Source organism: Kribbella sp. NPDC003557 (genome assembly GCF_040610805.1).
In the GTDB taxonomy this organism is placed as follows: Bacteria; Actinomycetota; Actinomycetes; order Propionibacteriales; family Kribbellaceae; genus Kribbella.
Genome location: NZ_JBEXMY010000005.1, coordinates 519,550 through 634,892, shown reverse-complemented (window position 1 = coordinate 634,892; position 115,343 = coordinate 519,550). Strand labels below are relative to the sequence as shown.

Annotated in this window: 98 protein-coding genes, 1 pseudogene and 1 riboswitch (1 of these 100 running past the window's edge); of the genes and pseudogenes, 72 read left to right on the top strand and 27 right to left on the bottom strand. The window is 70.3% G+C overall.

The genetic code is table 11. From position 1 onward, the window contains the following. The 6 genes and pseudogenes from murD to ftsZ form a co-directional block, all read left to right on the top strand. Nucleotides 1-1,300: the 3' portion of a UDP-N-acetylmuramoyl-L-alanine--D-glutamate ligase gene (gene murD / locus ABZW60_RS23605; protein ID WP_355480099.1), read on the top strand. Its footprint begins 137 nt before the window's first position; the window shows 1,300 of its 1,437 coding nt (coding positions 138-1,437); its start codon lies off the left edge, out of view; its stop codon occupies nt 1,298-1,300. Nucleotides 1,301-1,315: 15 nt separating this feature from the next. Continuing rightward, nucleotides 1,316-2,566 carry a putative lipid II flippase FtsW gene (gene ftsW, locus ABZW60_RS23600; RefSeq protein ID WP_355480097.1) on the top strand — a complete coding sequence of 417 codons (1,251 nt, stop codon included), beginning with the start codon at nt 1,316-1,318 and terminating at the stop codon, nt 2,564-2,566. Between the two features lie 22 nt (nt 2,567-2,588). After that, the gene (gene murG / locus ABZW60_RS23595; RefSeq protein ID WP_355480095.1) at nt 2,589-3,677 is read left to right on the top strand and encodes an undecaprenyldiphospho-muramoylpentapeptide beta-N-acetylglucosaminyltransferase; all 1,089 of its coding nucleotides are present in this window, start codon (nt 2,589-2,591) and stop codon (nt 3,675-3,677) included. After that, entirely contained in the window at nt 3,674-5,134 is a 1,461-nt protein-coding gene (murC, locus tag ABZW60_RS23590) for a UDP-N-acetylmuramate--L-alanine ligase (RefSeq protein WP_355480093.1), read from the top strand. Before murG ends, murC begins: the two co-directional genes overlap by 4 nt. 18 nt (nt 5,135-5,152) lie before the next feature. After that, on the top strand, nt 5,153-5,893 hold the full coding sequence (locus tag ABZW60_RS23585) for an FtsQ-type POTRA domain-containing protein (RefSeq protein WP_355480091.1): 741 nt from the start codon (nt 5,153-5,155) through the stop codon (nt 5,891-5,893). 101 nt (nt 5,894-5,994) lie between these two features. After that, a pseudogene (gene ftsZ / locus ABZW60_RS23580) lies at nt 5,995-7,056 on the top strand (cell division protein FtsZ); the annotation flags it as partial. Nucleotides 7,057-7,680: 624 nt separating this feature from the next. Here the strand turns inward: ftsZ and ABZW60_RS23575 are convergent. Continuing rightward, the gene (locus ABZW60_RS23575; RefSeq protein WP_355480089.1) at nt 7,681-8,199 is read right to left on the bottom strand and encodes a metalloregulator ArsR/SmtB family transcription factor; all 519 of its coding nucleotides are present in this window, start codon (nt 8,197-8,199) and stop codon (nt 7,681-7,683) included. A 57-nt stretch (nt 8,200-8,256) separates the two neighbouring features. On the opposite strand from ABZW60_RS23575, the gene ABZW60_RS23570 reads away from it, so the two are divergent. The 6 genes from ABZW60_RS23570 to ABZW60_RS23545 all read left to right on the top strand — a co-directional run bounded on the left by ABZW60_RS23570 (nt 8,257) and on the right by ABZW60_RS23545 (nt 12,574). After that, nucleotides 8,257-9,240 (top strand): S41 family peptidase, encoded by a 984-nt coding sequence (locus ABZW60_RS23570; RefSeq protein WP_355480088.1) that lies wholly within the window; start codon nt 8,257-8,259, stop codon nt 9,238-9,240. A 9-nt stretch (nt 9,241-9,249) separates the two neighbouring features. Further along, nucleotides 9,250-9,981 (top strand): polyphenol oxidase family protein, encoded by a 732-nt coding sequence (locus ABZW60_RS23565; protein WP_355480086.1) that lies wholly within the window; start codon nt 9,250-9,252, stop codon nt 9,979-9,981. Beyond that, a complete protein-coding gene (locus ABZW60_RS23560; RefSeq protein WP_355480084.1) occupies nt 9,978-10,691 on the top strand; it encodes a YggS family pyridoxal phosphate-dependent enzyme in 714 nt (237 codons plus the stop codon). The genes ABZW60_RS23565 and ABZW60_RS23560 overlap by 4 nt, the downstream gene beginning before the upstream one ends. Nucleotides 10,692-10,772: 81 nt before the next feature. Next, nucleotides 10,773-11,345: a cell division protein SepF gene (gene sepF, locus ABZW60_RS23555; RefSeq protein WP_355480082.1), complete on the top strand. Its 573-nt coding sequence runs from the start codon at nt 10,773-10,775 to the stop codon at nt 11,343-11,345. A 38-nt stretch (nt 11,346-11,383) separates the two neighbouring features. Next, a complete protein-coding gene (locus ABZW60_RS23550; RefSeq protein ID WP_130379857.1) occupies nt 11,384-11,689 on the top strand; it encodes a YggT family protein in 306 nt (101 codons plus the stop codon). Nucleotides 11,690-11,824: 135 nt separating this feature from the next. Next, nucleotides 11,825-12,574: a DivIVA domain-containing protein gene (locus ABZW60_RS23545; protein ID WP_355480080.1), complete on the top strand. Its 750-nt coding sequence runs from the start codon at nt 11,825-11,827 to the stop codon at nt 12,572-12,574. A 343-nt stretch (nt 12,575-12,917) separates the two neighbouring features. Here the strand turns inward: ABZW60_RS23545 and ileS are convergent, their stop codons facing one another. Continuing rightward, nucleotides 12,918-16,073, bottom strand: a complete 3,156-nt coding sequence (gene ileS, locus ABZW60_RS23540) for an isoleucine--tRNA ligase (RefSeq protein ID WP_355480078.1) — start codon at nt 16,071-16,073, stop codon at nt 12,918-12,920. A gap of 525 nt (nt 16,074-16,598) precedes the next feature. Between ileS and ABZW60_RS23535 the strand changes: the two genes are divergently transcribed. The 7 genes from ABZW60_RS23535 to ABZW60_RS23505 all read left to right on the top strand — a co-directional run bounded on the left by ABZW60_RS23535 (nt 16,599) and on the right by ABZW60_RS23505 (nt 27,603). Further along, a complete protein-coding gene (locus ABZW60_RS23535; protein WP_355480076.1) occupies nt 16,599-17,282 on the top strand; it encodes a TraR/DksA C4-type zinc finger protein in 684 nt (227 codons plus the stop codon). Continuing rightward, complete coding sequence (lspA, locus tag ABZW60_RS23530) at nt 17,255-17,917, top strand: signal peptidase II (RefSeq protein WP_355480074.1); 663 nt, start codon at nt 17,255-17,257, stop codon at nt 17,915-17,917. Before ABZW60_RS23535 ends, lspA begins: the two co-directional genes overlap by 28 nt. Before the next feature lie 14 nt (nt 17,918-17,931). Beyond that, a complete protein-coding gene (locus tag ABZW60_RS23525) occupies nt 17,932-18,834 on the top strand; it encodes an RluA family pseudouridine synthase (RefSeq protein ID WP_355480503.1) in 903 nt (300 codons plus the stop codon). A 45-nt stretch (nt 18,835-18,879) separates the two neighbouring features. Then, entirely contained in the window at nt 18,880-21,159 is a 2,280-nt protein-coding gene (locus ABZW60_RS23520) for a LuxR C-terminal-related transcriptional regulator (RefSeq protein WP_355480073.1), read from the top strand. Nucleotides 21,160-21,492: 333 nt separating this feature from the next. Beyond that, nucleotides 21,493-25,041, top strand: coding sequence for a DNA polymerase III subunit alpha (gene dnaE, locus ABZW60_RS23515; RefSeq protein ID WP_355480071.1), 3,549 nt, complete (start codon nt 21,493-21,495; stop codon nt 25,039-25,041). 33 nt (nt 25,042-25,074) lie between these two features. Continuing rightward, nucleotides 25,075-25,692, top strand: coding sequence for a hypothetical protein (locus ABZW60_RS23510; RefSeq protein ID WP_355480069.1), 618 nt, complete (start codon nt 25,075-25,077; stop codon nt 25,690-25,692). A 48-nt stretch (nt 25,693-25,740) separates the two neighbouring features. Continuing rightward, nucleotides 25,741-27,603, top strand: coding sequence for a DUF3352 domain-containing protein (locus tag ABZW60_RS23505; protein WP_355480067.1), 1,863 nt, complete (start codon nt 25,741-25,743; stop codon nt 27,601-27,603). Nucleotides 27,604-27,650: 47 nt separating this feature from the next. Here the strand turns inward: ABZW60_RS23505 and ABZW60_RS23500 are convergent, their stop codons facing one another. Continuing rightward, the gene (locus tag ABZW60_RS23500; protein WP_355480065.1) at nt 27,651-30,239 is read right to left on the bottom strand and encodes a hypothetical protein; all 2,589 of its coding nucleotides are present in this window, start codon (nt 30,237-30,239) and stop codon (nt 27,651-27,653) included. A gap of 153 nt (nt 30,240-30,392) precedes the next feature. Here ABZW60_RS23500 and ABZW60_RS23495 point away from each other — a divergent pair, with 153 nt between their 5' ends. Beyond that, complete coding sequence (locus ABZW60_RS23495) at nt 30,393-30,773, top strand: VOC family protein (RefSeq protein WP_355480063.1); 381 nt, start codon at nt 30,393-30,395, stop codon at nt 30,771-30,773. Here the strand turns inward: ABZW60_RS23495 and ABZW60_RS23490 are convergent. Together ABZW60_RS23490 and ABZW60_RS23485 are read right to left on the bottom strand one after the other, a co-directional pair. Then, nucleotides 30,755-31,519: an SDR family NAD(P)-dependent oxidoreductase gene (locus ABZW60_RS23490; protein ID WP_355480061.1), complete on the bottom strand. Its 765-nt coding sequence runs from the start codon at nt 31,517-31,519 to the stop codon at nt 30,755-30,757. The two genes, ABZW60_RS23495 and ABZW60_RS23490, sit on opposite strands and share 19 nt — an antisense overlap. 10 nt (nt 31,520-31,529) lie before the next feature. Beyond that, a complete protein-coding gene (locus tag ABZW60_RS23485) occupies nt 31,530-32,231 on the bottom strand; it encodes an SDR family oxidoreductase (protein WP_355480059.1) in 702 nt (233 codons plus the stop codon). Between the two features lie 100 nt (nt 32,232-32,331). Here ABZW60_RS23485 and ABZW60_RS23480 point away from each other — a divergent pair, with 100 nt between their 5' ends. Further along, nucleotides 32,332-33,201, top strand: a complete 870-nt coding sequence (locus ABZW60_RS23480) for a LysR substrate-binding domain-containing protein (RefSeq protein ID WP_355480057.1) — start codon at nt 32,332-32,334, stop codon at nt 33,199-33,201. A gap of 49 nt (nt 33,202-33,250) precedes the next feature. Further along, nucleotides 33,251-34,396, top strand: a complete 1,146-nt coding sequence (locus ABZW60_RS23475; RefSeq protein WP_355480055.1) for a serine hydrolase domain-containing protein — start codon at nt 33,251-33,253, stop codon at nt 34,394-34,396. Here the strand turns inward: ABZW60_RS23475 and ABZW60_RS23470 are convergent. The 3 genes from ABZW60_RS23470 to ABZW60_RS23460 all read right to left on the bottom strand — a co-directional run bounded on the left by ABZW60_RS23470 (nt 34,389) and on the right by ABZW60_RS23460 (nt 37,765). After that, a complete protein-coding gene (locus tag ABZW60_RS23470) occupies nt 34,389-34,958 on the bottom strand; it encodes a dihydrofolate reductase family protein (RefSeq protein WP_355480054.1) in 570 nt (189 codons plus the stop codon). The two genes, ABZW60_RS23475 and ABZW60_RS23470, sit on opposite strands and share 8 nt — an antisense overlap. A gap of 91 nt (nt 34,959-35,049) precedes the next feature. Further along, complete coding sequence (recQ, locus tag ABZW60_RS23465; protein ID WP_355480052.1) at nt 35,050-36,885, bottom strand: DNA helicase RecQ; 1,836 nt, start codon at nt 36,883-36,885, stop codon at nt 35,050-35,052. Between the two features lie 10 nt (nt 36,886-36,895). Next, nucleotides 36,896-37,765: a helix-turn-helix domain-containing protein gene (locus ABZW60_RS23460; RefSeq protein ID WP_355480050.1), complete on the bottom strand. Its 870-nt coding sequence runs from the start codon at nt 37,763-37,765 to the stop codon at nt 36,896-36,898. A 122-nt stretch (nt 37,766-37,887) separates the two neighbouring features. Here ABZW60_RS23460 and ilvD point away from each other — a divergent pair, with 122 nt between their 5' ends. After that, complete coding sequence (ilvD, locus tag ABZW60_RS23455; RefSeq protein WP_355480049.1) at nt 37,888-39,738, top strand: dihydroxy-acid dehydratase; 1,851 nt, start codon at nt 37,888-37,890, stop codon at nt 39,736-39,738. Here ilvD and ABZW60_RS23450 read toward each other — a convergent pair. From ABZW60_RS23450 to ABZW60_RS23440, 3 genes are read right to left on the bottom strand one after another with little or no spacing between them, the layout of a single operon-like run. Then, on the bottom strand, nt 39,735-40,037 hold the full coding sequence (locus tag ABZW60_RS23450) for a type II toxin-antitoxin system PemK/MazF family toxin (protein WP_355480047.1): 303 nt from the start codon (nt 40,035-40,037) through the stop codon (nt 39,735-39,737). The genes ilvD and ABZW60_RS23450 overlap by 4 nt on opposite strands. After that, nucleotides 40,037-40,273 (bottom strand): YlcI/YnfO family protein, encoded by a 237-nt coding sequence (locus tag ABZW60_RS23445; RefSeq protein ID WP_355480045.1) that lies wholly within the window; start codon nt 40,271-40,273, stop codon nt 40,037-40,039. The genes ABZW60_RS23450 and ABZW60_RS23445 overlap by 1 nt, the downstream gene beginning before the upstream one ends. A gap of 40 nt (nt 40,274-40,313) precedes the next feature. Then, complete coding sequence (locus ABZW60_RS23440; protein WP_355480043.1) at nt 40,314-40,985, bottom strand: LON peptidase substrate-binding domain-containing protein; 672 nt, start codon at nt 40,983-40,985, stop codon at nt 40,314-40,316. 101 nt (nt 40,986-41,086) lie between these two features. Here ABZW60_RS23440 and hisD point away from each other — a divergent pair, with 101 nt between their 5' ends. The 5 genes from hisD to ABZW60_RS23415 all read left to right on the top strand — a co-directional run bounded on the left by hisD (nt 41,087) and on the right by ABZW60_RS23415 (nt 46,282). Next, nucleotides 41,087-42,445 (top strand): histidinol dehydrogenase, encoded by a 1,359-nt coding sequence (hisD, locus tag ABZW60_RS23435; protein WP_355480041.1) that lies wholly within the window; start codon nt 41,087-41,089, stop codon nt 42,443-42,445. Next, on the top strand, nt 42,445-43,563 hold the full coding sequence (locus tag ABZW60_RS23430) for a histidinol-phosphate transaminase (protein WP_355480039.1): 1,119 nt from the start codon (nt 42,445-42,447) through the stop codon (nt 43,561-43,563). The genes hisD and ABZW60_RS23430 overlap by 1 nt, the downstream gene beginning before the upstream one ends. Continuing rightward, nucleotides 43,560-44,162 carry an imidazoleglycerol-phosphate dehydratase HisB gene (hisB, locus tag ABZW60_RS23425; protein WP_355480037.1) on the top strand — a complete coding sequence of 201 codons (603 nt, stop codon included), beginning with the start codon at nt 43,560-43,562 and terminating at the stop codon, nt 44,160-44,162. The genes ABZW60_RS23430 and hisB overlap by 4 nt, the downstream gene beginning before the upstream one ends. Further along, the gene (gene hisH / locus ABZW60_RS23420; protein WP_355480035.1) at nt 44,159-44,800 is read left to right on the top strand and encodes an imidazole glycerol phosphate synthase subunit HisH; all 642 of its coding nucleotides are present in this window, start codon (nt 44,159-44,161) and stop codon (nt 44,798-44,800) included. Before hisB ends, hisH begins: the two co-directional genes overlap by 4 nt. 90 nt (nt 44,801-44,890) lie before the next feature. Continuing rightward, a complete protein-coding gene (locus ABZW60_RS23415) occupies nt 44,891-46,282 on the top strand; it encodes an alkaline phosphatase PhoX (RefSeq protein WP_355480033.1) in 1,392 nt (463 codons plus the stop codon). Nucleotides 46,283-46,376: 94 nt separating this feature from the next. On the opposite strand, the gene ABZW60_RS23410 is transcribed toward ABZW60_RS23415, so the two are convergent. Beyond that, nucleotides 46,377-46,790: a ferritin-like domain-containing protein gene (locus tag ABZW60_RS23410; RefSeq protein ID WP_355480031.1), complete on the bottom strand. Its 414-nt coding sequence runs from the start codon at nt 46,788-46,790 to the stop codon at nt 46,377-46,379. Continuing rightward, nucleotides 46,787-47,338: a cell division protein FtsK gene (locus ABZW60_RS23405; RefSeq protein WP_355480029.1), complete on the bottom strand. Its 552-nt coding sequence runs from the start codon at nt 47,336-47,338 to the stop codon at nt 46,787-46,789. Before ABZW60_RS23405 ends, ABZW60_RS23410 begins: the two co-directional genes overlap by 4 nt. Before the next feature lie 152 nt (nt 47,339-47,490). On the opposite strand from ABZW60_RS23405, the gene rimP reads away from it, so the two are divergent. The 6 genes from rimP to truB all read left to right on the top strand — a co-directional run bounded on the left by rimP (nt 47,491) and on the right by truB (nt 54,201). Next, nucleotides 47,491-48,027 (top strand): ribosome maturation factor RimP, encoded by a 537-nt coding sequence (rimP, locus tag ABZW60_RS23400; protein WP_355480027.1) that lies wholly within the window; start codon nt 47,491-47,493, stop codon nt 48,025-48,027. A gap of 1 nt (nt 48,028) precedes the next feature. Next, nucleotides 48,029-49,021, top strand: a complete 993-nt coding sequence (gene nusA / locus ABZW60_RS23395) for a transcription termination factor NusA (protein WP_355480025.1) — start codon at nt 48,029-48,031, stop codon at nt 49,019-49,021. Between the two features lie 52 nt (nt 49,022-49,073). Further along, complete coding sequence (locus tag ABZW60_RS23390) at nt 49,074-49,412, top strand: YlxR family protein (RefSeq protein ID WP_355480023.1); 339 nt, start codon at nt 49,074-49,076, stop codon at nt 49,410-49,412. 121 nt (nt 49,413-49,533) lie between these two features. Next, a complete protein-coding gene (infB, locus tag ABZW60_RS23385) occupies nt 49,534-52,734 on the top strand; it encodes a translation initiation factor IF-2 (RefSeq protein WP_355480021.1) in 3,201 nt (1,066 codons plus the stop codon). A gap of 107 nt (nt 52,735-52,841) precedes the next feature. Then, nucleotides 52,842-53,279: a 30S ribosome-binding factor RbfA gene (gene rbfA / locus ABZW60_RS23380; protein ID WP_355480019.1), complete on the top strand. Its 438-nt coding sequence runs from the start codon at nt 52,842-52,844 to the stop codon at nt 53,277-53,279. Between the two features lie 4 nt (nt 53,280-53,283). After that, nucleotides 53,284-54,201, top strand: a complete 918-nt coding sequence (gene truB / locus ABZW60_RS23375) for a tRNA pseudouridine(55) synthase TruB (protein WP_355480018.1) — start codon at nt 53,284-53,286, stop codon at nt 54,199-54,201. 4 nt (nt 54,202-54,205) lie between these two features. Here truB and ABZW60_RS23370 read toward each other — a convergent pair whose 3' ends face one another. Next, nucleotides 54,206-55,216, bottom strand: coding sequence for a hypothetical protein (locus tag ABZW60_RS23370; protein WP_355480016.1), 1,011 nt, complete (start codon nt 55,214-55,216; stop codon nt 54,206-54,208). Nucleotides 55,217-55,352: 136 nt separating this feature from the next. Here ABZW60_RS23370 and ABZW60_RS23365 point away from each other — a divergent pair, with 136 nt between their 5' ends. Continuing rightward, complete coding sequence (locus tag ABZW60_RS23365; protein WP_355480014.1) at nt 55,353-56,216, top strand: LLM class flavin-dependent oxidoreductase; 864 nt, start codon at nt 55,353-55,355, stop codon at nt 56,214-56,216. 56 nt (nt 56,217-56,272) lie between these two features. Further along, nucleotides 56,273-57,169 carry an NAD-dependent protein deacetylase gene (locus ABZW60_RS23360; RefSeq protein WP_355480012.1) on the top strand — a complete coding sequence of 299 codons (897 nt, stop codon included), beginning with the start codon at nt 56,273-56,275 and terminating at the stop codon, nt 57,167-57,169. Between the two features lie 40 nt (nt 57,170-57,209). Here the strand turns inward: ABZW60_RS23360 and ABZW60_RS23355 are convergent, their stop codons facing one another. Continuing rightward, nucleotides 57,210-58,223 (bottom strand): SGNH/GDSL hydrolase family protein, encoded by a 1,014-nt coding sequence (locus tag ABZW60_RS23355; protein ID WP_355480010.1) that lies wholly within the window; start codon nt 58,221-58,223, stop codon nt 57,210-57,212. A gap of 119 nt (nt 58,224-58,342) precedes the next feature. On the opposite strand from ABZW60_RS23355, the gene ABZW60_RS23350 reads away from it, so the two are divergent. The 4 genes from ABZW60_RS23350 to ABZW60_RS23335 all read left to right on the top strand — a co-directional run bounded on the left by ABZW60_RS23350 (nt 58,343) and on the right by ABZW60_RS23335 (nt 63,507). After that, nucleotides 58,343-59,311 carry a bifunctional riboflavin kinase/FAD synthetase gene (locus tag ABZW60_RS23350; RefSeq protein WP_355480008.1) on the top strand — a complete coding sequence of 323 codons (969 nt, stop codon included), beginning with the start codon at nt 58,343-58,345 and terminating at the stop codon, nt 59,309-59,311. A 129-nt stretch (nt 59,312-59,440) separates the two neighbouring features. Continuing rightward, complete coding sequence (gene rpsO, locus ABZW60_RS23345; protein WP_131293203.1) at nt 59,441-59,713, top strand: 30S ribosomal protein S15; 273 nt, start codon at nt 59,441-59,443, stop codon at nt 59,711-59,713. A 270-nt stretch (nt 59,714-59,983) separates the two neighbouring features. Beyond that, nucleotides 59,984-62,197, top strand: a complete 2,214-nt coding sequence (locus ABZW60_RS23340) for a polyribonucleotide nucleotidyltransferase (protein WP_355480006.1) — start codon at nt 59,984-59,986, stop codon at nt 62,195-62,197. Beyond that, nucleotides 62,194-63,507, top strand: a complete 1,314-nt coding sequence (locus tag ABZW60_RS23335; RefSeq protein WP_355480004.1) for a pitrilysin family protein — start codon at nt 62,194-62,196, stop codon at nt 63,505-63,507. The genes ABZW60_RS23340 and ABZW60_RS23335 overlap by 4 nt, the downstream gene beginning before the upstream one ends. Here the strand turns inward: ABZW60_RS23335 and ABZW60_RS23330 are convergent. Together ABZW60_RS23330 and ABZW60_RS23325 are read right to left on the bottom strand one after the other, a co-directional pair. Next, a complete protein-coding gene (locus ABZW60_RS23330) occupies nt 63,497-64,633 on the bottom strand; it encodes a cytochrome P450 (RefSeq protein WP_355480002.1) in 1,137 nt (378 codons plus the stop codon). The genes ABZW60_RS23335 and ABZW60_RS23330 overlap by 11 nt on opposite strands. Then, on the bottom strand, nt 64,630-65,265 hold the full coding sequence (locus tag ABZW60_RS23325; RefSeq protein ID WP_355480000.1) for a hypothetical protein: 636 nt from the start codon (nt 65,263-65,265) through the stop codon (nt 64,630-64,632). Before ABZW60_RS23325 ends, ABZW60_RS23330 begins: the two co-directional genes overlap by 4 nt. 80 nt (nt 65,266-65,345) lie before the next feature. On the opposite strand from ABZW60_RS23325, the gene ABZW60_RS23320 reads away from it, so the two are divergent. The 13 genes from ABZW60_RS23320 to ABZW60_RS23260 all read left to right on the top strand — a co-directional run bounded on the left by ABZW60_RS23320 (nt 65,346) and on the right by ABZW60_RS23260 (nt 82,773). After that, nucleotides 65,346-65,963, top strand: coding sequence for a helix-turn-helix domain-containing protein (locus tag ABZW60_RS23320; protein WP_355479998.1), 618 nt, complete (start codon nt 65,346-65,348; stop codon nt 65,961-65,963). Nucleotides 65,964-66,115: 152 nt separating this feature from the next. After that, nucleotides 66,116-67,831 (top strand): ABC transporter ATP-binding protein, encoded by a 1,716-nt coding sequence (locus ABZW60_RS23315; RefSeq protein WP_355479996.1) that lies wholly within the window; start codon nt 66,116-66,118, stop codon nt 67,829-67,831. A 5-nt stretch (nt 67,832-67,836) separates the two neighbouring features. Next, nucleotides 67,837-69,603 carry an ABC transporter ATP-binding protein gene (locus ABZW60_RS23310; protein ID WP_355479994.1) on the top strand — a complete coding sequence of 589 codons (1,767 nt, stop codon included), beginning with the start codon at nt 67,837-67,839 and terminating at the stop codon, nt 69,601-69,603. After that, nucleotides 69,600-71,363 carry an ABC transporter ATP-binding protein gene (locus tag ABZW60_RS23305; RefSeq protein WP_355479992.1) on the top strand — a complete coding sequence of 588 codons (1,764 nt, stop codon included), beginning with the start codon at nt 69,600-69,602 and terminating at the stop codon, nt 71,361-71,363. Before ABZW60_RS23310 ends, ABZW60_RS23305 begins: the two co-directional genes overlap by 4 nt. Nucleotides 71,364-71,666: 303 nt before the next feature. Continuing rightward, complete coding sequence (locus tag ABZW60_RS23300; protein WP_355479990.1) at nt 71,667-73,250, top strand: ABC transporter substrate-binding protein; 1,584 nt, start codon at nt 71,667-71,669, stop codon at nt 73,248-73,250. Then, nucleotides 73,247-74,173: an ABC transporter permease gene (locus ABZW60_RS23295; RefSeq protein ID WP_355479988.1), complete on the top strand. Its 927-nt coding sequence runs from the start codon at nt 73,247-73,249 to the stop codon at nt 74,171-74,173. Before ABZW60_RS23300 ends, ABZW60_RS23295 begins: the two co-directional genes overlap by 4 nt. Next, the gene (locus ABZW60_RS23290; RefSeq protein WP_355479986.1) at nt 74,166-75,062 is read left to right on the top strand and encodes an ABC transporter permease; all 897 of its coding nucleotides are present in this window, start codon (nt 74,166-74,168) and stop codon (nt 75,060-75,062) included. The genes ABZW60_RS23295 and ABZW60_RS23290 overlap by 8 nt, the downstream gene beginning before the upstream one ends. Continuing rightward, nucleotides 75,059-76,060 (top strand): ABC transporter ATP-binding protein, encoded by a 1,002-nt coding sequence (locus ABZW60_RS23285; RefSeq protein ID WP_355479984.1) that lies wholly within the window; start codon nt 75,059-75,061, stop codon nt 76,058-76,060. The genes ABZW60_RS23290 and ABZW60_RS23285 overlap by 4 nt, the downstream gene beginning before the upstream one ends. Then, a complete protein-coding gene (locus tag ABZW60_RS23280; RefSeq protein WP_355479982.1) occupies nt 76,060-77,073 on the top strand; it encodes a dipeptide ABC transporter ATP-binding protein in 1,014 nt (337 codons plus the stop codon). The genes ABZW60_RS23285 and ABZW60_RS23280 overlap by 1 nt, the downstream gene beginning before the upstream one ends. A gap of 18 nt (nt 77,074-77,091) precedes the next feature. Further along, entirely contained in the window at nt 77,092-78,912 is a 1,821-nt protein-coding gene (locus ABZW60_RS23275; protein ID WP_355479980.1) for a hypothetical protein, read from the top strand. A gap of 48 nt (nt 78,913-78,960) precedes the next feature. Next, nucleotides 78,961-79,707, top strand: a complete 747-nt coding sequence (gene dapB / locus ABZW60_RS23270) for a 4-hydroxy-tetrahydrodipicolinate reductase (RefSeq protein WP_355479978.1) — start codon at nt 78,961-78,963, stop codon at nt 79,705-79,707. Between the two features lies 1 nt (nt 79,708). Next, the gene (locus ABZW60_RS23265) at nt 79,709-80,152 is read left to right on the top strand and encodes a hypothetical protein (protein WP_355479976.1); all 444 of its coding nucleotides are present in this window, start codon (nt 79,709-79,711) and stop codon (nt 80,150-80,152) included. 122 nt (nt 80,153-80,274) lie between these two features. Then, nucleotides 80,275-82,773 (top strand): tetratricopeptide repeat protein, encoded by a 2,499-nt coding sequence (locus tag ABZW60_RS23260; RefSeq protein ID WP_355479974.1) that lies wholly within the window; start codon nt 80,275-80,277, stop codon nt 82,771-82,773. A gap of 370 nt (nt 82,774-83,143) precedes the next feature. On the opposite strand, the gene ABZW60_RS23255 is transcribed toward ABZW60_RS23260, so the two are convergent. The 4 genes from ABZW60_RS23255 to ABZW60_RS23240 form a co-directional block, all read right to left on the bottom strand. Then, nucleotides 83,144-84,841 (bottom strand): alpha/beta hydrolase, encoded by a 1,698-nt coding sequence (locus ABZW60_RS23255; RefSeq protein WP_355479972.1) that lies wholly within the window; start codon nt 84,839-84,841, stop codon nt 83,144-83,146. Between the two features lie 104 nt (nt 84,842-84,945). After that, nucleotides 84,946-85,506, bottom strand: coding sequence for a winged helix-turn-helix domain-containing protein (locus ABZW60_RS23250; RefSeq protein WP_355479970.1), 561 nt, complete (start codon nt 85,504-85,506; stop codon nt 84,946-84,948). Nucleotides 85,507-85,512: 6 nt separating this feature from the next. Further along, nucleotides 85,513-86,115 (bottom strand): GNAT family N-acetyltransferase, encoded by a 603-nt coding sequence (locus tag ABZW60_RS23245; RefSeq protein ID WP_355479968.1) that lies wholly within the window; start codon nt 86,113-86,115, stop codon nt 85,513-85,515. An 18-nt stretch (nt 86,116-86,133) separates the two neighbouring features. Continuing rightward, nucleotides 86,134-87,321, bottom strand: coding sequence for a DUF418 domain-containing protein (locus tag ABZW60_RS23240; RefSeq protein ID WP_355479966.1), 1,188 nt, complete (start codon nt 87,319-87,321; stop codon nt 86,134-86,136). 165 nt (nt 87,322-87,486) lie between these two features. Between ABZW60_RS23240 and paaA the strand changes: the two genes are divergently transcribed. Genes paaA through ABZW60_RS23210 form a run of 6 tightly spaced genes read left to right on the top strand, consistent with a single transcriptional unit; the run spans nt 87,487 to nt 91,619 of the window. Next, the gene (gene paaA, locus ABZW60_RS23235; RefSeq protein ID WP_355479964.1) at nt 87,487-88,410 is read left to right on the top strand and encodes a 1,2-phenylacetyl-CoA epoxidase subunit PaaA; all 924 of its coding nucleotides are present in this window, start codon (nt 87,487-87,489) and stop codon (nt 88,408-88,410) included. Then, a complete protein-coding gene (gene paaB / locus ABZW60_RS23230; RefSeq protein ID WP_130446600.1) occupies nt 88,407-88,685 on the top strand; it encodes a 1,2-phenylacetyl-CoA epoxidase subunit PaaB in 279 nt (92 codons plus the stop codon). Before paaA ends, paaB begins: the two co-directional genes overlap by 4 nt. Continuing rightward, nucleotides 88,682-89,431 carry a 1,2-phenylacetyl-CoA epoxidase subunit PaaC gene (gene paaC, locus ABZW60_RS23225; RefSeq protein WP_355479962.1) on the top strand — a complete coding sequence of 250 codons (750 nt, stop codon included), beginning with the start codon at nt 88,682-88,684 and terminating at the stop codon, nt 89,429-89,431. Before paaB ends, paaC begins: the two co-directional genes overlap by 4 nt. Then, on the top strand, nt 89,425-89,910 hold the full coding sequence (gene paaD, locus ABZW60_RS23220) for a 1,2-phenylacetyl-CoA epoxidase subunit PaaD (RefSeq protein ID WP_355479960.1): 486 nt from the start codon (nt 89,425-89,427) through the stop codon (nt 89,908-89,910). The genes paaC and paaD overlap by 7 nt, the downstream gene beginning before the upstream one ends. Beyond that, on the top strand, nt 89,911-90,996 hold the full coding sequence (paaE, locus tag ABZW60_RS23215; protein WP_355479958.1) for a 1,2-phenylacetyl-CoA epoxidase subunit PaaE: 1,086 nt from the start codon (nt 89,911-89,913) through the stop codon (nt 90,994-90,996). 26 nt (nt 90,997-91,022) lie between these two features. Next, on the top strand, nt 91,023-91,619 hold the full coding sequence (locus tag ABZW60_RS23210; protein WP_355479956.1) for a hypothetical protein: 597 nt from the start codon (nt 91,023-91,025) through the stop codon (nt 91,617-91,619). Nucleotides 91,620-91,726: 107 nt separating this feature from the next. Here the strand turns inward: ABZW60_RS23210 and argG are convergent, their stop codons facing one another. Next, nucleotides 91,727-93,160, bottom strand: a complete 1,434-nt coding sequence (argG, locus tag ABZW60_RS23205) for an argininosuccinate synthase (protein WP_355479954.1) — start codon at nt 93,158-93,160, stop codon at nt 91,727-91,729. Nucleotides 93,161-93,373: 213 nt separating this feature from the next. Between argG and ABZW60_RS23200 the strand changes: the two genes are divergently transcribed. Continuing rightward, nucleotides 93,374-94,183 carry a metal-dependent hydrolase gene (locus tag ABZW60_RS23200; protein WP_355479952.1) on the top strand — a complete coding sequence of 270 codons (810 nt, stop codon included), beginning with the start codon at nt 93,374-93,376 and terminating at the stop codon, nt 94,181-94,183. Between the two features lie 24 nt (nt 94,184-94,207). Here the strand turns inward: ABZW60_RS23200 and ABZW60_RS23195 are convergent, their stop codons facing one another. Beyond that, on the bottom strand, nt 94,208-94,714 hold the full coding sequence (locus ABZW60_RS23195; protein WP_355479950.1) for a hypothetical protein: 507 nt from the start codon (nt 94,712-94,714) through the stop codon (nt 94,208-94,210). Between the two features lie 240 nt (nt 94,715-94,954). On the opposite strand from ABZW60_RS23195, the gene dapA reads away from it, so the two are divergent. Genes dapA through ABZW60_RS23175 form a run of 4 tightly spaced genes read left to right on the top strand, consistent with a single transcriptional unit; the run spans nt 94,955 to nt 100,205 of the window. Continuing rightward, nucleotides 94,955-95,869: a 4-hydroxy-tetrahydrodipicolinate synthase gene (gene dapA / locus ABZW60_RS23190; RefSeq protein ID WP_355479948.1), complete on the top strand. Its 915-nt coding sequence runs from the start codon at nt 94,955-94,957 to the stop codon at nt 95,867-95,869. Continuing rightward, entirely contained in the window at nt 95,866-97,560 is a 1,695-nt protein-coding gene (locus tag ABZW60_RS23185; RefSeq protein ID WP_355479946.1) for a ribonuclease J, read from the top strand. Before dapA ends, ABZW60_RS23185 begins: the two co-directional genes overlap by 4 nt. A gap of 46 nt (nt 97,561-97,606) precedes the next feature. After that, on the top strand, nt 97,607-98,638 hold the full coding sequence (locus ABZW60_RS23180) for a LacI family DNA-binding transcriptional regulator (RefSeq protein ID WP_355479944.1): 1,032 nt from the start codon (nt 97,607-97,609) through the stop codon (nt 98,636-98,638). A 40-nt stretch (nt 98,639-98,678) separates the two neighbouring features. Beyond that, the gene (locus ABZW60_RS23175) at nt 98,679-100,205 is read left to right on the top strand and encodes an alkaline phosphatase D family protein (RefSeq protein WP_355479942.1); all 1,527 of its coding nucleotides are present in this window, start codon (nt 98,679-98,681) and stop codon (nt 100,203-100,205) included. Nucleotides 100,206-100,285: 80 nt separating this feature from the next. Here the strand turns inward: ABZW60_RS23175 and ABZW60_RS23170 are convergent, their stop codons facing one another. Genes ABZW60_RS23170 through ABZW60_RS23160 form a run of 3 tightly spaced genes read right to left on the bottom strand, consistent with a single transcriptional unit; the run spans nt 100,286 to nt 103,628 of the window. Further along, nucleotides 100,286-100,927, bottom strand: coding sequence for a maleylpyruvate isomerase family mycothiol-dependent enzyme (locus ABZW60_RS23170; protein WP_355479940.1), 642 nt, complete (start codon nt 100,925-100,927; stop codon nt 100,286-100,288). Further along, nucleotides 100,924-101,709 carry a disulfide bond formation protein DsbA gene (locus ABZW60_RS23165; RefSeq protein WP_355479938.1) on the bottom strand — a complete coding sequence of 262 codons (786 nt, stop codon included), beginning with the start codon at nt 101,707-101,709 and terminating at the stop codon, nt 100,924-100,926. The genes ABZW60_RS23170 and ABZW60_RS23165 overlap by 4 nt, the downstream gene beginning before the upstream one ends. Before the next feature lie 47 nt (nt 101,710-101,756). Continuing rightward, on the bottom strand, nt 101,757-103,628 hold the full coding sequence (locus tag ABZW60_RS23160) for a LuxR C-terminal-related transcriptional regulator (RefSeq protein WP_355479936.1): 1,872 nt from the start codon (nt 103,626-103,628) through the stop codon (nt 101,757-101,759). A 49-nt stretch (nt 103,629-103,677) separates the two neighbouring features. On the opposite strand from ABZW60_RS23160, the gene ABZW60_RS23155 reads away from it, so the two are divergent. Further along, nucleotides 103,678-105,729 carry a prolyl oligopeptidase family serine peptidase gene (locus ABZW60_RS23155; protein ID WP_355479934.1) on the top strand — a complete coding sequence of 684 codons (2,052 nt, stop codon included), beginning with the start codon at nt 103,678-103,680 and terminating at the stop codon, nt 105,727-105,729. A gap of 30 nt (nt 105,730-105,759) precedes the next feature. Here the strand turns inward: ABZW60_RS23155 and ABZW60_RS23150 are convergent, their stop codons facing one another. Further along, a complete protein-coding gene (locus tag ABZW60_RS23150; protein WP_355479932.1) occupies nt 105,760-107,124 on the bottom strand; it encodes an aminotransferase class V-fold PLP-dependent enzyme in 1,365 nt (454 codons plus the stop codon). Nucleotides 107,125-107,141: 17 nt separating this feature from the next. Then, nucleotides 107,142-107,255: riboswitch (SAM riboswitch) on the bottom strand. A 96-nt stretch (nt 107,256-107,351) separates the two neighbouring features. Here ABZW60_RS23150 and ABZW60_RS23145 point away from each other — a divergent pair. From ABZW60_RS23145 to pgsA, 7 genes are all read left to right on the top strand, one after another. Then, nucleotides 107,352-107,867, top strand: coding sequence for a DinB family protein (locus tag ABZW60_RS23145; RefSeq protein WP_355479930.1), 516 nt, complete (start codon nt 107,352-107,354; stop codon nt 107,865-107,867). A gap of 31 nt (nt 107,868-107,898) precedes the next feature. Next, complete coding sequence (locus ABZW60_RS23140; protein WP_355479928.1) at nt 107,899-108,687, top strand: DUF4184 family protein; 789 nt, start codon at nt 107,899-107,901, stop codon at nt 108,685-108,687. Between the two features lie 86 nt (nt 108,688-108,773). After that, complete coding sequence (locus ABZW60_RS23135) at nt 108,774-111,389, top strand: DNA translocase FtsK 4TM domain-containing protein (RefSeq protein ID WP_355479926.1); 2,616 nt, start codon at nt 108,774-108,776, stop codon at nt 111,387-111,389. A 3-nt stretch (nt 111,390-111,392) separates the two neighbouring features. After that, on the top strand, nt 111,393-111,959 hold the full coding sequence (locus ABZW60_RS23130; RefSeq protein ID WP_355479924.1) for a hypothetical protein: 567 nt from the start codon (nt 111,393-111,395) through the stop codon (nt 111,957-111,959). Nucleotides 111,960-112,045: 86 nt separating this feature from the next. After that, a complete protein-coding gene (locus ABZW60_RS23125; RefSeq protein WP_355479923.1) occupies nt 112,046-112,813 on the top strand; it encodes a RodZ domain-containing protein in 768 nt (255 codons plus the stop codon). Between the two features lie 48 nt (nt 112,814-112,861). Then, nucleotides 112,862-114,664, top strand: a complete 1,803-nt coding sequence (locus tag ABZW60_RS23120) for a radical SAM protein (RefSeq protein WP_355479921.1) — start codon at nt 112,862-112,864, stop codon at nt 114,662-114,664. Then, nucleotides 114,661-115,284: a CDP-diacylglycerol--glycerol-3-phosphate 3-phosphatidyltransferase gene (pgsA, locus tag ABZW60_RS23115; RefSeq protein WP_355479919.1), complete on the top strand. Its 624-nt coding sequence runs from the start codon at nt 114,661-114,663 to the stop codon at nt 115,282-115,284. Before ABZW60_RS23120 ends, pgsA begins: the two co-directional genes overlap by 4 nt. Nucleotides 115,285-115,343 lie beyond the last annotated feature (59 nt).

Below are 115,343 nucleotides of genomic sequence, written 5' to 3'. Positions count from 1 at the left end.
CGACACCGAGGCGCTGCGCGAGAAGGCGCAGATCCTCGAGACGCTCGGCGCCACCATCACGCTCGGCCCGGGCAGTACGGCGGAGCTGCCGAAGGACGTCGACGTCGTCGTCACGTCTCCCGGTGTACCGCCGCACGCGCCGCTGCTCGCGCAGGCCGCCGAGCGGGACGTGCCGATCTGGAGCGAGATCGAGCTGGCCTGGCGGCTGCGCGACCCGGAGCACGCGGCGCCGTGGCTGTGCATCACCGGCACCAACGGCAAGACCACGACCGTGCAGATGCTGACCGCGATCCTGCAGGCGGCCGGGCACCGGGCCGTTGCCGCGGGCAACGTGGGCCTGCCGTTGCTCGAGGCGGTGATGGACCCCGAGCCGTACGACGTGATCGCGGTCGAGCTCTCGTCGTACCAGCTGCACTACACGCACTCGATGTCGGCGCACGCCGCCGCCGTCCTGAACATCGCGCCGGACCATGTCGACTGGCACGGGTCGCTCGAGGCGTACGCGCAGGACAAGGGCCGGATCTACGAGAACTGCCAGGTCGCGTGCGTGTACAACGTCGCGGACCCGGCCACCGAGCACCTCGTCGAGGAAGCCGACGTGATCGAGGGCTGCCGCGCGATCGGGTTCACCCTCGGTACGCCGGGACTGTCGATGCTCGGGCTGGTCGACGACCTGCTCGTCGACCGTGCGTTCGTCGAGCAGCGCCAGACCTCGGCGCTGGAGTTGGCGTCGCTCGACGACGTCACGCCGGCCGCGCCGCACAACGTCGCGAACGCGCTGGCGGCCGCCGCGCTGGCCCGCGCCTTCGGCGTACCGGCGACCGCGGTCCGTGACGGGCTGCGCGGGTTCCGGCCCGACAAGCACCGGATCGCGCACGTCGCGGACGTTGCCGGGGTCAACTATGTGGACGACTCGAAGGCCACCAACCCGCACGCCGCGCAGGCCTCGCTGCTGGCCTACGAGCACGTGGTGTGGATCGCCGGCGGCCAGGCCAAGGGCGCGACGTTCGACGAGCTGGTGATCGCGGCCCGCAAGCGTTTGCGGGCGGTCGTGCTGCTCGGGCAGGACAAGGACGTGATCGCCGAAGCTCTCGAGCGACACGCTCCGGATGTCCCGAGGATCGTCGTCGAGTCAACCGACACTGGTGCCATGGAGATCGTGGTGGGGGAGGCGGCGAAGCTCGCACAGGTGGGTGACACCGTGCTGCTCGCGCCCGGCTGCGCCTCCTGGGACATGTTCGCCAACTACGGAGCCCGTGGGGACGCTTTCGCCGAAGCCGTTCGCTCGCTGGCCGGCTGATCCGGAGGTGATCGCGTGACGTCGATCGCAGATCAGCCGGACCAGAAGAAGCAGACCAGTGAGCGCCCGTGGATCGCGGCGATCAAGGAGATCCTCGACCGCCCGCTGACGTCGTACCACATCGTGCTCGGGGCGACCGGCCTGTTGCTGGTGCTCGGCCTGATGATGGTGCTGTCGGCGTCCAGCGTGCTGTCGCTGCGCGCGAACGGGAACAGCTACACGATCTTCGTCCGGCAGCTGATCTGGGTCGGCGTCGGCCTCCCGATGGCGTACGTCGCCTCGCGGATGACGCCCCGGCACTTCCGGATGCTCGCCTACGTCGCGCTGCTCGGCTCCGTGTTCCTGCTGGTGCTCACCTACATCCCGGGTCTCGGCGTCGGCGTGAACGGCAACACCAACTGGCTGAACCTCGGCGGCCCGTTGCAGATCCAGCCGAGTGAGTTCGCCAAGCTCGCGATGGTGATGTGGTGCGCGGACCTCTATGCCCGCAAGGAGAAGCTGCTCACCCAGTGGAAGCATCTGCTGGTCCCGATGGTGCCGGTCTGCGGTCTGGTGATCGCGCTGGTCGTCGGGCAGCACGACCTCGGCACGGCGCTGGTGCTGATGGCGATCATGATCGGGCTGATCTGGGTGGTCGGCGCGCCGACCCGCCTGTTCGTCGCGACGATCGCGGTCGTCGGCACCATCGCGACGTACTTCGTGATGACGGCGCAGCACCGGCTCGACCGGGTCACGTCGTTCATGAACCCGTTCGGCGACGCCTCCGGGATCGGCTGGCAGGCGTACCACTCGTTCTACGCACTCTCGACCGGCGGCTGGTGGGGCGTCGGGATCGGCAACAGCCGGCAGAAGTGGGGCAACCTGCCGGAGGCGCACACCGACTTCATCTTCTCGGTGATCGGTGAGGAACTCGGCCTGGTCGGGTCGCTCACCGTGCTCGCCCTGTTCCTCACCCTGGCCTACGCCGGGGTGCGGATCGCGACCCGGAACACCGAGCCGTTCGTCCGCTACGCGGCGGCCGGGATCACCATCTGGATCATGGCGCAGACGCTGGTCAACCTCGGCGCCGTGATCGGACTGCTACCCATCGTGGGTATCCCGCTCCCGCTTTTGTCGTACGGTGGTTCCGCACTGCTGCCGACGCTGATCGCGATCGGCATGCTGCTGTCCTTCGCGAAGGCCGAGCCCGGCGCGCAGGCCGCCCTGAAAGAGACCCGGCGGCCTCGTTTCGGCTGGTTGCCTTCGCGACGTACGTCGTACCAGTGAACCCGCGGGAGCGTTGAAAGCTGTGCCCAGCATCGTTCTGGCCGGCGGCGGTAGCGCCGGCCACACCTCACCCCTGATCGCCACCGCAGACGCCCTGCGCCGGATCGACCCGACGGTCGAGATCCTCGCCCTCGGGACCGAGCGCGGCCTCGAGACCCGCGTGGTCCCCGAGGCCGGGTACCGGCTGGAGCTGATCCCGCCCGTGCCGCTGCCGCGCAAGCCCACGCCGGCGCTGTTCGCCGTTCCCGGGAAGATGCTGTCCTCGGTGAGCGCGGCCCGCCGTGTCCTGGACGAGGCGAAGGCGGACGTCCTGGTCGGCTTCGGCGGCTACGTGTCCACCCCGGCGTACGTCGCCGCCTGGCGGCGCAAGACCCCGATCGTCGTGCACGAGGGCAACGCGGTCCCGGGGATCGCGAACAAGTTCGCCGCCCGGTACTGCACCGAGCACGTGAAGACGTCGTTCCCGGGCAGCGACCTGCCGCACGCCGAGTACGTCGGCCTGCCGATCCGGCGGGCGATCTCGACGCTCGACCGGGCCGCGCTGCGCGCCGAGGCCCGGCGGTTCTTCGGCCTCGACCCGGACGCCCCGACGCTGTTCGTGACCGGCGGCTCACAGGGCGCGCAGCGGATCAACGAGGCCGTCTCCGGCGCGGCCGCCGACCTGGCCGCGGCCGGGATCCAGGTGCTGCACGCGATCGGCCCGAAGAACACCCTCGAGGTGCCGCGGACCGGTGGGTACCCGTACGTCGTGCTGAACTACGTCGACCGGATGGATCTCGCCTACGCCGCCGCGGATCTGGTCGTGTGCCGCTCGGGCGCGAACACTGTCACCGAGGTGTCCGGTGTCGGCCTGCCCGCGATCTACGTTCCGCTGCCGATCGGTAACGGCGAGCAGCGACTGAACGCGAAGCCGGTCGTGGACGTAGGGGGTGGTGTGCTGATCGACAACGCCGAGCTGACCGCGGACTGGGTGCGCGCGAACGTGCCGCAACTTCTGCTCGACCGCGAGCGTCTGACAGCCATGTCCACAGCTGCGACCGGTGTCATCCGGACCGACGCCGACGACCGATTGGCGCGGATCATCCTCGATGTGGTGAGGTCTGCTTCGTGATCGTCACCGCTCCTGACACGCTGTTACCGGCCGAGAAGCTGGGCAGGGTGCACTTCGTCGGTATCGGCGGCGCCGGCATGTCCGGGATCGCCCGGATCATGGCGTCCCGCGGCATCGAGGTGTCCGGGTCGGACGCCAAGGACGGCAAGGTGCTCGCCGCGCTCCGGGCGCTCGGCGCGACCTGCTGGGTCGGCCATGCCGCCGAGCACGTGAAGGACGCCGACACCGTGGTGGTGTCGACCGCGATCCGCGAGACCAACCCCGAGGTGGTCGCGGCCCGCGCGGCCGGGATCCCGATCCTGCCCCGGGCCGCCGCGCTGGCGTCGGTGATGGTCGGCCGCCGGACGCTGGCGGTGGCCGGCACGCACGGCAAGACCACCACCACGTCGATGCTGACGGTCGCGCTGCAGCACTGCGCCGCCGACCCGTCGTACGCGATCGGCGGCAACCTGAACGAGTCCGGATCGAACGCCCACGACGGCACCGGCGACCTGTTCGTCGCCGAGGCCGACGAGTCGGACAAGTCGTTCCTGACCTACTCGCCCGAGGTGTCGATCGTCACGTCGGTCGAGCCGGACCACCTGGACAACTACGGCGACGAGGCCAGCTACCGGCAGGCCTTCGAGGACTTCTGCGGCCGGGTGCTGCCCGGCGGCTTCATGGTGATCTGCCAGGACGACGCGGGCGCCCGGCACCTGGCGTCGTACGCGCGCGACCGCGGGATCGACGTCCGGACGTACGGCGAGGCCGAGGACGCGGACCTGCACGTCACCGAGATCACCGCGACCGGGGCGACGCAGTCGTTCGTGCCGGTGTACCGCGGCCGCAAGCTGCCGGTCGTGCGGCTGCAGCAGGCGGGCAAGCACAACGCGCTCAACGCGTCGGCGGCGCTGACCGTGGGGCTCGGGCTGGGCTTCTCCGCGGCCGACCTGGCCGAGGGGCTGGCGTCGTTCACCGGCACCGGGCGACGGTTCGAGTTCAAGGGGCTCGAGGACGGCGTCCGGGTGTTCGACTCCTACGCGCACCACCCGACCGAGCTTGCCGTCGACCTGACCGCGGCGCGCCAGGTGGCGGGGGAGGGCCGCGTGATCGCGTGCTTCCAGCCGCACCTGTTCAGCCGGACCCGGATCTTCGCGACCCAGTTCTCCGACGCGCTGGCCCTGGCCGACGAGGTCGTGGTGATGGACGTGTTCGCGGCCCGCGAGGACCCGGAGCCCGGCGTCACCGGCGCCCTGATCGCCAACCATGTGCCGCTGAAGCCGGAGCAGGTGCGGTTCGAGCCGTCCTGGTCCGCCGTACCGCAGCTGGTCGCGGGTCTCGCCGAGCAGGGCGACCTGGTCGTCACGCTGGGCGCGGGCGACGTCACGCTGATCGGGCCGGAAGTCGTTGGATTGCTGGCCGAACGAGCAGCGGCCCGCGAGTCTGCACCGGAGACCGCCGACGCTGTGGTGAAGTAAAACCGTGGGGTTCGTCGAATGAGCCAGAGCGTCGATCTGGCTCGGGCACAGCAGCGGTTCGCGCGCCGGCAACGGCTGGTGCGGTGGCGTAGCTGGCTGCCGTGGGCCGTCGGCGGCGGACTGGTCGTGCTGGCCGGTCTGGTCGTCTGGCTGTTCTACTTCTCCACCGCGTTCGCGGTCTCCGGGGTCCGGATCAGCGGCGCCGACACGGTGCCGGTGGCAACGATCGAGCAGGTCGCGGCCGCGCCGACGGGCACCCCGCTGGCGAAGGTCGACCTGCGGTCGATCGCCGAGCGGGTGCGGACGATCCCGGCCGTCGCGGACGCGCAGGTGACCCGGGCGTGGCCGCGCAAGATCGTGATCGTGGTCACCGAACGGGTCCCGGTCGTGGTGGTCACCGACGGCTCGCGCTACGAGCTGGTGGACGCCACGGGGACGTCGTACCGCACTGTGCCGGACCGGCCGGCCGGACTGCCGGAGGCGAAGGTGACCGGCGTCCGGCGCGATGTCACGGTGCACTCGGTGGTGACGGTCTCGGCGGCCCTGCCGGACACGCTGCGGACGCAGGTGAAGTCGATCTCGGCAGCGTCGCCGGACTCGATCACCCTGAACCTCAGCTCCGGTGTGAAGGTCGTTTGGGGTAGTTCCGATGACAGCGAGCGCAAGGCCGGGGTACTGAGCGTGCTGATGAAGCGCGAGGCGAAGGTGTACGACGTCTCGGCGCCCGATCTCCCTGTCACCAAAGGCGAAAAGCGGTGACGGGTCACATCTGCACCGTGCGGCGAGGCGCGTGGATTTTGGCGCGAAGCGTCCCGTATCGTGCGGCGTAATCTAAAGTTGACATAAGTCTAAGCATCCACTTGAGGTTCAGTCTTTTCGCTGGACAACGGGAAAGCAACGAGGCGAGAGGCGCGGACGTGGCGGCACCGCAGAACTACCTGGCACTCATCAAGGTCGTCGGCATCGGCGGAGGCGGCGTGAACGCCGTCAACCGGATGATCGAGCACGGTCTGAAGGGCGTTGAGTTCATCGCCATCAACACCGACGCACAGGCGTTGTTGATGAGCGACGCGGACGTCAAGCTCGACATCGGCCGCGAGGAGACCCGCGGCCTGGGCGCCGGTGCGAACCCGGCGATCGGGCAGAAGGCCGCGGAGGACCACGCGGAGGAGATCGAGGAGGCGCTGAAGGGCGCCGACATGGTCTTCGTCACCGCCGGCGAGGGCGGCGGCACCGGCACCGGCGGCGCGCCCGTGGTGGCGCGGATCGCCCGGTCGCTCGGCGCGCTGACCATCGGTGTGGTGACCCGGCCGTTCTCGTTCGAGGGCAAGCGCCGCGCCACCCAGGCCGAGGACGGCATCAGCACCCTCCGCGAGGAGGTGGACACGCTGATCGTCATCCCGAACGACCGGCTGCTGACCATCTCCGACCGGGCCGTGTCCGTGCTGGACGCGTTCAAGCAGGCCGACCAGGTGCTGCTGCAGGGTGTTTCCGGCATCACCGACCTGATCACCACGCCCGGTCTGATCAACGTGGACTTCGCCGACGTCAAGGCGGTGATGTCGAACGCCGGCTCGGCGCTGATGGGCATCGGCTCGTCCCGCGGCGAGGACCGCGCGGTCGCGGCCGCCGAGGCGGCCATCTCGTCACCGTTGCTGGAGGCAAGTATCGAGGGCGCGCACGGCGTCCTGCTGTCGATCGCCGGCGGGTCCGATCTGGGCCTGTTCGAGATCAACGAGGCGGCGCAACTGGTGTCGGAGTCCGCGCACTCGGACGCGAACATCATCTTCGGCGCGGTCATCGACGACGCCCTCGGCGACGAGGTGCGGGTCACGGTGATCGCGGCCGGCTTCGACGGCGGCATGCCGAAACGCCGCGAGCAGGCGATGAACCAGGCCAGGCCCCAGTCGTCCCGCCCCTCGGCGTACTCCGCGCCGATGTCCGGCGGCAGCACGCCACAGCAGGCCGGCCAGCCCACGGCGCCTCCGACCGGGACCGGCCAGCCGGCCTCCGGCTACGCGCCCACGGGCAACGCCCAGCCAGGTGCCCAGCCCAACACGGGTAGCGGGCAGCCGGGCACCGGCTACACGCCCGCAGGCACCGGCCAGCCGGGCGCCGGGAGCGGCCAGGCCGGCGCGGGCACCGGCCAGCCGGGTCAGGGCAACGGTCAGGCCGGCGCGCAGCCTGCACAGGCCAACCCTGCCCCCAGCTCAGCCCCTGGCCAGCAGCAGGGTTCGGCGCAGTCGGCACCTTCGCCCACACCGACCGACGACACCGTCCCGGTGCCGGCCCCGACCGAGCCACGGGTGGGAACCACGAACTCGGCCCGCCCGCCGGCAGGCGAGAGCGTCCGCACCGTGCAGTCCGGTCAGCAGTCGGCCCAGCCGGCCCCGCACACCCCGGCCTCCCCGTCGACCCAGCACTCCTGGCCGACGAACGGCCCGAGCAACTCGACGGCAGGCAACACCAGCCAGACACCCAAGCCGAAGAAGCCGGAGCCCGAGGAAGACCTCGACATCCCGGACTTCCTCAAGTAGCACGCCCGCTCACGGTCCGGCCGGCTCCGGCTGCCGTGGGCGGTACACCGACACGACGACGCCGTACCGCGACTCACCGGGACCGGCGTCGTCGAGTTCGTCGACCATCCGCTCGAGGGTCGCGGCGAGCTCCGCGGCCTGGCCGGCGGACAGCCGCAGGTTCCGCACCGTGAACGTCGGGTCGGGTTCGGCGGTCTCCAGGTCGGCCGCGACCGCCTGCAGGGCGACAGTGTTGTTCGCCCGGGCACCTTCGCCGCTGAAGCCGAACCGCCGGACCGACCGCCGGTAGTACAGCTCGGTCCCGCCGCGCACCTTGCGCGTCTCGGCGACGTGCACCATCCCGGCGTCACGCAGGACGCCGAGGTGATGGGCGACATTGCCTTTCGCCGTGCCGAGCGCCACGGCCAGCTGGCTGATCGTGGCCGGCTCCTGCCCGAGGGCGAACAGCAGCCGGTGCCGCAACGGGTGCCCGAGGGCCTTGAACTGCGCGGCCGTCGACACCTCCAGGTGGTCGGAGATCTCGCTCATGACTAAAGCGTCGAATTTTCTTGACGCTTTGTCAAACGGCGTGCTTCACTCCTGCCCATGCAGACCGACGAGATCCGGGCCGTGCTGGCCCGGCTGGGCGCCCTGGTGGCCGAGCATTACGTTTTCCCCGAGACCGGGCGCGAGGTCGCGGACCGGCTCGCCGCGGCGGTCGCCGCAGGGCGGTACGACCCGATCCATGACCCGGAGGAGCTCGCGGACCGCGTCACGACCGACCTGCAGGCCGGCAACCGCGACAAGCACCTGCGGCTCAAGTTCCACCGCGACGGGCCGCCGGACGAGACGGATCCGGCGGCGGAGGAGGAGTACTGGCGGCGCCGGGCAGCGCTCGACGCCGGCGGCATGGCCCGGATCGAACGGCTGGACGGCAACATCGGGCTGCTGGAGATCCGGCCGTTGCTGTATCCGCCCGAGTACGCCGCGCCGGTGTTCGCGGCGGCGATGACGCTGCTGGCGTCGACCGACGCGCTGGTGATCGATCTGCGCCGCTGCGTCGGCGGGTCGCCCGACCAGGTCGCGTTCGTCTGCAGCTATTTCCTCGCCTCCGACGAGCCGGTCCACCTGCAGGATCTGATCACTCCGGCCGACGGGACCGTCCGGCAGTTCTGGACCGCGCCGTACGTCCCGGGGCCGCGGTTCGACCGCGGCAAGCCGATCTGGGTGCTGACGAGTTCGGCGACGTTCTCCGGCGGCGAGGAGCTGGCGTACAACCTGCAGCAGTTCGGGCGCGGCGTCGTGGTCGGCGAGCGGACCGCCGGCGGCGCCCACCCACGCCGCGGGTTCAAGCTGCACGAGCAGCTCGAGGCGACCGTCCCGGTGGCGCGCTCGGTGAACTCGGTCTCCGGGACCAACTGGGAAGGCACCGGCGTCGCGCCCGACCTCGACGTGCCCGCGGACCAGGCCCTGACCGAGGCTTACCGGCGGGCGGCCGAGCACGTGCTCGGCCTGCCGGAGGACACCGGGCGCAGCAGTGTGACCGACGAGGCGCGGACGGTGCTGAGTCCGGCGGTCGCCGCTGGGTAATCTTCAGTCGTGTTCGGCTACGACGAGGAACTCTCCGCCGCCCGGGTCGCCTTCACCGATCGCTTCGGTGGCGCCAGCCAACCGCCGTACGGCGAACTGAACCTGGGCAGCGCCTCGGGTCCGGACGTCGAGGGCGTCATCGCCAACTTCGGGCTGTTGGCGGCCGAGTTCGGCGTGCCGGCGGAGAACGTCGTGCGGGTCAGCCAGGTGCACGGCCGCGACGTCCACGTCGTCGGGCCGGACGACGAGTTACCGACCCAGCCGATGCCGAGGGCCGACGGACTCGTCACCACCCGGTCGGACGTCGTCCTCGCGGTCCGCGCCGCCGACTGCCTCCCGGTGCTGCTGTCCGGCGGCGGTGTGATCGGCGCCGCACATTCCGGCCGCAAGGGCATGTACGTCGGCATCGTGCCGGCGACCGTCGACACGATGCGGGACCTCGGTGCGACCCGGATCACCGCCGTCCTCGGGCCCTACGCGTGCGGCCGCTGCTACGAGGTCCCCGAACAGATGCGGGCCGAGGTCGCGGAGCGGGTGCCGGCGTCGTACTCCGAGACGAGCTGGGGGACGCCCGCGATCGACGTGGCCGCCGGGGTGCGGGCGCAGCTCGCCGACCTCGACGTCGACGTGATCGACGCGACCGCGTGCACGATCGAGTCCCCGAACCTGTACTCGTACCGCCGCGAGGGTCCCGAGAGCGGGCGGATGGCGGGACTGATCCGGAAGCTGGTCACGTCGTGAGCACTCGCGCCGACGAACTCCGGGCGAATCTGGAGCAGGTGCGGGAGCGGATCGAGAAGGCCTGTCAGGCGGCCGGGAGGGCCCGGGACGAGGTCACCCTCGTGGCGATCACCAAAACCTTCCCCATCAGCGACGTGCGGGCGCTCGCGGCCCTCGGGGTGACCGACGTCGGGGAGAACCGTGAGCAGGAGCTGAAAGCCAAGGCGCCGGACTGCCCGGACCTCGGCTGGCACTTCGTCGGCCAGCTGCAGTCCAAGAAGTCGCGGTCGATCGTGCGGTACGCGTCGGTCGTGCACTCGGTCGACCGGGACTCGCTCGTCGAGGCGCTGTCGAAGGCGGCCGTCGCCGAGCAGAAGACGGTGCGTTGCCTGATCCAGGTGAGCCTCGCGGCGTACGGATCGACGGACGCCGCGACCGGCGCGAGCCGTGGCGGCGTCGAGCCGTCCGAGGTCCCCGGACTGGCCGCGCGGATCGCGGCCGCGGACGGCCTCGAGCTCGGCGGCGTGATGGCGGTCGCGCCGCTCGGATCGGACCCGGAAGAGGCCTTCGCCGGACTGCGCGACGTAGCGTCGCGACTACGCTCCGAACACCCCGGGGCGGACTGGATCTCGGCCGGGATGACCGGCGATCTGGAGGCCGCGATCAAGCACGGTGCGACACACGTCCGGCTCGGGCGCGCATTACTCGGTACGCGCACTCCGCTGGGTTAGTGTCGACATCGAGCGGGTTTTGCTTCCTGCTCACTGTTGTCGTCGAGTAGCCGTAGAACCGGATCGAGGTGCTGAAGGGCCATGAGCGGCGCGCTGCGCAAGATGGGTGTGTACCTCGGCTTGGTCGAAGACGGGGAGCGCTACAACGCCCGCTACGACGACACGTACGACGACGAGTACGACGACGAGTACGACGAAGCCGTCGACGGGGACTCCCACGAGACCGAGCCGGTGCCCGCCGGCCGGGAGAGCCGCGAGCCTCGCGACCATCGCGAGGAGCGTCCGGATCGCACGGACCGTGCGGATCTCGGCGGCGCCACGGTCAGCAAGTTCCCAGACCGGCGCGGGGTCGCGCCGTCCCCGGAGGTAACCGAGTTGGCCCGCATCACCACCGTGCACCCGCGCAGCTACAACGAGGCGCGCGTCATCGGTGAGCACTTCCGCGACGGGACGCCCGTCATCATGAACCTGACCGAGATGGACCACGCCGACGCCAAGCGGCTGGTGGACTTCGCGGCCGGCCTGATCTTCTGCTGCCGGGGCTCGATCGAGCGGATCACCACCAAGGTGTTCCTGGTCTGCCCGCCGAACGTGACGGTGGCGGCCGAGGAGAAGGAAAAGATCGCTGCGGACGGGTTCTACAACCAGAGCTGAGGCCGGCGCTTCCGCCGTCTTCTACACTCGTTGTCGACATGGATGCTCTAGCGCTCGTCCTCATCGTTCTCTACTGGGTTCTGCTCGCCTTCTTCCTGGTGCTGGTGGCGCGGTTCGTACTCAGCCTGATCGTCATGTTCGCTCCGCAGTGGCACCCCAAGGGTCCGCTGCTGCTGTTCTTCGAGCTGATCTACTCGATCACCGATCCGTTCCTGAAGCCGCTGCGGCGGATCCTGCCCCCGATCGGGGCCGGCGGCATCCGGATCGACCTGTCGATGCTGATGCTGTTCGTCATGGTGTCGGTGGCGATGGCGATCAACTCGACGGCCCTTCGATCGTTGTGAGGGTGAGGACCGCGAAGACCGGGTAGGTAGAGCCCGGATTCCGTCATAAGACAACGAAGCGATAACGTGATCTACTGAGTCGCCAAGGCGAGGGCCACGGGGACTCCGCCAAGACACAGACAAACGAGGTGAAAGATGCCGCTGACGCCGGATGACGTCCGCTCGAAGCAATTCACGCCCGTCCGACTACGGGAGGGCTACGACGTCACAGAGGTCGACTCCTTCCTCGACGAGGTGGAGGCCGAGCTCGAGCGCCTTCTCGCCGAGAACGAGGAGCTGCGGGCCAAGCTCGCGGCGGCCCAGCGTGCTGGCGCCGACCAGCAGCGACCGGTCGACCAGACCGCCGCGCTGCCGCCGGTCGTGCAGCAGCCGAAGCCCCCGGTCGTGGTCGAGAAGCCCGAGGAGCCCAAGCCGCCGGTGGCGGTGCCGGGTGCGGCCGCGGCGGCCGGCACGGTCGGTGACGCGTCCAGCTCCGCGGTGCGGCTGCTGGAGATGGCCACCAAGCACTCCGACGACCTGGTCCAGGAGGCGAAGGACACCGCCGACAAGATCATCGGCGAGGCCCGCGCCAAGGCGGAGCGCCTGGAGAACGAGGCTCGCGGCAAGGCCGACCGGATGACCGGTGAGGCCCGCGCCCGCGCCGAGAAGCTCGACGGCGAGATCGCCGAGCGCCGCGCGCAGATGCTCGGCACCCTGGAGAAGCAGAAGGGTCAGCTCGAGCGCACGATCGACGACCTGCACGCCTACGAGCGGGAGTACCGCAGCCGCCTGAAGACCTACTTCACCGAGCAGCTGAAGGCGCTCGGCAACGGCGACGACACGCTCAGCCCGCGCAACGGCTTCCGGCCGGAGGCGCGTGCGCAGGCGCACGGTCACGGCGTTTAAGAACCTCGTCGAAGAGGCGGTGCTTTCCGGCGGCACCGCCTCTTCGCCATGTCTGGACACCTTTGACTGAGGGTCTCCCGGTAGTGACAGGGAGTCAGGGCCAGACAGCAGCACGCCGGTACGGCATCCAGCCGTAGGAGTGAGGGTGATTCCCCGGAGGGACCATCGGGGAACACGCTCGAGAAGTCAGAGCCGAGTGGTGGGCGAGCGTCCCGGTACAGCTCCCACACTCGTTGCCGGGTCGCGGTGTCCGCGACCCACCCCGCCGCGCGGTCCGCGCCGGTGACGATCAGCAGCCTGGCGCGAGCCCGGCGATCCGGGCCCGCGCCATCCGGCCTCTGTGTCAGGCCTTGGTCAGCCAGTAGGTCAGCTGCAGGTCCTCTTCGGTGCCAGTGGCAACGTCTGTGGACTCGGACGGGGACGACTGGCTGAGCTCGACGGCCAGGACCTCGCGGGCGATCTCGTCGGCGTGCTTGCCGAGCGCGTCGCTCAGCTCGGTGTCGGTCGAGGTGACCCAGACCCTGATCCGGTCCGACACCTCGAGGCCGGCATTCTTCCTGGCCTCCTGCAGCGTGCGGACCACCTCGCGGGCGAGACCGGCCTGCCTGAGCTCCGGCGTCACCTCGAGGTCGAGGGCGACGGTCTCACCCTGCTCGTTGACCACCGACCAGCCTTCCTTCGGCCGCTCGGAGACCAGCACCTCGGCCGCGCCGACCTGGACCTCCTCGCCGTCGACCACGACCGTCGCCGTCCCGGACTCCTTCAGGGCGGCGGCCAGCGCGCCGGCGTCGGCCGCGGCGATCGCGGCGGCCACCACCGGGGTCTGCTTGGCGAACCGCTTGCCGAGCTCGCGGAAGTTGCCCTTGGCGGAGAACTCGACCAGATCCGCACCCGCCGAGGACAGCGGCGCGACCGTGCCCACGTTGAGCTCGTCGGCGATCTCCTGCAGCAACTCCGGCGACAGGTCCGCGATCGCGGCCGACCCGACCAGGGCCCGGGCCAGCGGCTGTCGCGTCTTCACCTTCGCCTCGGCACGGGCCGACCGGCCGAGCTCGACGACCCGCCGGGCCATCGACACGTGCCGGCCCAGGACGTCGTCGATCAGCGACTCGTCGTACGCCGGGAAGCTCGCCAGGTGCACCGATTCCGGCAGGCCGGGCGTGACCGGGCGGAGCACGTCCTGCCAGACCCGCTCGGTGACGAACGGCGTCAGCGGCGCCATCACCCGGGTGAGGACGTCGAGCGTCTCGTGCAGGGTGGCCAGCGCGCCCGCGTCACCGGACCAGAACCGGCGGCGCGAACGGCGGACGTACCAGTTCGAGAGCACGTCGACGAACGAGTTGACCAGCAGGCCGAGCCGCTGCGTGTCGAACGCGGCGTACGCCTCGTCGGTGTCGCGGACCAGCCGGTGCGTCTCGCTGACCAGCCAGCGGTCCAGCACCGAGCGATCGGCGACGGCCGGTGCGTCGGCCGGCGACCAGTCCGCGAGCCGGGCGTAGAGCGCGTGGAACGCGACCGTGTTCCAGTAGGTGAGCAGCACCTTCCGGACGATCTCGTTCAGCACGTTCGGCCCGATGCCGCGCGCCTTCCACGGCGACCCGGAGGCGGCCATGAACCAGCGCACCGCGTCCGCGCTGTGGTCGTCCATCAGCGGGATCGGCTCGAGGATGTTGCCCAGGTGCTTGGACATCTTCCGGCCGTCCTCGGCGAGGATGTGCCCGAGGCAGACGACGTTGCGGTACGACGACTCGTCGAAGACCAGCGTGCCGATCGCCATCAGCGTGTAGAACCAGCCGCGGGTCTGGTCGATCGCCTCGGAGATGAAGTCCGCCGGGTAGGTCTCCGCGAACTTCTCCTTCGAGCCCTCGACCCAGGGGTAGCCCCACTGGGCGAACGGCATCGAGCCCGAGTCGTACCAGGCGTCGATGACCTCGGGCACGCGCCGCGACTCGGCGCCGCAGGTCGGGCAGTCGAACGTGATGTCGTCGACGTACGGCCGGTGCGGGTCGGTCGCGCTCAGGTCGCGGCCTGCCAGTTCGCCGAGCTCGGCCAGCGACCCCACGCACACCTGGTGGTCCTCGCCGCAGCGCCAGATCGGCAGCGGCGTACCCCAGTAGCGGGAGCGGGAGACGGCCCAGTCGATGTTGTTGCGCAGCCAGTCGCCGTACCGGCCCCACTTCACCGAGTCCGGGAACCAGTTGGTCTTCTCGTTCTCGCGGAGCAGCGCGTCCTTCACCTGCGTGGTGCGGATGTACCAGGACGGGAGCGCGTAGTACATGACCGGCGTGTGGCAGCGCCAGCAGTGCGGGTACGGGTGCTCGTACGGCACGTGCTTGAACAGCAGGCCGCGGTCCTTGAGGTCCTTCACCAGGTCCTTGTCGGCCTTCTTGAAGAACTGTCCGCCGACCAGCGGCACGTCGGCGTCGAAGTGACCGGTGGTGTCCACCGGCTTCACCACCGGCAGGTTGTACGCGCGGGACACCAGCAGGTCGTCCGCACCGAACGCGGGGGACTGGTGCACCAGACCCGTGCCGTCCTCGGTGGTCACGTACTCCGCGAGGACGACGTAGTGCGCCTCCTCCTCGAACGGCACCAGCTCGAAAGGCCGCTGGTAGGTCCAGCGCTCCATGTCGCGGCCGGCGTACTCGCCGGTCACCGTCCAGCCATCCCCGAGCCGGTCCAGCAGCGGCTTGGCGACGACCAGCGACTCGGTGCCGTCGGTGGCGACGACGTACTCGACGTCCGGGTGCACGGCGACCGCGGTGTTCGACACCAGCGTCCAGGGCGTGGTCGTCCAGACCAGCAGCGACGCCTGGCCGGCCAGCGGACCCGACGTGAGCGGGAACCGGACGTACACCGACGGGTCGACGACGGTCTCGTACCCCTGCGCGAGCTCGTGGTCGGACAGGCCGGTGCCGCAGCGCGGGCAGTACGGCGTGATCCGGTAGTCCTCGACCAGCAGGCCCTTGTCGTGGACCTGCTTCAGCGACCACCAGACCGACTGGACGTACTCCGGGTCCATCGTCTTGTACGGGTGCTCGAGGTCGACCCAGTAGCCCATCCGGACGGTGAGCTCGTTGAACGCGTCTACGTGCCGCAGCACGGACTCGCGGCACTTGGCGTTGAACTCGGCGATGCCGTACGCCTCGATGTCCGGCTTGCCGTTGAAGCCGAGCTCCTTCTCGACCGCGACCTCGACCGGGAGGCCGTGGCAGTCCCAGCCCGCCTTGCGCTCGACCCAGAAGCCCTTCATGGTCCGGTAGCGCGGGAACACGTCCTTGAAGACGCGGGCCTCGATGTGGTGGGTGCCGGGCATGCCGTTCGCGGTCGGCGGACCCTCGTAGAACGTCCACGGCGTGCCGCCGGCGGACTGCTCGAGGGTCTTGGCGAAGGTGTCCTGCTCCTCCCAGAGCGTGAGCACCTCGCGCTCGAGCGCGGGGAAGTCGACCTGGGCGGGAACCTGCCGCCAGGGTGTGCCGGGGGTGTGCGCTGCCGCCATCTTCTGCGTCCTTCGTCGCGTCCTGCTGTGCTGGACGAGGGACGAAGCACCCGGACCGAGCCGGCTACCGCGCGGTACCACCCTCCTTGGCAACCTGGTGCGGGTTGCCCACTTCCTTAACGACACGCTGCCGGTTCTAATAGGTCCCTAACGGACTGTTCTTCCGGCGGCTCCGAGGTGATGGCCTCATCACTGCCTTGCGGTTCGCGGTAGTCAGTGTACGGCGTCGTACGCGGTGACTACGAATCGTTAATCAGTGGTGCCGCGACGGTTCCGGGGACGAGAATTCGAGGGGGAGGCGAACGGCATCCGGGCACGGCCCGGGCGAGGGCCCGGCCGACCTGGAAATGTTACGGACAGTGATGTCCGCAATGCGGTTGTGACGCGCGGAACATCGAGCGGACTTGAAGAACCGACTACCGTATGTCCACGGTCTGCGCGTCGGACTGGCACGTGATGTAAGCGTGGCCTACTGTCTTGCGACCAGTCCGCTTCAGTCTCCGACTAAGGCAGGGGGTAGTCGATATGGCTACTTCGGCACGGAAGTCCGCCCCCCAACGTTCGGCCGCGGCCAAGAAGAGCGCCCCGGCCTCCGGCGAGCCGAAGAAGAAGACGGCCCGCAAGGCACCGGCGAAGACCTCGCCGGCCACGAAGACTTCCGCGAAGCAGGCGGCGACGTCCGCCGGCTCCGCGGCCAAGAAGGCTCCGGCCAAGAAGACCCCTGCCAGGAAAGCGACAACGAAGAGGGTGGCCATGAAGACGAACGAGAACAGGACACCGGCGACGGCGCCGGGGAAGTCCGCAGCCCACACGGCCGAGACCTTCAAGGTGAAGCCGGGTGAGGACCCGTGGACCGCTGCCGAGTTGGCCGAGCTGCGGACGGAGCTGGAGGGTGAGGTCGAGCACCTCAAGCAGGAGATCCGGGACGCCGAGCAGGAGATCGCGGGCCTGTTCCGCGACGGCAGCGACGGCGCCGGCAACGACCAGGCGGACGTCGGCTCCACGACTCTCGAGCGGTACCACGAGCTGACCCTGGCCAACAACGCCCGGGACATGCTCAACCAGATCGAGTTCGCGCTGACCCGGATCGACGACGGCACGTACGGCGTCTGCGAGAGCTGCGGCAATCCGATCGGCAAGGGTCGGCTGCAGGCGTTCCCGCGTGCGACACTGTGCGTCTCATGCAAAGAACGCCAGGAACGCCGCTGAACGACCCCGCCTCGTCCCACCAGGTGGGGGACGCAGACACCCCGGAACCGGCCGACGAACAGTCGGCCGGTTCTCCCACGTCCGAGAACGACGACGCTGCCACCCCGCCACCGATGTCCGACGGCGGCGAGGCCGTGCACAAGCGGTCGTGGAAGTGGACTGTGGTGTTTGCCGGGGTCGGGCTGTTGATCCTGTTCCTGGATCAGCTGACCAAGGCCCTGGCGCTGGCGCACCTGACGCCGGGTGAGCCGGTGAATGTGGTCGGCAGCCTGCTCAAGTTCAACCTGATCCGGAACTCGGGCGCCGCGTTCAGCCTCGGTTCCGGCTACACGCCGTACATCAGCGTCATCCAGATCACCGTCGCACTCGGCGTCGTCTACCTGTCCCGCCGGCTCGGTTCCGCGGGCTGGGCGGTGGCGTTCGGGCTGCTGTTCGGCGGCGCGGTCGGGAACATCCTGGACCGGATCTTCCGCGAGCCGTCACCGTTCCACGGGCACGTGGTCGACTTCCTGCAGACCCCGCACTGGGCGATCTTCAACGTCGCGGACATGGCGGTCACCTCGGCCGCCGTCCTGCTGGTGATCCAGACGCTGCGCGGGATCAGGCTCGACGGGACCCGGGAGCAGCGGAAGTGAACTCCCGGACCGTCATGGTGCCGGACGGCCTCGCGGGGGAGCGGCTGGACGCGGCCCTGTCCCGCCTGTTCGGCGTGTCCCGGACGAAGGCGGCCGAGCTGATCGAGTCCGGCCTGGTCCAGGTCGACGGCGCCCCGGCGCCGAAGTCGTCCCGGGTCGCGGCCGGCGTACTGCTCGACGTCGAGCTGCCACCGCCGCCGTCGGAGGTGACCGTCGTCCCGGAGACCGTGGACAACCTGCGGATCGTGTACGACGACGACGAGATCGTCGTGGTGGACAAGCCGGTCGGGGTCGCCGCGCACCCGTCGCCCGGCTGGACCGGCCCGACCGTGATCGGGCACCTGGCCGGCGCCGGGTTCAGCATCTCGACCAGCGGCGCGGCCGAGCGCAAGGGCATCGTGCACCGCCTCGACGTCGGGACGTCCGGTCTGATGGTGGTCGCGAAGACGGAGTACGCGTACACCGTCCTCAAGCGCGCCTTCAAGGAGCGCACGGTCAAGAAGATCTACCACGCGCTCGTGCAGGGTCATCCCGACCCGTTCACCGGGACGGTCGACGCGCCGATCGACCGGCACCCGCACCACGACTACAAGTTCGGCGTGGTGGCCGGCGGCAAACCGAGCGTGACGCACTACGAGACCCTCGAGGCGTTCCGGTACGCGACGCTGCTGGAGATCACCCTCGAGACCGGCCGCACGCACCAGATCCGCGTGCACATGTCCGCGATCGGCCACCCGTGCTGCGGCGACCTGACGTACGGCGCCGACCCCGTCCTCGCCGAACGCCTCGGCCTCACCCGCCAGTGGCTGCACGCCATGCGCCTGGGTTTCACCCACCCGGGCACCGGCGAGTACGTCGAGTTCACCTCGGAGTATCCGGACGATCTCGACCGGGCCCTGGATCTCCTGGTCGACTGAGGTTCGGGCCTACGCTGAGGTATGGCTGAATCTCGGCCTGCCGCGGTGGGACGTGGGCGGCTGCCGGCTGAGGTGACGAGCTTCGTCGGAAGGCGGCGTGAGCTCGCCGGTACCAGGCGGCTGCTGGCGAGCAGCCGGCTGGTGACACTGACCGGGGTCGCGGGCGTCGGCAAGACCCGCCTGGCGGTGCGGATGGCCGCCGAGGTGCGGCGTACCTTCGCCGACGGGGTCTGGTTCGTCGAGCTGGGCGCGCTGCGGGACCCGGCCCTGCTCGGCCACACGCTGGCCGAGGCCTTCGACCTGATCCAGGTGTCGGCCAGTCCCGAGGCGGACGTCGCGGAGTTCCTCGAGGACAAGCACCTGCTGCTGGTGCTCGACAACTGTGAGCACGTGGCGGAGGCGTGTTCCGTCCTGGTGAGCAAGTTGCTGGCGACAGCACCCCGGCTCCGGGTCCTGGCGACCAGCCGGCACGTCCTCGGGGCCGAGGGCGAGCAGATCCTGACCGTGGCGCCGCTGCCGACGCCGCCCGTCGATTCCGCGGACGCCGATCAGTACGAGGCACTGGTGCTGTTCACCGACCGGGTCCGGGCGATGATGCCCGAGTTCGTCGTCGACGAGTCGAACCGGGGCCAGGTGATCGAGGTCTGCCGGCAACTGGACGGCGTACCGCTCGCGCTCGAGCTGGCCGCGGTCTGGATGCGCACGCTGACGTTGCCGCAGATCCTCGAGCGACTGGCGGACCGGATCCGGCTCCTGCTCGGCGGCCGGCCCACGGATCCGTCGCAGCCGCAGGCACTGGAGGCGGCGATCGGCTGGAGCTACGACCTGTGTTCTCCTGCCGAGCGGCTGCTGTGGGAGCGGCTCTCGGTCTTCTCCGGCGGGTTCGACCTGACCGGCGCGGAGGAGGTGTGCTCGGGCGACGGCATCGAACGTGACGAGGTGCTCGGGCTGGTCGCGGGCCTGGTGAACAAGTCGATCATCACCCGGACGGCGGCGGCCTCGCCGGTGGTCGCCGGCTACGACATGCTCGTCACCATCTCCCAGTTCGGCGCGACCCGGCTGGGTGACCGGACCCGGGCGTACCAGTTCCGGCACCGCGACTACTACCGGGCGCTGACCGCCCGGTGGGCGACCGACTCGTTCGGGCCGCGGCAGGCCGACCTGTTCCTGCGGACGCGACGTGAGCACCACAACCTCCGGACGGCCATCGACTTCTGCCTGGCCGAGCCGGGGGAGGAGCCGGTCGCGCTCGAGCTCGCGGCGCCGATCTGGACCTTCTGGTTCGCGGGTCTGCTGCGCGAAGGCCTGCGCTACCTCACCCGGGCGCTCGACGCCGCGCCGGTGCCGACGCCGAGCCGCGCGTTCGGCCTGCTGGCCGGTTGCCAGCTCGCGATGTTCCTCGGCGAGGCGGAGGTGTTCGCGCGCTGGCTCGCCGAGTGCGTGGAACTCGCCGAGCAGTACGACGACGACCGGCTGCGCGCCGGTGTCGCCGAGGTGTCGGCGCACGCGATGATCTACGAGGGCCGGCCCGACGCCGCCGTCGGCGAGCTGGAGCGGGCGCTCGCCGGCTTCCGCGCGGCCGGGGACCGGCACGGTGAGTTCAACTGTCTCTACCTGTTGTCGCTGGCAACTTTCTTCCTGGACGACCCCCGGGCCGAGGAGTTCAGCCGCCGGGCGTACGAGCTCGCCGACTCGCGGGGCGCCGTCCAATCGAGGGCGTACGCACTGTGGGTGCTCGGCGTCGCGCAGGCGCGCGACCACGACCAGTACGAGTCGGCGACCGGGCGGTTCCGCGAGGCGATCAGGTCGCTGCGGCCGCTGAACGACCGGACCGGGATCGGGTTCTGTGTCCAGGCGCTGTCCTGGAGCGCCGGGGCCGCGTCGCCGGACGAGCGGGCCGCGCGGCTGATGGGTGCCGCGCGCGCGGTCTGGCGCAGCGGGGTCGTGGTCCGGGAGACGACGCCGTACAGCCGGCTCGACGACGTGACCGCGGAGCGGATCCGGGCGGCGATCGGTGCGCCCGCGTTCGGCGCCGCCTTCGCGCGCGGAGCGGCGTACACCTTCGACGAGACCGTCGCGCTCGCGCTCGGCGAGGACGACGGGACGGACCGGCGCGCAGCGCCGCGCAGCGGCCGCCGGCTCACGCGGCGTGAGCACGAAGTCGCCGTCCTGATCGGCGAAGGGCTGAGCAACCGCGAGATCGCCGCCCGGCTGACCGTCTCCCGGCGGACCGCCGAGACCCATGTCGAACACATCCTCGGCAAGCTCGGCTTCACCTCCCGCAGCCAGATCGCGCACTGGGTCGCCGACCACCCACGTACGTAGTCACATCCGTAGCCGTCCCGATGCGCGGCGTCCCCCGGTCGCGCGACACTGGACGTAGCGTTGTGTGCCACAACGTGGCCGCGGGACCCCTCCCCGCGGCAGGCCGCCTGGATCCCTCCACCCAGCCGGCCGCAGGTGGACCTGGCGCCCCGAGACCCCGGGCGGTGCCAGGCCCGCCGTTTTTTCGCGCCGAACTGGTGTGCTCGTGGTCTGATCCACGACCGGATAGCGGGCGCGGCGGGAGCACGCCGGTGCGCCGATTCAGAACTGTCCACGGGCCCGCATAGGCTGTACCGGTCCACCTGAATCGCGCCCTGGGAGGTCTGCGTCGATATGGCGTCCAGCGACAGTTTTGTGCATCTCCACGTGCACACGGAGTACTCGATGCTGGACGGCGCCGCGCGGATCGACGAGTTGTTCAAGACCGCCCAGGAGATGGGCATGCCGGCGATCGCGACCACCGACCACGGGTACGTGTTCGGCGCCTACGAGTTCTGGCGGACCGCGAAGAAGTACGACGTCAAGCCGATCATCGGCGTCGAGGCGTACCTGACGCCGCACACCCACCGCTCCGAGCGCAAGCGGGTCAAGTGGGGCGACGCGAACTCCGGCCGCGACGACGTCTCCGGCTCGGGTGCCTACACCCACATGACGCTGCTGGCGAAGAACACGTCCGGCATGCACAACCTGTTCAAGATGAGTTCGCTGGCCAGCCTCGAGGGCTACTACTTCAAGCCCCGGATGGACCGCGAGCTGCTGAACACCTACGGCCAGGGCCTGATCGCCACCACCGGGTGCCCGTCCGGCGAGGTGCAGACCCGCCTGCGCCTGGGGCAGTACAAGGAGGCGGTCGAGGCCGCCGCGGAGTTCCGCGACATCTTCGGCAGGGAGAACTACTACTGCGAGCTGATGGACCACGGCCTCGGCATCGAGCGGGACATCCAGAAGGACCTGCTCAAGCTGGCCCGCGAGCTCGACCTGCCGCTGGTCGCGACCAACGACCTGCACTACACCAAGCCCGAGGACTCCCAGGCGCACGCCGCGCTGCTGTGCGTCCAGTCCGGCTCGACGCTGTCCGACCCGAACCGGTTCAAGTTCGACGCGAACGAGTTCTACGTCAAGACCGCGGCCGAGATGCGCGAGGTGTGGAAGGAGCTGCCGGAGGCGTGTGACAACACGCTGCTGATCGCCGAGCAGTGCGACGTCAGCTTCACCGAGGGCGAGGGCCGGTTCATGCCGCGCTTCCCCTGCCCCGAGGGCCACAACGAGGAGTCCTGGTTCGTCGCCGAGGTCGAGACCGGTCTGCACAAGCGGTATCCGGCCGGCATCCCCGACCAGGTCCGCAAGCAGGCCGAGTACGAGATCGAGGTCATCACCTCGAAGGGGTACGCCGGCTACTTCCTCGTCGTCGCCGACTTCATCAACTGGGCCAAGGAGCACGGTATCCGGGTCGGCCCGGGCCGTGGTTCCGGCGCCGGCTCGATGTGCGCGTACGCGATGAAGATCACCGACCTGGACCCGCTCCAGCACGGCCTGATCTTCGAGCGCTTCCTGAACCCGGAGCGGATGTCGATGCCGGACTTCGACATCGACTTCGACGACCGCCGCCGCCCCGAGGTGATCCGCTACGTCACCGAGAAGTACGGCGACGACCGGGTCGCGATGATCGTCACCTACGGCACGATCAAGGCCAAGCAGGCGATCAAGGACGCCGGCCGGGTGCTGGACTACCCGTTCGCGATGGGCGACCGGATCACCAAGGCGATGCCGCCGTCGGTGATGGGCAAGGACATCCCGCTGTCGGGCATCTTCGACTCGACCCACAAGCGGTACTCCGAGGCCACCGAGTTCCGCTCGCTGTACGAGTCCGACCAGGACGTCCGCAAGATCGTCGACACCGCCCGCGGCCTGGAGAACCTGAAGCGCCAGTGGGGTGTGCACGCGGCCGGCGTGATCATGTCCAGCGAGCCGCTGATCGAGCTGATCCCGATCATGCGCCGCGAGCAGGACGGCCAGGTCATCACCCAGTTCGACTACCCGAGCTGCGAGACGCTCGGCCTGGTCAAGATGGACTTCCTGGGCCTGCGGAACCTGACGATCATGGACGACGCGGTCAAGAACGTCGAGGCCAGCCGCGGCATCACGCTCGACCTCGACGAGCTGGCCAAGAGCCTCGACGACAAGCCGACCTACGACCTGCTCGCCCGCGGTGACACGCTCGGCGTGTTCCAGTTCGACGGCGGCCCGATGCGGGCGCTGCTGCGGCTGATGCGGCCGGACAACTTCGAGGACATCTCGGCGGTCGGCGCGCTCTACCGCCCCGGCCCGATGGGCGCGAACAGCCACACCAACTACGCCCTGCGGAAGAACAAGCAGCAGGAGATCAGCTATCCGCACGACGAGCTCGCGGTCGCGCTGGAACCGATCCTGGGGACGACCTACGGTCTGATCGTCTACCAGGAGCAGGTGATGGCGATCGCCCAGCAGCTCGCGGGCTACACGCTCGGCAAGGCGGACCTGCTCCGCCGGGCGATGGGCAAGAAGAAGCGCGAGGTGCTCGACGCCGAGTACGTCGGCTTCTCCGAGGGCATGAAGGCGAACGGCTTCTCGGACCAGTCGATCAAGGCGCTGTGGGACGTCCTGGTCCCGTTCTCGGACTACGCGTTCAACAAGGCCCACTCGGCGGCGTACGGTCTGGTCTCGTACTGGACGGCGTACCTGAAGGCGAACTACCCGGCGGAGTACATGGCCGCGGTCCTGACGTCGGTGAAGGACGACAAGGACAAGATGGCCATCTACCTGAACGAGTGCCGCCGGATGGGCATCAAGGTGCTGCCGCCGGACGTCAACGAGTCGGACTCGAACTTCACCCCGGTCGGCACCGACATCCGGTTCGGCCTGTCCGCGATCCGCAACGTCGGCGTCAACGTGGTCGCCGAGATCGTCGCGGCCCGCGAGGACAAGGGCCGGTTCACCGACTTCGTGGACTTCATCGACAAGGTGTCGCTGCCGGTCTGCAACAAGCGCGTGATCGAGTCGCTGGCCAAGGCGGGCTCGTTCGACTCGATGAGCCACGCCCGGCGTGCGGTGGTCGCGGTGCACGAGCAGGCCGTCGACGAGGCCATCGACCTCAAGCGGAACGAGGCGCACGGCCAGTTCGACCTGTTCTCGATGGGCGACGACGACACCGACGAGGGCGAGGGCAACAGCCGCCTGACCGTCACGGTCCCCGAGATCGAGGAGTGGGACAAGGCGACCAAGCTGGCGCACGAGCGCGACATGCTCGGGCTGTACGTGTCGGACCACCCGCTGTTCGGCGTCGAGCACGTGCTCACCAACGGCAGCGACTGCACGATCGGGCAGTTGCTCGCCGACGAGGACCGGCCGGACGGCAGCCGGGTGACGATCGGCGGCCTGGTCACCGCGGTCCAGCGCAAGGTGAACAAGCGCGGCGACATCTACGCGATCGTCACCATCGAGGACCTCGAAGGTTCGATCGAGGTGATGATGTTCTCCTCGGCGTACCAGTTGCACGCGCACCTGCTCACCAACGACGCGATCATCTTGATGAAGGGCCGGGTGCGCCGCCGCGAGGACCGGCTCGAGCTGAGCGGCGACGAGGTCGTCGTACCGGATCTGACCGAAGGCCCGAGCGGCCCGGTCGTCCTGACGATGCCGGTCAACCGCTGCACCCCGCCGGTCGTCGATCAACTGCGGGACATCCTGACCTCGCACCCGGGCATGACAGAGGTTCACCTGCGCCTGCAGGCACGCCAGAAGACCACCGTCATGCGCATCGGCGACCGCTTCCGGGTGACCCCGACCTCGTCGCTGATGGCCGACCTGAAAGCACTCCTCGGTCCCTCCTGCCTGGCCAGCTGACCGGCAGTGGAACCCATGCGTCACACTGGCGTCGTGAGTCAACCGGAGTCCTCCCAGTCGCCGTACCTGGCACCGCCGTCGATGAACCCGTTCGGGAGGCCCGCCGTCGAGGAGCCGCGGATGCCGTGGGCCAAGGCGATCCTGGTGACGGTGGTGGTGTTCCTGGTCGCGGGGGTGGTGACCGGCTGGGGCTGGCAGCAGTTCTCGCCGCTGGCCAAGTACACCGTGGACGAGCAGGGCGGCGCGCTCGGCGAGGAGCAGATGACCCGGATCTTCGGGCCGGACGGGACGTTCACCGCGATCGGCTTCGTGGCCGCGGTGGTGCTCGGCGGGGCATTGTTCTGGTGGCTGCGCAACTACGGTCCGTGGTCGGTCGCGATCGTCACGCTCGGTGCCTGCCTCGGCTCCGGAGTGTCCTGGGGCGTCGGCATGCTGCTCGGGCACGACCCGCTCGAGCCGCGGTTGCGGGCCGCTCACCCCGGTGATCTGGTCGCCGCCCCGCTGGAGCTGCACACCTGGACGCCGGCGGTCTCCTGGCTGATCGGCGCCGCACTGGTCTGCGCGATCATCGCCGCCGCGACCTGGCGCGCCGAGCCGGTTGCAACCACTTCGCAACCTGCTGCGTCGGATCCTGCACCGCCGGTCCACTAGCCTTTTGCAGATCCGGTGGTGAGGCCACCGGAGCCAGCGAGGGAGCATATGTCCGACCAGAACCAGCCGCCGAGGTACCCGGGTACCGGCGGTCAGCAGCCGCAGTACGGCCCGCCGCAGGGGCAGAACCTCTGGCCCCAGCAGGGTCAGCAGCCGGGTGGGCCGCAGGGCCCGCAGCCCGGCCAGCACGGTTACCCACAGCAACACCCGCAGCAGGGCCAGCAGTACGGCGGCCTGCAGCAGGGTGGTCCCCAGCACGGTGGTCCCCAGCAGGGCGGCCCGCAGTACGGCGGTCCCCAGGGCCCTGGTGCGCCGCAGCCCCCGCAGGGTGGCGCTTCGTACTACGGCCAGGGCGGGCAGCAGTACGCTCCGCAGCAGGGTCAGCCGGGCCAGGCGTCGTACGAGCAGATGCACGTCGGCGGCCAGCCGCCGCAGGGCCCCGGGTACGGCGGACCGCAGCAGTGGCAGCCGGAGCCGAAGAAGAAGCGCGGCAAGCTGATCCCGATCATCGCCGCGGTGGCGATGGTGCTGGTGGTCGCCGGCGGCGGAATCTTTGCCTACGGCAAGCTCGGCGGCGGCGGTAAGCAGCCGGCCGACGTGCTGCCCGGCACCGCGGTCGGTTACGCCCGCGTGGACCTGAACCCGTCGGCCGGCCAGAAGGTCGCGGCGGTCCGGTTCCTGATGAAGTTCCCGTCGGTCAAGGACAACCTCGGCCTCACCGGTGAGCAGGACGACCTGCGGCAGAAGCTGTTCGAGCAGATCAAGAAGTCCGCCGGCGACGACCTCGCCGACGTCGACTTCGACAAGGACATCAAGCCCTGGCTGGGCGACCGCGCCGGGTTCGCCGCGCTCCCGCCGGCCGAGGGCAAGGACGAGCCGGTCCCGGTCGTCGCGGTCCAGATCAAGGACGAGGACGCCGCCAACAAGGGCATGGACAAGCTGCTCGCGAACGAGGACGACAAGCCCGGACGCGCGTTCAGCGACGGCTACATGATCCTCGGTGACGACCAGGCGACCGTCGACGCGGCCGTCGCCACCGCGAAGGACAACCCGCTGAGCAAGAACGCCAAGTTCAGCGCGGACATGGACAAGCTCGGCGAGCAGGGCTTCATCTCGGGCTGGGCGGACGCCAAGGGCCTGGCCTCGATCAGCGGCAAGGTCGAGTCCAGCCAGATCGCCGGCCTCGGCGACGCGACCGCCGCGGTGGCGCTGCGCTTCGACGCGTCGTACGTCGAGCTGAAGGGCATCGCGCACGGCGACAAGAGCGTCAAGGTGAGCTCCGCCGACGCCGCCGACCTGGTCACCAAGCTGCCGGAGACGACGGCCGGCGCGATCGCGATCTCCGGCGGCGAGACCCTGATCGACACCGCCTGGGCGCAGGTGCAGAAGGCGGGCGGCGAGAACCTCCAGCCGATGATCGACGAGATCGCCGAGGAGACCGGGCTGAAGCTGCCGGACGACCTGAAGAGCCTGGCCGGTAAGAACCTGTCGGTCTCGATCGACAAGGACACCGCCGACGGCCCGAAGATCGCGGCCCGGATGGAGACCGACCCGGCCAAGGCCGAGCCGGTCGTGCAGAAGCTGACCACGCTGCTCCGTGAGCGGTCGTCGGCGAACATCCCGATCGAGAGCGCGAAGGACGGCGACACGCTCGTCGTCTCGACCAGCAAGGACTACGCCGAGCAGGTGCTGAAGGACGGCACCCTCGGCCAGACCGAGAACTTCAAGCAGGCGCTGCCCGACACCAAGGGCGCGGTGATGATCGGGTACGTCGACTTCGAGGCGGCCGGCTCGGTCAGCGACCGGTTCGCCGACGACAAGAACCTGGCTGCGCTCCGCTCGGCCGGCGTCGTCACCCGCTCCACCGGCGACGGCGAGGCAGAGGTCACCCTGCGGGTCGTCGCGAAGTAGTCAGCACGTTGTGAGAGGGAGCCCCGGACTACCTGTCCGGGGCTTCTTCACAGTTTGGCGCTGCTGCCTTTGCGGAGCAGCCGGATCCGGTTCCCGTCCTCGGCGACGCGGAGGATCCGGTCGCCGATGCGGACCGCTCCGGCCAGCCCGGCACCGATCTCGTACGGCGTGAGGTCGAGCGCGGGTGCCGCCGTACGCCGGTCCGCCGCCAAGCTCTCCCGCACCCCTGTGTACTCGGCGTATTCGGCGACCTGGTGCAGCTCGGACGACAGCTCGAGCACCCGGTCGCGCGTACGCAGGACGACTCCGCTGGAACGGCGTACGGCGTCGACGACCGGTTCGCGGATCTCGGTCGCGGTGATCCGGCCGAGTGGATCAACGGCGGCCGCCCCGCCGGGCCCGTACAGCAAGGTGGTCCGCGAGAGCCGCAGTACACCCGTGAACCTGCCGTCCCAGGACGCCAGCGGCGCCGCCGGAGCGGCCGACAGTACGTCGAAGGCGACCGCTCGATCCTCGAGGAGAGCGATCATCACCGGCCCGTCCGCGAGGGCCGAGACGCCGAGGCGATGGCACGCCTGGTCGAGCGGAATCTCGCCGTCGACCACGAAGTTGGTCTGACGCACCTCCAAGCCACGGCCTTCCACGGCCTCGGCGTCGGTGTCGGGGCCCACCCGGACGATGCTGACCTCGCGGCTTCTCCCACTGGCTACCAGCAGCGTCGCCACTCTGACCGGTGCGTCGGCGCCTCGGCTGACCGCGCGGACCAGCACCTCCTGATCGCGTTCGACGCTGTGCAGTTCGACGGCCTCACCTTCGGGCAGCCCGGAGACGTTGACCTGCCACAGGTGCTCGACCAGCTGGTCGCCCGGTGGCCGCGGCGACCACTTCGGGTTGTATCCGGTGTGGCCCTTGAACCACGGATCCACCAGCTGCTGACAATTGCCGATGGCAACGAGGAGCTCGGCTTCGAGTCGCTTGAGGTCCTGCTCGGTGACCATGGGCGGTGGATCGAGGCGGATCAGCCGGGTACCGCCGTTGGTGACGACGAGTACGTCGATCGGGAACGGCGCGGCGAGGTAGCCGGCGCTCGGTAGCCCGATGTCGAACGTCAGCACGATCGTCGACTGCTGGTCGATGTGAATGTTCCGGGCCAGCAACGGCGAGTCCGGGCGCTGCGGCGCGGGCGGCCTGCAGAGCCGGAGCGGCGCCGTGCCGAGGTTGTCGATGGTCGCACTCGCGTGCAGCAGTGCGAAGATCGCGGGGTCGGTGCTGAAGAGCGCGACGAGCGCCATCGACGCGGGGCCGCAGGAGATCTTGGGCACCTGCTTGCGGAACTGTTCGAGCTCGGTGACCGAGATCACCGCATTCGTCGGCTCGTTGACGGTGAAGGAGCCCGCGAGTGCGATGCCGTCGGGCTGGGGCAGCAGCGCGGTCAGCGCGACCTTGGCCACGCCCGGCACCGACGGCAGCGTGAGGTTCTTCTCGATCCTGATCGTTGTCGGGGAGGGCTGGGTGACCGAGTCCACCGGCGCGGACGACAGCGCCTCGACAGCCGCGGATCCCACCAGTTTGTCGAGGATCCGCCGGGCCGGGATCCCGAAGATGTCGATGATCGCGACCGCGACGGTGCTCAGCAGGCCGACCGGGTTCACCAGCCCGGAGAAGTCGATCTCCGCGCTCAGCACGTTGGTCTGCTCGACCCACAGCCGGAGCGCGACGTGCGGATCGGCCTCGACGGTGACGTCCAGGTCGAGGTAGTCGTTCTCCAGCAGGTGGTAGATCAGCAGGATGTCGACGTCGAGCAACGCCTTCGTCCCGTCGACGGTGTACGTCGTACCCGGGTAGGTCTCGAGGTCTTCCATCTTCGGCAGGTTCTGCCACAGCTGGGAGGTGATCGAACCGGTGATGTAGTCGGCGGGGACGTACAGCGCCCAGTCGCGGCCCTCGCGCCGGTCGACGAAGTAGCCGCCGAAGAAGTTCGTCCAGGCCGTGACGCGCGGCTCGCCGGAGCCGCCGAGCTGCACCCGGATCGCGAAGCACTGACCGGCGTCGTCGACCGAGAGCCCGGCGTTCACGAACGGGACCGGCAGCTTCAGCGCGTCCAGCCCCATCGGCACCGCGCCGCTGGGCGCGAACGTCCGGAACTGCTGGGTCACGAAGTCCTCGAGCAGCGCGACCACCCCCGGCGGCAGCGGGACCGGCAACGCCGGGGGAGGAGCGAACTCGACCGCGTCGGGGTGCGCGCGCAGCCAGCAGTCCGTGCCCAGCGCGTCCGCGCTGAGCTCGTAGACGACCGTCACCTGCCACGGCACGAGCGGCGGATCGGCGTTCGGGTGGTTCCTGATCTCCGTGTCGGTGGTCAGTTGCAGGGTGAGTTGCTGCGCCAGCTTGGTCTTCTTGCCCTCGGCCTTGCCGTTCTTGTACCCAACCACCTCGCCGCCGTCGATCCAGAACATGTCGAAGTCCGCGTCCTCGTCGTGGCGGAGGCTGCTCGCCCCGATATCGATGCGGTCCACAACTATCTGGACACCCGCGACGGGCGGCAGCACCGGCGGGCACACCGCGAGCCGCCGCAGGTAGGTGCGCTGTACGGCCAGGAATTGCTGGACTCCGACCTGCAGCTCGACGAAAGTCATCGGTTCCCCCGTTCCCGATCTACTTCACGGCAAGAGTCCCGTCAGCTCGTCGGCTTTGTCAACGACACAACTTTCTCTGCCGGGAGATGTCGAAAACCGCGGACCGGCTTCTACCTTCTCGGTGAAAGCACCTCTTCACGAAGGAGAAGCACCATGAACCACATCAGCGAGATCCGTACCGTCGGCGTACCGGTCACCGACCAGGACCGCGCCGTGGCCTTCTACACCGAGACGCTCGGGTTCGAGTTGCTGATGGATGCGCCGCTGCCGCAGTTCGGTGGGCGGTGGATCGTGGTCGCGCCGGCCGGGTCGTCGGGGTCGTTCGGGAGTATCGCGCTGGTTCCGGCGGGTGCGGACAACCCGGCCGGCATCGACACCGGGATCCGGATGGGCAGCCCGGACGCGAAGGCAGCCCATCAGCATTTCCTCGACACCGGCGTCGACACCGACGAGCTGCTCGAGTGGCCCGGCGTACCGCCGATGTTCAGCCTCCGCGACCCGGACGGGAACCGGCTCTACATCTCGGAGATCTGAACCCCGGTGAGCGAGGCGCAGGCGGCCAGGAAGGCGTCCTGCGTCTCGCCGTCCGAGGTGGCGGGGTGGGTCCGGTGTGGTCGCCGGTGGTAGTAGTACCCGCCGCTCCCGGTGTCCGGCGCGGTGGCCAGCCAGACCTGTGTCAGATGTGCCTGGTTGAGATCGCCGGGCGCGCCGCGGCCGCCCATCTTCGTCGGCACCCAGCCGGGGTCCACCGCGTTCGACAGCACGTCGGGCCAGAGGCGGGCGACGGCGAAGGTCAGCAGGACGTCGTGCAGCTTGGAGTCCGAGTACGCCTGCGCCCCGCGCCACCGCCGCCGTACCCACTGCAGGTCGTCGAGGACGACATCGCCGCCCTCGTGCATGCCCGAGCTGAGGTAGATCAGGCGCTGCGGCCGCTCGATCAGGGCGGTCAGCAGGTACGGCGCCAGCGTGTTGATCGCGAAGACGTGCTCGAGCCCGTCGACCGTGTCGATCCGCCGCTCCTGGTACCCGACGGCCGCGTTGTGGACGACGACGTCGAACCGCCCGGACGCATTGGCCTGTGCCGCCAGGTCCCGCGTCTCGTCGGTACTTGCGAGATCGCCGACGAGGACCCCCGCCGCTTCAGGGATCGCTCGGCGCGCGTCGTCGGCACGGTGTTTGTTGCGCGCGTGCAGTACGACCTCGTGGCCTTGTGCGACGAGCTCGCCCGCGACCATTTGCCCGAGTCCGTCGGCCGAACCTGTGATCAGGATGCGTGTCACCACAGGAGTCTCACACCAGGACGTGGCCGCCGTCGACGCTCACGATGGAGCCGGTCGCGTACGGCTGGTTCATCAGGTACACGTAGGCCGCGGCGATGTCCTCCGGTTCACCGACGCGGCCGACCGGGAGGTGCTGCGCGGTCTCGTCGTAGTCGATGGCGCCGCGCCACAGCGGCGTACGGACGACACCGGGCTTCACCGAGTTGACCCGGAGCGGCGCCAGTTCGACGGCGAGGGCGCGGACCAGGGAGTCCATCGCGCCACAGATGCTCGCAGCGACCGACCAGCCGGGGCCGGGCCGGTCCCCGGCCGCGCCGGTGGTGAGGATGATCGAGCCGCCGGGGCGGAGCTTCGGTACGGCGGCGCTGACGGCGCCGAGCGCACCGAAGTACCGCAGCTCGAAGGCCTGGTGCGCCTGCCCCAGGTCCATCGAGCCGATCTCGAGGAAGGTCAGCGCCTCGCCGGCGGTGTAGACGAGGTGGTCGAACGGATCGATCCCGTCGAAGAACGCGCGGACGGCGGTGGTGTCGGTGAGGTCGACCGCTTCGCCTTCGGCCGACGCGGGGAGCGTCGCGAGCGCAGCCTTCACGGATGTCGGGTTGCTCGAGGCAACGATCACGGTGGCGCCCTGGGCGGCGGCCAGCTGCGCGGTGGCGAGGCCGATCCCCGACGTACCGCCGAGAAGGACGACGCGATGGTTCTGCAGAGTCACGGAACTGCCTTTCGTGGTGGGATCAACGCTTCCACCCTGCGGCCGCCAGGACACCGCCGTCCAAGACCTGTTCCGGCGCCTGTAATACCCTGAAGGTATTATGGATCTCGATCTCCGCAAGCTGCGGTACTTCGTCGCGGTCGCCGAGGAGCTGCACTTCGGTCGCGCGGCGGAGCGGCTGCACATCGCGCAGCCCGTGCTGTCCCGGCAGATCCGCGCCCTCGAGGACGAGCTGCGCGCACAGCTGTTCGTCCGGACCAAGCGCGCGACTGAGCTGACCGCGGCCGGACGCCAGTTGCTCGACGACGCGCGCCCGCTGCTCGCCTCCGCGGACGCGACCCGGCGCCGGGTGGCTCTGGCTGCGCGGGGTTCGAAGACCTTCACGATCGGATTCATGCCCGGCCTGACCGTGACAGAGGCGGTCCGCGCGTTCGGCGCTCTCCATCCCGAGCTGGAGCTCGAGCTGATCCGCACCACCTGGGACGATCAGGTCGACGTACTGCACGACGGCCGGGTGGACGTGAGCATCGTCCGGCTGCCGATCGACCAGGCCGGCCTCACGGTCCGCCCGTTGTTCGAGGAGCCCCGGGTCGCGAGGCTGCCGGCCGGCCACCGCCTGGCCGGCAAGCCCGTCATCGACATCACCGACCTCGCCGACGAGCACCTGCTGCAGGACCCGGACGCCGTACCCGAGTGGCGCGACATCGCCGTCGAGCTCCGGACCCGGACGGCGAGACCGGTCCCGGTGCTGCACAGCGTCGAGGAGAAGCTCGAACACGTCGCCGCCGGCCACGGCGTCTCGATCGTCCCGCTGTCGGTCGCGACCTTCTACCAGCGCCCCGACGTCGTCACGGTCCCCGTCGACAACCTCGCGCCGAACAGCGTCGCCCTGGCCTGGATCGCGACCCGCCGCTCCCGCCTCCTGCAGGACTTCGCCGGCCTGGCCGCCGCGGTCGGCTGGACCGCGTAAGTCTGCCCGATCGGTTACCCGTTGGCCGCGCCGGTGTCATGATCGGAAGATGCGGTGGAGCGCAAGCGCCCTCCTGGTGATTGCGTTGGTGGTGGGATGCTCCGGTGGGGGAGAGGTACCGGGACCTTCGCCGCACACCCCTGCGCGGACGAGCTTCCCGGATCCGGGGAAACAAGCGCTCGATCCGGCCCGGGCCGCGGCCCTGCAGGAGCTCCTGACGACATTCATCAAGTACCCGGACAGCCCGTCCGGATCCCGCGGCGCCACGGCCGCGGTGGTCACCGATCGGTGGACCTGGTCGGGCGCGGCGGGAACGGACGTCAGCGGTACGCCGTTGCGCCCGGACACCGGGATGGCGGTGGCGAGCATCACGAAGACGTTCGTCGCGGCGGAGGTGATGCTGCTGGCGAAGGCCGGGAAGCTCAACCTCGACCTGCCGATCTCGCGCTACGTGCAGCACCGGCTGACGGCCAACAACGCGACCGTCCGCCAGCACCTGTCGATGACGGCAGGGGTCCCGGACTTCCAGCCGGGCGACTTCGGCCGAATGGACGCGGCGGTCGCCGCGGCACCGGAACGGCACTGGACGGTCGGGCAGTCGCTGGACTACTACTCCTCGAAGGTCACCGCGCCGGGCACGTTCGGCTACAGCAATCCGAGCTACGCCCTGCTCGGCCTGATGATCGAGAAGATCACCGGGCAGCCGCTCGCCACCGTGCTCCGCCGCGATCTCGCCGGCCCGGCCGGGCTGCGGCATGCGGCGTTCCAGGACGGAGAGAAGCCGCAGCCGCCGGTCGTCACCGACGACAACGCCTCCTGCGGCGAACCCGACGGCTACGTCCCCTGCCGCGCGTTCGCCAGTTCGGCCGCCGCCTATGGCGGGCTGGCTTCGGACGCACCGACGATCGCCCGCTGGGGCTATCAGTTGTACGGCGGCCGCGTCCTGCCGGCCGACCTGGTCGGCGAGCTGGTCGCGGGCGACGGCGAGTACGGTCTCGGCACCATGCGGTTCACGCGCCAGTTCGGCATCGCGGACGCCTACGGCCACGGCGGCGACATGCCCGACCACAGCAGCCTGCTGGTCGTGATCCCCGAGAAGAAGGTTTCGATCGCCGTGATCCTGGCCGACGGCGGCCGCAACGCCGGCCGGCTGGTGGGCGACCTGACCGAGGCGCTGCAGCCGTTGCTCAGTTGACGACCCGGTAGCGGATGTGGGTCGCGCGGGGAGTGTCGATCACGCGGACGATCTCGAGCTCGACGCGGTGCGGGAGGACGTCGAACAGCCGCAGACCGCTGCCGAACAGGACCGGCACCTGGCTGAGCTGCAGTTCGTCGAGGAGGCCCGCCGCGAGCGCCTGCTGCGCGGTGACCGCGCCGTGCACCAGCACGTCCTTGTCACCGGCCGCCGCCTTCGCCTGCGCCATCGCGCTCTCGATGTCGCCGACGACATGGACGTTCTCGTAGTCCACCGGTGTCGGGTCGTGGCTGAGGACGAAGATCGGTACGCCGTGGTGGTGCCCGCCGTAGTAGTCGACCTGCTCCGCCGTCCGCCGGCCGACCAGGACCGCGCCGGTGGCGTTCAGCTCGTCCCAGATCTCGCCGGCTTCGCCGTCCGGGCGGCCCACCTCGCCCTCGGCGTCCAGGTACCACTCGTGCAGCCGCATGAAGTCGTCGCCGCCGGGGTTGCCGGGGTGGTCGTCGGGGCCGGCGATGTAGCCGTCGGCCGACATCGACATCAACAGCACGGATGAAGACATAGCGTTCTCCCTCTCTCGGGTGGCGCGGCCGGTCCGCGCGCTTGCCTTCGCGTCGAAGACGCTGCCCGGAATTCGACACCCGCAGGAGGCCTTACTCCGCGCTCAGGGTCTCCAGAACGCCGTCGCCGTACTTGGTCAGCTTGTTCTCGCCGATCCCGCTGATGGTGCCGAGCTCGGCCAGCGAGGACGGCCGGTCGGTGGCGATCTGCCGCAGCGTCGCGTCGTGGAAGATGACGTACGCCGGGACGCCCTGCTCCTTGGCCACCGCCGCCCGCCAGGCGCGCAACCGCTCGAACACCGGCGCCGCCTCGGGCGCGAGATCGGCGGCCGCGGCCTTCTTGCCGCCGGAGGACCTGCTCCGGGACCGCGAACGCTCGGGCTCGCGGCGCATCATCACCTCACGCCGCTTGCCGAGCACCTCGCCGCTCTCCTCGGTCAGCACGAGCGTGCCGTAGTCGCCCTCGACCGCGAGCAGCCGCAACGCGAGCAGCTGCCGGATCACGCCGCGCCACTCGGTGTCCTTGAGATCGGTCCCGATCCCGAACACGGTCAGCTGGTCGTGCCGGAACTGCTTGACCTTGTCGGTCTCCTTGCCGAGCAGGATGTCGATCAGCTGCCCGGCGCCGAACTTCTGCCCGCGCTCGTGCAGCAGCCGGTAGACGGTCGAGAGCAGCTTCTGCGCCGCGATGGTCCCGTCCCACGACTCGGGCGGCGTCAGGCAGGTGTCGCAGTTCCCGCACGCCTCGCCCCGCTGACCGAAGTACGCCAGGAGTTGCGAGCGCCGGCACTGGACGGTCTCGCACAACGCGAGCATCGCGTCGAGATGCGAGCCCAGCCGCCGCCGGTGCGCGAGGTCGCCCTCGGACGTGTCGATCATCTTCCGCTGCTGCACGACGTCCTGCAGCCCGTACGCCAGCCAGGCGGTGGACGGCAGCCCGTCCCGCCCCGCGCGACCGGTCTCCTGGTAATACCCCTCGACGGACTTCGGCAGGTCGAGGTGCGCGACGAACCGGACGTCCGGCTTGTCGATCCCCATGCCGAACGCGATCGTCGCCACGACGACCAGTCCGTCCTCGCGCAGGAACCGGGCCTGGTTCGCGGCGCGGGTCCGGCTGTCCAGGCCGGCGTGGTACGGCAGGGCCTCGATCCCGTTCTGGGTGAGGAAGGCCGCGGTCTTCTCGACGCTGTTGCGGGACAGGCAGTAGACGATGCCCGCGTCGCCGGCGTGCTCGGTGCGCAACAGGTCGAGCAGCTGCCGTTGCGGGTTGTCCTTCGCGACGATCCGGTACTGGATGTTGGGCCGGTCGAAGCTCGCGACGAAGTGCTTGGCGTCGCCGAGCTTCAGCCGGGTCGCGATCTCCTGATGGGTCGCCTCGGTCGCCGTCGCGGTGAGCGCGATCCGCGGCACGTCCGGCCAGCGCTCGTGCAGCTCCGACAGCATCAGGTAGTCGGGCCGGAAGTCGTGGCCCCACTGCGACACACAGTGCGCCTCGTCGATCGCGAACAGCGCGATCTTGCCCTGGTCGAGCAGGCGCACGGTCGCGTCCACCCGCAGCCGCTCGGGCGCCAGGTACAGCAGGTCGAGCTCGCCGGACAGGAACGCCTGCTCGACCTCACGCCGCTGCTCGAAGTCCTGTGTGGAGTTGAGGAATCCGGCCCGGACACCGAGCGCGGTGAGCGCGTCCACCTGGTCCTGCATCAACGCGATCAGCGGCGAGATCACCACCCCGACACCGGACCGCACCAGCGAGGGGATCTGGTAGCACAAGGACTTGCCGCCGCCGGTCGGCATCAGCACCAGCGCGTCGCCGCCCGCGACGACCGTGTCGATGATGTCGGCCTGCTCACCGCGGAAGGCGTCGTAGCCGAACACCCGCCGGAGGACCTGAAGGGCTTCGGAATCGGGCAGCTCGGTCGTCTCACTCACCCCGGCGAGTCTAGTGAGATCGCGCCGACGATGCTGGCACGATCGCCGGACCCTGTGGATTACGGTCGAAATCCGTCGGTAGGGCGGGGAGCTCCTCGGTCATCCACTGGCGGGGCGAGCAGCCCGCGATCGCCCGGAACTCGCGGGTCAGGTGGGCCTGGTCGGCGTACCCGGCGGTGGCCGACAGCTCGGCCAGCCGGGTGTGCGGCCGCCGGCGCAGTGTGGCCGTGACGAGCTCGAAGCGCAGCACCCGGGACGCGACCTTCGGTGGCAGCCCGAACTCGGACCGGAACCGCTCGGTGAGGTGCCGCCGGCTCCACCCGACCTCGGACGCCAGCTCCTGGACGCCGAGACCGCCGCTGGACTCGCACAGCCGTCGCCAGGCCCACCCGAGCTCGGGACGGACCGCGCCGGCCCGGCGCTCGCCGAGCTGCCGGAGCAGCCACGACTCGACGAGGCCGAAGCGCGCGGACCAGGTCGCCGCATCCCGCAACTGCCCGGTCAGCTCGCGAGCGCGGCGCCCGAGCACCTCGTCGAGCCCGAGCACCCCGGAGGCGAGCTCGCCCGGCGGGAGGCCGAGCAGCACACGCGCGGCCGACGGAGTGAGGTTGAGCTGCACGCCGGCGCGGCTCGGCGTCTGGCCGACATGCACGGCGGTCGAGTGCAGCCCGCCGACGAGGGCGTCGTACTTCGCCACCGGACCGCCCGGCCGCGCGACGCCCAGCGGCTCGTCGAGCGTGACGATGACGGTCAGGTAGCGCGAGGGCAGCCCACGGTGCAGGTCCGGGGGATCGGCCTCGTACGCATACCCGATGACGTCGCCGGCATACGGCCGCAGGGCAGGGTGGAGCGACCGCGTGTGGTGCTCGATCCCGGCCATGGGACCAGGCTAGAGGTGTCCACGGACAGAATCCGGGCTCCAGGATCCGGGACCGGCGTACCGGCATCCGGACGGGCGTGGCAGTATCGATGAGTACGTACTAGCTGCGAGGAGATGTCGTCGTGCCTGCTCTGAGGTCCCGCACTGTCACCCACGGCCGCAACATGGCGGGCGCCCGCGCGCTCATGCAGGCCTCCGGGGTAGCCCGGGAGGACTTCGGGAAGCCGATCATCGCGGTGGCGAACAGCTTCACCGAGTTCGTGCCCGGCCACACCCACCTGGCCCCGGTCGGCCGGATCGTGTCCGAGGCGATCCACGCGGCCGGCGGGATCGCGCGGGAGTTCAACACCATCGCCGTCGACGACGGGATCGCGATGGGCCACGGCGGCATGCTCTACAGCCTGCCGTCGCGGGACCTGATCGCCGACTCGGTCGAGTACATGGTCGAGGCGCACTGCGCGGACGCGCTGGTCTGCATCTCGAACTGCGACAAGATCACCCCGGGCATGCTGAACGCGGCGCTCCGGCTGAACATCCCGACCGTGTTCGTCTCCGGCGGCCCGATGGAGGCCGGCCGGGCGACGCTGGTCGACGGCACGGTCCGCAAGCTCGACCTGATCGACGCGATGTCCGAGGCCGTCAACGAGAACGTCTCCGACGCCGACATCCTGCGGATCGAGGAGAACGCCTGCCCGACCTGCGGCTCGTGTTCCGGCATGTTCACCGCGAACTCGATGAACTGCCTGACCGAGGCGATCGGCCTCTCGCTGCCCGGCAACGGGTCGGTGCTGGCCACCCACACCGCCCGCCGCGCGCTGTACGAGAGGGCCGGCGAGACCGTCGTCCGGCTCGCCCACCGGTACTACGACAACGACGACGCGACCGTGCTGCCGCGGTCGATCGCCTCGAAGGAGGCGTTCGGCAACGCGATGGCGCTGGACATCGCGATGGGCGGCTCGACGAACACGATCCTGCACCTGCTGGCGGCCGCGCAGGAGGCCGAGGTCGGCTTCGATCTCGACGACATCAACGCGGTGTCGCGCCGGGTCCCGTGCCTGGCGAAGGTCGCGCCGAACGTCGCGCCGCAGGGCACGTACTACATGGAGGACGTGCACCGCGCCGGCGGTATCCCCGCCATCCTCGGCGAGCTGCACCGCGCCGGCCTGCTGAACCAGAACGTCCACACCGTGCACAGCGACTCGATCGACGAGTGGCTGAAGACCTGGGACCTGCGCGGCGGGTCGCCGTCGCCGGAGGCCGTCGAGCTGTGGCACGCGGCGCCGGGCTGCAAGCGGTCGGCGCAGGCGTTCTCGCAGTCGGAGCGCTGGGAGACGCTGGACACCGACGCGGCGAACGGCTGCATCCGCGACCGCGAGCACGCGTACTCCAAGGACGGCGGTCTCGCCGTACTGAAGGGCAACCTGGCCGTCGACGGCTGTGTCGTGAAGACGGCCGGCGTGGACGAGTCGATCTGGACGTTCGAGGGCCCCGCGGTGGTGTGCGAGTCGCAGGAGCAGGCCGTCGAGAAGATCCTGACCAAGCAGATCCAGCCCGGCGACGTCGTGGTGATCCGCTACGAGGGCCCGAAGGGCGGCCCGGGGATGCAGGAGATGCTGTACCCGACCTCGTACCTGAAGGGCCGCGGCCTCGGCAAGGTCTGCGCGCTGATCACCGACGGCCGCTTCTCCGGCGGTACGTCGGGACTCTCGATCGGGCACGTCTCGCCCGAGGCTGCCTCCGGCGGGACGATCGCCCTGGTCCAGGACGGCGACCGGATCCGGATCGACATCCCGAACCGCACGATCGAACTACTGGTCAACGACGACGAACTGGCCACGCGGAACGCGGCCCTGAACGGCGTCTACGCCCCCAAGTCCCGCGACCGCAAGGTCACCACGGCCCTCCGCGCCTACGCCGCCATGGCCACCAGCGCCGACAAGGGCGCCGTCCGCGACATCAGCAAGCTCGGCTAGAGCTCCAGGTCGAAGGCCAGGTTGATCGCCTCGGCCAGGGAGGGTTCCTGGTCGGGGTGGAGGTGGCCTATGAGGCGGCCCAGTTGGGCTTTCGGGATGGTTTGGATGTTGTCGCAGGAGATTGCGCTGGCGTGGTCCAGGCCGTTGTCGGGGCCGACCAGGACCTCGGTGGACAGGCCGCGGATCGTGCTGGTGATCGGGGCGACCGTCACGTTGGTGAGGCGGGGGCGGATCAGTTCGCGGGTCAGCACGACCACCGGGCGCGGCTTGTCCAGCCGCGCGATGTGGATCGGCCGCATCAGTCGAGGTCGCTGAGCACGGTCCCGGCCGCCGCCGGTGCGAGTCCCTCGAGGTCGGCGTACCCGCCGTGCTCGTTCAGGATCGCGAGGTCGCGGGCAGCCAGCTCCCGCCGGCGCTCACGCTCCATCGCCCGGGCGACCACGGACGCCCGGCTGGTCGCCTTGTCGGTCGCGACCAGCTCGTCCATGAAGTCGACCAGCTCGTCCGGCAACCGCACGGTGATCTGCTTGCTCATACCACAACCATACCGCCGTGGGATTCAATACGGTAGGGCGTCAGTTGGGGGAGAGGGCGGACCAGTTGATCAGGTCCGTCGCGGGGAGGGACGGGAGGGCGCTGATGGCGGAGAGTTCGGTGTCGATGAGGCCGACGAGGTGGGCGAGGCGGGTGGTGACGTCCTCGGCCTCGAGGAGTTTCTGGCGGTCCGGTGTCATCAGCTTCATCGCGGCCGACATCAGGTAGGACAGCGTGCCCGGGTCGTCCGGGAGGTCGCCGAGGTGCAGGCCGGGGCGGCTGATCTCGCTGACCGCCTCGGCGTACTTCCGGAACCGCTCGAGCGCGACCGTCGCCGTCCCCAACGGGTCGTCGCCGAGGTCGTCGGGCAGCCACTCGACGTCCGCGACCAGGTAGTCGCCGGTGCCGTCCAGCTCGGTCACCTTGAACCGCCGGTTCCCGGTCAGGGTCACCTCGATCGGACCCTCGTCGTCGGCGTCCACCGCGATCTCGGAGATCGTCGCCGCGCAACCGGTCCCGTACAGCGACCGGAAGACCCGCTCACCCAGCTCGTACCCGTCCCGGACGGCGAGGGCGCCGCAGACCAGTTCGCCGCCGTTCTCGACCAGGTCGCGGACGACCGCGCGGCCCTGGACGTCGGTCACCGGAATCGCGACCACCAGCCCGGGGAAGATCACCGTGTCGACAGTGAGCAGGGGCAGGCGGGAGTCCATGCCGACGAGCGTAGTGCAGGCCGCCCCCGATCACGTGTGGTGACCGGCCAGCCTGTGGATATGGCGTCAGGGGCGCGGGGCGTGACCACTAGACTGAGGCCATGATTCGCCGCGTCGACCTGCGGGGCCGAGTGGCGGCCGGAGAGGTCTCCGACCTCCAAGCCGAAGTGAATGCCCTCGTTCCCCGAGCCGTGTTCGACGTCGAGAAGGCTCTCGACGTCGTCCGACCCATCTGCCTGGACGTCCGCCATCGCGGCCTCGAGGCCATCCGGGAGTACGGCGAGAGGTTCGACCATGTGCGGGTCGAGGACATCCGGGTCCCGGCCGAGGCGCTGAAGACCGCGCTGGAGGAGCTCGACCCGCAGGTGCGCAGCGCCTTCGAGGAGTCGATCCGCCGCGTCCGCGAGGTCAGCCAGGACGAGCTCACCGCCGATGTCGCCTCCGAGCCCGCGCCGGGCGGGCGGGTGACGCAGCGGTTCGTCCCGGTCCAGCGCGTGGGTCTCTACGTGCCCGGCGGCCGCGCGCCGCTGGCGTCGAGCGTCGTGATGAACGTCGTGCCGGCCCAGGTCGCCGGCGTGCCGTCGCTGGCCGTCGCCTCGCCGCCCCAGCGACCGGGGCGGTGGGGCGGGGAAGGTCTTCAATCAGCGTTCGGCGGGCTGCCGCACCCGACGGTGCTCGCGGTGTGCGCGCTGCTCGGGATCGACGAGGTGTATGCGATGGGCGGCGCGCAGGCGATCGCCGGGTTCGCGTACGGCTTCGAGGGCTGCAAGAAGGTCAACCTGATCACGGGGCCGGGCAACATCTACGTGGTCGCCGCCAAGCGCAACCTGCTCGGTGAGGTCGGCATCGACTCCGAGGCCGGGCCGACCGAGATCGCGATCCTCGCGGACGCGACCGCGGACCCCAAGCACGTCGCCGCAGACCTGATCAGCCAGGCCGAGCACGACCCGATGGCGGCCAGTGTGCTGGTCACGCCGAGCGAGTCGCTGGCCGAGGCGGTCGAGGCCGAGCTGCCGCCGCAGGTCGCGCGGACCAAGCACCGCGACCGCGTCACCGAGGCGCTGTCCGGTCAGCAGTCCGCCGTCGTGCTCGTCGACGACCTCGAGCAGGGCACCGCGGTCGTCGACGCGTATGCCGCCGAGCACCTGGAGATCCAGACCGCGGACGCCGAGGAGCGGGCCGGCCTGATCACCAACGCCGGCGCGATCTTCGTCGGCGGCTGGTCGCCGGTCTCGCTCGGCGACTACTGCGCCGGGTCGAACCACGTGCTCCCGACGGCCGGCTGTGCGTGCCACTCGTCCGGCCTGTCGGTGCGCAGCTTCCTCAAGGCGGTGCACGTCATCAACTACTCGCGGGACGCGCTCCGCGAGGTCGCCGGCCACGTGGTCACGCTCGCCGACGCCGAGGACCTGCCGGGCCACGGCGCCGCGGTCTCCGTCCGATTCCCCGAGGAGCAGTGATGGGCCGCTTCGACGGGCTGCCGATCCGCGAGGAGCTCAAGAGCTTCGAGCCGTACGGCGCCCCGCAGCTCGACGTCCCGGTGCTGCTGAACGTCAACGAGAACCCGTATCCGGCGAGCGAGGCGACCGTCGCCGACATCGCCGCCGCGGTGACCGAGGCCGCCCGCGGCATGAACCGGTACCCGGACCGCGAGTTCCTCGGCCTGCGCGCGGACCTCGCGGCGTACCTGGCCCGCGAGTCCGGCGCGCACCTGGAGCCCGAGCAGCTCTGGGCGGCGAACGGGTCCAACGAGGTGATGCTGCACGTCCTGCAGGCCTTCGGCGGCCCGGGCCGGACGGCGTTGTCGTTCGCGCCGACCTACTCGATGTACCCGGAGTACGCGCGGGACACGAACACGGCGTGGGTCACCGGCCGCCGGGCCGAGGACTTCACGCTGGACCGGAGCAAGGCGATCGCCGCGATCTCCCGGCACCGCCCGTCGGTCGTGCTGCTGGCCTCGCCGAACAACCCGACCGGGACGGCGCTGCCGATCGACGTGACCGAGGCGATCGTCGCGCACGCCGCCGCGCTCGGCGCCGTCGTGGTGGTCGACGAGGCGTATGCCGAGTTCCGCCGGACCGGGACGCCGAGTGCGGTCAGCCTGCTGCCGGCGTACCCGAATCTCGCCGTCGCGCGGACGATGTCGAAGGCGTTCGCGATGGCCGGCGGCCGGGTCGGGTACCTTGCCGCCGGCAAGCAGTTCGTGGACGCGCTGCGGATCGTCCGGCTGCCGTACCACCTGTCCGCCGTGACCCAGGCGGTCGCGCGGGCCGCCCTGCGGCACTCCGACGAGCTGCTCGGCCGGGTCGAGCAGTTGCGCGTCGAGCGCGACGAGACCGTCGACTGGCTGCGGTCCCTCGGGCTGCGCGCGGTCGACTCGGACGCGAACTTCGTCCTGTTCGGCACGTTCGCGGACCGGCACGCGGTCTGGCAGGCGCTGCTCGACGACGGGGTGCTGATCCGGGAGACCGGGCCGGACGGCTGGCTGCGGGTCTCGATCGGGACCGGCGAGGAGATGGCCGCGTTCCGCGCTTCGCTGGAGCGCATTCTGAAGACTGACACGGGAAGGCTGACATGAGCGGGCGTACGGCGCGGATCGATCGCGAGACGAGCGAGTCCAAGGTCCTGGTCGAGCTGAACCTCGACGGCGAGGGCCGGGCGGACATCTCCACGGGCGTCGGGTTCTACGACCACATGCTCAACGCGCTCGCCAAGCACGCGCTGCTCGACCTGCACGTGAACACGGTCGGCGACCTGGAGATCGACGCCCACCACACGGTCGAGGACACCGCGATCGGCATCGGCCAGGCGCTGAAGGAAGCGCTCGGCGACAAGCGCGGGATCCGCCGCTTCGGCGACGCGACCGTGCCGCTGGACGAGGCGCTCGTGCACTGCACGGTCGACCTGTCCGGCCGGCCGTACTGCGTGCACACCGGCGAGCCGGACGGCCAGGTGTACGCGATCATCGGCGGCGACTACGCGGGTTCGCTGACCCAGCACGTGTTCGAGACGCTCGCCTTCAACGCCGCGATCTGCGTGCACATCCGGGTGCTGTCCGGCCGCGACCCGCACCACATCGTCGAGGCGCAGTTCAAGGCCTTCGCCCGCGCGCTGCGGGCCGCTGCCGAGCTGGACCCGCGGCAGCCCGGGATCCCGTCGACCAAGGGTGCTCTGTGAGCAAGAAGGTCGTCCTCCTGGACTACGGCTCGGGCAACATCCGGTCGGGGGAGCGCGCCCTGCGACGGGTCGGCGCGGACGTCACGGTGACCGCGGACTTCGACGCCGCGTGCAACGCCGACGGGCTGCTGGTGCCCGGCGTGGGTGCGTTCGAGGCGTGTATGACCGGGCTGAAGGCGGTCCGCGGTGACGTCGCGGTCGACCGGCGGCTGACCGGCGGCCGTCCGGTGCTGGGGATCTGCGTCGGCATGCAGATCCTGTTCACCCGCGGCATCGAGCACGGCGTCGAGACCGAGGGCTGCGAGCAGTGGCCCGGCACCGTCGAGCGGCTCCAGCCGGTGGATGGGGAGCCGGTGCCGCACATGGGCTGGAACACGGTCGACGTGCCGTCCGGCACGACGCTGTTCGACGGCCTGGAGAAGGAGCGGTTCTACTTCGTGCACTCGTACGGCGTGCGCAGCTGGGAGCTGACCGACACCCGCGAGTCCGTCACGCCGCGCGTCACCTGGACGACGTACGGCGGGGACAGGTTCGTCGCCGCGGTCGAGAACGGCCCGCTGTCAGCCACCCAGTTCCACCCCGAGAAGTCCGGTGACGCCGGCGCGACCCTGCTGGAGAACTGGGTCCACTCGCTGTGAGTGAGTGACACTCCTTCTCTTGCCGTTCGGTTGTTGTTTACCGTACGTTCACTGGCTACGACTGTTCGTGTCGAGCCAGGAGGCCCGCCCATGTCCAACTCCTTGTCCAGGCGTCAGTTCGTCGGTCGCGCGGCCGCGGCAGGTGTCGCGGTCAGTGTGGCCGGTTCGGTCGACGCGCTGTACACGGCGCAGCCGGCGCTCGGTACGTCCGGCCCGAAGGTCGGCTACGGACCGCTGATCGAGGACCCGGACGGCATGCTCGACCTGCCGCGCGGGTTCAGCTACAAGATCCTGTCCCGCGAGGGCACGGTCCGGCCGGACGGGCTGGCGATTCCGAGCCGGTTCGACGGGATGGGCGTGTTCCCCGATCGCGACGGCGGCTCCCGGCTGGTCCGCAACCACGAGTGCAGCCCGACATCCAAGATCAAGGTCGTCGCGCCGGCCGAGCGGACGTACGACCCGGCCGCGGCCGGCGGCACCAGCACGCTGGCGGTCGACCGGCGCAACGCCGCTACCAAGGAGTTCGTCAGCCTCGGCGGTACGGCGATCAACTGCTCCGGCGGCCACACGCCCTGGCGGACCTGGCTGACCTGCGAGGAGACCGAGCTCAAGGCCGGTCAGAGCGGCTACACGAAGGACCACGGCTTCATCTTCGAGGTCGACCCGTACGACGACCGCCGCAACGTCAGCCCGTTCGCGCTGACCGCGATGGGCCGCTTCCAGCACGAGGCCGTCGCCATCGACCCGCGGACCGGCATCGTCTACGAGACCGAGGACGCGTTCGTCGCCCCGCTCGGCGGCTTCTACCGGTTCCTGCCCGACCGGCCGCGCGGCGGCTGGGGTTCGCTGCGCGCGGGCGGCGAGCTGCAGGCGATGCACATCCCGGGCCTGCCGGACCTGTCCGTGGTCCAGGAGGCTGGCGCCGAGTTCCACGACGTGCAGTGGGTGACGGTGCCGGATCCGCTGGCCAAGACCGAGTCGGTCCGTGCGCAGGACTACGCCAAGCCGATCACCGGCGGGTACAAGCTCGAGGGCTGCTGGTGGGGCGACCTGGACCGCTGTGTGTACTTCGTCTCGTCGTTCGCCCGGACCGAGCTCGGCCCGAAGGTCGACCACGACGGCCAGGTCTGGAAGCTGGACCCGCGGAAGCGGACGCTCCGCCTCGAGGTGATCTTCACCCGGCCGAAGCCGGGCTCCGACGACCCCGAGTTCGATGCCCCCGACAACATCACGATGTCGCCGTACGGCGGGCTGATGATGTGCGAGGACGGCCTCGGCGAGCAGCACATCCTCGGCACCACCGAGGACGGCGAGGTCTTCAAGTTCGCCCGGAACCGCGTCAACCTCGGCACCCCCGAGGAGCCCGAGTACGGCGAGCTGTCCGGCGTCGGCTTCTCCGCCGACGGCCGGACGATGTTCTTCAACGTCTACAACCCGGGGATCACCTACGCGATCACCGGCCCCTGGCGCCGCCGCCGCTGACTGGTTATCCCCGCTTGTTGGGGGTTCTTCGTCGGTATGCCAGCGGAGAACCCCCAAGTCGGGCGGATATCCGTTCGTGTTGGGGAGGCGGGGATTACGGGGTTGCGCCGGGGAAGGGCTGGGGGGCGCCGCCCCAGCTGAGTTGGTTGCTCGCGGCGGCCAGCAGGCTCTCGATCGCGAACGCCCGGACCGCCGGCTGCTCGGCGGCCTCGACGAGGTCGCCGTACACGGCCGCGATCCGCTGCTCGATCACCAGGATCAGCCCGCTCGCGGTGGCGGTGTTGACGACCGCCCGGGGAAGGTCGTACGCCGGTTCGGCCGCGACCGGGGTCTCGCCGGCGGCGACCAGCAGCGCGCTCAGCCGGTCGCGGTTGTCGCGGTGGCTCTCGAACGTCTCGTTCGCCGCCCGGAACCGGGCCCCGCTGAGCTTGCCCCCGGCCACACCGACGCCGTACAGCGCCGCGTGCTCACCCGCGAGGGCCGCCTGGAGGGCTTCGACCTGGTTCACGCGTTGTCCTTCTTCCTGGCCGGGGCGAGGGCCATACCCAGCTGGGTCTCGGCCGCGGCGATCTCGGCGAGCAGGCGGGCCGGTGCGCCGGACAGCTTGGCCGCGGCTGCCGCGTGGGCGACGGCAGCGGCCTTCTCCTGCTTGGCGATCGCGGCCAGCGCGGCCTGGGAACTCGCCGGCGCCGCGGCCTTCGTCGCTTGCGCGGCCACGCCCTGGGTCTCCTTCAGCTTCGCCAGGTGGCTCGCGTGGTACTTCGCCCCGGCGGCCAGCTGGGCCCGCAGCGCGGGGAACCTGCGGGTCGAGGTTGCGTAGAGCTGGGACAATTGAGTCACCAGGGTCGCCGCACCGCTGAGTGCCGCGACGACCGCGGGATCGACGGTGGGTGTCTCCTCGGCCGGCCCCCGCGACGTGGACGGTGTCCCGTTCACGGCACCCGGCGTGCCGGCCCCGGCGGCAGGGTCGTCCTTGCAACCGCCCAGCGCGGCCGCACCCGGTACGAGGGCAGCGGTGACGAGGACGGTACGTCGGCTCAGGCGGCGTTGAGGCACGGCGGAACGATACCCGGTGACGCGCCCACGACCGGCCACGGACGAGCCGGTGACCGGGATCGGGAGACGGGCCGGATAAGGTGGGCTACTGCCCTTGGCGCGACCGCCGGGGGTGGGAACGGGTGCACAACTGGAGAGAGGCAGGTCAAACTGTGAGCCGACGGACTGACCACACGGACACCACGAGCCTCGAGAACTTCCTGCGGCCGATCGTCGAGCAGTTCGGCTGCGACCTGGAGGCCGCGGACATCACTCCGGCCGGGCGCCGCCGCTTGCTGCGCGTCCTGGTCGACCGGGACGGCGGCATCAGTCTCGACGACGTCGCCGAGGTCACCCGGGCCATCTCCAAGGCGCTCGACGCCGACGACATCATGGGCGAGGGCGCGTACACGCTCGAGGTCTCCAGCCCCGGCGTCGACCGCCCGCTCACCCTGCCCCGGCACTGGCGCCGCAACACCGGCCGGCTGGTCGCGGTCACGCTGACCGCGGGCGGCAAGGTCACCGGCCGGATCAAGTCCGTCTCCGACGAGGCGGCCGAACTGGACGTCGACGGCAAGCGGCAGAGCGTCGCGTACGCCGACGTGGCCAAGGCCAAGGTCCAGATCGAGTTCAACCGGGCTGCCGGCAACGACACTGAACCATCTTCTGGTGGAGAAACACCTGCCGACGGCACGGTGGAGGAGAACTGACATGGACATCGACATGGCCGTGCTGCGGTCGCTGGAACGGGAGAAGGACATCTCCTTGGACGTGGTCGTCGAGGCGATCGAGCAGGCGCTGCTGGTCGCGTACCACCGCACCGAGGGCGCGCAGCAGCACGCCCGCGCCGAGCTGGACCGCAAGACCGGGCACGTGACCGTCTTCGCGCGCGAGCTCGCCGAGGACGGCACGCTGGCCCGCGAGTACGACGACACCCCGGCCGATTTCGGCCGGATCGCGGCCACCACGGCCAAGCAGATCATCCTGCAGCGGCTGCGCGACGCCGAGGACGAGGTGCGGTACGGCGAGTTCTCCGGCAAGGAGGGCGACATCGTCTCCGGTGTCGTCCAGCAGGGCCGCGACCCGCGCTCGGTGATGGTCGACCTCGGCAAGATCGAGGCCGTACTGCCGGCGCCCGAGCAGGTGCCGGGGGAGAAGTACGAGCACGGCTCCCGCCTGCGGGTGTACGTCGTCGGCGTCCGGAAGGGCTTCAAGGGCCCGCAGATCACCGTCAGCCGCACCCACCCGAACCTGGTGAAGAAGCTGTTCGCGCTGGAGGTCCCGGAGATCGCCGACGGCACCGTCGAGATCACCGCGATCGCGCGTGAGGCAGGTCACCGGACCAAGATCGCGGTCCGGACCCTGAACCCGTCGGTGAACGGCAAGGGCGCCTGCATCGGGCCGATGGGCCAGCGGGTGCGCAACATCATGCACGAGCTGCACGGCGAGAAGATCGACATCATCGACCACAGCGACGATCCGGCGACGTTCGTCGGGAATGCGCTGTCCCCGGCGCAGGTTACGTCTGTCGAGGTGGTCGACGCCGCGGCCCGTGCGGCGCGCGTCGTCGTGCCGGACTACCAGTTGTCGCTCGCGATCGGCAAGGAGGGGCAGAACGCCCGCCTGGCCGCCCGCCTGACAGGCTGGCGCATCGACATCCGGCCGGATACCGATGTGACTCGTGAGGACGAGAAGGTAGACTGATCTCTCGGTCGGTCGACTGAGTCGCAACCACACCCTGAGGATCACCCTGAAAGTGACGGCGGACGCGCGCCCTGGCAAGGCCACGGAGCGCACCTGCATCGGGTGCCGGAAGCGGAACAGTCCGGCTGACTTGCTGCGGATGACGGTTTCCGGAGGACTCGTCCTCCCGGATCCCGATCGTCGGGCACCAGGCCGTGGGGCGCACCTGCACCCCTCGATCGAGTGCTTCGACCTCGCCGTCCGGCGCAAGGCGTTCCCACGGGCCTTCAAGGCCCCGGGTCCGCTCGACGTGACCGGGCTGCGGGAGTACGTCGCGCAGCGTGATAAGCAAGAAGCAGTGCAAACGGCGGCCGGCAGGCCGTCCGCGGCGGTCCGACCGGATCGTCCGTGACCGACATGAAGGCGGGTCATCGACTCATGACCACTCGATGAGTGTCTACCGATGAGTGCAAAGCGATGAGCACGTACGTCAACTAACGGTCCGCGCCCAGGCTCGGACCAGAGGGAGAGTAGTGGCAAAGGTCCGGGTCTACGAGCTCGCGAAGGAGCTCGGAGTTACCAGCAAGGTCGTTCTGACCAGACTGAACGACATGGGCGAGTTCGTCCGGTCGGCATCCTCGACGATCGAGGCACCTGTCGTCCGGCGGTTGGCGGAGGAGTTCGAGAAGAACCCGCCGAAGAAGCGTGCGGCCAAGAAGGCCGCCGCGAGCACGTCTGCCGCGCCGCAGGCGACCGCACCGGTCGCGCCGGCGCCCAAGCCTGCCCCGGCACAGCCGGCGGCCCCGAAGGCTCCGGCCGAGCGCCCCGCGCCGGCCGCTGAGGTGCGCACCGAGGCGGCTCCGGCCGTCGAGGCGCCCGCGGCCGAGGCCGCGCCGGTCAAGTCCGCTCCGGCCCCGGGTGCCAAGCCGGGTCCGCGTCCGGGCCCGAAGCCGGGTCCGCGGCAGGAGACCGCTCCGGTGGAGTCCGCGCCGGCTCCGGCCGAGTCCGCTCCGGCGGCGAAGGCCGAGACGCCGGCTCCGGCGACGCCTGCCTTCGAGGCGCCGGCGGCGGCCGACACCACGGCTCCGGCCGCCCCGGCGGCCCGTCGTGCCGACGGTCCGGCTCCGCGTCCGGCCACGCCGGGCTCCGGCCCGCGTCCGGGTGGTCAGGGCCCGCGTCCGGCCGCGCCGGGCTCCGGCCCGCGTCCGGGTGGTCAGGGTTCCGGCCCGCGTCCGGGTGGTCCGGGTGCGAGCCCGCGTCCGGGTGGTCCCGGTGCCGGCCCACGTCCGGGGGCCCCGCGTCCCGGTGCGCCCCGTCCGGGCGGCCAGGGTGGCGGCGGTCCGCGTCCGGGTGCGCCGCGTCCGGGCAACAACCCGTTCAGCTCGACCCAGGGCATGCAGCGCGGTGGACCGCGCCCCGGCCCGGGTGGCGGTGGCGGCGGCGACCGGCAGGGCGCTCCGAGCCCGGCCGGGATGGCCCCGCGTCCGCCGCAGGGTCGCGGCGGTGAGCGTGGCGGCGAGCGCGGCGGCAGCGACCGTCCGCGTTCGGGTGGTGTGCCGGGCGCCCCGCGTCCGAACCCGGCGATGATGCCGAAGTCCTCGGCCGGCACGTTCACCGGTCGTCCCGGTGGCGGTTCCGGCGGTCCCGGCGGTGGCGGCCGCGGTCGTCCCGGCGGCGGTCCGGGTGCCGGTCCGCGCAGCGGTGGTGGCGGCGGTGGCGGTGGCTTCCGTCCGGGTGGCGGCGGCCCCAGCGGCCCGCCCGGTGGCGGCGGTGGCCGTCCGGGTCCGGGCAACCGCGGTCGTGGCGGCACGCAGGGTGCCTTCGGGCGTCCGGGCGGTCCGGCGCGGCGTGGCCGCAAGTCGAAGCGGGCCAAGCGCCAGGAATTCGACAACATGCAGGCTCCGGCCGTCGGCGGCGTGCGCGTCAAGCACGGTGACGGCGAGGTCGTGAAGCTGCCGCGCGGCGCGTCCCTGACGGACTTCGCCGAGAAGGTCGGTGTCGACCCGGCGTCGCTGGTCCAGGTGCTGTTCCACCTCGGTGAGATGGTGACCGCGACCCAGTCGGTGAACGAGGAGACGCTCGAGCTGCTCGGGACCGAGCTGAACTACGACGTCCAGATCGTGTCCCCGGAGGACGAGGACCGCGAGCTGCTGCAGTCCTTCGACATCGAGTTCGGCAACGACGAGGGCGGCGAGGGCGACCTGGCTCCGCGGCCGCCGGTGGTGACCGTCATGGGTCACGTCGACCACGGTAAGACCAAGCTGCTGGACGCGATCCGGATGGCGAACGTCGTGGCCGACGAGGCCGGCGGTATCACCCAGCACATCGGTGCGTACCAGGTGACCACCGAGGTCGACGGCCAGCAGCGGGCGATCACCTTCGTCGACACCCCGGGTCACGAGGCGTTCACCGCCATGCGTGCCCGTGGTGCGCAGGCCACCGACATCGTCATCCTGGTGGTCGCGGCCGACGACGGCGTGATGCCGCAGACGATCGAGGCGCTGAACCACGCCCGTGCGGCGGGTGTCCCGATCGTGGTCGCGGTGAACAAGATCGACGTCCCGGCGGCGGACCCGACCAAGGTGCGCGGTCAGCTGACCGAGTACGGCCTGGTGCCCGAGGAGTACGGCGGCGACACGATGTTCGTCGACGTCTCGGCGAAGTCCCGGATCAACATCGACGGCCTGCTCGAGGGCGTCGTGCTGACCGCGGACGCGGCGCTGGACCTGCGGGCCAACCCGCACATGCACGCCGAGGGCATCGCGATCGAGGCGAACCTCGACAAGGGCCGTGGTCCGGTGGCGACCGTGCTGGTGCAGCGCGGCACGCTCCGGGTCGGCGACTCGATGGTGGTCGGTCCGGCGTACGGCCGGGTCCGGGCCATGCTCGACGAGCACGGCAACAACGTCGAGGAGGCGACCCCGTCGCGTCCGGTCCTGGTGCTCGGTCTGACCGCGGTGCCGGGAGCGGGTGACAAGTTCCTGGTGGTCGACGACGACCGCCGCGCGCGGCAGATCGCCGAGAAGCGGGAAGCCCGCGCTCGCGCGGCCGCCAACGCCAAGCGTCGCGTTCGCCGGACCCTCGAGGACTTCATGGCCTCGATGGAGAAGGGCGAGACCCAGGAGCTGCTGCTGATCCTCAAGGGCGACGTGTCCGGTTCGGTCGAGGCGCTGGAAGATGCCCTGGTCCGGATCGAGGTCGGCGACGAGGTGTCCTTGCGGATCATCGACCGCGGTGTCGGTGCGATCAACGAGAACGACGTCAACCTGGCCATCGCGTCGAACGCCGTCATCATCGGCTTCAACGTGCGGCCGGCGGGCAAGGCCGGTGACCTGGCCGAGCGCGAGGGCGTGGATGTCCGGTACTACTCGGTCATCTACTCGGCGATCGACGACATCGAGGCCGCGCTGAAGGGCATGCTGAAGCCGATCTACGAGGAGGTCACCCTCGGCCAGGCGGAGATCCGGGAGATCTTCCGCTCCTCGAAGGTGGGCAACATCGCCGGTTGCTGGGTGACCAGCGGCCTGATCAAGCGCAACGCGAAGGTCCGGTTGATCCGGGACGGCGCGGTCGTGCTCGACAACACCGAGCTGTCGTCGCTGAAGAGGTTCAAGGACGACGCGTCCGAGGTCCGCGAGGGCTTCGAGTGCGGTCTGACCATCAACAACTTCAACGACATCAAGATCGGCGACGTCGTCGAGGCGTTCGAGCTCCGCGAGAAGCCGCGCAGCTGACCGTGTAAGGACAGTAGGCGGTGACCCGGCGCGGGTCACCGAGGAGTAGCGTCCGGAGAGACTGCGGTCTCTCCGGACGTTGTTCATGAATGAGGGAGTGAGCCCTGATGGGTGAAGCAAGGGCGAAGCAGCTGGCCGACCGGATCCAGGTGCTCGTCGCGGAGCTGCTCGAGCGCCGGGTCAAGGACCCGCGGCTGGGATTCGTCACGGTGACGGACGCCCGGCTGACCGGCGACCTGCGCGAGGCCAGCATCTTCTACACGGTGTACGGCGACGAGCAGGCGCGCGCGAACACCGCGGCCGCGCTGGAGTCGGCGCGCGGCCTGATCCGCAGCGAGGTCGGCAAGGCCCTGGGGCTGCGGCACACCCCGAGCGTCGCGTTCTTCCTGGACGCCGTGCCGGAGACCGCGGGCCACATCGAGGAGCTGCTCGAGAAGGCCCGGATGGCCGACGCCGAGGTGGCCAAGGCCGCCGCGGGCGCGAAGCCGGCCGGCGACGCGGATCCGTACAAGCACAAGGACGACGACGAGGACGAGCAGGACTGAGTTCTTGAGCGCTGTGTCGAGTCCTGACTTCACGCCGGTGTCGGACGGGATCGTGGTGGTCGACAAGCCGGCCGGGATGACGTCGCACACCGTCGTCGCCCGGATCCGCCGGCTGGCGGGCACCCGCAAGGTCGGCCATGCCGGCACGCTGGACCCGATGGCGACCGGCGTCCTGGTCGTCGGCCTGAACCGGGCGACCCGGCTGCTCGGCCACCTCCAGCTCGCCGACAAGTCGTACGACGCGACGATCCGGCTCGGCGCCACCACGACGACCGACGACGCCGAGGGCGAGATCCTGTCCACGGCGCCGGTCGACGGGGTGACCGCCGAGGCGATCTCGGCCGCCGTCGAGGGCTTCCGCGGGGAGATCTCCCAGGTGCCCTCGAAGGTGTCGGCGATCAAGGTCGACGGCCGGCGGGCGTACGAGCGGGTGCGGGCGGGGGAGGAGGTCGCGCTCAAGGCGCGCGCGGTGACCGTGTCGCGCTACGACATCCTCGACGTCCGGCCGGACGCGGACGGGATCTCGGTCGACGTCTCGGTGGACTGCTCCAGCGGCACCTACATCCGGGCGCTGGCCCGCGATCTCGGCGCGGAGCTCGGCGTCGGCGGTCACCTGACCGCGCTGCGGCGGACCCGGGTCGGTTCCTTCGGCCTGGCCACCGCGCACTCGCTGGAGTCGCTGGCGACGTCGTTCGACTGGCTGCCGATCGCGGACGTTGCCGCCGGCACCTTCCCGCGGTACGACGCCGACGAGGCCCAGGCGGCCGCGATCCGCACCGGCCGGCCGCTGCCGGGGCTCGAGCTGGTCGACGGGCAGACCGCGATGTTCGCCCCGGACGGCACGTTCCTGGCCCTCTACGAGCCGCACGGCCCGGTCGCCAAGCCCACCGCAGTCTTCGTGAGCAGACGACCGGCACCGTGAACTGTCAGTTGGCGCAGCCGGACCACAGGACGGCCCGGCTCCAGCCGTAGTCGCGGTCACCGGCGGCGTCCACGGACTGGCCGCGCTCGTAGAGGTAGCGGACGGTGTTGTATCCGGCCGCGTCGATCGCGTACTGCGTCCCGTCCGGGCGCGAAACGAAGGTCTTCCCGTCGACGGTCTGGTAGGCGACATCGCCGGAGCTGTTCACGCTGTCCAGGATGTTCGGGAAGCTCACACCCTTGGTGGCACGCAGGTTCCAGCGAGCACCGATCACGCTGCCGTCGCTGAGGGTCTGGATGCCGACGATCCAGTTGCCGCGAATCTTCGTCGGCGAGACGTTCGCTCCGGCCTCACCCGTCAGCGTCACCGGCTCGGCGTCCCAGGCCTTCCACACCAGCGCGGTCTCGCCGTCATCGGTCCACGTACTCCCGACGACGACACCGCTCTCGTTGATGTCGACGGCGTACGCCGATCCGCTCGCGTGCAGCCGCTGCGGCTTGCCGCCGCCCGGCCACACGACCGGCACGGTGTGACCGGTGACGGTGTCCTGGCCGTAGCCGACGACGTCGCCCCGGTCGTTGATTGCCCGCAGCGTGACGCCGTTGAGGTGAGCCGGCACCGCGAGTTTCCGGGCGACGCCTCGCGAGTACAGCCATGGCTGTACCTTGCCGTCGGCGTCCTGCGTCACCCCGGCGACGGTGCCCTTGCTGTTCACGTCGACCGGCGAGTTCGTGCCCGGGAACGGCGCGAGTACCACCGGCGCGCCGCGGTCGGTCCAGAACAGCGACGTCCGGTTTCCCTGCACGTCCTGGAGAGACCCGAGCTGGTACCGGCCGGACGAGTCCGACGCGCTGAGTCCGGCGAACACGTCGCTCGGCGTACCGGCCGGCAACGGCAGCTCGGTCGCCACACAACTCGACGTCTCCGCCGCCGCGGGCGTGATTCCGGCGAACACCGATCCGGCGACGACCAGCGAGGTCAGGAGGGCGGCCGACCGGAGTACGGATATCTGCATGAATTCCCCTTGAGTGATCTGGGTTCGAACCGCTGACGTCTACCTACGATGCAAACGCTTGGCGGATGGTTATCCGAAGTGGTCACTCAGTGACGGCGGCCGTTCTTGTCGGTGCCGCCGCGTAGCGTGCCGGACCATGAGATATGGCTTCGTGATGGCGTACGGCGATGCGCGGGATGCGGCCGAGCTGGCGGTGATCGCCGAGCAGCACGGCTGGGACGGGTTCTTCGTCTGGGAGTCGATCTGGGGGATCGACGCCTGGGTGATGCTCGGCGCGGCCGCGATGACGACCGAGCGGATCCGGCTGGGGACGATGCTCACGCCGCTGCCGCGCCGCAAACCGTGGGACGTGGCGGGACAGGTCTCGACCGTGGACAACCTGAGCGGTGGACGCGTGATCCTCGCGGCCGGTCTGGGGGTGACGGGGGATGACCGGTTCTGGCTGTTCGAGGACGATCCGGGGCGGAAGGTGCGGGCCGAGCTGATGGACGAGTCGCTGGAGATGCTCCAGCAGCTGTGGCGGGACGAGCCGTTCGAGTTCACCGGCAAGCACTACCGGTCCCGGAAGGTCGCCGAGCTGATGCCGCCCGCGCCACCGCCGCCGGTCCAGCAGCCGCGCGTCCCGACCTGGGTGGTCGGCGGCTGGCCGCGCCCGAAGTCGATGCGCCGCGCGGCGCTCCAGGACGGCTGGCTGCCGAACTACGCGCCGATCCTGGCGCCGGGTCAGCAGGCGGGCGAGCTGACTCCGGAGCTCCTGGCCGAAGGAGTCGACTGGATCCGCAAGGAGCGGGCCGCGCACGGCCTGACGATGGACGGGTACGACGTGGTTGCCGAAGGCACGACCCGCGCCGACGACCCCAAAGCTGCCGACACAGTCCGCCCGTGGGCCGAAGCCGGCGCCACCTGGTGGATCGACGCGGACTGGTCCTCCATGGACCGAGACGTCGTCCGTGGGGCCGCCGAGCGCCGTCTGAAAGCCGGACCGCCTCGCGTCGACTGATCGGCGCGGAGCGCTGAGTGGGGGCGGGGGAGTCAGTGGGCACGTACGCTGGAGGGGTGCGTTCTCGTCCGACGTTGGAGTGGGCCCCCGGGCCCGAGGTGCTGGCGTTGGCGCCGGGGACGACGGACATCGGCCCGGTCGCGCGGACCGTGGCCGCCGGGCGCGTCGTCGTACTGAGCGGTGCCGGGATCTCGACCGAATCAGGGATCCCCGACTACCGCGGTGAGACCGGCAGTCTGCGGACGCATACCCCGATGACGTACGGCGATTTCACCGGGAGCGAGGCCGCGCGGCAGCGGTACTGGGCGCGCAGCCATCTCGGCTGGCGCACCATCGCCCGCGCCGCTCCGAACGACGGCCACCGCGCGGTCGCGGCCCTCCAGGCCCACGGCCGGCTGAGCGGCGTCATCACGCAGAACGTCGACGGCCTGCACCAGGCAGCCGGCGCCCGCGACGTGATCGAACTGCACGGAAACCTCGACCGGGTGATCTGCCTCGGCTGCGGTACGACGTCCGCCCGCGAGGTCCTCGACCGCCGCCTGCGGGCCGCGAACCAGGCGTTCACGGCCGAGGCGACCCGGATCAACCCGGACGGCGACGTCGAGCTCCCCGAGGACATCGTCGAGACATTCACCGTCGTGTCCTGCACGGTCTGCGGCGGTGTTCTCAAACCTGACGTGGTGTTCTTCGGCGAGAACGTCCCGAAGGGCCGCGTCGAGCGCTGCTACCGGCTGATCGACGACGCGAGCGCCGTCCTCGTCCTCGGCTCGTCCCTTACGGTGATGTCCGGGTTCCGCTTCGTCCGGTACGCCGCCAAGGCCGGTACGCCGGTCCTGATCGTCAACCAAGGGCTGACCCGCGGCGACCCGTATGCGACGTACCGCGTCGATCTCCCGCTCGGGCAGGCGCTGACGGATCTGGTGCGAGAAGCCAGCGGGCCGAGCCACGCGTGAGGTGGCCCGGCCCGTGGTCCGCGGTACGGATTGGAAAGGGTCAGCGTTGCGCGCTGGTCCGTACGCGGTTCTTGGAGGCCTCGAGGGCCTGCGGGGAGGCAGCGGCCTGCTTCGCCAGAGCGCGGGCCTTGGCCGCCCAGGCGGACTGCTCCACTGCGGTCACGACCGGCGCCTGGCCGGTCAGCGTCTTGTAGGTGAGGGAGGCCATCCCGGCCTCGCCCTCGTAGCGCGGGTGGTAGTTCAGCGCCCGCAGCAGGTTGATGTCCTTGCCCTGGATCCACGCCTGCCCGTCCGGCGCGCACGCGTCATGCCCGGTGGACGGGGTGAAGGTGTCGACGTACGTCGCTCCGCCGGCCGCGGCGGCACCGGCGACGGCGGCGTTCAGCGCCTGCTCGATCGAGTACAGGTACGCGTAGTCGCCGTCCGCGAACGGCAGGACCGCCGGGCAGGTGCCGTGCTCCGGCGCGATCTTGGGATACCCGATCAGCACGATCGTCGCCTGCGGCGCCCGCGCCCGGATGCCCTGGACGACGATCGCGATCCGGGTCTGCGTCTGCTCGATCTTCGCCCGCAGTGTGTCCACGCCGTCGACCGTGAAGTGCGCCTTGCACGGCGCGCCGGACGGGTCCGAGGCCCGCAGCCCGGGGCAGGTGCCGATGATGTCGCCGAAGACGCCGAAGTCGTTCCCGCCGATCCCGAGCGTCACCAGGTCGGTGTCCGGCGTCAGCGCGTCGAACTGCGGCGCGGCCGTGCCGAGGACCGTGCTTTGCGGCTGGGTCATGTTCGTGGTGTCGGCGCCACCGCAGCTGACGTCGGTGAACCGCCACACGCCGAGCGCCGCCGCGAGCATCTTGGGGTAGTTGCTGTACGACCGGGCGCAGCCGAGCGACAGCAGGTCGGCCAGCGGGACGAACGGCGCCGAGGTGTACGAGTCGCCGAGCGCGACGTACTTCGTGAAGCGCGGCGTGGCGGCGGCGGGCGCGACGTTGGCGGCGGGCAGGCCGGCCACCAGCGTGAGTGCCGCGCAGGCGGCGACCAGACGGCGTAGCTTCACAAGACCTCCCCAGGGCTCACCAGTGCGCGACCCACCCTAAGTTGAGTCACCGCACGATTACAAGGGGTGATCGTGGACCTGGTTGAAGCAATCGCCGCCGACCATGGAATCCTGCTGCCATGCGTGTCTGGCACGGATTGGACGAGGTGAGCCCGGATTTCGGGCCGTCGGTCGTCACCATCGGCAACTTCGACGGCGTGCACCGTGGTCACCAGGAGGTGCTCGCGCACGCCCGCGCGCGGGCGGCCGAGCTGGGCGGCCTGCCGGTGGTCGCGATGACGTTCGACCCGCACCCGATGCGGGTGCTGCGGCCCGATCACGCGCCGCTGATGCTCACCGATCCGGCCCGGCGTGCCGAGCTGCTCGGGGCGGCGGGCGCGGACGCGGTGCTGATCCTCCCGTTCACCACGGAGGTGTCGCACTGGACGCCGGAGGAGTTCATCGAGCGCACGCTGGTGACCGCGCTGCGCGCCAAGGCGGTCGTGGTCGGTGAGAACTTCCGCTTCGGTCACAAGGCGGCCGGCCACGTCGACACGCTCGTCCGGGCCGGAGCGCAGTACGGCTTCCAGGTCGAGGGGCTGGGCCTCGCGGGCGATCAGCAGCCGTGGTCGTCGACGTACGTCCGGCAGCGGCTCGCCGACGGCGACGTGGAGGCCGCGGCGGAGGCGCTCGGCCGCCCGCTGCGGGTCACCGGTGTCGTGGTCGAGGGCGACAAGCGCGGCCGCGAGCTCGGCTACCCGACCGCGAACATCCCGGCCGACCCGGGCGCCGCGGTCCCGCAGGACGGTGTGTACGCCGGGTGGCTCACCGTGCTCACACCGGCCCCGGGCGCCCCGGCGTACCCGGACCCGCTGCCCGCGGCGATCAGCGTCGGCAGCAACCCGACCTTCGACGGCGTGGACCGGCGCGTGGAGTCGTACGTGCTGGACCGCGACGACCTGGAGCTGTACGGCGCCACGATCGCGATCGATTTCGTCGCCCGGCTGCGCGGCACCCAGATCCGTTTCGACAGCATCGACGAGCTGCTCGTCCAGATGAAGGCGGACGTCGACGCGGCGCGCCGCCTGCTTGGCACCGATCAGGCCTGACCTGGGCTGATTAGGGGTCCAGTCCACAGACTGATACGCTGGCTGCTGCCGTCTGAACGGCCGCGGATCGAGAGTGCTCGGGTGAAGAATGCCCCGGTGCGCCGCGCAACGGAAATCGAGAGGAATCCTGTGTCATCTGTTGATGCCGCAACGAAGAAGAAGATCATGGGCGAGTACGCCCTGACCGAGGGCGACACCGGGTCCCCCGAGGTCCAGGTCGCGCTGCTGACGTACCGGATCAGCCACCTGACCGAGCACCTGAAGGAGCACAAGCACGACCACCACAGCCGTCGTGGCCTGCTGCTGCTCGTCGGTCAGCGCCGCCGGCTGCTGAACTACCTGGCGAAGAAGGACATCAACCGCTACCGGTCCCTGATCGAGCGGCTCGGCCTCCGCCGATGACGTCGCGAGGAGCGGCCCCCCGAAACCTGGGTGGCCGCTCCTGGCGTATCCACGCCCCGGCGTGGAACAACTGAATACCGAACAGCAAGACGTACGAGGCGACGCGAAGCGCGTGGCGGGAGGACGACCGGTCCTCGGTAGTGGCTTTCGGGTGACACACAACAGGCACCCGCGGGCCTCGATCGAAGACCGGCACCCCGGAAGCTCGCGCCTCGCAGTCGTCACACTGTGAGAGAGGGGTATCCCGTGTCGGGATCCACACGCGCGCCCATGGAGGGCGCCGAATTCGCTGAAGCCGTCCTCGACAACGGCAGCTTCGGCACCCGCACCATCCGCTTCGAGACGGGCCGTCTGGCCCAGCAGGCCGCCGGCTCCGCCGCGGCGTACCTCGACGGCGACACGATGGTGCTCTCGGCCACCACGGCCAGCAAGAAGCCCAAGGACCAGTTCGACTTCTTCCCGCTGACGGTCGACGTCGAGGAGCGGATGTACGCGGCCGGGCGGATCCCGGGCTCGTTCTTCCGCCGCGAGGGCCGGCCCTCGGAAGAGGCCATCCTGACCTGCCGGCTGATCGACCGCCCGCTGCGGCCGTCGTTCGTGTCCGGCCTGCGCAACGAGATCCAGGTCGTCATCACGGTCCTGGCGCTGAACCCGGACAAGCTGTACGACGTGCTCGCGATCAACGCGGCCTCGATGTCGACCCAGCTGGCCGGCCTGCCGTTCTCCGGCCCGATCGGCGGCGTCCGCGTCGCGCTGATCGACGGCCAGTGGGTGGCGTTCCCGACCCACACCGAGCTCGAGGACGCGGTCTTCGACATGGTGGTCGCGGGCCGGGTGACCGAGTCCGGTGACGTCGCGATCATGATGGTCGAGGCCGAGTCCACCCCGGGCACCTTCGAGAAGGTCGCCGGCGGCGTGCAGGCGCCGACCGAGGAGATCGTCGCCGAGGGTCTGGAGGCCGCCAAGGGCTTCATCAAGACCCTGGTCGAGGCCCAGGCCGACCTGGCCGGGCGGGCCGCGAAGCCGACCGCCGAGTTCCCGGTCTTCCCGGACTACGCCGACGACGCGTTCGCCGCGGTCGAGGCCGCCGCGAGCGAGGAGCTGGCGCAGGCCCTGACGATCGCCGGCAAGCACGAGCGTGAGGACGCCACTGACGCGGTCAAGGCCGCCACCGTGGACAAGCTCGCCGCCGACTTCGAGGGTCGCGAGAAGGAGCTGTCCGCCGCGTTCCGCTCGCTGACCAAGAAGCTGGTCCGGCAGCGCGTGCTGACGGAGAAGGTCCGGATCGACGGCCGCGGCCTGACCGACATCCGGCCGCTGAAGGCGCAGATCGGCGTGCTCCCGCGGGTGCACGGTTCGGCGCTGTTCGAGCGCGGCGAGACCCAGATCCTGGGTGTCACCACGCTGAACATGCTCCGGATGGAGCAGCAGCTGGACACGCTCTCCCCGGAGACCCGCAAGCGGTACATGCACAACTACAACTTCCCGCCGTACTCGACCGGTGAGACCGGCCGGGTGGGTTCGCCGAAGCGCCGCGAGATCGGTCACGGCGCGCTGGCCGAGCGGGCCCTGGTGCCGGTGCTGCCGTCGCGCGAGGACTTCCCGTACGCGCTGCGTCAGGTGTCCGAGGCGCTCGGCTCGAACGGGTCGACGTCGATGGGCTCGGTCTGCGCCTCCACCCTGTCGCTGCTGAACGCCGGTGTGCCGCTGAAGGCCCCGGTCGCCGGTATCGCGATGGGCCTGATCTCCGGTGAGGTCGACGGCAAGGAGGAGTTCGTCGCGCTGACCGACATCCTCGGCGCCGAGGACGCCTTCGGCGACATGGACTTCAAGGTCGCCGGCACCAAGGACTTCGTCACCGCGCTGCAGCTGGACACCAAGCTGGACGGCATCCCGGCCAGCGTCCTGGCGGGCGCGCTGAAGCAGGCCAAGGACGCGCGGCTGACGATCCTGGACGTGATGGCCAAGGCCATCGACGCGCCGGGTGAGATGAGCGAGTTCGCCCCGCGGGTCATCTCGGTGAAGGTCCCGGTCGACAAGATCGGCGAGGTCATCGGCCCGAAGGGCAAGATGATCAACCAGATCACCGAGGACACCGGCGCCGACATCTCGATCGAGGACGACGGCACCGTGTACATCGGCGCGACCGACGGCCCGTCGGCCGAGGCGGCCCGGGCCGCGATCAACGCGATCGCGAACCCGACCATGCCGGAGAAGGGCGAGCGCTACCTGGGCACGGTCGTGAAGACGACCAACTTCGGTGCGTTCATCAGCCTGCTGCCGGGCAAGGACGGCCTGCTGCACATCTCGAAGCTGCGTCCGCTGGCCGGTGGCAAGCGGGTCGAGGCGGTCGAGGACGTGCTGTCGGTCGGGCAGAAGCTGCAGGTCGAGATCGCCGAGATCGACGACCGCGGCAAGCTGTCGCTGATCCCGGTCATCGAGGGTGAGGACGACAAGAAGAAGGACGCCGAGTCCGCAGAGTGACTCGAGCGATCACCAGCACGCTGCTGAGCCCGGAGGCGGGCGGTCCGGTGAAACGGACCGTCCTGCCCTCCGGGCTTCGCGTGCTGTCCCAGTCCGTGCCGGGCTTCCGCTCGGTCACCTTCGGCCTGTGGGTCGGGGTCGGCTCCCGCGACGAGCCGGAGCAGTTGGCCGGCGCGACGCATTTCCTCGAGCACCTGCTGTTCAAGGGCACCGAGCGCCGCGACGCGCTGGAGATCTCCGCCGCGATCGACGCGGTCGGTGGCGAGATGAACGCGTTCACCGGCAAGGAGTACACCTGCTACTACGCGCGGGTGCTGGACTCCGACCTGCCGCTCGCGGTCGACGTCGTCTGCGACATGATCACCTCCGCGACGCTGACGCCCGCGGACGTGGAGAGTGAGCGCGACGTCATCGACGAAGAGATCGCGATGCACGCCGACGAGACGTCGGACCACATCCACGACCTGTTCGCCGAGCAGCTGTGGGGCCGGTCCCCGCTGGGCCGCTCGATCACCGGTACGCCGGAATCGGTCGCCGGGCTGTCCCGCCGGCAGGTCGTGGGCTGGTACCGGCGCCGCTACAAGCCGTCGAACATCGTCGTCTCGGTGGCCGGCAACGTCGACCACGCCGAGGTCGTCCGCCTGGTCCGCAAGGCGTTCGAGCGGCACTGGGTGACCGCCGAGGCCGAGCCCGTCGCCGTCCGGCGTGGTCCCGCCCGGCGCGTTCCGACGTACGGCGGGGTGCGGGTGCACCACCGCGACGTCGAGCAGGCGCACCTGGTGCTCGGGATGCCCGGGCTGGTCCGCAGCGACGAGCGCCGCTACATCGCCGGCGTCCTGCACGGCATCGTCGGCGGCGGCATGTCGTCACGGCTGTTCCAGGAGGTGCGGGAGAAGCGCGGCCTGGCGTACTCGGTGTTCACGTTCGGCTCGGCGTACGCCGACTCGGGCATGGTCGGGGTGTACGCGGGCTGCCTGCCGAAGAAGGCCCCCGAGGTCCTGGACGTGATCCGCGGCGAGCTGGAATCCATTGCCCGCGGCAACATCACCCCCGACGAACTGCTCCGCGGCAAGGGCCAGATGCGCGGCTCGGTGGTGATGGGCCTGGAGGACACCGGCGCCAAGATGACCCGGATCGCCAAGGCCGAACTGGTCTACGGCGAGCTGCCCACCGTCGACGAGATCCTGCACCGCATCGACTCGGTCACCCTCGACGACGTCGCCCAACTGGCCGCCGACCTGTACGCCGGCACGCCGGCGCTGACCGTGATGGGCCCCTTCCAGGAAGATACGACCGCCTTCACCGTCTGACCAGGCGGATCGGCAAGGACTGGTAGCCGCGCAGGACCAGGCGATCGCGACGGGCGGGTTCGCCGGCCGGCGTGATGGCGGCACAACGTTCTCGCAGGCGGCTGAAGGCGATTGCGGCTTCCAGCCTGGCCAGGCTGTTGCCGAGGCAGATGTGCGCGCCGGCGCCGAAGCTCAACGGCTTGTTGCCGGGGCGCGACGGGTCGAACCTGTCGGGCTCCGGGAAACGCCTGGGATCCCGGTTGGCCGCGCCGAGCAGAAGTACGAGGCCGGCGCCGGCCGGGATCGACGTGCCGGAGATCTCCGCGTCGTCGCGGGTGGTGCGGGTCGTGACCTGCACGGGCGAGTCGTACCGAAGGACTTCCTCGACGAACGCTTCGTCCGGCGTCAGGTCCGGCTCCCGGAGCAGGATCGCGAGACCGTTGCCCAGCAGGTCCGTGGTGGTCTCGAAGCCTGCCACCAGCAACAGGATCAGGTTGGCCAGCAACTCCTCGTCCGACAGCCGTCCGTCGCCCGCGTCCCGGGCGGCGACCAGCGCGCTCACCAGACCGTCGGCGCATGGGTCGCGGATGCGGCCGGCGAAGTACTCGCCCAACTCACGGGCCGCCGCGTCGGCGGAGGCGTCGGACGCATCGCTGAGCTCCAGCGCCGCAGTCAGGTCCGAGGCCAGCGGCCGGAAGCGATGCCGATCGTCGGCCGGCACCCCGAGCAGCTCGCAGATGACCGTGACCGGGAGCCGGAACGCGAACCGGTCCATGAAATCGACCTCGGCCGGAAGACCGTCGAGCAGGTCGTCGACCGCGGCCTCGATCGCCGGCCGCAGCGCGGCGACCCGCCGCGGTGTGAAGACCTGCGCGATCAGCGACCGCATCCGCCCGTGGTCCGGCGGGTTCGCGCGCAGGATCGACTGCTGCATCATCGACAACGCCGGCCGGGTCGAAGGCTCCGACGGGATCTCGTAGCCAGGACTCCGCAAGACTTCGTCGGCCGCCGCGTACCCCGCGACCAGGAACACGTCCTCGGTCACCGGCAGGACCGGTCCCAGGCGGTGCGCCGCGGCGTACAGCGGGAACGGGTCGGCCCGGCCCGCGGGCGACAGCAGCTCCTGGAGGATCTCGGTCGCGTTCATGCCCGCCGTCCCAGCAGGACGTAGCCGACGGCGTACAGCGTCGCGCCGGCAACCTCGAAGAGCTGGATCAGCCCGAAGCGCGGACCGGACGTGAAGATGAACAGACCGCCGAGCGTGTACGCCGTGGCTCCGGCGCCGAGCAGGACACCCGCCGTCCGCAGCCCGTGCCGGCCCAGGACCCGCCCCAGCCAGACGTAGCCCAGCGGGAACACGAGCAGCGCCGGGAACACGATCAGCGCGGCCGGGGTGTCGAGGTCGGCCGGCTCGTGCACCATGCTCGGCGCGTACTCCGCACGCACCGGGTTGTGCGACCCGTCGAAGACGATCAGCGCGAACCAGAACAGCGTGCCGGCCAGGGCGGCGTACCAGGCCCGCAGGTCGCCGCGCCGGGCGAGCTGACCGCCCAGCGCGATCAGGCTCGCGAGGCAGACCACCTGCAGACCGAGCCCGAGGGCCTGGATGTCGTGCGTGAGCCCGTAGCGCTCGCCGACCGCCGCGATGCTCCAGCCGTCGCGGGCCGGATGCAGCAAAGTGCCCAGCCAGAACACGGGCCCGCCGGCGAACGCGGTGAGCCGGGCGGTGGTGCGCAACTGGCGACGGACGCCGGCCGGCGCCGGCAGGGTCTCGGTCATCCCGGACCTCCCATTTCACTAGAGTTAGTCACTAGCGAATCATTAGAGCGGCGCTCTAGTCAACTGCTATGCTGCGGCCCATGGCACGACGAGCGGACAAGACCCAGGCCAACCGGCAGCGGATGCGCGAGGCGGCCCAGGTGCTGTTCACCCGCCGTGGGTACGCCGCGACGTCGATGCAGGCGATCGCCGACGAGGCAGGGATGTCGGTGCAGTCGCTGTACTTCACCTTCGGCACCAAGCGCGCGCTGCTGAGCGAGCTCCTGGACGTCGCGGTCGCCGGCGACGACGAGCCGGTGGCGACCCTGGACCGGCCGCGCGTGCGGGCCGCGATCACCGACCCCGACCCGGAGGCGCAACTGCGCGAGCAGGCGCGCCTGGCCCGGGAGATCTACGAGCGTGTCGCCCCGGTGCTCCAGATCGTGGCGCACGCCGCGACCGCCGACCCCGAGATCCACGAGCTCTGGGAAACCAACAACACCCAGCGAGCCGTCGTGATGGACCAGTTGATCGGTGCGCTCGCTGCCAAGACGCCGCTCCGCGCCGGCCTCGACGCGGCGGGAGCGACCGATGTGGCCCTGGCCCTGCTCAGCCCGGAGGTGTATCAGTTCTTCACGGTACGCCGAGGGTGGGACGCCGCCCGGTGGGAGGAATGGACCGCGGACGCCCTGGTGACCCAGCTCCTCCCGGATCGGTAGAGTGACAGGACAACATCACAACGTGATCTGCCACTGGATCCCTGGATGCACGGGCCAGGCCCGCTTGCTGGGATGACACGCATTTTGCGGCCATCGATCCGCGTCGGAGCACCGGCGTGGATCCGGCTGCTCTTGCGTGAAAGAGGATCACTGTGCTGGGTGCGTTGCGTACTGCCCGTGAGTCGGTTGCCGATGCCGTCCGGGTCACCCCGGGATGGCTGGCGTTGTACTCCGTTCTCCAACTGCTGCTCGCGATCCTGCCGGGGGCGCAGGTCGTGCTGATCCGCGACCTGGTCGAGGCGGACGACCCGTGGGGGCCGTTGCTCGGGCTGACCGTCGTGGTCGGGTCGATGTATCCGTTGACCCAGGTGTCGAACGGTGCCGGGCAGCGGATGATGCTGCGGCTTCGGCTGGCGCTGCGGGTCGAGCTCGCCCGGGCGGCGGCCCGGTTGAGTCCGAGCCGGCTGGCCGAGCCCGATGTGGTGCGGGACCTGGAGGCCAGTCAGGCGGCGACGCATCCGATGAGCGACGTCGCCGGCAAGCCGGTGCAGGTGCTGAGCGCGGCGGCGACGTCGGTGGTGCTGTGCGTGGCGATCTCGTCGATCAACCTGGTGTCCGGGTTGCTGGTCCTCGCGGCGCTGTTCCCGACGGTCCTCGCGTTCACGCTGATCTCGCGGATGGAGGCGAAGGGCTGGCCGCAGGTGGGTGCGTCCGAGCGCAGAGCGGCGTACGCGACCGAGCAACTCGTCCAGCAGCGGCCGGGCACCGAACTAGCTGTTCTCGGCTCCGGCTGGAAGGTGGCCGAGCTGGTCGCCGACAGCCGCGCAAGGGCGACCTGGGTCCTCGATCGGATGATCCGGACCGCGATGAACTACGAGCTGGCCGCGGCGCTGGTGACGGTCCTGCTGTTCGGCGGAGCTCTGCTGGCGCTGGTGGTCGGTGGTGCGAGCGGGGGAGCGGCGGCCGCGGCGGTGGCCGGGACCATCACCGGGCTGAACGCGATCCGCCAGTGCGGGTACGCCTTCGGCAGCATCGTCACCGCGGCACCGCAGGCCGCGATCTACCGGCGGTTCGTCCGCAGCATCCCGGACCGGAGCCGGCGCGCAGTGGTCCGAACGGTCGATTCCGTTGCCCTGGACAACGTCACGTTCGGCTACCCGGGTGCTGCCGGGCGGGCCCTGCGCGACGTCTGCATCGAAGCCCGCCGTGGCGAGCTGGTCGCCCTCGTCGGCGTCAACGGTGCCGGCAAGTCGACGGCGATCAACCTGCTCGTCGGTTCGCTGCGTCCCGACGCCGGGCGGGTGCTGATCGACGGCGCGGACGCCGGCGCGCTGTCCGAGGACGAGCGGCTCGCGCATTTCGGCCTGCTGGTACAGGAGTTCGGGCGGTTCGAGTTCCCGCTCCGGGACGCCGTCGGCCTCGGTGCACCGGACACCGTCACCGATGAGGACGTCCGGGCGGCGCTGTCCGGCACCTTCGCCGCGGACTTGCCGTTGGACACCCAGCTCGGGCAGCAATGGGGCGGCACCGGGATCTCGGGCGGCCAATGGCAACGATTGGCGCTGGCCCGGATCCGGTTGCGTGCCGCCGGTGTCTGGATCCTCGACGAGCCGACGTCCGCGATCGACGCCGAGGCGGAGCAGGAGATCTTCGCCGAGCTGCGCCGCACCAGCGCCGGCCGGATCACGATCGTGGTGTCACACCGCGCCTGGACCCTGCGGGAGATGGACCGCATCTACGTCATCGACGCCGGCACCGTGGTCCAGCAGGGCACCTACGACGACCTGATGAGCCACCCAAGCGGCCGCTTCGCCCGCCTCTTCGCCGGCCAAGGAGATGCGCGTGGTCCCCGGGCTGCAGTTAACTAGGGCCGGTGACCGGATTTCGGGGATTCGCGTCGGTGGCCTGGCGGTCGGGGCGTGGACTGTTCGTCCTGACGGTCGTGACGATCGGGCTGTCGGCGGCGGCGCCGATCGGGACCGCGCTGGCGATCGGGCAGGTGGTCGCGGGGATCGCTGCGGACGACGGCCGGCGGGCGATGGTCTGGGCCGTCGTCGGTGCCGGGAGTCTGTTGCTGCAGTGGGTCGCGGGGACCTTGCAGCGCGCGTCGGCGACCGCGCTCGGCGAGGAGGTCGACGCGGTGCTGCAGCACGATCTGATGCGGGCGGTGTCCGCGCCCGGCGGCGTACGGCGTCTGGAGGATCCGGCGACGGCCGCGCTCGTGGAGGTCGGGCGCGACACGTTGCGGGCCGACTGGGCACGTCCCGGCCGGCTCGCGAGCACGATCGGCGGTCTGGCCACCGGCCGGATCGTCTTGCTGGCTTCGGGAATCGTCCTTGCCGGGTTCCATTGGTGGCTCGGCGCGGGTCTGCTCGTCGCGGGTGTGTGGGCGGCGTACGAGGACCGGGTCGCGTCCCGCACCGAGGCCGGGCATCACTACGGGGCGTCCGAGTCGGCGCGCCGGATGCGGTACTTCAACGACCTCGGCACCACACCGGCCGCGGCCAAGGAGATCCGTGTGTTCGGGTTGCCGGATTTCGTCGTGGCCCGGCACGGCGAGACCTGGACCGCGACGATGCAGCGCGTGCTGACCTCGCCCGGCCGTCGTCCGTTGATCGCGACCGCCTTCCTGGGCGTCGTCGTCCTGGGCGGCATCGTGCTCGTGGTCCGCGAGGCTGTGGCGGGGCAGGTGACAGCCGGAGCGACGGCGACGTACGTCCAGACCTTCCTGGTCGCTCTCGGCGGCATCCAGCAGTCGTCGTGGTCCGGCCTGCAGACCGAGCTCGCCCTGGCGACCCTCGATCGGTACGACGCGGCGCTGCGGGCGGTCTCGTCCGCGACGGACCCGGCCGCGGCCGGAATGCGTCCGGCGACCGGAATGCCTGCCCGCGCGATCGCCTTCCGTGGCGTGTCTTTCAGCTATCCAGGCGTCGACCGGCAGGTGCTGCGTGATCTCGACCTGGTGATCCCGGCCCGTCGGTCGCTCGCGGTCGTCGGCGCGAACGGCGCGGGCAAGACCAGCCTCGTCAAGCTGCTCTGCGGCCTGTATCAACCGACGCAGGGGACGATCTCGATCGACGAGAGGGAGCTGCCCGACCTGGACATCACCGACTGGCGACGCAGGTTGGCGGTCGTGTTCCAGCACCCGTTGCGGCTGCCGATGTCGGCGTACACCAATGTCCGGTTCGGCCGCGCCGATGCCTCGCCGGACGCGGCCGTCGAACGGGCCGGCGCGACGAGCGTCGTCGAGGCGTTGCCGAACGGCTGGGAGACCGTGCTCTCGGCCGAGTTCGACGGCGGGGTCGAGTTGTCCGGCGGCGAATGGCAGCGACTGGGACTGGCGCGAGCGCTGTACGCCGTGGAGCAAGGAGCGTCCTTACTGGTGCTGGACGAGCCGGCCGCGCACCTGGACGCCCGGTCCGAGGCGGAGCTGTACCGGCGGTTCCTCGACCTGACGGCCGGGCTGACGACGATCGTGATCTCGCACCGGTTCTCCACCGTGCGGCAGGCGTCCTCGATCGTCGTCCTCGACGAGGGCCGGATCATCGAGCAGGGGTCGCACGACGAATTGCTCGAGCGCGACGGGACCTACGCCCACCTGTTCCGGTTGCAGGCTGCGCGTTTCGAGGACGTGACATGAAGTCGTGGATCGCCACTGCCCGCCTGCTGGTCGGTCTCGGCTGGGAGATCGGGCCGGGTCTGTTCACGCTCTACACCGCGGTGACGATGGCGAGTTTCGTCAGCCCGTTGCTGGTCGCGCTCGGCGTCCGGCCGTTGGTCGACGGGGTCATCGCGGGCGAGCCGCGGCAGGTGGTTGCCGGCGGCATCGCGGTGGCCGTCGCGCTGACGTTCGTGCTGACGGCTCCGATCGGGTACCGGTGGGCGACGATCCGGATGCGCGAGCGGGCCGGCTACGTCGCCGAGCGACGCGTGCTCCGGCTGGCCACGAGCGCGCCGCGGATCCATCATTTCGAGCGGCCGGAGTTCCTGGACCGCCTGCAGTCGTTGCGGCGAGAGGCGTCGGAACTCGCGGACAGCGTCACGATGCCGTTCATCGGTCTGCTGGTCGTCACCCAGCTGATCATCAGCACCGTCCTCCTGGCGCAGCTGAAGCCGGTGCTGGTGGTGCTGCCCCTGGTCGCGATTCCTTCGCTGTGGTTGAGCCGCCGGGCCGAAAGCATCCGCCGACGGTCGGAGCTGGACGCGGCGCCGCAGCGGCGGCTCGCGCAACAACTCTTCATGGTGTCGGTCGCACCGTCGTCGGCACAGGAGATCCACGTCGCGTCCCTGGGCGACGAACTGCTGCGTCACCATCGCGAAGCGGCCGCTACAGCGAACCGGATCGCCCGGTCGGCGCTCTTCCGGTTCATCGCGATCGGGGCCGTCGGGTGGGCGGTTTTCCCGCTCGCGTACGCCGTCGCGCTGGTCGTGATCGTGCGCGAGGCGATGGCCGGACGGGTCACGCCGGGCGATGTCGCTCTGGCGCTCGCCCTGGCCGGGGCGGTGGTGAGCGCGGCGAACCGCGTCCTCGACCTGGCCGGCACCGTACTGCGGGTGCGCACGACGGCCGAGCATTACTTCTGGCTCAGCGCGCAGGCGCAGCGAGAACCGGGCACGGCGCCAGTACCGCAACGTCTGGTCAGCGGCATCGAACTGCGCCAGGTGACCTTCGGCTACGGCTCGGACGACCGCCCGGCTTTGCAAGGGACGGACCTGTTTCTCCCCGCGGGCCGGACGATCGCGATCGTCGGGGAGAACGGCGCGGGCAAGTCGACGCTGGTCAAACTCCTGACCGGAATGTACCGGCCGGCCACGGGGGAGGTGCTCGTCGACGGTGCCGATCTCACCACGTTCGACCTCGAGCAGTACCGGCAGAGGGTGAGCGCCGGCTTCCAGGACTTCGTCCGCTACCAGCTCACGGTCGGCGAGGCTGTTGCGGTCGGCGGCTTGTCCGAGTCGCCCGAGCAGGTGCGGACGGCGCTCACCAAGGCGGACGCGGCCTTCGTGCACGCACTGCCGCACGGCGTCGACACCCAACTGGGGACGTCGTGGGTCGACGGCGTCGAACTGTCCGGAGGGCAATGGCAGAAGCTGGCGATCGCCCGCGCGCTCGTCCGGCCGGCGCCGCTGCTGATGATCATGGACGAGCCGAGCGCGTCGCTGGATCCGCAGACCGAGGCGGCCCTGTTCGACCGGCTCGCCGCGGAGGCGCGCGCGGGACGCGCCGACGGGCGGATCACCCTGCTGATCTCACATCGCTTCTCCACGGTGCGGTCGGCGGATCTCATCGTCGTCCTCGAGCGCGGCCGCGTGATCGAACGCGGGACGCACGAGGAGCTGATGGCACACGGCGGTACGTATGCCGAGCTTTACCGTCTGCAAGCGGCTGGTTACCGCTGACGGTCGTTGAGTGGCGCTGACACTGCGCACATGTGCGCAGTGACGAGTTTCGCACAAATCTGACCTGTCATCAGATGACTCCGGCGGACTGATCTGATTAAGTGAGGGCTCGCTCCGTGAGCGAGGGTTGGTCATCTGAGGTCTTGGCAAAGTAACGCCTACGTTACGCGCCGCCGCTTTGCGCCTGACAACGTTGACATGCGCAGTTTCGACCAGCCACCATGGCGCTTGTTCCGCCCGCCTAACGGCCCTCCCGCCGAGGAAGTTGGTTCGACCGTGCGACGTCTGAGTGGGGTAGTGGGGGTGGCACTCGGCTTGGCGCTGGTGCTCGCCTCGTGTGGAGACTCCAAGAGCAGCGGCTCCGGCGGCAGCTCCGGCAGCAAGAGCGAGGTCATCGCGATCGCCGCCGACCCGCCGGAGTACATCAACCCGTTGAACGACAACGGCACCGCGGGGATCGGGGTCTCGATGGCGATCTTCGCGCCGCTCGTGACCACGGACCCGGAGACCGGCAAGCTGCAGAACGTGATGGCCGACTCGGTCACGCCGGACAAGACCAGCCAGACCTGGACGATCAAGCTGAAGTCCGGCAACACCTTCCAGAACGGCCAGCCGCTGACCGCGAAGGACTACGTGGACAGCTGGAACATGACCGCGATGGGCTCGAACGCCTGGAAGAACAACGGGTTCTTCTCGAAGGTCGACGGGTACGACGCCCTGAACCCGCCGACGCCCGACGGCGCGACGCCGAAGCCGACCGCGGTGAAGACGATGAGCGGCCTGAAGCAGATCGACGACCTGACGTTCTCGGTCAAGCTCAAGGTGCCGTTCTCGCAGTTCGGCCTCACGCTGCAGTACCTCGGCCTCGCGCCGTTGCCCGAAGAGGTCCGCAAGAACCCGGACGCCTACAAGCGCAAGCCGATCGGCAACGGCCCGTACAAGCTGGCCGCGGACTGGAACCCCGGGGACGACCTGAAGCTGGCCAAGTGGGACGGCTACAAGGGCGCCCTGGTCCCGCAGGCCGACGAGATCACCTACCGGTTCATCCCGAACGCGGACACCGCGTACAACGAGTTCCTGGCCGGCAACCTCGACTTCGTGGACGTGCCGTCGACCAAGGTGAAGAGCTTCAAGACCGACGCCCCGGACCAGTGGGTGACCAGCGTCAGCTCCGGCGCGAACTACCTGGTGATCCCGGCCTGGGACGCGCGGTTCAAGAACCCGAAGCTGCGGCACGCGTTCTCCGAGGCGATCGACCGCAAGGCGTTCGCCGACCTGGTCGGACTGGCCGAGCCGGCCAAGGGCCTGGTCGCTCCGGACATGGCGGGCTACCGCGACAACGCCTGCAAGTACTGCGATTTCGACGCCGGCAAGGCCAAGCAGCTGCTGCAGGAGGCCGGCGGTTTCTCCGGCACGCTGAACATCAACTACAGCACCACGTCGGCGACCGGCCAGATCTTCGCCGAGGCGATCGGCAACATGCTCCGGCAGAACCTCGGCATCCAGGTGAAGTACACCGGCAAGCAGAGCTCGGAGATCACCGAGCTCGCCAACAACCACAAGCTGGACGGCCTGCGGTTCAGCGGCTGGGGTCACGACTACCCGTCGATCGAGGACTACCTGACGCCGATGTTCAAGTCCAACGGTGACGCGAACTTCGCCATGTACACCAACCCGGCGCTGGACGCCGTGCTGGCCAAGGGCGACGCCGAGCCGGACCCGGACAAGGCGATCAAGCTGTACCAGCAGGCCGAGGACATCGCGCTCGAGGACATGCCGCTGATCCCGCTGTACACCAAGTCGAACGCGTACCTGCACTCGGCGAAGATCGAGCCGCGGGTGTCGAAGTTCGTCGGCGTCTCGGCGCTCTGGGCCACGTTCAAGTGATCCGGTTCGTCCTGCGGCGCGCGCTGGCGGCCGTCCCGATCGGTGTGCTGGTGACGCTGGGGGTCTTCGCGCTCGTCTTCGCGATGCCCGGGGACCCCCTGCGGGAGCTGGCCGGTGACAAGCCGATCCCGGCCGCGGTGCTGGCCGCCAAGCGCGCGCAGTTCCACCTGGACGACCCGTTCATCGTCCAGTACGTGCTGAGCATGAAGGACATCCTCACCGGCCACTTCGGTACGACGTTCGCGGGTGCGGACATCGCCGACCAGCTCCGGCTGCGGATCCCGGTGACGCTGAAGCTGACGCTGCTGGCGAACGCCGTGCAGTGGACGCTCGGGCTGTTCTTCGGGATCTACGCCGGCTTCAAGCGCAACGGCTGGATCGACCGGTCGTTGCTGCTGACCACGCTGGTGCTGCTGGCGGTGCCCGGGCTGGTGGCGTACTTCGCCGCGCAGTACCTTTTCGGCGTCGAGCTGAAGTGGTTCCCGGTGTCGGGTGTGCTCGAAGGGTTCCCGCGCTCGTACCTGCTGCCCGCGCTGGTGATCGGCGTGCTCGGCTTCGCCGGGCTCGCCCGGTTGCTGCGCACCTCGATCGTGGAGACGGTGAACGCCGACTTCGTGAAGACCGCGCGGGCCAAGGGCCTCGGCGAGCAGCGGGTGCTGTGGCGGCACATCCTGCCGAACGCGCTGCTGCCGGTGGTCACGTTCATCGGGCTCGACCTGGCCGGCATGTTCGGCGGCGCGATCATCACCGAATCCATCTTCAACCTGCCCGGGCTCGGCCAGTTCATGTTCCAGGCGATCAAGCTGAAGGAGGGCGGGGTGGTGGTGCTGCTGTCCACGCTCGCGTTCATCTCGTTCATCCTGATCAACCTGCTGGTCGACCTCCTGTACGGCGTCCTGGATCCGAGGGTGCGCAATGTCTGATGTGCAAGCCGTGGTCGGTGCCGAAGCCCAGGAGCTCGGCGACGGCCGTACCCTGTCCAACCGCGAGCTGCTGCGGGCGCTGCTGCGCAAGCCGCAGTTCGTCCTGTGCAGCCTGCTGCTGCTGGTGTTCTTCGCGATGGCGGCGGTGCCGAAGCTGTTCACCTCCGTCGATCCGCGGTTCTGCGAGCTGGCCAAGAGCCGGCAGGGCAGCGGCCCCGGGCACCCGTTCGGGTTCGACATCCAGGGCTGCGACTACTTCGCGAACGTCGTGTACGGCGCCCGGCCGTCGGTGCTGGTCAGCATCTGCGCGAGTTTCGGCGTGTTCCTGCTGGCCGGCTCGCTCGGCCTGCTGGCCGGGTACTTCCCGGGCTTCGTGGACGGGCTGATCTCGCGGACCGCCGACGTGCTGTTCTCGATCCCGGGCATCGTGGTGCTGATCGTGATCCTGAACTCGGTCGCCGACCGCAGCATCTGGATCATCGTCGGCGTCATCCTGCTGATCGGCTGGCCGGGCGGGATGCGGCTGATGCGGGCCACGGTGTTCTCGGTCCGCAACCGCGAGTACGTGCTGGCGGCCCGCTCGATCGGGGTGCCGCCGGTGCGGATCCTGCGCAAGCACGTGTTCCCGAACGCGATGGCGCCGCTGCTCGCGATGACGACGCTCGGCATCGGCGGCATGGTCGGGCTCGAGGCCGCGCTGACCTTCCTCGGGGTCGGGCTGCAGCCGCCGTCGATCTCGTGGGGCTCACAGTTCGGCGTCGCGGCGTCGTACCGCGACACCCCGCACCTGTTCATCTGGCCGGCGTTGTTCATCTCCACGATGACGATCTCGTTCATGATCATCGGCGACTCGATCCGGGACGCCCTCGACCCGAAGCTGATGCGATGACTGCGACTGGCGAAGTACTGCTCAAGGTCGACGACCTGTCGGTGGAGTTCGACACACCGCGCGGGCCGGTGCGGGCCGTGGACGGGGTGTCCTGGCAGGTCCGCGCGGGGGAGATGCTGGCGATCCTCGGCGAGTCCGGGTCCGGCAAGAGCGTCTCGACCCAGGCGCTGACCGGGATCCTGGAGATGCCGCCCGGCCGGATCGTGTCCGGTACGGCGGAGTTCCGCGGCGCGGACCTCATCCAGATGACGACGGCCGAACGGCGCCGGATCGTCGGGGACCGGATCACGATGGTGTTCCAGGACTCGCTGTCGGCGCTGAACCCGGTGCAGTCGGTCGGGACGCAGATCGCCGAGTGCTACCGGGTGCACCGCGGGATGTCGAAGCGGGACGCGATGAAGCGGGCCGCCGAGATGCTCGACCAGGTGCGGATCCCGGCCGCGGCGAAACGGGTGCGGGACTACCCGCACGAGTTCTCCGGCGGCATGCGGCAGCGGGTGATGCTGGCGATGGCGCTGGCGCTCGACCCGGACGTACTGATCGCCGACGAGCCGACCACGGCGCTCGACGTGACCGTCCAGGCGCAGATCCTGGAGCTGATCGCGGAACTGCAGGCCGAGCGGGACATGGGTGTGGTGCTGATCACGCACGACCTCGGCGTGGTCTCGGACGTCGCCGACAACGTCGTGGTGATGTACGCCGGCCACGTGGTCGAGCGGGCCGCGACCGCGGAGGCGCTGGAGTATCCCGTGCACCCGTACACCGAAGGGCTGCTCGGCTCGATGCCGTCGGCCGACCTGAAGGGCCGGGAGCTGCCGACGATCCCCGGGACACCGCCGTCGCTGCGGGCGATCCCGTCCGGGTGCGCCTTCCGGCCCCGGTGCCCGATCGCGGTCGACGACTGCGCCGCCGAGGTGCCGCCGTTGCTGACCGTGGCGCCGGGGCGGGACGCCGCGTGCCTGCGCCGGACGACGCTCGCCGCGAGAGAGGCTGTGTGATGGCCGAAGAGTTGCTGGTGGCAACGAATGTCGTGAAGCACTACGACATCAGCCCGGCGCTGAACCTCGGCGCCAAGACCGTGGTCCGTGCCGTCGACGGCGTCGACCTGACGCTGCGCCGGGGCGAGTCGCTCGGCATCGTCGGCGAGTCGGGCTGCGGGAAGTCGACGCTGGTCCGGCTGCTGGCCGCGCTGGAGAAGCCGACGGCGGGACAGATCTCCTACGGCGGGGTCGACGTCAGCAAGCTGAAAGGCCGTGAGCTGCGGCGCTGGCGGCGCAACGTCCAGGTGGTGTTCCAGGATCCGTACTCCAGCCTGAACCCGCGGATGCGGGTCGGTGAGATCGTCGCCGAGCCGTTCGAGGTGCACCCGGACGTGGGCAGAGGTGTCGACATCCGGGCCAAGGTCCGCGAGCTGCTCGAGCTGGTCGGGCTGCGGCCCGAGGACGAGACCAAGTTCCCGCACCAGTTCTCCGGCGGCCAGCGGCAGCGGATCGGGATCGCGCGGGCCATCGCGCTGAACCCCGACGTCCTGCTGTGCGACGAGCCGGTCTCGGCGCTGGACCTCTCGGTGCAGGCGCAGGTGGTGAACCTGTTGATGCGGCTGCAGCGCGAGCTCGGCCTGAGCATCATCTTCGTCGCCCACGACCTGTCCGTGGTGCGGCACGTCTCGGACCGGGTCGCGGTCATGTACCTCGGCAAGGTCGCCGAACTGGGCGGGCACCAGCAGGTGTACGACGGACCCGCGCACCCGTACACGCAGGCGCTGCTGTCCGCGGAGCCCGGTCTGGCCCGGCAGGGCCGGCAGCGGATCGTGCTGGCCGGTGACCCGCCGTCACCGGTGATGCCGCCGTCCGGCTGCCGGTTCCACACCCGCTGCCTGCGGGCCGAGGCCAAGTGCAGCACCGACGTCCCCGAGCTGCGGGAGATCAGGTCCGGCCAGACCGTCTCCTGCCACTTCGCGGAGGAAGCGCAGACCGCCTACTCACACGCCGGGACGATAGCTGTGGAGTGATGGCCTAGGGTGGCGGCCGTGAGTACGGTTTCCTCGGCAGGCAGACGGTTCGTGCTGCTCGCCGGGGTGATCGTGGTGGCCGGCGGGCTGGCCGCGTGGTGGATTCTCACCGCGGGCCGGGCCGCCAACGAGGGGTTCGACATCACCGACGAGGGCTACTACCTGCTCTCGTACCGGTGGTGGGACAGCAACCCGCTGGCGCTGACCGGTGTGCAGTACCTGTACGGCCCGGTGTTCGAGTGGTTCGGGTACGACATCGCGAAACTGCGCTTCTTCCGGCTGTTCACGGTGGTCGCCGTCCATCTCGTCTTCGGCTACAGCTTCATGCGGTGGCTGCGGGGGCGACGGCCCGGTGCGCCGCCGACCCGGCTGTGGGAGGCCGCGGGCACGGCGGTCGTGCTGGCCGCGGGCGGGATGTGTTACAGCTGGATCCCGCAGTCGCCCGGCTACAACGATGTCGTGCTGCTCGGCGCGCTGACGCTGGTGTCGTGTGTGCTGTGGATGGCGACCGCGGTCGATCGCGGGACGCCGGTGCCGTTCTGGATCTTCCTCGTCGCCGGTCTGGTGATCGGCGTGATGGTGCTGGCCAAATGGACATCGGTCGTGGTGATCGGGCTGATCGTGATCACCGCCGTGGTCGTGCTGGCCGGTCAGGGCGCGCGATCCGTTGCCCGCGGCATCCTTTATGCGCTCGGCGGTCTGGCGCTGGCGGCGCTCGTCGTCCAGCTCTTCGTGGTCCGCCTGGACGTCGCGGTGCCGGGGATCCTCGACGTCAACAGGTTCATCGCCGGGACGTCGTACACGCCGCCCGAGCTGCTGCACCTGTACTGGACGAGCACCGTCGACCTGGTCGGCCGCACACTCGTCGCGCACGGCCTGCTGCTGCTCGCGGTCGCGGTTGCCACGATCGCCCGCTGGCGTTGGCTCCGGATCGCGGCCGCGGTCCTCGCGCTGATCGCCCTGGTCGTGTCCGTCCGTCACGTCGCTGTCGCCGACGGTGCGCTGGGCGGCTCGCAACACATCCCGATGTACGCCGAGACGCTGCTGGCCGCCGTACTGGTGGCGGTCGTGGCAGGGGCGGGCGCCGTGATCGCGGGTCGCGCCGGTGTCACAGCCCGCTCCCGGTTGAGCCGCGAGAACACCCGGACCTGGGTGATCCTCGCGCTGCTCGTACTGCTGCCGCTGGTCCAGGCGTTCGGCACGAACACGCCGCTCTACACGATCGGCTTCAACGCGTTCGCCGCCTGGGCGGCGGTGATGATCGCCGTTCTCACCGGCATCTGGGCCACCCCGGTCGTGGCGCGGCTGACGCTCGGCATCGTCCTCGCCGGCGCACTGGTGGCGACCTCGACGATCGCGTACACGGGCCTGTTCCGTTACCCCTACCGCTCGGTCGGCCACTCGCAGCTGACCGCGGCCGCGACGATCCCCGCGCTCGACGGCCTCTACCTGTCACCGGCCGCCGAGGAGAACTTCGGCCGCCTGGCCGCCGACCTGCGCCCGTACACCGAGCCGCCCGGGCGGCCGATGCTCGCCTTGGACAAGATGGCGGGCCTGGTCCTGATGCTCGGCGGCCGCCCGCTCGGCGAGGCCTGGATCGCGCCGAAGGAGCGCGCCCGTACCGCCGCCGGGATCGAGGAGGTGTGCCGCACGGAGCATCCGTCCAGGGCGCCGCTGGTGATCCTGAACCGGGAGATCTCGGACGTGGAGATCGACGCCCTACGGGCGTGCGGGCTGGACTTCCGCGCGGAGTACGAGCAGCTGGCGCCCGCGCGCGCCACGATCGGCCTGCAGGTGTGGATTCCGAAGGCCGAGCGGGGCGGCCGCGCCACCGGATGAGATCCTGTTCCCGACGATCGGACAGGATCTCGGACAGGAAGGTGGCGCATGATCAAGGTCGGGGTCCTGGGGGCCAAGGGCAGGATGGGCGCTCAGACGTGCCTCGCGGTCGAGGAGGCCGCCGACTGTGAGCTGGTCGCCCGGCTCGACCAGGGCGACGCGCTCGACGCGCTGACCGCGGCCGGCGCCGAGGTGGTGGTCGACTTCACCCGCCCCGAGGTCGTGATGGACAACCTGGCCTGGTGTATCGAGCACGGCATCCACGCCGTCGTCGGCACCACCGGCTTCGACGACGAGCGCCTCGCCACCCTGCGCGGGCTGCTGGAGAAGGCGCCGGAGACCGGTGTCCTGATCGCGCCGAACTTCTCGATCGGCGCCGTGCTGATGATGCAGTTCGCCGCGAAGGCCGCGCCGTACTACGAGTCGGTGGAGATCGTCGAGCTGCACCACCCGGACAAGGTCGACGCCCCGTCCGGTACGGCGCGCCGCACGGCGGAGCTGATCGCCGACGCGCGCCGCGAGGCCGGTTCCGCGCCGATCCCGGACGCGACCACGACGGCGCTCGACGGCGCCCGCGGCGCGGACGTCGCCGGGATCCGGGTGCACGGCGTCCGGCTGCGCGGCCTGATCGCGCACCAGGAGGTGCTGTTCGGCGACGAGGGCGAGACGCTGACGATCCGGCACGACTCGATGGCCCGCGTCTCGTTCATGGCCGGCGTGCTCCTCGGCGTCCGGCGGATCGGCGGCGCACCGGGTCTCACCGTGGGCCTCGAGCACTTCATGGATCTCTCCTGAGATGAGAGCCAAGCAGACCGCGTTCGTGCTTGCGGTCGTGTTCGTCGCGTACGCCGTGCTGATCGGCTGGCGTGGCGTGCTGCTGGTCAAGGTCGGTACGCCGGTCGCGGTCGTGCTCGGGGTCGCGGTGCTGGTCATCCCGCTCGTCGGGGCGTACTTGGTGTGGCGCGAGATCCAGTTCGGGCGGCGGACCGAGGCGCTGGCGCGCGAACTGGAGGCGGCCGGTGGCCTGCCGGTCGACGACCTGCCCCGGCGGCCGTCCGGGCGGGTCGACCGGGCCGCCGCGGACGAGGCCTTCGGGCGCTACAAGGCGGAGGCGGAAGCGGCCCCCGACGACTGGCGGGTGTGGTTCCGGCTGTCCACGGCGTACGACGCCGCGGGGGACCGGAAGCGGGCCCGCGAGGCGATGCGGACGGCGATCGCGCACCACGACCGCACCTCGTGAGTTACCCGGGAGTTCGCTGTGAACGTCCCGAGATGACTGACAACCGGGTGCGGAACGGGCTATTTTCAACAAGGTACGTGGCAGCCGCCACGTAAAGGTCGGAGACTGGGTGGAGCCGTCCTGTGCCATCAGACGGGTCTCGCCGTGGCTCGGACGACGTTCAGGGGGCTGGGTTCGGTGGCCTGCTGCGACGGCACCGGCGGGAGGCCGGGCTGTCGCAGGAGAAGCTGGCGGAGCTCGCCGGCCTGAGCGTCGACGCGATCGCGGCGTTGGAGCGGGGGAGGCGTCGTGCGCCGCGGGCGCACACGCTGCGCCTGCTCGCGGACGCGTTGCGGCTCGGTGATCCGGACCGCGCGGCGCTGACCGCGGCCGCTCGTCAGGAGGCCGACACCGCACGGCCACCGCTGCGGCAACCGCCGGCGCCGATCAGCGAGATGATCGGGCGGACGACCGAGCTGACCGCGACGAGCCGCCTGCTGGGGCAGCGAATCACGCGTTTGCTCACCCTGACCGGGCCTGGCGGCGTCGGCAAGACCCGGCTCACGCTGGCGCTCGCCGGCCAGGTGGCCGACAGCTTCCCGGACGGCGTCTGCTGGGTGCCGCTCGCCGCGGTGACCGACTCCGCGGCCGTCGCGCCGACGGTGGCCACGTCGATCGGCATGCACCTGCTGGAGAGCACGCGGCTCGTCGAGGAGATCGCCGACCAGATCGGCCGGAGCACGATGCTGATGGTGTTCGACAACTGCTCGCACCAGGTCACGACGGTCAGCAGCATCTGCGCGGCCCTGCTCGAGCACTGCCCGAACCTGTCGATCCTCGCCTCCAGCCGCGAACTGCTCCGGCTGCCGGGCGAGAGCGTGTACGTCGTCCCCGCGTTGTCGCTGCCGCACGACGAGGACCAGCTGGCCTCCTCGGAGGCCGTGCGGCTGTTCGTCGAGCGGGCGACCGCGCGCGGCTACGACCCGGCCGGCCAGCTCGACCAGGTCGCCCGCGTCGTCCGCCGGCTGGAGGGGATGCCGCTGGCGATCGAGCTGGCCGCGGCGCGGATGAACGTGATGACGATCGAGGAGCTGGCGAGCGAGCTCGAGACGTCGTTCAGCATCCTGGCCGGCGGCCCGCCGACCGCCTCGCCGCGTCAGCAGTCGATGTACGGCGCGATCGAGTGGAGCCACGCGCTGCTCACCCGGACCGAGCGCGAGGCGTTCGCCCAGCTGTCGGTGTTCGCGGGCGGCTGGACGCTCGGCGCGGCGGCCGCGGTGATGCCCGGCGGCGCCACCCGGGTCGAGGCGCTGGACATCATCGGCAGGCTGGCGGACAAGTCGCTGATCCGCGTGGTGCGGCGCGGCGGCGTCGCGCGGTACTACATGCTCGGCGTGATCCGGGAGTTCGCGGCCGACCAGCTGCGGGCGTCCGGCGAGACCGACGCGGCCGCCGCGCGCCACGCGCGGTACTACGTGGAGCTGGCGGAGGAGTCCGAGAGCCACCTGCGCGGGCCGGACCAGGGACAGTGGCTCGAGCGGCTGGAGGGTGAGCTCTCGAACCTGCGTGCCGCGATGGCGTGGGCGTTGCGGACCGGTGCAGCCACCGAGGCACTGCGGCTCGCCGCCGGCCTGTGGCTGTTCTGCTATCTGCGCGGCCATTACGCCGAAGGCAGCCAGTGGCTCGAGCGTGCCCTGCAGCTCGCCGACTCGGCGCCGCCCGAAGAACTCGCGGACCTGTCCACGGTGTGCGCGAAGGCGAATCTGGGCGCCGGCACACTGGCGTTCCTCCAGTGCGAGTACGACGCCGCGACCACGCGACTGCAGACCGCGCTACGGCAGTACAAGGAGCTGGACGACCCGGCCGGTACAGCGTTGGTGCTGCAGCGACTCGGCGGGGTCGCGCGCGAACGCGGGGACTACGAGGCGGCCGAGGACCTGCACTGCGAGAGCTTCGACCTGTACGAGAGTCTCGGCGACCGCGGCGGGATGGCCTGGGCGCACAACCACCTCGGGTTCGTGGCCTGGCTCCGTGGTGACCTCGAGATCGGCGCGCGCCGGTGCCGGCGGGCCCGGGACAGCTTCCGGGTGGTCGGCGACGGTGAAGGCCTCGCCTGGTCGTTGATCAGCCTCGGCGCGATCGCGCAGTACGGCGGTGAGCTGGTCGAGGCCGAGGACCTGCTGCAGGAGAGCCTCGCGCTGTCGCAACGGCTCGGCTACCGCGAGGGTGTCGCCTGGTCGATGAACCAGCTCGGCGTCATCGAGCGCCGGCGCGGCCTGACCGAGCGCGCCGTGCACCTGCTGGACGAGAGTCTCGCCGAGCATCGTGACCTGGGGGACCGGTGGCGCTCGGCCAGCGTGCTCGAGGAGCTGGCCGCCGTCGCCCAGCAACGCGAACGCAGCGAGTACGCCGCCTTCCTGCTCGGCGCCGCCGACGGGGTGCGCGAAGTCATCGGCGCACCGGTGCCGGTGATCGAGAAGGCCGATCGTGAGGCGACGCGAGCCGCCGTCGAAGCGTCCCTCGAGCGGCGGGCCTTCCGGGCCGCCTGGTCGGCCGGCCGCGCGGCGCCGTTGGCCGCGGTCGCGGATGGTTATCCGCCGCCCGGGGCGCCATCGACCGCTCGGACCCGGGACCCGCTCTGACGCCGATGGTGCCTCGCGAGACACCACGACCTGGGGGATCGACGGTGCCCCGCGAGGGATCTGGTGGCACGGATCGCGAATGCGTGACCCGGCCGGCTGTGTCTCTGTCTGACCCCCCAGGCAGTCCCCCCACCTCACAGCCGGCCGAAGCCACGTCGGCGATGGTCACCGTCGTCGAGCCCTCCCAGTCGACGGCCGGTTCCTCCGCGCTGACTCAAGGTTGCCGTTATCACGCTGTGTCGCACAGGGACGGAACCCTGACATCGCCCTGACAAATTTGTCCTGACAACGAAAGCCCCGGCCGGAATTCGCCGACGGTGACCGTGAACTGCCGGTGCGTAGGTGAATTCCGGCGGTTTTCAAACGCTCGCTACGGCAGATATCCGGAAATCGCCTTGGTGAATCCGGCGATCTTCCGCAGCGGGGCGCCGCTGCCGTCGTCGAAACCGGGCTCCTCGGTCTCAGGAGCGGGAATGCCTTCACCGGCACAGGAAACGTCCGCGGCCGGTGCGACCCCGGTGGCGAGGAACGTGTTGACGATCCGGTCCGCGCACTGGTTCACGCCGCCGTACACGCCGTGGTCGCCCTCGTTCGTGACGGTCAGCAGCCGTGAGCCGGCGTACCGGCTGTGGGCCGAGGCGGCCAGGCTGTAACTGGTCGCCGGGTCGTGCACCGACTGCACCATCAGTGTCGTGGGCAGGCCCTTCCCGGTGGGCGTCGGCATCGTGAGGTTCGGCCGGTCCCAGTAGAAGCAGGGGTTCTGGGTCATCGTCCAGCCCAGCAGCGGGAAGTGCGGACCGAGCCGGGCGGCGAGTTGCTCGCCGTACTCGCGGCCCTGGGGCCAGACCGTGTCGTTGCAGGTGATCGCGGTGAAGGTGGCGTCCTCGGCGTCGTCCTCACCGAGCATCCGCAGGCCGATGGGTTCCCGGCCGGCGCGTTGCACGAGTTGGCGCTGGCGGGCCGGCGAGAGTGCGTCGACGCGGCGTTGTGCGGCCCGCGGACCGCCTTTCGCCTGGGCCGCGGAAAGGTCTTTCAAGAACAGCAGATCGGCGGCGAGGGAATGGAAGTCGAGTTTCGAGTACATGTCCCCGGACACCATCTGGTCGAGGACGTTCTCGTCGTAGGTGACGTTCACCGCGCCGTCCAGGAACTCCTCGGTCGCGGGCCGTTCCTTCAGCGTCCGGCGCAACCGCTCGTACAGCCGGATGACCTCGCCCGGTGACGAGCCGAGCCGCAGCTGGTCGTCGTACCTGGCCGCCCAGGGCGCGAAGTCCTCGCGGAAGCGGCGCTCGAAGGCCTGCGGCTGGCTGACGAACGTGTCCATCCAGGTCTTGGTGAAGTCGGTGTTCGAGTCCAGCACGAAGCGGCCGACATGCTCGGGGAAGTACGTCTGGTAGTACGCGCCGAGCCAGGTGCCGCCGGAGTACCCGAGGTAGTCGATCTTGTCGTAGCCGAGCAGCTGCCGGATCAGGTCCATGTCCTGCACGGTCTGGGCCGTCGTGATGTAGGGGAGCAGGCCGCGGGACTGGCGGTCGCAGTACGTCCGGGCCATCGCGGACGCCTCGGCGATCAGGTCGCGGTTCGCCGGGTCGCGGTCGCGGGCGTCCATCGTGTAGCCGGGCGTGCCGGCGCAGCTGACGTTCGAGCTGCCGCCGGTGCCGCGCGGATCGAAGCCGACGGCGAGGTGGTCCTTGGCCAGCGGCGCCTGGCTCGCCAGGTACGGCGCCATCCCGATGCCGGCGCCGCCCGGTCCGCCCGGGTTGCCGAACACCACACGGCTCGGCTTGCCCTTGGCAGGCGCGACCTTGCTGACCGCGATCTGGAGATCGTTGCCGGAGTACTGGTTGGCCCAGTCGCGCGGGACGGTGATCTTCGCGCAGAAGGTCCGCATCTCGGGTTCGCCGCACAGGTACCAGTGCGGTTTCTGGTCGAGGTACTTGTTCGCGGCCGGATGCGGTCTGTCGACAACGGTCTCCGCTTGCATGGAGGCGGTCGCTCCCGACCCCGGCACGACGAGAACGGCGGCAACGGACAGCCCTAGGCCGACGGCCAGGGGAAGGTACTTCATACGGACTCCAGCGGATGGCCAAGCGTGATCGGTCCGTGACAATCTGTCATGCCCGCCGACAGCCGTCGAGCACCACCCCCGGCTCGTCGCCGATCGGCCGAGTGCTATGCGCCGGCGGACGGCAGGAAGTACGCGAGCATCCGGATCCGCCGGCTGCCCTCCGGCGCCTCGGTCCGGTTCAGGTACGGCTTCAGCAGCGTCTCCAGGTCTTCCTGGATGGTCCGCAGCTCGTCAGCGGTGACGGTCATGCCGGCGTTGAACAGGCCCGCCGCTCGCGCCCAGTCCAGCTCCAGCTTCGGCTCCGTCTGCTCGACCCAGTCCCGTGGCACCTGCTCGTAGTTCAGCAGCATCGCGTTGCTCAGCTCACGCGCGGCCAGTTGGACGTCCTCGGGCCCGGACTCCGGCACCTCGAAGAACACGCCGCGCCCGACCGCGCGCCACCCGTCGCCGTCGGCCACGAGCAGGCCGACCTGGGCGAGACCGTCGACATGACCCTGGGCTTCTGCCGACCCGATCCCGACTTGCTCGGCCAGCTCCGCCACGGTCGCCGTACCGCGGGTCAACCGGTCCATCAGTGCGAGCCGCACCGGATGGGCGAGAGCTCGCAGGACCGGGGCCTCTGTGAGCACCATGTCCCCGACGTCGTTCACTTCCACCGGTGCCATGCGCGGCTACTCCGTGCCCGGGTCGGTGTGGAGGCGGATCTGCTTGATCCGGACCGACTCGTCGCCGTAGAGGTCGAGTTCGCGGTGGGCGCCGTCGGGAGCCCAGCCGGCTTCGGTGTAGAAGGCCCGCAGCACGTCGTCGGTGGAGTTGACCCAGACGGTGACCCGCTGGAAGCCGTCGGCGCGGATCGTGTCGACGACCGCGTTGAGCAGCCGGGAGCCGTGGCCGGCTCGCGTCGCCTCCGGGTTCACGGCGAGCTCGGCGATCAGCGCGTCGCGCTGCGGGTCGGAGTCCGGGTCGTCGGACGGCGTGATGGCCGCGAAGCCGACCAGCGTACGGCCGGCCAGCGCGACCATCACCCGGTTGCGCGCCTCGCCCGGGGCGACCAGCGCGGCCCGCCACTGGGCCGCGAACTGCGCCGGGTTCAGATCGGCGAGGACATCGGCCGGCAGCAGCCCGGCGTACGACGTACGCCAGGCCGCGACCTGGATCTCGCCGATCTCGTTGGCCTCCGCGGGCAGCGCCAGCCGCACGCTGGTCTCGGCCACGGGGGCCTCGGCGGACAGATCCGAGAGGTTGGCGGGTTCCGGTACGCCGAAGTCGCTCATGACGGCAATCCTCGCAAGTCAGTACACGAGCCGCCGCAGCAGGGTCTCGGCCGGCCCGCGGTACGAACGCAGGCTCATCGCGTACGCGCCGGCGACCGAGACGATCCAGACGCCGATCGCGACCAGCGCCGCGGTGTACGCCGTACTCCCGAGCCGCAGGTCCAGAGTGAACGGGGCCAGCAGCGCCATCCACGCCACCGACTGGAACAGGTACCCCGACAGCGACCGCTGACCCAGTGCGGAGATCGCGCGTACCGGCAGCGACTGCCTGCGGATCCGCGTGATGAGCAGCCCGAACAGGGCGACGTACCCGGGACCGCCGAACATGCCGCTGGTGTGGGACAGGAGGTTGAGCGTGCCGATCGCGTTCTCGTCGACGTGCATCCAGCCGGCGCCGACCAGTGCGAGCGGTACGCCGCCGGCGAAGGTGATGCCGAGGCAGATGACGGCGGCGCGGGTCAGCAGGGTCCGGTGCGCGGCGGGGTTCTCCAGGAGCTGCTTGCGAGCGGCCCAGATGCCGAGCCAGACGATGACGACGACGCCCAGCACGGTGGCCATGTGCAGCGGGTACTCCTGCAGCCGGTCGACGATGCTTGCGAAGTACGAGGTGGCGGCCAGCGACGGGTTCGGCTCGTTGGTGAGCGGGTGCGCGGGGCCTGAGCTGTTCATCACCGCGAGCACGGCCCGCGCTCCGATGGCGACCGTCTCGACGACCATGATCGCCCAGACGACGAAGACGAGCCGGTGGAACTTGGCGCCGCGGTTGAGCAGGAACAGCGTGCAGATGATGCCGACGATCCCGTACGCGCCGAGGAAGTCGCCGAAGTACAGCAGCGTCGCGTGGACCAGGCCGAAGGCGATCAGCCAGGCGTTGCGCTTGAGCAGGATCCGCCGGACGGCGCCGGCGGTCGCACCCGCGGAGCGCTGCCGGCGGGCGAGCTGCACCAGGCCGTAGCCGAACATCACCGCGAACACCGGGTACGCCCGGGCGTCGACGAAGGTGAGCTTGAGGAAGTTCAGGACGCGCTCGACGCCGTGCGGCGCGCTCTCCAGGCCGGGCTGGCCGGCGAACGCGAAGTTGGCGCCGTTCGCGAGGCCGATCAGCAGCAGCATCGCGCCGCGGATCAGGTCCGGCGCGAGGGCGCGCTCGCGGCCGGTGACCGGACCGCGGTGGTCCGGTGCCTGGGTGCTGAGGGTGGTGGTCACGGGGTCCTCCGGGAAACTGTTTAGCCCTTGAACGGATAACAGCATCCTCGCCGTCCGTGACCGGTCGTCCCCAGTGCGTCAGACCCACTTCGGGAGGTAGGTCCAGGACCACCTTTGTGACACTTGTTGTTGATTCCGGGAAAAAGTGTCACATATGCTGGGGGGATGGACAGCTTCCAGGCGACCATCGACGCCGACGGCCGGATCGAGCCGCGGGACGCGATGCCGGACGGGTACCGCAAGACCCTGATCCGGCAGATCGCGCAGCACGCGCACTCGGAGATCATCGGCATGCAGCCGGAGGGCAACTGGATCAGTCGCGCGCCGTCGCTGCGCCGCAAGGCGATCCTGATGGCGAAGGTGCAGGACGAGGCCGGCCACGGTCTGTACCTGTACGCCGCCGCGGAGACGCTCGGCGTCGACCGCGCGGACCTGCTCGACCTGCTGCACAGCGGGAAACAGAAGTACTCCAGCATCTTCAACTACCCGACGCTGACCTGGGCCGACATCGGCGCGATCGGCTGGCTGGTGGACGGCGCCGCGATCGTCAACCAGGTGCCGCTGTGCCGCTGCTCGTACGGTCCGTACGCGCGGGCCATGGTGCGGGTCTGCAAGGAGGAGTCGTTCCACCAGCGGCAGGGCTTCGAGATCCTCTACACGCTGTCCAACGGCACACCCGGGCAGAAGGCGATGGCCCAGGACGCGCTGGATCGCTGGTGGTGGCCGTCGCTGATGATGTTCGGCCCGCCGGACGCCGCGTCCACGCATTCGGAGCAGTCGATGGCGTGGGGGATCAAGCGGCACAGCAACGACGAGCTGCGGCAGCGGTTCGTCGACATGACCGTCCCGCAGGCCGACGTGCTCGGGCTGCGGGTGCCCGACGACGGCCTGGCGTACGACGAGGCGTCGGGGCACTACCGCTTCACCGAGCCGGACTACGCGGAGCTGTACGAAGTTGTCAAGGGCAACGGTCCGTGCAACCGGCAGCGGTTGTCCAAGCGGGTCAAGGCGCACGAGGACGGCGCGTGGGTCCGCGAGGCCGCCGCGGCGTACGCAGCCAAGCAGTCGGTGAAGGCGGGTGCGGCATGATCGAGCCGTTGTGGGAAGTGTTCGTACGATCTCGGCGCGGGTTGTCGCACACGCATGTGGGCAGCCTGCACGCCCCCGACGCGACGATGGCGTTGCGGAACGCGCGGGACGTGTACACGCGTCGCCAGGAGGGCGTGTCGATCTGGGTCGTGCGCGCCGCCGACATCACCGCGTCGTCGCCGGACGAGAAGGACGAGTTCTTCGACCCGGCCGGCGACAAGGTGTACCGGCACCCGACGTTCTACGAGGTCCCGGAAGGTGTCGAGCACCTGTGAGCGACCTGTTCGAGCAGGATCTGATCGAGTACGGCCTGCGGCTCGGTGACGACGCGCTGATCGCGGCGCAGCGCACCGCCGAGTGGATCGCGGCCGCGCCGCAGCTCGAGGAGGACGTTGCCCTAGGCAACATCGGGCTGGACCAGCTGGGGCAGGCGCGGTCACTGCTGCAGTACGCGGGTTCGCTGGACGGCCGCAGCGAGGACGACCTGGCGTACTTCCGGGACGAGCGCGAGTTCCGCAACCTGCAGCTGTGCGAGCTGCCGAACGGCGACTTCGCGCACGCGATGGCCCGGCTGCTGTACTTCGCGACGTACCAGCAGCTGCTGTACGACGAGCTGCGGTCGTGCGCCGACGAGACGCTGGCGGGCGTGGCGGGGAAGGCGGTCAAGGAGGTCGCGTACCACGTCGACCACGCCACGCAGTGGGTGCTGCGACTGGGCGACGGGACCGACGAGAGCCACCGCCGGATGCAGGCCGCGCTGGACGCGCTCTGGCCCTACACCGCCGAGATGTTCGAGTCCGACGCCCTGGTGCGGCGCCTGGATGTCGCCGTGGATCCCTCGACCTTCCAGGACGCCTGGACCCATCGAGTGCTGGGCGTCGTCGACCAGTCGACCTGTGAGCGGCCTTCCTCCTCCTACCAGCACACCGGTGGTCGTGCGGGCCGGCATACCGAACACCTCGGCTACCTGCTCGCCGAACTGCAGCACATCGCGCGATCCCACCCGGGGGCGACATGGTGACCGACGCGGCGATCCTCGAAGCGGTCGGCGAGGTCCTGGACCCGGAGGTGCCGGTCCTGACGATCGCCGACCTCGGCGTCCTGCGCGGCGTCCGGCACGAGGGCGACGAGGTGGTCGTGACGATCACCCCGACGTACTCCGGCTGCCCCGCCATGGACCTGATCCGCCACGAGGTCGAGCTCACCCTGCGGTCGCTGGACGTCGACGGCCGGGTGGAGACCGTCCTGTCGCCGGCCTGGACCACCGACTGGATGACGGACTCCGGCAAGGCGAAACTCACCGAGTACGGCATCGCCCCGCCCACCGGCCACACCGGCCACTCCGCCGGCGCCCCGGTCCTGCTGCAGCTGAGCGTCCGGTGTCCCTTGTGCGGTTCGCCGAACACGTCGGAGCTGAGCCGTTTCGGCTCGACCTCCTGCAAATCCCTGTGGCGCTGCAACAGCTGCAAGGAACCCTTCGACCACTTCAAGGCGATCTAGATGACGACCGTCGCCCCCCGCCGCCGCGCCACCTTCCATCCGCTGAAGGTGGCCGCGATCGAGACGATCACCGACGACTCGGTGGCGATCACCTTCGCCGTGCCGCCCGAGCTCGCGGACGAGTACGAGTTCGCGGCCGGCCAGCACCTGACGGTCCGCCGGGCCGGGGAAGAGGTCCGCCGTAGCTACTCGATCTGCTCGCCCGCCGGATCGGGGGTGCTGCGGATCGGCGTGAAGCGGCTCCCCGGCGGCGAGTTCTCGTCGTACGCCGCGAACGACCTGAAGGCCGGCGACGAGCTCGAGGTGATGACCCCGCTCGGCCGGTTCGGCACGACGTTCGACGCCGCCAACGCCAAGCACTACGCGTTCGTTGCCGCCGGCAGCGGAATCACGCCGGTCCTGTCACTGGTCGCGACCGTCCTGGCGATCGAGCCGTCCAGCCGGGTCACGCTGCTGTACGGCAACCGCACCGCGGGATCGGTGATGTTCGCCGACGAACTGGCCGACCTGAAGGACCGGTACGCGGAGCGCTTCCACCTCGTCCACGTGCTGTCCCGCGAGACGACCGAGGTGGAACTGTTCAGCGGGCGGATCGACAGCGACCGGCTGCGGCGGATGTTCGCGACGATCCTGCCGCTGGACTCCGTCGACGAGTGGTTCCTCTGCGGCCCGTACGCGATGGTCGTCGGCGCCCAGGACCTGCTGCTGGCCGAAGGCGTCACGCGCGAGCACGTGCACGCCGAGCTCTTCCACGTCGGCGACGAGGCGCCCAAGGCGCCCGTCGAGGAGTCCACCGCCGACGAGGACGCGGCGCAGGTCACCGTCATCCTCGACGGCCGCCGGTCCACGTTCGCGCTCGGGGAGCACTCGAAGGCGGTGCTGGACGCGACACTCGCCGTCCGGTCGGACGCGCCGTTCGCCTGCAAGGGCGGCGTCTGCGGCACGTGCCGGGCCAAGGTGCTCGACGGCAGCGTCCGGATGGACACCAACTGGGCACTGGAACCTGACGAGATCCGCGCCGGCTACGTCCTCACCTGCCAGTCGCACCCGACCACACCCCAGGTCACACTCGACTTCGACGCCTGACCCCGCGAGCTGGTTCACTCCGCCGCATGAGCGAACCCTTCCCCGCGCGGCCCCCGATCACGACCGAGGAACGCGAGTTCATCGCAACCGTCGAGACCGCGATGCGGCCGCCGTACCTCGCAGCGGTGGCGCACGAGTTCGGCCCGTACGGCCGACCGTCGGAGGAGATCGCGGCGCAGATGTCCGCCGCGGCTCCGGGCGAGCGCCTGCAGACGGCCATCGAGGCGCGCATGAATTCGGGCCGGCACTTCGACGCCCTACCGGCGGAGGAGCGGTCCGCGGCCGCCGAGCGGGCAGCGCTGGCTGCCGCCAGGACGCTCTCGCAGTTGACGGTCGAGACCGCCGAGGGCCGGCTGGGCAACCTCGCCGGCAAGGGAGCGGATCACCTGCTACGAGGGCAGTACGAGGAAATGGCGCACGCCGCGGCCGGTCAGGCAGGAGGGGTGCTGGGCGGCGCGATCAACCGCGCACGCTTCCTGCAAATGGCCGAGATCCAGCGCCAGGCAGGCGCCGGCGTGACCCCACCTGCCCCCGGGCCCCGGAGCGCCCCAGGCACAACCGAGTCCGCCGCGATGAACCCGGCCGACCGGGTCAAGGACACCCGCGCCCACGGCCGCGACTGACACTCCGGCCGCAGCAACCATCCCCGCCCGGCGACTGGGGACCTACTCAGCCGCGTGCCACGGTCGCATCTCGCTGGATGACGTTAACCGTGGCTCGCGACCGAAACTCAGTCGGTGCCGGACTCCATGGCGGCGCGGTCGAGGAGCTCGTCCTCCTCGGTCGCCTCGCCGCGGGAGGCGATCGCCTCGGCGCCGCCCTTGGGCAGCTCGCCGATCAGCTCGGTGGACGACGCGAGCGCGGGGTTGGCCGAGCCGAACATGCCGAGGCCGGCGTACTGCTCCAGCTTCGAGCGCGAGTCCGCGATGTCGAGGTTCCGCATGGTCAGCTGGCCGATCCGGTCGACCGGGCCGAACGCCGAGTCCTCGATCCGCTCCATCGACAGCTTGTCCGGGTGGTAGCTGAGCGCCGGGCCCGTGGTGTCGAGGATCGAGTAGTCCTCACCCCGCCGCAGCCGCAGCGTGACCTCGCCGGTGACCGCCGTACCGACCCAGCGCTGCAGCGACTCCCGGATCATCAGCGACTGCGGGTCGAGCCAGCGGCCCTCGTACATCAGCCGGCCGAGCTTGCGGCCCTCGGTGTGATAGCTGGCCAGCGTGTCCTCGTTGTGGATCGCGTTCACCAGCCGCTCGTACGCCGCGTGCAGCAGCGCCATGCCGGGCGCCTCGTAGATCCCCCGGCTCTTCGCCTCGATGACCCGGTTCTCGATCTGGTCCGACATGCCGAGTCCGTGCCGCCCGCCGATCGCGTTCGCCTCCAGCACCAGGTCGACCGCGGTGCCGAACTCCTTGCCGTTGATCGTCACCGGCCGGCCCTGCACGAACCCGATCGTGACGTCCTCGGCGGGGATCTCGACCGTCGGGTCCCAGTGCGCGACGCCCATGATCGGGTCGACCGTCTCCACCCCGGTGTCGAGGTGCTCGAGGGTCTTCGCCTCGTGGGTGGCGCCCCAGATGTTCGCGTCGGTGGAGTACGCCTTCTCGGTGCTGTCGCGGTACGGCAGGCCGTGCGTGACCAGCCACTCCGACATCTCCTTCCGGCCGCCCAGCTCGTGCACGAACTGCGCGTCCAGCCACGGCTTGTAGATCCGCAGCTGCGGGTTCGCGAGCAGGCCGTAGCGGTAGAACCGCTCGATGTCGTTGCCCTTGAACGTCGACCCGTCGCCCCAGATCTGCACGTCGTCGTCGAGCATCGCCTTGACCAGCAGCGTGCCGGTCACCGCCCGACCGATCGGGGTGGTGTTGAAGTACGTCCGGCCGCCCGACCGGATGTGGAACGCGCCGCAGGCGAGCGCCGCCAGGCCTTCCTCGACGAGCGCCGCGCGGCAGTCCACCAGCCGGGTGATCTCCGCGCCGTACGCCGTCGCGCGGCCCGGGACCGACGCGATGTCGGGCTCGTCGTACTGCCCGAGATCAGCGGTGTACGTGCACGGGATCGCACCCTTGTCCCGCATCCACGCAACCGCAACCGACGTGTCGAGACCACCCGAGAAGGCAATCCCGACCCGTTCACCGACCGGCAAAGAAGTAAGCACCTTGGACACAGGAAAAGTATGCATCACCCTGCATGATTATGCAAAGCCGGGCCGCGGGAACAACCCTCCACTCCAGTGGGCAACCCCTCGGTTGGAGGGTTGCCCACTGAGGATCTGACGGGGGAACCCTCCAGCTGAGGGGGCAACCTGCGTGGCTGATGGGGTTGGTGGGGCCGGTGGGGGAGGATGGGGGCCGGATTGGGAGGGGTGAGGCTCCGGATGATGGGGCGGTCGCATGCGTTGTCGGGGTGGTGTGCCGGGCTGGCGGTGGCGCCGCTGGTCGGGCTGACCACGGTGGCCGAGGTGGTGCCGTTCGCGGCGGCCACGGCCGGGTACGCCCTGGTGCCGGACCTCGACCACCCGGGGGCGAGCGCGTCCCGCCTGCTCGGTCCGCTGACCCGGCTGGTCTCGGCCGCCGTCCGGGCCTTCTCCGGCGTCCTCTACGCGGTGACCAAAGGGCCGCGCGACGAGGACAGCACCGGTAAGCACCGCCATGCGACGCACACGCTGGTCGCCGCGGTCCTGCTCGGCATGCTCGCGGCCAGCCTCGGCGACCGAGGCAAGTGGGCCGTCCTCGCCGTGGCGGTCGCCGGGCTGGTTCTCGCGGCCGACGCGCTGGGTGACTGGATCGTCCTGGCGGTGCTCGGGGCGGCCGGCTGGTCGATCGTCAGCACCACGGGTGCCGGCACTGTCCTCCCGGGGACCGCGGCGGCCGACGCCCTGCAGTCAGGTCTGACACAGATCGGCGGGTGGATCGGCGCGGCAGTTGCCCTCGGCATGTTCGTCCACTGCCTCGGAGACAGCCTGACCCGTTCCGGCTGCCCGTGGCTGTGGCCGCTGCCGATCCGCGGCGAGACCTGGTACGAACTCCGCCTGCCGAAGCCGCTTCGCTTCCGGACCGGCCACTGGTTCGAGCACGCGGTGATCGTGCCGGTCCTGACCGTCGCCGCCGTCCTGCTCCTGCCCGGCGGGCTCCAGGTGGTCGAGCGGCTCTTCGACGCGACGAGCGTCTGGCTCGCCGGCCGGTCCTGATCTCAGTCCTGCATCAGTCCTGCCTCAGTCCTGGAGCCGGCCCGTCAGGTACGACGGGATGCCTCCGGACTCGAGCGCCGCGGCGAACCGGCGCTGGTTGCGCTCGCCCGGCCATGCCTCCCAGTAGAAGAGGGGAAGCGCGAGGGCGGCGCCGACCAGGACGACCCAGAAGCTGTCGGCGACGAACGACAGCGCGACCGAGATCAGGAACACGGCCTCGCAGACCGCGAAGCGGGTGAACGTCGACGCGGTGAACCGGCGCCACGAGTCCGCCTCGATCTCGGCGGCCGTCCGGGTGGAGTGCTCGAGCGGGGGAGTGCGGAAGCCGACGAGCTCGCAGATCGAGTACGCGCCGACTGCGGCGGCCAGCACCACCAGCAACGGCCAGCCGGTAGGGAACTCGCCGATCCCGTCGGTCACGAGGACGAACCACAGGACCAGCGTCATCAAGGGGATCGCCCCGGCCATCGTCGCGCAGACCATGGTCAGGCTCTGGCGGGCGGCGGGCGTGGCAGCAGAAGGTGTCGACACGCGGACGAGACTAGGCCATCGGGATGGCATCGGGATGGCATCGGAATCTCTACGCAATGCACTCATTTCATCACGGAGAGTATTTGCAGAAGTTTTTCCGGACTTTTTTGCCAGAAGCTGTAACGCCTACCGGGCGGCGCCCGATAGGACGAGTGAGCCTGGTGGCTGCCCGGACCCCCGAGCGGACAGCCACCAGGCCTACCCATTTCTTCAGGCTTCGGGAGCGGTAATCTGAGGCCCATGTCCTCGCCAGAATCCACGCCCTCGCAGGCGCTGCCCTTCGGCCGTCTGACGACCGCGATGATCACGCCGTTCCGGCCCGACGGTTCCCTCGACCTGGACGCCGCCCAGAAGGTCGCGACCTACCTGGTCGACGGCGGCAACGACGCCCTGGTGCTGAACGGGACCACCGGCGAGGCGCCGACCACGTCGGATGCGGAGAAGGTCCGGATCATCCAGGCGGTCCGCGAGGCCGTCGGCGACCGGGCCAAGCTCGTCGCCGGCGTCGGGACCAACGACACCGCCCACACGATCGAGTGCGCCAAGCAGGCCGAGGCCGCCGGCGCGGACGGACTGCTCGTCGTCACGCCGTACTACAACAAGCCTCCGCAGGACGGGCTGCGCGTGCACTTCACCGCGGTCGCCGACGCCACCGGCCTGCCGAACATGCTGTACGACATCCCCGGCCGGTCCGGCGTCGAGATCAGGAGCGAGACCCTGATCGCACTCGCCGAGCACCCGCGGATCGTCGCGGTGAAGGACGCCAAGGGCGACATCGCCGGGACCACCAAGGTGCTGGCCAACACCGATCTGTTCTACTACTGCGGTGCCGACGAGCTGAATCTCGCCACGATGGCGGTCGGTGCGGTCGGCATCGCGAGCGTGGTAGCCCACGTCGCGAGCCGGGAGTACCGGCAGCTGATCGACGCCGTGGTGGCCGGCGACCTCGCCACCGCACAGACGATCGAGCGACGGCTGGTGCCCGCCGTCGAGGCGATCATGACCAGGACCCAGGGCGCCATCATGGTGAAGGCCGCCCTCAAGCTGGCCGGTGTCATCGAGCACGCGACGCTCCGGTCGCCGTTGGTTGAGGCGACCGCCGGGCAAGTGGACCAGCTCACCACCGACCTCAAGACGGCAGGACTGATTGCATGAGCCATCCCCATCCAGATCTCTCCGCGCCCGGACCTCTCGCTCCGGGCGCTTTGCGGGTCATCCCGCTCGGCGGCCTCGGCGAGGTCGGCCGGAACATGACGGTGTTCGAGTACGACGGCAAGCTGCTGATCGTGGACTGCGGCGTACTCTTCCCGGACGAGAACCAGCCCGGCGTGGACCTGATCCTGCCGGACTTCGAGCCGATCCGGGACCGCCTCGACGACGTCGTCGCGGTGGTCCTGACGCACGGCCACGAGGACCACATCGGCGGGTTGCCCTACCTGCTGCGTGAGCGGGGCGACATCCCGGTGGTGGGATCGCAGCTCACGCTCGCGCTGCTCGAGGGCAAGCTGAAGGAGCACCGGCACCGCAACGTGCCGCAGCAGACCGTGGTCGAGGGCGAGAAGCTGCAGATCGGGCCGTTCGTCTGCGAGTTCGTCGCGGTCAACCACTCGATCCCGGACGCGCTCGCGGTGGCGATCAAGACGCCGGCCGGCACGGTGCTGCACACCGGTGACTTCAAGATGGACCAGCTGCCGCTGGACAACCGGATCACCGACCTGCGCGCGTTCGCCCGGCTCGGCGAGGAGGGCGTCGACCTGTTCATGGTCGACTCCACGAACTCCGAGGTGCCCGGCTTCACCACCCACGAGCGCGACATCGCGCCGGTGCTGGACCGGGTCTTCACCAAGGCGAAGAACCAGCGCATCATCGTCGCCTGCTTCGCCTCCCACGTGCACCGCGTCCAGCAGGTCATGGACGCCGCGGTGAAGCACCGCCGCAAGGTGGCGTACGTCGGCCGCTCGATGGTCCGCAACATGGGCGTCGCCCGCGACCTCGGCTTCCTGACCGTGCCCGGCGACACGCTGATCGACATGCGGGACCTGGACAACTACCCGCCGGAGCAGGTGGTGCTGGTGTCGACCGGTTCGCAGGGCGAGCCGATGTCGGCGCTGTCCCGGATCGCCGCCAACGACCACAACGTCGTGCACCTGCAGCCGGGCGACACCGTCGTGCTGGCGTCGTCGCTGATCCCGGGCAACGAGAACTCGGTCTACCGGGTGATCAACGGCCTGATCCGGCACGGTGCGAACGTGATCCACAAGGGCAACGCGCTGGTGCACGTGTCCGGCCACGCGAGCGCGGGCGAGCTGCTGTACTGCTACAACATCGTCAAGCCACGCAACGTGATGCCGGTGCACGGCGAGGTCCGGCACCTGCACGCGAACGCGGACCTGGCGGTGCAGACCGGCGTACCGCGGGAGAACGTGGTCGTCGTCGAGGACGGCGTCGTGGTCGACCTGATCGACCGCAAGGCCGTGGTGGCCGGCAAGGTGGACTGCGGGTACGTGTTCGTGGACGGCTCGACCGTCGGCGACATCACCGAGACCTCGCTGAAGGACCGCCGGATCCTCGGTGACGAGGGCTTCATCTCGGTGATCGCGGTGATGGACTCGGTGACCGGCAAGCTGACCGCCGGGCCGGAGATCCAGGCCCGCGGGTTCGCCGAGGACGACACCGTGTTCGACGACCTGAAGCCGAAGATCGAGGCGGAGATCGAGAAGGCGATCGGCAGCGGCGTCGACGACATGTACCAGTTGCAGCAGGTGATCCGCCGAGTGGTCGGCAAATGGGTCAGCGACACCCACCGCCGGCGCCCGATGATCATTCCGGTCGTGGTGGAGAGCTAGTCACCCGGTGTAATCTCTGCGCGAGCACAGGAAGGGTGGGCCGGCGATGAGTGTCAGCGGGGTGAACGGGACGGGCCAGCGCCGGCCCACGATGAAGGAGGTCGCCGCCCGGGCCGGGGTCGCACTGAAGACCGTGTCCCGGGTGGTGAACGAGGAGCCGAACGTCAGCCCGGAGCTGACCGCCAAGGTGCAGGCGGCGATCAAGGAGCTCAACTACACCCCGAACGAGTCGGCCCGGATGCTGCGCCGCGGCAAGACCGGGACGATCGCCGTGGTGATCCGCGACATCGGCGACCCGTTCTTCGCCTCGCTCGGCCGCGCGGTCGAGCTGTGGGCGCGCTCGTCCGGCTCGGTCGTGATGATCGGCCTGACCGACGAGGACCCGGAGCGGGAGCGCGACGTCTGCCTGGAGTTCGTCGCCCGGCGCCCGGACGCGCTGATCATGGCGCCGATCGGGGAGACCCAGGAGTATCTCGCGCCGCATGTCGACGCCGGGATGGCGGTCGTCACGATCGACCGTCCCGCGCACGGCATCGAGGCCGACGCCGTGCTCGCGGACAACGCCGGCGGTATCGACCAGGCGATCGACCACCTGGTCCGGCAGGGCCACCGGCGGATCGCGTACCTGGGCGACGACGAGCGGATCTTCACCGCCCGCGAGCGGGTGGTGGCCTACCGGGCGGCGATGGCCCGGCACGGGATCGGCGTCGACGAGGACCTCGTGCACCTGTCCGAGCCGACCACCGAGGGCATCGGCATCACGCTGTCGGCCGTCCTGGACCGCGCCGAGCCGGCCACGGCGCTGCTGTCGGCCAACAACATGACCACCGCCGAGGTGCTGCGGGGTCTGGCCGGCCGGCGGGACAAGGTGGCGCTGGTGTCGTTCGACGACCTTCAGCTCGGCGACCTGCTCAGCCCCGGCCTGACCGCCGTCGCGCAGTCGGCCGACGTGATGGCCCGGACGGCCATCCAGCTGATGACCGAACGCCTCCCCGAGCCGCACCGCCCCGGCCGCACGGTCCGCGTCCCGGTGAAGCTGACGATCCGCGGCTCCGGCGAGATCCCACCCGCCAGCTGAGGTTCATCCGCCCTTCACCGGGGCGGCGCAAGCTGACGCCATGACATTGAGTCGCCGCCAGCTCCTGGCCGCATCTTCCGTCGCCGGTGCGTCGTTGGCCCTGCCGGGCGTCGCATCCGCGGCACCGAATCTCGTCCGTCGTGACCGGGCCGCGTTGCCGTCCGGCGTCGCGAGTGCGGATGTCACGCCGAACTCGGCCGTCGTGTGGTCGCGTGCCGACCGGCCCGGGCGGCTGGTCGTGCAGCTGACCAGCCACGGCCGCTTCGACAAGGCGATCTGCCTGCGCGGCCCGAAGACCGACGCCGCCGACGACTTCACCGCCCGGCTGCCGCTGCGTGGCCTGCGCCCCGGCCAGCGCTACGACTACCGGATCGGCTTCGAGGACGAGAACGGCCGGATCGGCCAGACGCTCGACGGTTCGTTCGGTACGCCGGGCCGCAACAACCCGGTGTCGTTCGTGTTCACCGGCGACACCGCCGGGCAGGGGTACGGCATCAACCCGGACCTCGGCGGGATGGTCGCGTACCGGGCGATGCACGACACCCGGCCGGACTTCTTCCTGCACTCCGGCGACAACATCTACGCCGACGGCCCGATCCAGGCCGAGCTGAAGGTTGCCGACGGCACCGTGTGGCGGAACGTGGTGACCGAGGAGGTCGCGAAGGTCGCCGAGACGCTGGCCGAGTACCGCGGCCGGTACAAGTACAACCTGCTGGACACCAACGTGCGGTCGTTGTACGCCGACGTGCCGCTGATCGCGCAGTGGGACGACCACGAGACGCTGAACAACTGGTACCCGGGGGAGATCCTCACCGACGCCCGCTACACCGAGCGGCGTGTCGACGTGCTCGCGGCGCGCGCGAAGAAGGCGTTCCTCGAGTACCTGCCGATGGAGCACGTCGCGGGCCGGGACCGGATCTACCGCAAGGTGAGCTACGGCCCGCTGCTCGACGTGTTCTGCCTGGACATGCGTACCTATCGCGGCGCGAACCCGGTGCCGTCGACGGCCGGCCCGGTGGCGATGCTCGGCGCCGAGCAGGCCGCCTGGCTGGTCCGTGAGGTCGCGGCGTCGCGGGCGACCTGGAAGGTGATCGCCAGCGACATGCCGCTCGGTGTGCTGGTGCCGGACGGCGACCTGATCGAGGCGGTCGCGAACGGCCTGCCAGGGGCGCCTGGCGGCCGCGAGCACGAGATCGCCTGGGTGCTGAGCCAGTTCAAGAAGCGCAAGGTCCGCAACGCGATCTGGCTGACCGCCGACGTGCACTACTGCGCGGCACACCACTACGACCCGTCGCGGGCGGCATTCACCGACTTCGACCCGTTCTGGGAGATCGTGGCCGGCCCGATCAACGCCGGCACCTTCGGGCCGAACGCACTGGACAGCACGTTCGGGCCGGAGGTGGTGTTCTCGAAGGCGGCCGACTTCGCGAACCAGTCGCCGGCGGGCGGCAACCAGTTCTTCGGTCACACGTCCATCGACCCGCGGACCGGCGTGTTCACGGTCTCGCTGCGCAACCTGTTCGGCACGGTGCTCTGGACCAAGGACATCACCCCGGCCCGGCACTGAGATTCTTCAGTGGGCCAGTCGTACCCACCGGCTCCGGCGCCTGCGCGGGATGCCGCCCACCGGGGCCGGCGGGTACGACGTCATACGCCGTGCAGGACTTCCGCGCCCGGGCCGTTGAGTTGCGGCAGCACGACGCGGCGTCCGGTGAGCAGCAGGAGCAACGACAGCACCGGACCGCGGAGCTCCGGGCCGTCGCCGACGCTCCAGTCGATGTCGTCGGCAACCAGGCGCAGGCCGTCGTACGGCAACGGCTTGAAGACCCTCGACATCCAGGTGTCGCGGCACTCCCACACCCGCGTGGCCGCGGTCGCGGCGGCTTCGGGCGGGACCGGGAGCGATCGGCCGATCGGGATCGCGATGTCCTGACCGTGGACGACGATGTCGATCAGCGTCTCCCGTGCGGTGACGCCGACGTTGTGCCGGCGGGAGCCGACCATGCCGCGGATCTCGTCGATGAGCTGTCCGGTCGGCAGCGCCGCCTGGTCGCGGCCGCTGGTCCGGATGATCCAGTTCATGCTGTGGATGCCGGGGTGCTTCAGTGCGAGACGGAGCGCTTTGCCGAGCCTGAGTTGCTGCAGGGTCAGGTGGCCTGCGACATCGCGAACAGTCCAGCCGTCGCAGAGCGAGCGGTGCGCCCAGTCGGCCGGCGTGAGGGTGGTCAGCAGGTCGACAGTGCGCAGGCGCTGAGCATCGATCGCGGCCCAGAGTTCGTCGTCGTTCATGACCGCGCCGCTCCGTTCGTGGGTCGGTAGCGCACGTCCGGCGGTGTGGTGCGGGTGCGCTTGAGTTCGAAGAAGTCGCGGCAGCCCGTGAGCAGGCGGATGCCGTCGAAGAGTCGTACGGCGTCGTCGCCGCGGGGGACCGCGTTGAGGACCGGTCCGAAGAACGCGGCCCCGTCGAGGTGCAGGACCGGTGTGCCGCCGTCGATACCGACCGGTCTGGTGCCCTCGTCGTGACTGCGTCGGAGCGCCGCGTCGTACGCCTCGGAATCCGCGGCGTCGGCGAGCGCGGCCGGCAGCCCGGCGGCGACCAGCGCTTCGGCCGAGGCAGTGCGGTACTCGGCGGGAGACGGGTAGCGCCAGTGGTCGAAGATCCGCGCGCCGAATTCGCGGTGCCAGGCCTGGAACGCTTCCGGCCCGTGGTGCGCGACCACGGCGGTCGCCACTCTGGACGGACCGGTCATCTCGTCGAGTTTCGCCCGGTAGGTCTCGTCGACGGCGCGGTGCTCGTTGAGCATCAGCAGGCTCATCACGTGGTACCGCAGGCCGACGGTACGGCGCTGGGCGACCTCGCGGAGCCAGCACGACACCACCCACGTGTACGGGCAGACGGGATCGACGTACAGGTCGACCCTTGGCGTGGTACCAGGAGTTGTCTCTGTGCGAGCCGCCTCGGTGCGCTCCAGGAAGCCGGTGGCGGGGGTGATGCCGGTGCGGTCGGCGTAGTAACCCGTGGTGACCTGGTCCCACAGATCGAGGTCGGCGCCGGTCTGATCGTTGTGCATGCTCCGAGCGTCCGCCGACAGTCTCATGGCCACATCGTCCGAATTGCTCAGTCGCTACTCAGGCCGGTGCTGACCCAGGCCGCCACCTGGGCGCGGTTCGCGAAGCCGAGCTTGTCGAGGATGTGCTGGACGTGGTTCTGCGCGGTGCGTTCGGAGATGACCAGCCGGGCGGCGATCTCGCGGTTGCTGAGGCCGTCCGCGACGAGTCGCGCCACCTCGCGCTCGCGTGGGCTCAACGGGTCAGCCGGGGTGGCCAGGCGGCGGAGTCGCTCGACCCAGGGCGTCATGCCGAGTGCCTGCGCCAGGTCCAGCGCCTCCCGAGCCTGGGATCTGTCGTGGCGGGTCTCGGCCAGCAGGCAGGCCGACTCGACCGCGAAGCCCGGTGCCCCGATGCTGCGGCAGCGGGCCTCGGCCGTCCGAAGATCCGCGACCGCCACGTCGGGTTCGCCGAGGGCCGCGGCGCAGACGCCGAGCACCAGCTCGACCGGTCCGAGGAAGTTGGTCGCGCCCGCGCCGCCCACGACGTACCAGCCGCGGCGGCGCTCCAGCCGGTCGCGGAAGCGCCGTACGTCGTCGGCCGCGCCGACCGCGGCCGCGACCCGCGCGCCGATGGTGTTCAGCAGCAGCTCGCCCGCGCGCCAGTCCGGCCACGACTCGGGCCGGCCGCAGCGGTGGTACAGGGCGGTTGCTTCGTCCAGCCGGCCGGCGTCGACCAGGACGAACGCACGGTTCAGGCGGGCGGCGAGGTCCCAGCGGGCGTCGGTTCCGAACTGCCAGACAGCGCTGCCCAGCAGCGCGGGGGAGTGGCCTCGATGGTGGCCGAGCACCAGCCGGAACGCAACCTCGGCGCCGTGCGCCGCCGGATGGCCGATGTTCTTGAACACGGTGAGGGCTTCGTCGAGGAGGGCCTCGGCGTCGTCGAACTCGGCGCGCGCAGCGGCCAGCGAGGCGCGGGTCGTCAGGACGTGCCATCGACCCTGCGGGCCGCCGGCTCGTCCGGCACAGCTGGCGATCCGCCCGGTCTCGGCGGCGATCGCGGCCAGGTCGCCGGCGTACCAGAGCGTGTCGACGCGCCAGAGCCGGCCGCGCAGCTCGACCTCGGCGCGACCGGTCGACGTCCCGAGCTCGATCATCCGGTCCGCGGCAGCGGTCAGCTCGGGTACGTCGTCGGGTCCGCTCGTCGCGAGCTGCCGTGCGGTCAGCGCCTCGACGAGCAGGTGCGGATCGCCGAGCGCCTCGGCCTGGACGAGTGCGTCCTTGCTGGCGAGCAGCGCCTCACTCGCCCGCGCGAGGTAGACGGCCGCCTGCGTCTGCCGGGCCAGCAACCGGACTCTCGTGCCGGGCGAACCGCCCGCTGCGAGCGCCTCGGTGCACCACTGGTCGATGTCGCCGTCCCAGTCCGACTGACCGATCGGCTCGAGCGTGACGGCTGCCTCGGCGAGCAGATCGGCGGCCTTCGCGCTCCTCGCGACCGCGACGGCGCTCCGGGTGGCAGCGTGGGCGGTCGCGAGATCACCGGCGCGGACGGATGCGGTCGCGAGGCGGAGCTGCAGCGCCGCCCTGTCGAGCGGATCGGACGTGACCGCGACAGCTCCGGCCCAGTGCCGGGCGATCTCGGCAGCGTCACCGTCCGCCTCCAGCGCTTCCGCCGTATGGCGGTGCAGGTCCGCACGACGGCTCAGGACCAGCCGCGCCTCGGTGTCCCGGCGTACCGACTCGTCGGCGAACCAGGACTCGCCGGTGTCCGGCGCCACGACGAGCGCACCGCTGCGGATCAGTACGTCGATCGCGGCCGCGAACTCGTCGCTCGGCAGAGCGGCGACCCGCTGCAGGACGTCCAGGCGGACCCGCGGGCCGGCCACCGCGGCGGCGACCCGCACCTGGTCCGCGTGCGCGTCGACCGGTCGCGTGGTGGTCACGCTCGCAGTGTGACGGCAGGGTGGGCGAGTCCGCCAGTAGGTTGGACCCATGACCGTCTATCCCGAGAGCCGCCGCGACGGTGTGGTCGAGACGTTGCACGGGCACCAGATCGCCGACCCTTACCGCTGGCTCGAAGACCCTGACTCGGCCGACACCCAGGACTGGGTCAACCGGCAGAACGCATTCACCCAGGCCGAGCTGGCCGACTACCCCGAGCGTGCCTGGTTCCAGACCACGATGGCCGCCATCCTCGCGCGTCCGCGCGCCGGTGTGCCGGCGAAGAAGGCGGGCTGGTACTTCGTGGGCCGCAACGACGGCACCCAGGCCCAGGACGTCATCTTCGTCGCCGACTCGCTCGACGAGCTGCTGTCCGCCGGCCGGGTGCTGATCGACCCGAACACGCTGTCCGAGGACGGCACGGACTCGCTCGGCTCGTTCACGGTGAGCCCTGACGGCAAGTACTTCGCGTACGGCGTCAACGAGAGCGGCAGCGACTGGACGACGTTCCGGCTGCTCGACATCGCCACCGGTACGCCGGTCGACGACTTGGTGTCGGAGGCCAAGTTCTGCGAGGCGACGTGGCTCCCGGACAGCTCGGCGTACCTGTATCTGCACTACCCGGCGAGCGGACGCAGCGAGGGCACCGAGACGACGTCCCTGTCCGGCGGCCGGCTCATGCTGCACCGCGTCGGCACTCCGCAGTCCGACGACGAACTGGTGCTGAGCTTTCCGGACAACGACCGGTACTTCATCACCCCGGAGCTGTCCGACGACGACCGGTATCTCGTCGTCCACATCACCGAGGGGACCGACCCCGCCACCCGGCTCTGGGTCTACCCGATCACCTCGGACGGCCTGGGCGAGCCGGTGAAGGTGGTCGACGAGTTCGCGGACGAGATCGCCTTCGTGCGGATGTCCGGCGACCTGCTGGTCCTGCGGACCGACCGGGACGCGTCCCGCGGCCGGGTTGTGCTGTCGACACTCGACGGTTCGTTCACCGACTTGATCCCGGAGGGCGAGTCAACGCTGCAGGCAGTCCGCGGTACTGCGAACGGCCTGGCCACGTTGACGCTTGTCGACGCGCAGCCGGTGCTGACGCTCTATGCGTTGGACGGCTCCGGCGAGCGCGTGGTCGACGTACCTGGTGGCGGTGTGGTCGGGCTCAACGCGGGGCCGGAGTACGACGAGCTGTTCATCGGCCTGTCGACAACGACCGACCCCACGCTGTCGTACGTCGTCTCGACCGGGTCAGGCGACGTACGCGTGCTGCCGGAGCTGGTCCGTGGCTCGGGCGGTTTCACGCCGCCGCAGGTCACGGTGACGCGCCGGACCGGACCGGTGCCCTACTTCTTGATCAGCCGGTCGGACTTGGACTTCTCCGAGCCGCGCCCGACGCTCATGTGGGGGTACGGCGGGTTCCGCATCCCGATCCAGGCCGACTACCGGCCCGGCTGGCCGGCGTGGCTCGCTGCCGGTGGTGTGCTGGTCATCGCGAACCTGCGGGGCGGTGGCGAGTACGGAACCGAGTGGCACGACGCGGGGCGGCTCAAGAACAAGCAGAACGTCTTCGACGACTTCATCGCCGTTGCCGAGGACCTGCGGGACACCGGCGTGACTACCCCGGCGCAGCTGGCCATTCACGGCCGCAGCAACGGCGGACTGCTCGTCGGTGCGGTCATGACGCAGCGACCGGACCTCTTCGCGGTCGCATTGCCGGGTGTGGGTGTCCTGGACATGCTGCGGTTCCACAAGTTCACCGTCGGTGCGGCCTGGGCGTCCGACTACGGTTCGCCGGACGATCCCGAGCAGTTCGAGGACCTGCTGGCGTACTCGCCACTGCATCGCGTCAGCGACGGGACGTCGTACCCGGCCACTCTGGTCGTCACGGGTGACCACGACGACCGGGTCGTTCCGTTGCACAGCCACAAGTTCATCGCGGCGCTGCAGCATGCCCAGTCCGGTCCGCGGCCCGTCTTGACCCGGGTCGAGGTCAACACCGGCCATGGCTTCGGAAAGCCCGCCGCGATGGTCGCGGCGGAGTGGGCGGACCTACTGGCGTTCGCTGCTCACCATGTAGGCCTCGTTCCTCCCGAGCAGTAGGAGGGCCGCTGGATCACCGGATGCGCGGCTCTACCAGATGCGCGGCGCGCGGAGGTCGCGGGGATCGTCGGACGGCTGACAGCCGTGGGCGCTCTCCGCGTACTCCGTCCGCGGGCCGGTCGTGGCCAGCGTGCGGACCGCGTTGACGAGTCGGTCCACGTGCTCGCGGGTCGTTCCCAGGCCGAGGCTGGCGCGGACCGCCGTACCGTGCTCGTTCCCGGTCGTGAGCAGGTGGCCGACCAGGAGGTGCGCGCAGAACTTGCCGTCGCGGACGCCGATGCCGTACTCCGCGCTCAGCGCGGCGGACACCAGCGTCGAGGTCAGACCCTTGACGGTGAAACAGACGGTCCCGACCCGGTCGGCGTCCTCACCGAAGATCGAATACATCGTGACGCCGTCGATCTGGGCAAGTCCGGTCCGCAGGCGGGCCAGCAGGCTGCGCTCGTGCTGCTCGATCGCGTCGCGGTGCTTGGTGATCGCCGCACAGGCGCTGGCCAGGGCGATCGCGCCGATGACGTTGGGGGAGCCGCCCTCGTGGCGGGCCGGACCGGTCGTCCACACCACGGTGTCGCTCGTGACGGCATGGGTCGCGCCGCCGCCGTACAGGTACGGGTCGGCGGCGTCGAGCCAGTCGGAGCGGCCGATCAGCGCGCCGGCACCGTACGGCGCGTAGAGCTTGTGACCGGACAGGGCGACCCAGTCGACGTCCAGCGCGGCGATGTCGACCGCGCGGTGCGGAGCGAGCTGCGCCGCGTCGAGACAGACCCGCGCGCCGTGCGCCTTGGCCACCTTGGCGATCTCGGCGATCGGGAAGATCTCGCCGGTCACGTTGGACGCGCCGGTGATCACGACGAGACGGGGACCCTCGGGTGCCTGCCGGAGCGCGTCGGCGACCCGGGTGACGGCCTCGGCCTGGCTGGACGGCGCTTCGAGACGAACGGTCCGCTCGGCCGGCCAGGGCAGGAGCGCGGCGTGGTGCTCGGACTCGAAGACGATGACGGTCGCATCCGCCGGCACCGCGTGGGCGAGCAGGTTGAGCGCGTCGGTCGTCTGCCGGGTGAAGATCACCTGGTCGTCGTCGCGGGCGCCGACGAAGGCGTGCACCTCGGCGCGGGCCCGCTCGTACCACTGGGTGGTGATCCGCGAGGCGTAGCCGTTGCCGCGGTGCACCGACGCGTACGACGGCAGCGCGGCCTCGACGCTGGCCCGGACGGACTCCAGACAGGGGGCGCTCGCGCCGTGGTCGAAGTTCGCGTAGTCGGTGACCCGGCCGTCCGCGAGCGGGACCAGCAGGTCCGAGCCGACGGTGGTGGGGATGGTTCCGGTGACCTGCCGGGTGACCGCCGGCCGCGGGGTCGTCGTACTGGCCGGCTCGAGAATGGACAGGATCGACATGCTGCTGCTCCCAGGGAAGTCCGCACTTGCCGAGCGGGGTATCCGCACGGCCTGGTCTTCACCCGGGGCACCCCACCGCGGAGGAGGGTTGCCGGCCAGCTAGCCGGGGCTTGTCGCTGGCACTCATGACCTGCCGAGAACGGTAACGAACGGGATACGGCTGCCGCCAGTGGCTATCTCATGTGATGAGATGAGTGAACACATCGTGGGACGAGGTAAGGAAGTCGATGACCTGGAGAGCGCCCGCGGTCGAGCGGCCGGACGGCTCGCTGACCGCGCCGGAACGCGAACTGCTGCAGGGGTATCTGCAGTTCTATCGCAGCACGTTGCTGTTCAAGTGCGCGGGGCTGACCGCCGAGCAGCTGGCCGAACGGCCGTCGCCGCCCTCCAACCTGTCACTGCTCGGCCTGATCCGGCACCTGACCAAGGTCGAGCGGATCTGGTTCCGCATCCATTTCGCCGAGGTTCCCGCCGAGCCGGTCTTCCCGTTGGAGCTCGGCAAGGACGCCGACTTCGAGCTGATCGACGCGGCCGACGCGCAGGCGGCGTACGACGGCTTGATCGCCGAGTGGAAGCTGTCCGACGACGCGGCGGCCGGCCACTCGCTGGACGAGCGGTTCACGTTCAAGGGCGTCGAGTCGACGCTGCGGATGATCTACATCCACCTGATCGGTGAGTACGGCCGGCACTGCGGCCACGCCGACCTCTTACGAGAGCAACTCGACGGGACCACGGGCGCGTAACACGACCTGATGTGCTTTTAGGCTGCGGCCCGTGCCGTTCACTCTCGCCCACCCAGCGGCTGTCCTCCCAATGATCAGGCGGCCCTTCGTTGTGTCGGCTCTCGTGGCCGGTGCGGTCGCTCCCGACCTGCTGTACGTCGGGCCGATCTACAGGCTCGCGACGCAGATCAACGGGAACTTCACGCTGACCCTCACGCACAAGTTCACCTCAGCCCTGTGGTTGGACCCGCTGCTGGCGCTCCTGCTTCTGGTCGTCTTCAGCTTGGTTCTGCGGCGGCCCTTGACAGCCCTGGCTCCATCCCAGCTGGCTGCGCGCCTGGGTGCACCGGGCCGCCCGCGTCTGACCGATGCTCGCGTCCTGCTCTGGACGGTCGTTTCCGCTGTCGCGGGTGCGTTGACCCACGTGGTCTGGGACTCCTTCACGCACTACGACGGCTACTTCGTCCGCCAGTTCCCGGATGTCTTCCGTGCACAGGTGACGGGCGCGTGGGACGTCAACCGCATCCTCCAGTACGTCAGCACCGTCGGCGGCTGTCTCCTCCTCGTGGTCTGGCTCTACCGCTGGTATCGCCGTACGTCACCGTCGGCAGCCACGCCAGGTGTGCCTGCTTGGGTCCGGCATGTCGTCCTGGGCGCGCTGGTGGTGTTCGGCATCGTCGGTGCGGTCACGGAGCTGGGCCGGGCCGGTGGTGAACTCGCTGGTGAGACTGCCGCGCGGCTGGTGCTGTCCGGGCTCGTGTCCGGCGGCTTGATCGTCGTGGTGGCGTACGTCGTGGCGTGGCACCTGGAGCGGTTGCGCCGGGGGACGCGCGTTTCGTGACGCTGTGTCGTGACGCTACGGATGGGGCAGCGTGATCGGCGTGTGACACGTGGGACTCAAGGGGTGATCGGGGTAGCCTGATCAATATGGCGACCCGCACGTCTTCCCCGGCGCGGGCGCAGAAGTCGGCAGCCAAACGGCCGAGCACGGCCCGTTCGGCAGCCGGTGGACGCCCCCGTCCGACAGGCGCCCAGAAGCGTGGGCAGAGCACGAAGCGCGGTGGAACCTCCGCCGCGCGGACCAGCACGCCCAAAAACAGCGGACCGGGCCCGTTCGCGGCCGCCATGCTCGCGCTCGGCCGCGGGGTGGTGAAGATCTGGATCGGTATCGCGCACCTGCTCGGCGGCATGGTGCGGGGCATCGGTCACAGTGCCCGCGACCTCGAGCCGGAGCATCGCCGGGACGGCGCCGGCCTGTTCCTGATCGGCCTGGCGGTCGTCGTGGCCGCCGCGATCTGGTGGGACCTCCCGGGCGCGGTCGGCAACGGCGTACGGACCGTAGTCGGCGGCAGCATCGGCATGCTCGGCTGGGCGCTGCCGCTGATGCTGGTCGTCATCGCGATCCGCACCCTGCGTCACCCGGACCGCAACGGCCCGGCCGGCCGTCAGGTCATCGGGTGGACCGCGGTCTGCCTCGGCGTCCTCGGCCTGATCCACATCGCCAACGGACTGCCCCGGCCGAGCAACCCGGCCGACGGCCCGCTGCGCGACGCCGGCGGCGCGATCGGGTACTTCATCTCGTCGTTCCTCTCGGACCTCCTGACGCAGTATGTCGCCGCCCCGCTGCTGGTGCTGCTGTCGATCTTCGGCGCGCTGGTGATCACCGGCACGCCGGTGTACGCGATCCCGCTGCGGTTCCGCGCGGCGTTCGACGTCCTGATGGGGCGCACCGAGCTGCCCGAGGACGCCCCGTCCGTGGCCGCCGCGCCGACCGACGACACGGTCCGGCTGACCCGCAAGCAGCGCCGCGCCAAGGCCGAGCTGGACGAGGACGGCGAGCCGACGGTCAAGCCGTACGACTCCCCGGTGCTCGCGGAAGCCCCGAAGCGCGGCCGCAAGAAGGCGAAGCCGCCGGAGGACGACGCGTACGACGTCGACAGCGCCGAGAGTGCTGCCGCTGCTGTCGAGCCCGCCTTCGAGGCGCCCGAGCCCGTGAGCAAGCCGCCCGCGCCGGCCCCGGAGCCGCCGCCGCACACGCCGCTGCCGCAGCGGGTCGAGCAGCTCAGCCTCTCCGGCGACATCACGTACACGCTGCCGGACGGGCAGATACTCAAGCCCGGCTCGGTGCACAAGGCACGCACCAAGGCCTCCGACCAGGTCGTCGACCGGCTGACCGAGGTGTTCGAGCAGTTCGGCATCGACGCCCAGGTCACCGGCTACACCCGTGGCCCGACAGTCACCCGGTACGAGGTCGAGCTCGGCTCCGCGGTCAAGGTCGAGAAGGTCACCGCGCTCTCCAAGAACATCGCGTACGCCGTCGCGTCGGCCGACGTCCGGATCCTGTCGCCGATCCCGGGCAAGTCCGCGATCGGTATCGAGATCCCGAACACCGACAAGGAGACCGTCAGCCTCGGCGACGTGATCCGCTCGGCGACCGCTCGCAACGACCACCACCCGATGGTGGCCGGTCTGGGCAAGGACGTCGAGGGCGGCTTCGTGGTCGCGAACATGGCGAAGATGCCGCACCTGCTGGTCGCGGGCGCCACCGGCTCGGGCAAGTCGTCGTTCGTGAACTCGCTGATCACCTCGATCCTGATGCGGGCCACGCCCGACGAGGTGCGGATGATCCTGGTCGACCCGAAGCGGGTCGAGCTGAACAACTACGAGGGCATCCCGCACCTGATCACGCCGATCATCACCAACGCCAAGAAGGCCGCCGAGGCGCTGCAGTGGGTCGTCCGCGAGATGGACATGCGCTACGACGACCTCGCGGCGTTCGGGTTCCGGCACGTCGACGACTTCAACAAGGCGGTCCGCGGCGGGAAGGTGAAGCCGCCGCCGGGATCCGAGCGCGTGCTGACGCCGTACCCGTACCTGCTGGTGATCGTCGACGAGCTCGCCGACCTGATGATGGTCGCGCCGCGCGACGTCGAGGACTCGATCGTCCGCATCACCCAGCTGGCCCGCGCCGCCGGTATCCACCTGGTGCTCGCGACGCAGCGGCCGTCGGTGGACGTCGTCACCGGTCTGATCAAGGCCAACGTGCCGTCCCGGCTGGCGTTCGCGACGTCGTCGCTGGCCGACAGCCGGGTCATCCTCGACCAGCCGGGTGCGGAGAAGCTGGTCGGTCAGGGTGACGGCCTGTTCCTGCCGATGGGCGCGAGCAAGCCGATGCGGATCCAGGGCTCCTGGGTCGACGAGGCCGAGATCCGCTCGGTGGTCGAGCACTGCAAGGAGCAGTTGCAGCCGACCTACCGGGAGGACGTCACCGCGGCGCCCGGCCCGAGCAAGGACCTCGACGACGAGATCGGCGACGACCTCGACCTCGTGGTGCAGGCCGCCGAGCTGATTGTTTCCACCCAGTTCGGCTCGACGTCGATGCTGCAGCGTAAGCTCCGCGTCGGTTTCGCCAAGGCCGGCCGGCTGATGGACATCCTGGAGAGCCGCGGCGTCGTCGGTCCCAGTGAGGGTTCCAAGGCCAGGGACGTCCTGGTCAAGCCCGACGACCTAGAGGACTTCATCACCACCCTCCGAGGAGAGTGAGACGTGACCGCCGCGAGTGCACTGCCCAGGCAGGAACGATTCGACGTCGATCCCGAGCCCACGCCGTTCACCGTCCGGGCCTCCCAGAAGGTGCACGGCGGACTCGCTGTCGGCGCGGCGCTGGTGGCGATCGGGTTCGCGGCGTCAGGGTCCACCAGCCCGACCGGCGTGCTGCGCTGGCTCGCTGCGGCCGCGTTCGCCGTACTGGCGGTGGTGTGCGCCCGCGCGCTGACGGTGGGGGAGATGCTCGTCGCCGACGACGTGGGCATCCGGCTGCGGATCGGCAGCGAGTGGATAGGTACCCGCTGGGAGGACATCGAAGAGGTGACGGTGCTGCAGCGGCGGCATCCGCTCGACGACGGGCGGATCGCCGTACACCTGCAGGATCCCGGGCCGGTGCTCGGTGCGATGCCGAGTTCGACCCGCAAGACAACTGATGCCAACCGGCGCCTGACCGGGTCCTCGCTCGCGATACCGTTCGGGTTGACGGCGCGGCCGTCCAACGGGGAAGTGGTGCAGGCCCTGCACATGCTGGCCGATGTGAGATGCCCGGTCAGGGAACAACTCTGACTCGTCCGTGACTCCGTCGGACGAAGGCCGTTGAGTTGGTGTCTGCGGCACGGCCGTAGCCGGACGAACGAGAAGGTGGTGGCGAAGTGAGCATCGGCAGCGATCTCACGGCGGCCCGCGAGCGGGCCGACATGACGATCGAGCAGCTCAGCGCTGCGACCCGGATCAGATCCGGGCTGCTGATCGCCATGGAGGCCGACGACTTCTCCCGCTGCGGCGGGAACTTCTACGCGCGTGGGCACATCCGGTCGATCGCGCGCGTGGTCAAGGCCGACCCGGCCCCGTTGCTCGCCGCCTTCGACGCCGAGCACGCCGTCGAGGAGGAGAAGTCCCGCCGCGAGGAGCGCGCCGCGGTCAAGGCCCCGACGCTGCGGCCGGCCCGGCCGCGCTGGGCGCTGGTGGTCGGCGCGATCCTGGTCATCCTGATGGGCTGGGGGATGGTGCGCCTGTTCACGCTGCCCAGCGACATCGAGGCCAACGCGTCGAAGACCGCGACCACCACCGCGACCGTCACGACACCGATCCCGAAGCCGACACCACAGCCGAGCGTCACGCCGACGCAGAAGCCGGCTTCGCCGAAGCCGCCGGCGCTGAAGACCTCGCTGACGCTGACCGCGAAGGGCAACGGCACGTACCTGACGGTCCGCGACAAGAAGAACCGCCGCCTCTTCCAGGGCCGGCTCGGCCCCGGTATCGCGCAGTCGGTCACCAGTTCCGGCGACATCCGGGTGACGGTGGGCAACCCCGCCAACCTCGTCGTCGTGCTGAACGGCAAGCAGATCCCGACCAAGCTCTACCGCTTCACCGCCCACCCGAACGGCACCCTCAGCAAGACCACCGGCAGCGGGTCCTAGCGCCACTGAGTTAGGCGGGGACGTGCACAGCGCGTCATACTCGTGGGGATGACTACGCCACCCACCACCGTCGCCCTGGTCACGCTGGGCTGTGCCCGCAACGATGTCGACTCCGAGGAACTGGCCGGCCGGCTCGAAGCCGGCGGGTTCCGCCTCGTCGACGACGCCGCCGAGGCGGACACGGTGGTGGTGAACACCTGCGGCTTCGTCGAGGCCGCGAAGAAGGACTCCGTCGACACGCTGCTCGCCGCCGCCGACTACAAGGAGTCGGGCCGCACGCAAGCCGTCGTCGCGGTCGGCTGCCTCGCCGAGCGGTACGGCGAACAGCTCGCCGAGGCCCTGCCCGAGACCGACGCGATCCTCAGCTTCGACGACTACGCCGACATCTCGGACCGCCTCCGCAGCATCCTCTCCGGCGCCAAACACCAGCCCCACGTCCCCCGCGACCGCCGCAAACTCCTACCCCTGGCCCCCGCCGACCGCCACACCACCCCCGGCATAGCCATCCCCGGCCACGGCGACACCCCCACCCCCACAGGCGTCGAGGGCTCCCCGACCGCACCTGGTGTGAACGGCGGACAGGCGGCTGTCGTCGGCTCCCACATCCCGGAGTCGCTCCGCCCGGCGGGCGCTTCGGCCGCTCCCGGCGAGCTCAAGGGACGCTTCGTCACCGGCGCCCCCGAAGAGCTGAAGATCGACGCCCCCGACCTCGCCACCGCCCCCGCCAGCGGTCCGCGCGTCATGCGCCGGCGCCTCGACGGCGGCCCGATGGCCCCGCTGAAACTCGCCTCCGGCTGCGACCGCCGCTGCGCGTTCTGCGCCATCCCGATGTTCCGCGGCGCCTTCATGTCCCGCCGCCCGGCCGAGGTACTCCGCGAAGCCGAGTGGCTGGCCGAGAACGGCGTCCGCGAACTCTTCCTGGTCTCCGAGAACTCCACCTCGTACGGCAAGGACCTCGGCGACCTCCGCCTCCTCGAGACCCTGGTCGGCGAGATCGCCCAGGTCGCGGGCATCACCCGCGTCCGCGTCTCGTACCTCCAGCCTGCCGAGATGCGCCCAACCCTCATCACCGCGATGACCGGCACCCCCGGCGTCGTGCCGTACTTCGACCTGTCCTTCCAGCACGCCTCCGGCCCGCTGCTGCGCCGGATGCGCCGCTTCGGCGACTCCGAGCGCTTCCTCGAGCTCATCGCCCAGGTCCGCGCCGCCGCCCCCACCGCGGGCATCCGCAGCAACGTGATCGTCGGCTTCCCCGGCGAGACCGAGGAGGACGTCGACATCCTGTGCGACTTCCTCTCCCGGGCAGGCCTGGACGCGATCGGCGTCTTCGGCTACTCCGACGAGGACGGCACCGAGGCCGAGACGTACGACGGCAAGCTCGACGAGGACACCATCGCCGACCGCCTCGACCGCGTCACCCGCCTGGCCGAGGACCTGACCTCGTCGCGCGCCGAATCCCGCATCGGCGAACTCGTCGAGGTCCTGGTCGAATCCTTCGAGTCGTCCGCCGACGATTCCGACGCGTACGAGTCGGACGAGGCTCTGTCCGGCGCCCTGTCCGGCGCCCTGTCCGGCGCTGTGTCCGACGAGGCTGTGTCCGACGAGGCTGTGTCCGACGAGGCCGTGTCCGGCGCTGTGCCCGGTCCTGGCCGGACGGCGGAGGGCCGCGCCGCGCACCAGGGGCCCGAGGTGGACGGAATCACCACGCTGACCGGCCTCCCGGACGGCGTACGGGTGGGCGATCTGGTGTCCGCGAAGGTGGTGGCGAGCGACGGTGTGGACCTGATCGCCGAGTTCGCGGCACTCGTGAGCACCCCAGACGGCCGTCCGGCAGCTAACCTGACCGCGTGAGCAACCCCCCGACGAACCCGGCACCGCGCGCCGCAGGCGGACATCTCCACGCGCCCAGCGCCTGGAACGTGCCGAACGCGCTCACGGTCCTCCGGCTGGTCCTGGTACCGCTGTTCGTCTGGCTCCTGCTCCGCGACGGGGGCCAAGCCACCGGCGACCGGCTGCTCGCCACCGCCGCGTTCGTCGTCGCGATCGTCACCGACCGCTTCGACGGCGACATCGCCCGCCGCTGGAACCTGGTCACCAATTTCGGCAAGATCGCCGACCCGATCGCCGACAAGGCCCTCACCGGCGCCGCCTTCATCGGCCTGTCCTACCTGGGCGAACTCCCGTGGTGGGTCACCATCGTCGTCCTGGTCCGCGAATGGGGCGTCACCGCGCTGCGCTTCTGGGTCATCCGCCACGGCGTCATGCCCGCCAGCCGAGGCGGCAAACTCAAAACCGTCCTCCAAGCCATCGCCCTGGGCCTCTACCTCCTCCCATGGCAGGACGAGCCCTGGCTCCACTGGCCGGCAGTAATCATCATGGCCGCCGCAGTCCTGGTAACCCTCGTAACAGGCCTCGACTACCTCCTCCGAGCCCTCCGCTTAAGAGCAGCCGCCAAACGTCCCCTCCCATAACCCCCACACCCAAGCCCCCACACCCAAGCCCCCGCACCCAGGCCGGCGCAGATCGGGCG

Bases quoted from the DNA above. Each gene is read 5' to 3' on its own strand.
- ABZW60_RS23585 (WP_355480091.1), top strand. From the start codon at position 5,153: ATGAGCCAGAGCGTCGATCTGGCTCGGGCACAGCAGCGGTTCGCGCGC.
- ABZW60_RS23575 (WP_355480089.1), bottom strand. From the start codon at position 8,199: ATGAGCGAGATCTCCGACCACCTGGAGGTGTCGACGGCCGCGCAGTTC.
- ABZW60_RS23570 (WP_355480088.1), top strand. From the start codon at position 8,257: ATGCAGACCGACGAGATCCGGGCCGTGCTGGCCCGGCTGGGCGCCCTG.
- sepF (WP_355480082.1), top strand. From the start codon at position 10,773: ATGAGCGGCGCGCTGCGCAAGATGGGTGTGTACCTCGGCTTGGTCGAA.
- ABZW60_RS23550 (WP_130379857.1), top strand. From the start codon at position 11,384: ATGGATGCTCTAGCGCTCGTCCTCATCGTTCTCTACTGGGTTCTGCTC.
- ABZW60_RS23545 (WP_355480080.1), top strand. From the start codon at position 11,825: ATGCCGCTGACGCCGGATGACGTCCGCTCGAAGCAATTCACGCCCGTC.
- ileS (WP_355480078.1), bottom strand. From the start codon at position 16,073: ATGGCGGCAGCGCACACCCCCGGCACACCCTGGCGGCAGGTTCCCGCC.
- ABZW60_RS23535 (WP_355480076.1), top strand. From the start codon at position 16,599: ATGGCTACTTCGGCACGGAAGTCCGCCCCCCAACGTTCGGCCGCGGCC.
- lspA (WP_355480074.1), top strand. From the start codon at position 17,255: ATGCAAAGAACGCCAGGAACGCCGCTGAACGACCCCGCCTCGTCCCAC.
- ABZW60_RS23525 (WP_355480503.1), top strand. From the start codon at position 17,932: ATGGTGCCGGACGGCCTCGCGGGGGAGCGGCTGGACGCGGCCCTGTCC.
- dnaE (WP_355480071.1), top strand. From the start codon at position 21,493: ATGGCGTCCAGCGACAGTTTTGTGCATCTCCACGTGCACACGGAGTAC.
- ABZW60_RS23505 (WP_355480067.1), top strand. From the start codon at position 25,741: ATGTCCGACCAGAACCAGCCGCCGAGGTACCCGGGTACCGGCGGTCAG.
- ABZW60_RS23500 (WP_355480065.1), bottom strand. From the start codon at position 30,239: ATGACTTTCGTCGAGCTGCAGGTCGGAGTCCAGCAATTCCTGGCCGTA.
- ABZW60_RS23495 (WP_355480063.1), top strand. From the start codon at position 30,393: ATGAACCACATCAGCGAGATCCGTACCGTCGGCGTACCGGTCACCGAC.
- ABZW60_RS23480 (WP_355480057.1), top strand. From the start codon at position 32,332: ATGGATCTCGATCTCCGCAAGCTGCGGTACTTCGTCGCGGTCGCCGAG.
- ABZW60_RS23475 (WP_355480055.1), top strand. From the start codon at position 33,251: ATGCGGTGGAGCGCAAGCGCCCTCCTGGTGATTGCGTTGGTGGTGGGA.
- ABZW60_RS23470 (WP_355480054.1), bottom strand. From the start codon at position 34,958: ATGTCTTCATCCGTGCTGTTGATGTCGATGTCGGCCGACGGCTACATC.
- ABZW60_RS23460 (WP_355480050.1), bottom strand. From the start codon at position 37,765: ATGGCCGGGATCGAGCACCACACGCGGTCGCTCCACCCTGCCCTGCGG.
- ABZW60_RS23450 (WP_355480047.1), bottom strand. From the start codon at position 40,037: ATGCGGCCGATCCACATCGCGCGGCTGGACAAGCCGCGCCCGGTGGTC.
- ABZW60_RS23445 (WP_355480045.1), bottom strand. From the start codon at position 40,273: ATGAGCAAGCAGATCACCGTGCGGTTGCCGGACGAGCTGGTCGACTTC.
- ABZW60_RS23440 (WP_355480043.1), bottom strand. From the start codon at position 40,985: ATGGACTCCCGCCTGCCCCTGCTCACTGTCGACACGGTGATCTTCCCC.
- hisD (WP_355480041.1), top strand. From the start codon at position 41,087: ATGATTCGCCGCGTCGACCTGCGGGGCCGAGTGGCGGCCGGAGAGGTC.
- ABZW60_RS23430 (WP_355480039.1), top strand. From the start codon at position 42,445: ATGGGCCGCTTCGACGGGCTGCCGATCCGCGAGGAGCTCAAGAGCTTC.
- hisB (WP_355480037.1), top strand. From the start codon at position 43,560: ATGAGCGGGCGTACGGCGCGGATCGATCGCGAGACGAGCGAGTCCAAG.
- ABZW60_RS23415 (WP_355480033.1), top strand. From the start codon at position 44,891: ATGTCCAACTCCTTGTCCAGGCGTCAGTTCGTCGGTCGCGCGGCCGCG.
- nusA (WP_355480025.1), top strand. From the start codon at position 48,029: ATGGACATCGACATGGCCGTGCTGCGGTCGCTGGAACGGGAGAAGGAC.
- rbfA (WP_355480019.1), top strand. From the start codon at position 52,842: ATGGGTGAAGCAAGGGCGAAGCAGCTGGCCGACCGGATCCAGGTGCTC.
- ABZW60_RS23370 (WP_355480016.1), bottom strand. From the start codon at position 55,216: ATGCAGATATCCGTACTCCGGTCGGCCGCCCTCCTGACCTCGCTGGTC.
- ABZW60_RS23365 (WP_355480014.1), top strand. From the start codon at position 55,353: ATGAGATATGGCTTCGTGATGGCGTACGGCGATGCGCGGGATGCGGCC.
- ABZW60_RS23350 (WP_355480008.1), top strand. From the start codon at position 58,343: ATGCGTGTCTGGCACGGATTGGACGAGGTGAGCCCGGATTTCGGGCCG.
- ABZW60_RS23340 (WP_355480006.1), top strand. From the start codon at position 59,984: ATGGAGGGCGCCGAATTCGCTGAAGCCGTCCTCGACAACGGCAGCTTC.
- ABZW60_RS23330 (WP_355480002.1), bottom strand. From the start codon at position 64,633: ATGAACGCGACCGAGATCCTCCAGGAGCTGCTGTCGCCCGCGGGCCGG.
- ABZW60_RS23325 (WP_355480000.1), bottom strand. From the start codon at position 65,265: ATGACCGAGACCCTGCCGGCGCCGGCCGGCGTCCGTCGCCAGTTGCGC.
- ABZW60_RS23320 (WP_355479998.1), top strand. From the start codon at position 65,346: ATGGCACGACGAGCGGACAAGACCCAGGCCAACCGGCAGCGGATGCGC.
- ABZW60_RS23305 (WP_355479992.1), top strand. From the start codon at position 69,600: ATGAAGTCGTGGATCGCCACTGCCCGCCTGCTGGTCGGTCTCGGCTGG.
- ABZW60_RS23290 (WP_355479986.1), top strand. From the start codon at position 74,166: ATGTCTGATGTGCAAGCCGTGGTCGGTGCCGAAGCCCAGGAGCTCGGC.
- ABZW60_RS23285 (WP_355479984.1), top strand. From the start codon at position 75,059: ATGACTGCGACTGGCGAAGTACTGCTCAAGGTCGACGACCTGTCGGTG.
- ABZW60_RS23280 (WP_355479982.1), top strand. From the start codon at position 76,060: ATGGCCGAAGAGTTGCTGGTGGCAACGAATGTCGTGAAGCACTACGAC.
- dapB (WP_355479978.1), top strand. From the start codon at position 78,961: ATGATCAAGGTCGGGGTCCTGGGGGCCAAGGGCAGGATGGGCGCTCAG.
- ABZW60_RS23265 (WP_355479976.1), top strand. From the start codon at position 79,709: ATGAGAGCCAAGCAGACCGCGTTCGTGCTTGCGGTCGTGTTCGTCGCG.
- ABZW60_RS23255 (WP_355479972.1), bottom strand. From the start codon at position 84,841: ATGAAGTACCTTCCCCTGGCCGTCGGCCTAGGGCTGTCCGTTGCCGCC.
- ABZW60_RS23250 (WP_355479970.1), bottom strand. From the start codon at position 85,506: ATGGCACCGGTGGAAGTGAACGACGTCGGGGACATGGTGCTCACAGAG.
- ABZW60_RS23245 (WP_355479968.1), bottom strand. From the start codon at position 86,115: ATGAGCGACTTCGGCGTACCGGAACCCGCCAACCTCTCGGATCTGTCC.
- paaA (WP_355479964.1), top strand. From the start codon at position 87,487: ATGGACAGCTTCCAGGCGACCATCGACGCCGACGGCCGGATCGAGCCG.
- paaB (WP_130446600.1), top strand. From the start codon at position 88,407: ATGATCGAGCCGTTGTGGGAAGTGTTCGTACGATCTCGGCGCGGGTTG.
- paaD (WP_355479960.1), top strand. From the start codon at position 89,425: ATGGTGACCGACGCGGCGATCCTCGAAGCGGTCGGCGAGGTCCTGGAC.
- paaE (WP_355479958.1), top strand. From the start codon at position 89,911: ATGACGACCGTCGCCCCCCGCCGCCGCGCCACCTTCCATCCGCTGAAG.
- ABZW60_RS23210 (WP_355479956.1), top strand. From the start codon at position 91,023: ATGAGCGAACCCTTCCCCGCGCGGCCCCCGATCACGACCGAGGAACGC.
- ABZW60_RS23200 (WP_355479952.1), top strand. From the start codon at position 93,374: ATGGGGCGGTCGCATGCGTTGTCGGGGTGGTGTGCCGGGCTGGCGGTG.
- dapA (WP_355479948.1), top strand. From the start codon at position 94,955: ATGTCCTCGCCAGAATCCACGCCCTCGCAGGCGCTGCCCTTCGGCCGT.
- ABZW60_RS23185 (WP_355479946.1), top strand. From the start codon at position 95,866: ATGAGCCATCCCCATCCAGATCTCTCCGCGCCCGGACCTCTCGCTCCG.
- ABZW60_RS23180 (WP_355479944.1), top strand. From the start codon at position 97,607: ATGAGTGTCAGCGGGGTGAACGGGACGGGCCAGCGCCGGCCCACGATG.
- ABZW60_RS23175 (WP_355479942.1), top strand. From the start codon at position 98,679: ATGACATTGAGTCGCCGCCAGCTCCTGGCCGCATCTTCCGTCGCCGGT.
- ABZW60_RS23170 (WP_355479940.1), bottom strand. From the start codon at position 100,927: ATGAACGACGACGAACTCTGGGCCGCGATCGATGCTCAGCGCCTGCGC.
- ABZW60_RS23165 (WP_355479938.1), bottom strand. From the start codon at position 101,709: ATGCACAACGATCAGACCGGCGCCGACCTCGATCTGTGGGACCAGGTC.
- ABZW60_RS23155 (WP_355479934.1), top strand. From the start codon at position 103,678: ATGACCGTCTATCCCGAGAGCCGCCGCGACGGTGTGGTCGAGACGTTG.
- ABZW60_RS23150 (WP_355479932.1), bottom strand. From the start codon at position 107,124: ATGTCGATCCTGTCCATTCTCGAGCCGGCCAGTACGACGACCCCGCGG.
- ABZW60_RS23145 (WP_355479930.1), top strand. From the start codon at position 107,352: ATGACCTGGAGAGCGCCCGCGGTCGAGCGGCCGGACGGCTCGCTGACC.
- ABZW60_RS23135 (WP_355479926.1), top strand. From the start codon at position 108,774: ATGGCGACCCGCACGTCTTCCCCGGCGCGGGCGCAGAAGTCGGCAGCC.
- ABZW60_RS23120 (WP_355479921.1), top strand. From the start codon at position 112,862: ATGACTACGCCACCCACCACCGTCGCCCTGGTCACGCTGGGCTGTGCC.